The sequence below is a fragment of the Bradyrhizobium sp. B120 genome, from assembly GCF_049075665.1.
Lineage (GTDB): Bacteria > Pseudomonadota > Alphaproteobacteria > Rhizobiales > Xanthobacteraceae > Bradyrhizobium.
Map to the genome: position 1 here is coordinate 2,382,050 of NZ_CP185242.1, position 115,343 is coordinate 2,497,392.

Annotated in this window: 89 protein-coding genes and 10 pseudogenes (1 of these 99 cut by a window edge); 42 read left to right on the forward strand and 57 right to left on the reverse strand. The window is 61.6% G+C overall.

Annotated features, from left to right (window positions below; genetic code table 11):
* Positions 1–88 precede the first annotated feature (88 nt).
* On the forward strand, positions 89–2,566 hold the full coding sequence (locus ACOIX3_RS11030) for a hypothetical protein (RefSeq protein ID WP_420969799.1): 2,478 nt from the start codon (positions 89–91) through the stop codon (positions 2,564–2,566).
* Between the two features lie 1,091 nt (positions 2,567–3,657).
* Here the strand turns inward: ACOIX3_RS11030 and ACOIX3_RS11035 are convergent.
* Complete coding sequence (locus ACOIX3_RS11035) at positions 3,658–3,939, reverse strand: hypothetical protein (protein WP_420969800.1); 282 nt, start codon at positions 3,937–3,939, stop codon at positions 3,658–3,660.
* 85 nt (positions 3,940–4,024) lie between these two features.
* Positions 4,025–4,282, reverse strand: a complete 258-nt coding sequence (locus ACOIX3_RS11040; RefSeq protein WP_420969801.1) for a hypothetical protein — start codon at positions 4,280–4,282, stop codon at positions 4,025–4,027.
* 200 nt (positions 4,283–4,482) lie between these two features.
* Here ACOIX3_RS11040 and ACOIX3_RS11045 point away from each other — a divergent pair, with 200 nt between their 5' ends.
* Positions 4,483–5,334, forward strand: coding sequence for a host specificity protein (locus tag ACOIX3_RS11045; RefSeq protein WP_420969802.1), 852 nt, complete (start codon positions 4,483–4,485; stop codon positions 5,332–5,334).
* Positions 5,335–5,745: 411 nt separating this feature from the next.
* Here the strand turns inward: ACOIX3_RS11045 and ACOIX3_RS11050 are convergent, their stop codons facing one another.
* The gene (locus ACOIX3_RS11050; protein ID WP_420969803.1) at positions 5,746–6,915 is read right to left on the reverse strand and encodes a sensor histidine kinase; all 1,170 of its coding nucleotides are present in this window, start codon (positions 6,913–6,915) and stop codon (positions 5,746–5,748) included.
* 418 nt (positions 6,916–7,333) lie between these two features.
* Between ACOIX3_RS11050 and ACOIX3_RS11055 the strand changes: the two genes are divergently transcribed.
* Positions 7,334–7,510, forward strand: coding sequence for a hypothetical protein (locus ACOIX3_RS11055; RefSeq protein ID WP_420971990.1), 177 nt, complete (start codon positions 7,334–7,336; stop codon positions 7,508–7,510).
* A gap of 31 nt (positions 7,511–7,541) precedes the next feature.
* Here ACOIX3_RS11055 and ACOIX3_RS11060 read toward each other — a convergent pair.
* Together ACOIX3_RS11060 and ACOIX3_RS11065 are read right to left on the reverse strand one after the other, a co-directional pair.
* Positions 7,542–7,643, reverse strand: a pseudogene (locus ACOIX3_RS11060) (hypothetical protein); the annotation flags it as partial.
* Between the two features lie 11 nt (positions 7,644–7,654).
* Entirely contained in the window at positions 7,655–8,083 is a 429-nt protein-coding gene (locus tag ACOIX3_RS11065; protein WP_420969804.1) for a hypothetical protein, read from the reverse strand.
* Between the two features lie 81 nt (positions 8,084–8,164).
* On the opposite strand from ACOIX3_RS11065, the pseudogene ACOIX3_RS11070 reads away from it, so the two are divergent.
* Positions 8,165–8,311, forward strand: a pseudogene (locus tag ACOIX3_RS11070) (transposase); the annotation flags it as partial.
* 111 nt (positions 8,312–8,422) lie between these two features.
* Here the strand turns inward: ACOIX3_RS11070 and ACOIX3_RS11075 are convergent.
* Positions 8,423–10,027 carry an IS66-like element ISBj7 family transposase gene (locus tag ACOIX3_RS11075; RefSeq protein WP_420969805.1) on the reverse strand — a complete coding sequence of 535 codons (1,605 nt, stop codon included), beginning with the start codon at positions 10,025–10,027 and terminating at the stop codon, positions 8,423–8,425.
* A gap of 72 nt (positions 10,028–10,099) precedes the next feature.
* Positions 10,100–10,423: an IS66 family insertion sequence element accessory protein TnpB gene (gene tnpB, locus ACOIX3_RS11080; protein ID WP_420969807.1), complete on the reverse strand. Its 324-nt coding sequence runs from the start codon at positions 10,421–10,423 to the stop codon at positions 10,100–10,102.
* A gap of 152 nt (positions 10,424–10,575) precedes the next feature.
* Between tnpB (ACOIX3_RS11080) and ACOIX3_RS11085 the strand changes: the two genes are divergently transcribed.
* From ACOIX3_RS11085 to ACOIX3_RS11095, 3 genes are read left to right on the forward strand one after another with little or no spacing between them, the layout of a single operon-like run.
* A complete protein-coding gene (locus ACOIX3_RS11085; protein ID WP_420965360.1) occupies positions 10,576–11,814 on the forward strand; it encodes a tyrosine-type recombinase/integrase in 1,239 nt (412 codons plus the stop codon).
* Positions 11,814–12,728 (forward strand): tyrosine-type recombinase/integrase, encoded by a 915-nt coding sequence (locus ACOIX3_RS11090; protein WP_420965359.1) that lies wholly within the window; start codon positions 11,814–11,816, stop codon positions 12,726–12,728. The genes ACOIX3_RS11085 and ACOIX3_RS11090 overlap by 1 nt, the downstream gene beginning before the upstream one ends.
* Positions 12,725–13,738, forward strand: a complete 1,014-nt coding sequence (locus ACOIX3_RS11095) for a tyrosine-type recombinase/integrase (protein WP_420965358.1) — start codon at positions 12,725–12,727, stop codon at positions 13,736–13,738. The genes ACOIX3_RS11090 and ACOIX3_RS11095 overlap by 4 nt, the downstream gene beginning before the upstream one ends.
* A 129-nt stretch (positions 13,739–13,867) precedes the next feature.
* Here the strand turns inward: ACOIX3_RS11095 and ACOIX3_RS11100 are convergent, their stop codons facing one another.
* The 5 genes and pseudogenes from ACOIX3_RS11100 to ACOIX3_RS11120 all read right to left on the reverse strand — a co-directional run bounded on the left by ACOIX3_RS11100 (position 13,868) and on the right by ACOIX3_RS11120 (position 17,784).
* Positions 13,868–14,176, reverse strand: coding sequence for a transposase (locus ACOIX3_RS11100; protein WP_420969808.1), 309 nt, complete (start codon positions 14,174–14,176; stop codon positions 13,868–13,870).
* A 208-nt stretch (positions 14,177–14,384) separates the two neighbouring features.
* Positions 14,385–14,569, reverse strand: a pseudogene (locus tag ACOIX3_RS11105) (IS256 family transposase); the annotation flags it as partial.
* A gap of 118 nt (positions 14,570–14,687) precedes the next feature.
* Positions 14,688–16,385, reverse strand: coding sequence for an outer membrane protein (locus tag ACOIX3_RS11110; RefSeq protein WP_420969809.1), 1,698 nt, complete (start codon positions 16,383–16,385; stop codon positions 14,688–14,690).
* 593 nt (positions 16,386–16,978) lie between these two features.
* On the reverse strand, positions 16,979–17,365 hold the full coding sequence (locus ACOIX3_RS11115) for a TrbI/VirB10 family protein (protein WP_420969810.1): 387 nt from the start codon (positions 17,363–17,365) through the stop codon (positions 16,979–16,981).
* Complete coding sequence (locus ACOIX3_RS11120; RefSeq protein WP_420969811.1) at positions 17,362–17,784, reverse strand: hypothetical protein; 423 nt, start codon at positions 17,782–17,784, stop codon at positions 17,362–17,364. The genes ACOIX3_RS11115 and ACOIX3_RS11120 overlap by 4 nt, the downstream gene beginning before the upstream one ends.
* 555 nt (positions 17,785–18,339) lie before the next feature.
* On the opposite strand from ACOIX3_RS11120, the gene ACOIX3_RS11125 reads away from it, so the two are divergent.
* Entirely contained in the window at positions 18,340–18,480 is a 141-nt protein-coding gene (locus tag ACOIX3_RS11125; RefSeq protein WP_420969812.1) for a hypothetical protein, read from the forward strand.
* 12 nt (positions 18,481–18,492) lie between these two features.
* Positions 18,493–18,944: pseudogene (locus ACOIX3_RS11130) on the forward strand (hypothetical protein).
* Between the two features lie 157 nt (positions 18,945–19,101).
* Here ACOIX3_RS11130 and ACOIX3_RS11135 read toward each other — a convergent pair.
* Positions 19,102–19,623, reverse strand: coding sequence for a GNAT family N-acetyltransferase (locus tag ACOIX3_RS11135; protein WP_420971711.1), 522 nt, complete (start codon positions 19,621–19,623; stop codon positions 19,102–19,104).
* Positions 19,624–20,243: 620 nt separating this feature from the next.
* A pseudogene (locus ACOIX3_RS11140) lies at positions 20,244–22,559 on the reverse strand (DPP IV N-terminal domain-containing protein).
* Between the two features lie 1,292 nt (positions 22,560–23,851).
* Between ACOIX3_RS11140 and ACOIX3_RS11145 the strand changes: the two are divergent.
* The gene (locus ACOIX3_RS11145; protein WP_420969813.1) at positions 23,852–24,430 is read left to right on the forward strand and encodes a helix-turn-helix transcriptional regulator; all 579 of its coding nucleotides are present in this window, start codon (positions 23,852–23,854) and stop codon (positions 24,428–24,430) included.
* Between the two features lie 540 nt (positions 24,431–24,970).
* Positions 24,971–25,541: pseudogene (locus ACOIX3_RS11150) on the forward strand (NYN domain-containing protein).
* Positions 25,542–25,708: 167 nt separating this feature from the next.
* Here the strand turns inward: ACOIX3_RS11150 and ACOIX3_RS11155 are convergent.
* From ACOIX3_RS11155 to ACOIX3_RS11170, 4 genes are read right to left on the reverse strand one after another with little or no spacing between them, the layout of a single operon-like run.
* Positions 25,709–26,020: a response regulator transcription factor gene (locus ACOIX3_RS11155; RefSeq protein ID WP_420969814.1), complete on the reverse strand. Its 312-nt coding sequence runs from the start codon at positions 26,018–26,020 to the stop codon at positions 25,709–25,711.
* A 48-nt stretch (positions 26,021–26,068) separates the two neighbouring features.
* Complete coding sequence (locus ACOIX3_RS11160) at positions 26,069–27,292, reverse strand: ABC transporter permease (protein ID WP_420969815.1); 1,224 nt, start codon at positions 27,290–27,292, stop codon at positions 26,069–26,071.
* Entirely contained in the window at positions 27,289–28,011 is a 723-nt protein-coding gene (locus ACOIX3_RS11165; RefSeq protein WP_420969816.1) for an ABC transporter ATP-binding protein, read from the reverse strand. The genes ACOIX3_RS11160 and ACOIX3_RS11165 overlap by 4 nt, the downstream gene beginning before the upstream one ends.
* The gene (locus tag ACOIX3_RS11170) at positions 28,008–29,339 is read right to left on the reverse strand and encodes an efflux RND transporter periplasmic adaptor subunit (RefSeq protein WP_420969817.1); all 1,332 of its coding nucleotides are present in this window, start codon (positions 29,337–29,339) and stop codon (positions 28,008–28,010) included. Before ACOIX3_RS11170 ends, ACOIX3_RS11165 begins: the two co-directional genes overlap by 4 nt.
* 1,296 nt (positions 29,340–30,635) lie before the next feature.
* Between ACOIX3_RS11170 and ACOIX3_RS11175 the strand changes: the two genes are divergently transcribed.
* The 4 genes from ACOIX3_RS11175 (at position 30,636) to ACOIX3_RS11190 (ending at position 32,491) form a co-directional block, all read left to right on the forward strand.
* Entirely contained in the window at positions 30,636–31,028 is a 393-nt protein-coding gene (locus ACOIX3_RS11175; RefSeq protein WP_420969818.1) for a curlin subunit CsgB, read from the forward strand.
* Between the two features lie 122 nt (positions 31,029–31,150).
* Positions 31,151–31,546, forward strand: a complete 396-nt coding sequence (locus ACOIX3_RS11180; RefSeq protein ID WP_420969819.1) for a curlin — start codon at positions 31,151–31,153, stop codon at positions 31,544–31,546.
* 41 nt (positions 31,547–31,587) lie between these two features.
* Complete coding sequence (locus tag ACOIX3_RS11185) at positions 31,588–32,001, forward strand: curlin (RefSeq protein WP_420969820.1); 414 nt, start codon at positions 31,588–31,590, stop codon at positions 31,999–32,001.
* A 40-nt stretch (positions 32,002–32,041) separates the two neighbouring features.
* Positions 32,042–32,491, forward strand: coding sequence for a curlin (locus ACOIX3_RS11190; protein ID WP_420969821.1), 450 nt, complete (start codon positions 32,042–32,044; stop codon positions 32,489–32,491).
* A gap of 289 nt (positions 32,492–32,780) precedes the next feature.
* On the opposite strand, the gene tnpC (ACOIX3_RS11195) is transcribed toward ACOIX3_RS11190, so the two are convergent.
* The 3 genes from tnpC (ACOIX3_RS11195) to tnpA form a co-directional block, all read right to left on the reverse strand.
* Positions 32,781–34,316 carry an IS66 family transposase gene (gene tnpC / locus ACOIX3_RS11195; protein ID WP_420971712.1) on the reverse strand — a complete coding sequence of 512 codons (1,536 nt, stop codon included), beginning with the start codon at positions 34,314–34,316 and terminating at the stop codon, positions 32,781–32,783.
* Positions 34,317–34,410: 94 nt separating this feature from the next.
* Positions 34,411–34,758, reverse strand: a complete 348-nt coding sequence (gene tnpB, locus ACOIX3_RS11200) for an IS66 family insertion sequence element accessory protein TnpB (RefSeq protein ID WP_050382259.1) — start codon at positions 34,756–34,758, stop codon at positions 34,411–34,413.
* Positions 34,755–35,150 (reverse strand): IS66-like element accessory protein TnpA, encoded by a 396-nt coding sequence (gene tnpA, locus ACOIX3_RS11205; RefSeq protein ID WP_173637247.1) that lies wholly within the window; start codon positions 35,148–35,150, stop codon positions 34,755–34,757. The genes tnpB (ACOIX3_RS11200) and tnpA overlap by 4 nt, the downstream gene beginning before the upstream one ends.
* Before the next feature lie 85 nt (positions 35,151–35,235).
* Between tnpA and ACOIX3_RS11210 the strand changes: the two genes are divergently transcribed.
* A complete protein-coding gene (locus tag ACOIX3_RS11210) occupies positions 35,236–36,663 on the forward strand; it encodes an IS1182 family transposase (protein WP_420969453.1) in 1,428 nt (475 codons plus the stop codon).
* A gap of 2,840 nt (positions 36,664–39,503) precedes the next feature.
* Positions 39,504–39,602: pseudogene (locus ACOIX3_RS11215) on the forward strand (4-hydroxybenzoyl-CoA thioesterase); the annotation flags it as partial.
* Between the two features lie 167 nt (positions 39,603–39,769).
* Here the strand turns inward: ACOIX3_RS11215 and ACOIX3_RS11220 are convergent.
* Positions 39,770–41,494, reverse strand: coding sequence for an outer membrane beta-barrel protein (locus ACOIX3_RS11220; protein WP_420969823.1), 1,725 nt, complete (start codon positions 41,492–41,494; stop codon positions 39,770–39,772).
* Between the two features lie 713 nt (positions 41,495–42,207).
* Here ACOIX3_RS11220 and ACOIX3_RS11225 point away from each other — a divergent pair.
* Both ACOIX3_RS11225 and ACOIX3_RS11230 read left to right on the forward strand, forming a co-directional pair.
* On the forward strand, positions 42,208–42,414 hold the full coding sequence (locus tag ACOIX3_RS11225) for a cold-shock protein (protein WP_420971713.1): 207 nt from the start codon (positions 42,208–42,210) through the stop codon (positions 42,412–42,414).
* Positions 42,415–43,147: 733 nt separating this feature from the next.
* The gene (locus tag ACOIX3_RS11230) at positions 43,148–45,271 is read left to right on the forward strand and encodes a prolyl oligopeptidase family serine peptidase (RefSeq protein ID WP_420969824.1); all 2,124 of its coding nucleotides are present in this window, start codon (positions 43,148–43,150) and stop codon (positions 45,269–45,271) included.
* A gap of 645 nt (positions 45,272–45,916) precedes the next feature.
* Here ACOIX3_RS11230 and ACOIX3_RS11235 read toward each other — a convergent pair.
* From ACOIX3_RS11235 to mdcA, 7 genes are read right to left on the reverse strand one after another with little or no spacing between them, the layout of a single operon-like run.
* On the reverse strand, positions 45,917–46,834 hold the full coding sequence (locus ACOIX3_RS11235) for an acyltransferase domain-containing protein (RefSeq protein WP_420969825.1): 918 nt from the start codon (positions 46,832–46,834) through the stop codon (positions 45,917–45,919).
* Complete coding sequence (mdcB, locus tag ACOIX3_RS11240; RefSeq protein WP_420969826.1) at positions 46,828–47,682, reverse strand: triphosphoribosyl-dephospho-CoA synthase MdcB; 855 nt, start codon at positions 47,680–47,682, stop codon at positions 46,828–46,830. The genes ACOIX3_RS11235 and mdcB overlap by 7 nt, the downstream gene beginning before the upstream one ends.
* Positions 47,679–48,326 carry a malonate decarboxylase holo-[acyl-carrier-protein] synthase gene (gene mdcG / locus ACOIX3_RS11245; RefSeq protein ID WP_420969827.1) on the reverse strand — a complete coding sequence of 216 codons (648 nt, stop codon included), beginning with the start codon at positions 48,324–48,326 and terminating at the stop codon, positions 47,679–47,681. Before mdcG ends, mdcB begins: the two co-directional genes overlap by 4 nt.
* The gene (gene mdcE / locus ACOIX3_RS11250) at positions 48,319–49,056 is read right to left on the reverse strand and encodes a biotin-independent malonate decarboxylase subunit gamma (protein WP_420969828.1); all 738 of its coding nucleotides are present in this window, start codon (positions 49,054–49,056) and stop codon (positions 48,319–48,321) included. The genes mdcG and mdcE overlap by 8 nt, the downstream gene beginning before the upstream one ends.
* Positions 49,043–49,957, reverse strand: coding sequence for a biotin-independent malonate decarboxylase subunit beta (locus tag ACOIX3_RS11255; RefSeq protein ID WP_420969830.1), 915 nt, complete (start codon positions 49,955–49,957; stop codon positions 49,043–49,045). The genes mdcE and ACOIX3_RS11255 overlap by 14 nt, the downstream gene beginning before the upstream one ends.
* On the reverse strand, positions 49,954–50,271 hold the full coding sequence (gene mdcC / locus ACOIX3_RS11260) for a malonate decarboxylase acyl carrier protein (RefSeq protein WP_420969831.1): 318 nt from the start codon (positions 50,269–50,271) through the stop codon (positions 49,954–49,956). Before mdcC ends, ACOIX3_RS11255 begins: the two co-directional genes overlap by 4 nt.
* Before the next feature lie 10 nt (positions 50,272–50,281).
* Complete coding sequence (mdcA, locus tag ACOIX3_RS11265) at positions 50,282–51,928, reverse strand: malonate decarboxylase subunit alpha (protein ID WP_420969832.1); 1,647 nt, start codon at positions 51,926–51,928, stop codon at positions 50,282–50,284.
* A 187-nt stretch (positions 51,929–52,115) separates the two neighbouring features.
* On the opposite strand from mdcA, the gene madL reads away from it, so the two are divergent.
* Genes madL through ACOIX3_RS11280 form a run of 3 tightly spaced genes read left to right on the forward strand, consistent with a single transcriptional unit; the run spans position 52,116 to position 54,007 of the window.
* Entirely contained in the window at positions 52,116–52,556 is a 441-nt protein-coding gene (gene madL, locus ACOIX3_RS11270; protein ID WP_420969833.1) for a malonate transporter subunit MadL, read from the forward strand.
* Entirely contained in the window at positions 52,553–53,314 is a 762-nt protein-coding gene (madM, locus tag ACOIX3_RS11275; RefSeq protein ID WP_420969834.1) for a malonate transporter subunit MadM, read from the forward strand. The genes madL and madM overlap by 4 nt, the downstream gene beginning before the upstream one ends.
* Before the next feature lie 6 nt (positions 53,315–53,320).
* Positions 53,321–54,007, forward strand: coding sequence for a GntR family transcriptional regulator (locus ACOIX3_RS11280; protein WP_342710213.1), 687 nt, complete (start codon positions 53,321–53,323; stop codon positions 54,005–54,007).
* A gap of 454 nt (positions 54,008–54,461) precedes the next feature.
* Here the strand turns inward: ACOIX3_RS11280 and ACOIX3_RS11285 are convergent, their stop codons facing one another.
* The 3 genes from ACOIX3_RS11285 to ACOIX3_RS11295 form a co-directional block, all read right to left on the reverse strand.
* Positions 54,462–54,596 (reverse strand): hypothetical protein, encoded by a 135-nt coding sequence (locus ACOIX3_RS11285; RefSeq protein WP_420969835.1) that lies wholly within the window; start codon positions 54,594–54,596, stop codon positions 54,462–54,464.
* Between the two features lie 367 nt (positions 54,597–54,963).
* Positions 54,964–55,161 carry a hypothetical protein gene (locus tag ACOIX3_RS11290; RefSeq protein ID WP_342710216.1) on the reverse strand — a complete coding sequence of 66 codons (198 nt, stop codon included), beginning with the start codon at positions 55,159–55,161 and terminating at the stop codon, positions 54,964–54,966.
* Positions 55,162–56,933: 1,772 nt separating this feature from the next.
* Positions 56,934–57,131 carry a hypothetical protein gene (locus ACOIX3_RS11295; RefSeq protein WP_420969837.1) on the reverse strand — a complete coding sequence of 66 codons (198 nt, stop codon included), beginning with the start codon at positions 57,129–57,131 and terminating at the stop codon, positions 56,934–56,936.
* 766 nt (positions 57,132–57,897) lie between these two features.
* Between ACOIX3_RS11295 and ACOIX3_RS11300 the strand changes: the two genes are divergently transcribed.
* On the forward strand, positions 57,898–58,197 hold the full coding sequence (locus ACOIX3_RS11300; RefSeq protein WP_420969839.1) for a hypothetical protein: 300 nt from the start codon (positions 57,898–57,900) through the stop codon (positions 58,195–58,197).
* A 723-nt stretch (positions 58,198–58,920) separates the two neighbouring features.
* Here the strand turns inward: ACOIX3_RS11300 and ACOIX3_RS11305 are convergent.
* Positions 58,921–59,157 (reverse strand): hypothetical protein, encoded by a 237-nt coding sequence (locus ACOIX3_RS11305; RefSeq protein WP_420969840.1) that lies wholly within the window; start codon positions 59,155–59,157, stop codon positions 58,921–58,923.
* Between the two features lie 774 nt (positions 59,158–59,931).
* Entirely contained in the window at positions 59,932–60,072 is a 141-nt protein-coding gene (locus tag ACOIX3_RS11310; RefSeq protein WP_420969842.1) for a hypothetical protein, read from the reverse strand.
* Between the two features lie 683 nt (positions 60,073–60,755).
* Between ACOIX3_RS11310 and ACOIX3_RS11315 the strand changes: the two are divergent.
* A pseudogene (locus tag ACOIX3_RS11315) lies at positions 60,756–61,229 on the forward strand (IS5 family transposase); the annotation flags it as partial.
* Positions 61,230–61,556: 327 nt separating this feature from the next.
* Entirely contained in the window at positions 61,557–62,414 is an 858-nt protein-coding gene (locus ACOIX3_RS11320; RefSeq protein WP_420969844.1) for a sensor histidine kinase, read from the forward strand.
* A 580-nt stretch (positions 62,415–62,994) separates the two neighbouring features.
* Here ACOIX3_RS11320 and ACOIX3_RS11325 read toward each other — a convergent pair.
* Positions 62,995–63,360, reverse strand: a complete 366-nt coding sequence (locus ACOIX3_RS11325; protein ID WP_420969845.1) for a hypothetical protein — start codon at positions 63,358–63,360, stop codon at positions 62,995–62,997.
* Positions 63,361–63,600: 240 nt separating this feature from the next.
* On the opposite strand from ACOIX3_RS11325, the gene ACOIX3_RS11330 reads away from it, so the two are divergent.
* The 8 genes and pseudogenes from ACOIX3_RS11330 to ACOIX3_RS11365 all read left to right on the forward strand — a co-directional run bounded on the left by ACOIX3_RS11330 (position 63,601) and on the right by ACOIX3_RS11365 (position 70,299).
* Positions 63,601–63,948, forward strand: a complete 348-nt coding sequence (locus ACOIX3_RS11330; RefSeq protein WP_420969847.1) for a transposase — start codon at positions 63,601–63,603, stop codon at positions 63,946–63,948.
* 204 nt (positions 63,949–64,152) lie between these two features.
* Positions 64,153–65,391: a tyrosine-type recombinase/integrase gene (locus ACOIX3_RS11335; protein ID WP_420965360.1), complete on the forward strand. Its 1,239-nt coding sequence runs from the start codon at positions 64,153–64,155 to the stop codon at positions 65,389–65,391.
* Complete coding sequence (locus tag ACOIX3_RS11340; RefSeq protein WP_420965359.1) at positions 65,391–66,305, forward strand: tyrosine-type recombinase/integrase; 915 nt, start codon at positions 65,391–65,393, stop codon at positions 66,303–66,305. The genes ACOIX3_RS11335 and ACOIX3_RS11340 overlap by 1 nt, the downstream gene beginning before the upstream one ends.
* Positions 66,302–67,315 carry a tyrosine-type recombinase/integrase gene (locus ACOIX3_RS11345; RefSeq protein WP_420965358.1) on the forward strand — a complete coding sequence of 338 codons (1,014 nt, stop codon included), beginning with the start codon at positions 66,302–66,304 and terminating at the stop codon, positions 67,313–67,315. The genes ACOIX3_RS11340 and ACOIX3_RS11345 overlap by 4 nt, the downstream gene beginning before the upstream one ends.
* Before the next feature lie 128 nt (positions 67,316–67,443).
* On the forward strand, positions 67,444–67,707 hold the full coding sequence (gene tnpB, locus ACOIX3_RS11350; protein WP_420969848.1) for an IS66 family insertion sequence element accessory protein TnpB: 264 nt from the start codon (positions 67,444–67,446) through the stop codon (positions 67,705–67,707).
* A gap of 74 nt (positions 67,708–67,781) precedes the next feature.
* Positions 67,782–69,373, forward strand: a pseudogene (gene tnpC, locus ACOIX3_RS11355) (IS66 family transposase).
* 79 nt (positions 69,374–69,452) lie between these two features.
* The gene (locus tag ACOIX3_RS11360; protein ID WP_420969849.1) at positions 69,453–69,830 is read left to right on the forward strand and encodes a hypothetical protein; all 378 of its coding nucleotides are present in this window, start codon (positions 69,453–69,455) and stop codon (positions 69,828–69,830) included.
* A gap of 298 nt (positions 69,831–70,128) precedes the next feature.
* Complete coding sequence (locus tag ACOIX3_RS11365; protein WP_420969850.1) at positions 70,129–70,299, forward strand: hypothetical protein; 171 nt, start codon at positions 70,129–70,131, stop codon at positions 70,297–70,299.
* Between the two features lie 19 nt (positions 70,300–70,318).
* Here the strand turns inward: ACOIX3_RS11365 and ACOIX3_RS11370 are convergent, their stop codons facing one another.
* From ACOIX3_RS11370 to ACOIX3_RS11400, 7 genes are all read right to left on the reverse strand, one after another.
* Positions 70,319–70,753, reverse strand: a complete 435-nt coding sequence (locus ACOIX3_RS11370; protein WP_420969851.1) for a hypothetical protein — start codon at positions 70,751–70,753, stop codon at positions 70,319–70,321.
* A 1,827-nt stretch (positions 70,754–72,580) separates the two neighbouring features.
* Complete coding sequence (locus tag ACOIX3_RS11375; protein ID WP_420969852.1) at positions 72,581–74,473, reverse strand: HAD-IIIC family phosphatase; 1,893 nt, start codon at positions 74,471–74,473, stop codon at positions 72,581–72,583.
* Positions 74,474–74,494: 21 nt separating this feature from the next.
* Entirely contained in the window at positions 74,495–74,923 is a 429-nt protein-coding gene (locus tag ACOIX3_RS11380) for a MaoC/PaaZ C-terminal domain-containing protein (RefSeq protein WP_420969854.1), read from the reverse strand.
* Complete coding sequence (locus ACOIX3_RS11385; RefSeq protein WP_157345131.1) at positions 74,920–75,165, reverse strand: acyl carrier protein; 246 nt, start codon at positions 75,163–75,165, stop codon at positions 74,920–74,922. Before ACOIX3_RS11385 ends, ACOIX3_RS11380 begins: the two co-directional genes overlap by 4 nt.
* A gap of 117 nt (positions 75,166–75,282) precedes the next feature.
* Positions 75,283–76,401 carry a hypothetical protein gene (locus ACOIX3_RS11390; RefSeq protein ID WP_420969856.1) on the reverse strand — a complete coding sequence of 373 codons (1,119 nt, stop codon included), beginning with the start codon at positions 76,399–76,401 and terminating at the stop codon, positions 75,283–75,285.
* 116 nt (positions 76,402–76,517) lie between these two features.
* The gene (locus ACOIX3_RS11395; RefSeq protein WP_420969857.1) at positions 76,518–77,735 is read right to left on the reverse strand and encodes an MBOAT family O-acyltransferase; all 1,218 of its coding nucleotides are present in this window, start codon (positions 77,733–77,735) and stop codon (positions 76,518–76,520) included.
* A gap of 27 nt (positions 77,736–77,762) precedes the next feature.
* Complete coding sequence (locus ACOIX3_RS11400; RefSeq protein WP_420969858.1) at positions 77,763–78,617, reverse strand: methyltransferase domain-containing protein; 855 nt, start codon at positions 78,615–78,617, stop codon at positions 77,763–77,765.
* Between the two features lie 323 nt (positions 78,618–78,940).
* On the opposite strand from ACOIX3_RS11400, the gene ACOIX3_RS11405 reads away from it, so the two are divergent.
* The 5 genes from ACOIX3_RS11405 (at position 78,941) to ACOIX3_RS11425 (ending at position 86,011) form a co-directional block, all read left to right on the forward strand.
* A complete protein-coding gene (locus ACOIX3_RS11405) occupies positions 78,941–79,381 on the forward strand; it encodes a hypothetical protein (RefSeq protein WP_420969859.1) in 441 nt (146 codons plus the stop codon).
* A gap of 37 nt (positions 79,382–79,418) precedes the next feature.
* Positions 79,419–81,590, forward strand: coding sequence for a hypothetical protein (locus ACOIX3_RS11410; protein ID WP_420969860.1), 2,172 nt, complete (start codon positions 79,419–79,421; stop codon positions 81,588–81,590).
* Positions 81,587–84,310 carry a carboxypeptidase-like regulatory domain-containing protein gene (locus ACOIX3_RS11415; protein WP_420969861.1) on the forward strand — a complete coding sequence of 908 codons (2,724 nt, stop codon included), beginning with the start codon at positions 81,587–81,589 and terminating at the stop codon, positions 84,308–84,310. The genes ACOIX3_RS11410 and ACOIX3_RS11415 overlap by 4 nt, the downstream gene beginning before the upstream one ends.
* A gap of 353 nt (positions 84,311–84,663) precedes the next feature.
* Positions 84,664–85,062 carry a hypothetical protein gene (locus ACOIX3_RS11420; RefSeq protein WP_420969862.1) on the forward strand — a complete coding sequence of 133 codons (399 nt, stop codon included), beginning with the start codon at positions 84,664–84,666 and terminating at the stop codon, positions 85,060–85,062.
* Position 85,063: 1 nt separating this feature from the next.
* Positions 85,064–86,011, forward strand: coding sequence for a UDP-glucuronic acid decarboxylase family protein (locus tag ACOIX3_RS11425; protein ID WP_420969863.1), 948 nt, complete (start codon positions 85,064–85,066; stop codon positions 86,009–86,011).
* Positions 86,012–86,051: 40 nt separating this feature from the next.
* Here ACOIX3_RS11425 and gspM read toward each other — a convergent pair whose 3' ends face one another.
* From gspM to ACOIX3_RS11485, 12 genes and pseudogenes are all read right to left on the reverse strand, one after another.
* Positions 86,052–86,624, reverse strand: coding sequence for a type II secretion system protein GspM (gene gspM, locus ACOIX3_RS11430; RefSeq protein ID WP_420969864.1), 573 nt, complete (start codon positions 86,622–86,624; stop codon positions 86,052–86,054).
* A 3-nt stretch (positions 86,625–86,627) separates the two neighbouring features.
* Positions 86,628–87,677 carry a PilN domain-containing protein gene (locus ACOIX3_RS11435; protein ID WP_420969866.1) on the reverse strand — a complete coding sequence of 350 codons (1,050 nt, stop codon included), beginning with the start codon at positions 87,675–87,677 and terminating at the stop codon, positions 86,628–86,630.
* Complete coding sequence (locus ACOIX3_RS11440; protein WP_420969868.1) at positions 87,677–88,612, reverse strand: general secretion pathway protein GspK; 936 nt, start codon at positions 88,610–88,612, stop codon at positions 87,677–87,679. The genes ACOIX3_RS11435 and ACOIX3_RS11440 overlap by 1 nt, the downstream gene beginning before the upstream one ends.
* Entirely contained in the window at positions 88,609–89,346 is a 738-nt protein-coding gene (locus ACOIX3_RS11445) for a PulJ/GspJ family protein (protein WP_420969870.1), read from the reverse strand. The genes ACOIX3_RS11440 and ACOIX3_RS11445 overlap by 4 nt, the downstream gene beginning before the upstream one ends.
* Positions 89,343–89,732: a hypothetical protein gene (locus ACOIX3_RS11450; RefSeq protein ID WP_420971991.1), complete on the reverse strand. Its 390-nt coding sequence runs from the start codon at positions 89,730–89,732 to the stop codon at positions 89,343–89,345. Before ACOIX3_RS11450 ends, ACOIX3_RS11445 begins: the two co-directional genes overlap by 4 nt.
* 3 nt (positions 89,733–89,735) lie before the next feature.
* Positions 89,736–89,810: pseudogene (locus tag ACOIX3_RS11455) on the reverse strand (hypothetical protein); the annotation flags it as partial.
* Positions 89,782–90,231 carry a prepilin-type N-terminal cleavage/methylation domain-containing protein gene (locus tag ACOIX3_RS11460; protein ID WP_420969872.1) on the reverse strand — a complete coding sequence of 150 codons (450 nt, stop codon included), beginning with the start codon at positions 90,229–90,231 and terminating at the stop codon, positions 89,782–89,784. The pseudogene ACOIX3_RS11455 and the gene ACOIX3_RS11460, both read right to left, overlap by 29 nt.
* 9 nt (positions 90,232–90,240) lie before the next feature.
* Positions 90,241–91,446, reverse strand: coding sequence for a type II secretion system F family protein (locus ACOIX3_RS11465; RefSeq protein WP_420969874.1), 1,206 nt, complete (start codon positions 91,444–91,446; stop codon positions 90,241–90,243).
* 7 nt (positions 91,447–91,453) lie between these two features.
* Positions 91,454–93,169 carry a GspE/PulE family protein gene (locus ACOIX3_RS11470; protein ID WP_420969876.1) on the reverse strand — a complete coding sequence of 572 codons (1,716 nt, stop codon included), beginning with the start codon at positions 93,167–93,169 and terminating at the stop codon, positions 91,454–91,456.
* 71 nt (positions 93,170–93,240) lie between these two features.
* The gene (locus ACOIX3_RS11475) at positions 93,241–93,873 is read right to left on the reverse strand and encodes an RNA polymerase sigma factor (RefSeq protein ID WP_420969877.1); all 633 of its coding nucleotides are present in this window, start codon (positions 93,871–93,873) and stop codon (positions 93,241–93,243) included.
* Between the two features lie 239 nt (positions 93,874–94,112).
* On the reverse strand, positions 94,113–96,572 hold the full coding sequence (locus tag ACOIX3_RS11480; protein WP_420969878.1) for a tetratricopeptide repeat protein: 2,460 nt from the start codon (positions 96,570–96,572) through the stop codon (positions 94,113–94,115).
* Positions 96,573–96,660: 88 nt separating this feature from the next.
* A complete protein-coding gene (locus ACOIX3_RS11485; RefSeq protein ID WP_420969880.1) occupies positions 96,661–98,718 on the reverse strand; it encodes a tetratricopeptide repeat protein in 2,058 nt (685 codons plus the stop codon).
* Positions 98,719–99,216: 498 nt separating this feature from the next.
* Here ACOIX3_RS11485 and ACOIX3_RS11490 point away from each other — a divergent pair, with 498 nt between their 5' ends.
* The gene (locus tag ACOIX3_RS11490) at positions 99,217–101,136 is read left to right on the forward strand and encodes a substrate-binding domain-containing protein (RefSeq protein ID WP_420969882.1); all 1,920 of its coding nucleotides are present in this window, start codon (positions 99,217–99,219) and stop codon (positions 101,134–101,136) included.
* Between the two features lie 161 nt (positions 101,137–101,297).
* On the forward strand, positions 101,298–101,792 hold the full coding sequence (gene gspG, locus ACOIX3_RS11495) for a type II secretion system major pseudopilin GspG (protein WP_420969884.1): 495 nt from the start codon (positions 101,298–101,300) through the stop codon (positions 101,790–101,792).
* 144 nt (positions 101,793–101,936) lie between these two features.
* Here gspG and ACOIX3_RS11500 read toward each other — a convergent pair whose 3' ends face one another.
* From ACOIX3_RS11500 to ACOIX3_RS11510, 3 genes are all read right to left on the reverse strand, one after another.
* Positions 101,937–102,653 (reverse strand): hypothetical protein, encoded by a 717-nt coding sequence (locus ACOIX3_RS11500; protein ID WP_143046880.1) that lies wholly within the window; start codon positions 102,651–102,653, stop codon positions 101,937–101,939.
* A gap of 32 nt (positions 102,654–102,685) precedes the next feature.
* Positions 102,686–105,016: a type II secretion system secretin GspD gene (gene gspD / locus ACOIX3_RS11505; protein ID WP_420969886.1), complete on the reverse strand. Its 2,331-nt coding sequence runs from the start codon at positions 105,014–105,016 to the stop codon at positions 102,686–102,688.
* Between the two features lie 91 nt (positions 105,017–105,107).
* Positions 105,108–107,255 carry a hypothetical protein gene (locus tag ACOIX3_RS11510; protein ID WP_420969888.1) on the reverse strand — a complete coding sequence of 716 codons (2,148 nt, stop codon included), beginning with the start codon at positions 107,253–107,255 and terminating at the stop codon, positions 105,108–105,110.
* A 391-nt stretch (positions 107,256–107,646) separates the two neighbouring features.
* On the opposite strand from ACOIX3_RS11510, the gene ACOIX3_RS11515 reads away from it, so the two are divergent.
* Positions 107,647–108,156, forward strand: coding sequence for a hypothetical protein (locus ACOIX3_RS11515; RefSeq protein ID WP_420969889.1), 510 nt, complete (start codon positions 107,647–107,649; stop codon positions 108,154–108,156).
* Between the two features lie 291 nt (positions 108,157–108,447).
* Positions 108,448–115,343, forward strand: the 5' portion of a protein-coding gene (locus tag ACOIX3_RS11520; protein WP_420969891.1) for a filamentous haemagglutinin family protein. 6,457 nt of this gene lie beyond the right edge of the window; 6,896 of the gene's 13,353 nt are visible here — the first part of the coding sequence; the start codon lies at positions 108,448–108,450; its stop codon lies beyond the right edge, outside the window.

Below are 115,343 nucleotides of genomic sequence, written 5' to 3' on the forward strand. Positions count from 1 at the left end.
GGTTTTTTGAAGTTGGAGCCTCTGTGGTCAGTGCACCGGAGCGTGGCTCCTGCAGCTATTAAGAGTCATCTCATCTAGGGAGAGTGGTATGGAAGCGGGTTATAACGATCCGAACTATTGGATGCGCTGGTACGCAGAGCAGCAGGAGCTGCAGCGTGCGCGGCAAGAGGCCGACCTCGAGCCTGCGGATCAAACTGGCTTTGAGCAGCAGTTGGGTGAGCTGCAGCTCCGCTCCCCCGAGGAGAGTTCGCCTGAGGTTAGTTCCCCCGACAGTCCAGCCGCCGCGCGGTCGCATGAAAATGTTCAGCGCACGGACGTTGGTGGTTCGATGCGAATGCCGCCAAGATCTAACCTGTGGGACAGTTCGTTCAACAGCACGCGTTACAGTGTCGATGTTCCGCCCGCTCATCTTAGCTCGGCTGCAAACGATTACCGGTCTGACCTGCGGGGCAGTCCAATCAGCAGCATGCGCTACGCAGCGCCCTCGGAAGCGCAATCTACGGCCCGGACGAAGGACAATAAGCCCCGTGGACTGTTCTCTCGGGTCAAATCAAGGCTCGGTAAGGTCTTTGGAGGGGACCGCCGGGAAAAATCGTACGGCGGCTCGTCCTCCGAGGCGGTCTATTCAGAGCTTCGCATGGATTTCGCGAAGCGCAGTCGTCCGTCGGAGGCGGGCCCGAGGCAGGAAGAGGAATCTGTGGTCAACACAGAGGTTCGTGGGCGTCGGGCCGAGCGCGATGGCTTTGAGCCCCATGCCGAGGACGCGGTGCTTATGCACGGCTTCACCATTGCAGCCCGGACTGCGGGTATGCCCTCCGGCACCATCCATGGATCGAGAGCTAATCTGCGCCATCTAAGCGGCTGGCTGCGCGAAAACAATCGGGCCCCCATAGCCGGCCGGCTCGACCAGCATTCTTCCGGCCAGGGGTCTCTTGTCACGGATGTGCGGGACTATCTTAGGGCTGGTGGCCGCCCGGCTGTCGTTGCGCAACTGAACAGGTTCGCGCCCGGGAGCCTCCCGCCGCCGTCCGAACTAGGCCTGGACCTCGCTGACGAAGATGCGGACCTCCTGGCAAGGTTTCGGGCCACCGGGCAGGGCGGGAGCTCAAAAGCAACGGTCAATAAGGCATACTACGGCCTTAGGGACTTGGCTCGATGGCTCCATATCAACAACAAGTCCCCTTTGGCTTCTCAGTTGCGAGACGATAAGTTAGCCCCCGACCTTGAGGAGTACAGGAGTTCCGGTAAGGATCCTGAGAAGCGCCTCACGTCTGCTCTGAATCATCTCCAGCAGCTCGCGTCTGCGGATGAAGCCGGAACTGCCCCCCTTGTCCCCGCACGCCACACCCGGATTCCTTATCCCGAAGATGCCCCCCTCATCGATGGCGCGTTGAAGCATGCCATGGACGGAGCCTCAACGGCGCGACAGAGGAAGGATCACCAGAACCGGGCTTCCCGTTTTCGCGATTTCAGCGCTTGGCTCCGAACCCAGAACAAGCAGAGTATAGCTGGCCGACTGAACGGCACTCCGCAGGACGATGCACTGCTGCAGAAAGATCTGGCGGCGTTCAGGCGAGCCGGGGGTAAAGTATACGGTCCCGATTTCTCGCATCTTCAGGACTACTTGCACGACGTCCAGGCGGACCAAGCGGGTATGCAGCCCGAGGCGTCCGTCGCTCAAGACACTGGACGACAGCCCGGCTCGCCGCAGCAGCTTCCTGCAACGCCGGCCACGCCAAGCGCGGGAGCATGGAATTGGCTCAGCGAGCAGTTCCACGGACCCGCCTCACCAGTGCCGGTGCCACATTGGGCCCCGCAGCCCAATCTACCGCTCGGACATCCTGCGACTCCAGCCAGCCCGAGCCAGGGGGCCTGGGATTGGCTCGGGCAACAGATGCAAGAACCGGCGTCACCATCGTCCGTGAGGGCTCCGTCGTCAAACATCTACGGCGGTCGCGATTCGCTGCTTAATCCGCCCACGCACGACTTGCGTGACGACGCGCACTCAGCGCCCGCGCCTCAATTTGCCGGAATGCCGTCGTTCGCCGGACCGTCAGGGCCAGCTCAGGAACTGCGAGATATCGGGGCGATCGTTGGAGCGGACTGGCGCCACGGCTCCCAAGCGGCCTCCGGCGTGTTGGTTGACGTGTTGGGAAACATCAATCTGCTGCCAAGCCCGTTTGCACCAAGTCAGTTTACGATCAACGGTGAGCGCTATTCGGCAGCGTTCACACCAGGGGGGTGGCGAGATGTATTCCTGATCCATCATCCGCACGCGCGCCAGTCAAGTGAACCCGGGCCATCCCAGCCGATCCATCAGCCCTCGCTAATCGTTGGAGCCGAGACCCGTGAGGCTGTGGTGGATCTTGGGCCTCTGATCCGGGGCGGATGGGAGCACCGCGAACGATTCCTTCCGGCTTACCTAGTTCCCGCCCTGGAGAGCCACCGCATCATGCCGGAGGTCGGGCGGCCAACGCATTTCGACATTCACGGGGTGCCTTACAGGGCCGAGCTGGTAGAAAGCGAGGGGCGCCAGCGCGTTCGCATATATCCTCAATTTGGCTGAGAAGCTCGGATGATTGACACGCACGAGCTCTGCGAGCCATCGCAGGGCATCGTCAGCTTAATCAACCGCCGAGCCGAACGGAGACGATTCTCAAACGTCCATGATCTGGTCGCAAACGGTACTCCCTCTATATCTCTACGGGATCGGCATCGATGTAAGGCAACGCGTAGATGGGAATCGACTCGGTGTAGAGCTGGGAAAGCCTCGAATGGTCCAGTGACGTTCCGAGGTCGACTTCGCTTGAGTTCAGCCTATTCGAGTCCCCCGTGAAGAACGCGGACGAGCGCTGATTTAAGCGATCTTTTGAGCCGGGACAGTTTCGGCCAAAGGCGCGGATGATGGCACGCAAGAGTTCTGCGAGCCATCGCAGGAGCAGGCCGAAGTTGTAGCCGGCCGCGGCGAGGACGGCGTTGATGCGGTCACCGACGCGGCCTTTGAGATATCGACCAGACCCGCTCTCACCAAGCGAAAACTACAGCCTCGCTCTAACTACGCGGGCGTAAGCCGCAACACTCATCGGCCTGAAGGTCCCAACCTGTCCTGATCGGTCGCTCAAACCGTGTGCGGAATCAACGCCTTTGGAATCTCGGTTTGTGAGTATTCTAAGCTTCGCTTCCGGTAGGAGGCCCCGGCTCCGCCCACTTCAAGGAAACCGCTGACACCTGATGATTTTCCGGTGACTGCCGAAGGCCAAAAAAGAAAAAAGCAAGATGGCAAACCATCGCAAATACGGAGGATGCAGACCTCGCTGCCGACGTGGCCGAGCGCCTTAACGACGACGAAGCTCGGCGTGATTGGTCAGCCTGATCTGCCTTCGTCGTCGAGCAGCGTGCCGATAAGCTTAAGTCAGCGCTTGGTGTTCTGAGTCGCCGGCTCCAACCTCGCAGGAATCTGCCGAATCCCTGTAGGATATCTGGCGTTTGGCCGGTGTCTCACGCTGTGTCACTTCGACGCCAGGTCGCGCGCCAGCATCCAAAGATTAGTCGTTCGGTCACGTCGATTAAGAGCCGGCGGCATTCTGTTCCCAATCGTGAGGGGACCCGGGCTCTAACATATGTCACGTAAGGACGAAGCATGGACGGCCCAACAAGCTAGTCCGTCGTCGGCCCCTGATCGCCTTCAGCGTTCGCCATTGGGCCGGTAGCGTCCGACTTTGCAGTCTCGGACCGCCCTTCGGCAGCGCCATTCGTTTGGACCTTGTCTTCCGATGCGTTCGGGGCGACTGACGATTGACCCTCCGCCCCTTCCAGTTCGCTTTGAAGGTTGGCCGTCAACTTCTCGAAGCGCTCCCGGTTGGCGTCGATGTTCATGGCCCGCGCCAAGCGCTTCGCACGGGCGATCTGCTCAAGCGGCAACTCCTTGGTTTTAGGCATGTCGTTATCTTGATTCAATGCTCTGTCCCGCAAACCAATGCGTGGCGCGCGGGTTTGTTACAGAAGCGTGAAGGGCTCCAGGACGTCAAACCTCATGCTCTGTTAGGTTCGTTTCGACCCGGCGATCGGCTGGCGCGCGCTCATCGGCGATGGCCTTGGAAAGCTCGGCGCCGAAGAGGAATATCTGAGCCGAATAGAATGCCCAGAACATGAGGACGATAAGCGCGCCGCCGCGCCATAGGGCGAACTGGGCGCCGCGCGGCCGCGATAGATTCCGATCAGGATGGCTCGCAGAACTCTGCGTGCCATCATCCGGGCCTTCGCCGAAACTGTCGCGGCTCAAAAGATCGCTTAAATCAGCGCTCGTCCGTGTTTTTCACAGAGGACTCTTTATTTGTTTGCCTGCTCCCTTGAGGATTGGGAATGAGCCTAAATTGGCCGCCTATGCGTCAGATTGTGGTCAGCCAAGCTGTATATCCTCTCCGCGGAGCTTGTGCGGCACGAGCTCCAGCGTGCAATTGTGCCGAGAGGAGAGCGAATCTGATGTATGGTAGAATCGTCGGATCGTCCAGCCAGCCTGGAAGCGCCAGCCATGTTGATGAATCTGGAGATGAGGGAGAGAGCCCCCGATTTGCGGAGACAGTTGCGGGCATGGAGCCCGGTACGTCGTCGTCGGTGACAACGACGCCATACTCTCTGGCTTCCAAGCCGCCGATCATAGAGATCGATCAAGATTCCTTCGAAAAGGGACTGAGGAGATTTTTGGGCGGCGACATCATGCACATCGCCGGTAACCCAGAAGAGTACTCGGATCGCGTGTCCGGGAAGGCTTGGAACGCAGCAACGGTTGCTGGAGGCTACCTCGACACTTCCGAAGATCCAATCAAGCCAGCACGATTCTACAGCTATCAGTTAGGTGACGAAACTGTCGGGCTTTTAAAAGCAGGTGGGCCGGCTCAAATCAAGGGGGAGCAGTTTTGGCAACAGTTTGGACGTAACAATATCACGTCCGTGGTTGAGCTTCGGGTTACTCATCCGTTGGTCGAGAACGCGGGCGATATTCTGCTGGAGCATCAACTGCGACAGGACGGCGACCATCCCTTGGTCTTGTCACGTCCTGGCACGGAGGGCATGGAACCCCGTCTGACCGAAATGGGTTTTGTCCACATGGGTCGTAATTATTGGGCGCTTGATCCTAACCAGCATCCCGAAGTGTGGGCGAAGAACGAGAGCAACGAGTGGCAGCGAGTAGACAAACCTACGAAGTATCTTACTAAGGTCGAGGATAGTGACACCGCTTCTGAAGCAAGTGTTGAAAGTGCCGAAACGACCTCTTCAGGTGGTGATCCGTCATCCCTCTTGGCGCTGCACTTCGGACAATTGCGCATGGGGTAGAACAGCCGCAATAAAGAGAGACCTGGGCAGGAAATAACGGCTGTTTCGTGAATGGACGCGGCGCCGCGAAGGTCCTAGCGTTAAACGAGGGGGGCGTACGTTAGCAGCGTGCGCCCCGTTCGCCTGCCTATCCTATTCAGACATTAGTGCCGCTAACCACATCCAAATAGCCTTGTGCGATTCTTCCCAGAGCAGCGGCCAGGCACGCTGGCGCGGTGAGGGAAACCATCCTCCAAAACTCGGAACTGGTCGAAGCCCGTTGAGAGCTGGTGACCCGCAACGTGCAAAACTATTGCCCCACATCGGCAACGATGGGGGCTTTGTCGTGGTCCGGCAGGCGTACCGTCGGCCGATTTGGCGCGCAATAGCTGAGGCGCACCCTTTTCCGTGCTTGCCTCAGCACGCCCCACTTTAGGTTATCAAAGGAAATGTAAGTGTTGTTGTTGTACCCGCGTCGCTGCTGGTCTGATCGACGGTACCGCCAATTTGTCTCGCCAGAGAGGTAATCAGCTTAAGGCCCGACCCGTTTTCGTTCGGATGTTGAATGCCGCGACCGTTGTCGGTCACCGTCAATCGAGCCTCGCCGTAGCCGACGCCTCCCACCAAACCTACGCTGATCCTGCCTCCCTCTGCACCGAACGCATGTTTGATGCTGTTCATCGCAGTCTCATTCAAAATGAGGCCAACCGGGAGGGCCCGGTCGATCGCCAATTCGAGCTCGTCGCACTCGACGTCGACTTCAACCTCATCCACCTGATTGCGGATCGCGCTGCAAAGAGCCCGGATGTAATGGGAAAGTCTGACGATCTGCCCTTCTTGGCGAGGGGCAAGCTGGTCATGTGCGAGCGAGATGGCGTTGATGCGGCTGGCCACGTGGTCCAGAGCGCGGTGTGATTCCGGGTCAAGATAGCGGCGCTTCTGGATGGAAATCGAGGACAGGACGAGTTGAAAGTTGTTCTTGACCCGATGTTGCATCTCCCGAAGCAAGATCTGCCCCTTCTTAACTTCCGCGACCGCAGCCATAAGGCTTGCATGTTCTTCCGGTCGCGCATCGCGACGCAGCACAGCGCCTATCAGCGCGGCGGCGGCGGTCAGAAACTCGGTCGTATCCTGCGAAAAGTCTCTCGGCTTCGTACTGTCCACCTCCAGCACGCCCCATGCGGCGCCGCCGATGAGGATCGGGACGTTGCTGACAGCCACGATCCCGTGCTCTGCCAAGAACTCGGAACGAACAAATTCCTTCTGCTCGGCGAAATCTCTGATGCTGACAGGCTCGGCCGTTTGAAAGGCGCGGCCAGGCGGCGAGCGGAGGTCGGCCGACAGCGTGGCGGTGCGGACGGCACTCTCCTTCCAGCCAACTCCCGCAATCAACAGAAGATCGGACGTGTCTGGACGATATTGAAGCACCTTAACATGGTGGATTTCCACGGCTCGGGCAATTTGCAGCACGGCTTGGTCCAAGAAGCGCTCTGTTCCGGCGTCTTCGACCGAAAGACGACCGATATCGACCAAAATGCGGATGTGGCGCCGGAGCTTGTCCAGCAGATCGCCCTCAGTGTGTTCGGTCGAGTGGTCCTCCATTCGTCTCTAACCTCGGGCTTCATGAATTGTGCCTAAGCACCGAGACCGTACGATAGGAACGAAACACTGGAAGCTGGCTTGGTCGCTAAAGGAGCCGCGCCATGAAACCCTCAGGCATCGCATTATGCTGGGCTATCGTCATTCCCTGCGCATCGTTCGCTCAGGGTGGGGGTGGTGGCGGCGCCGGCGGTGTGGCGCTCCTTCGCGGGCGCGGGCGGTTCAGCCGCAACATCTTCCCCCAGTGCGGCAGCGTCTGGCACTGCGAACTCGACCGCGACCACGAGTCCATCCCCAGCGGCCCCGAACGCCAATGCCAATGCGACAACGAGCAACGCCAATGGCACGACTGTGCCCCATTCCGGACCCAATCAGGGAATGGTCAATGGAGGCCGCACAGGCATAGCGAGCCCCGGCACCAATGCAGCCGGAACAGCAGCCTCATCGGGAACGCCGGCCGCCAATGCGCAAGGATCTGCGGCCTCCGGCCGGCATCGGGCAGCCAACGACCATCGACCAGCGTGACAGCGATGGCAAGATCGATCACGAGAACAATAACGTCGACCGGACGGTGAAGAAGATTTGCAAGAATTGCTGAGGGCGGCGTGGCGGGCGGTCTGGTTCACGAGGGACTGCCTCGTGGCAAGAATGTTCTTCATGCGGTGGTTGAGCTCGTCAATGAGGACCTTTTGGGTGCTCTCTGCTCTGCGCTCGCTGATGCCGACCAGCATATTTGCGGCGCCTACCAGGTTGCCTGCGGCGTCGCGCAATGGCGTCGGATAGGGAATAAACGGCACTTGTCTGCGTCCGGGCACTCGGCCACCGCCTCGGCGCCGCGGACCGGGTGGTTTTCGCGCGGCGCGACGATGGCCATCGGGCATTCGTCGTGCGGCAGCGGAGACCCATCGAACCAACAGAGTTTCCAGGTCACGCACCACTCGTCGCCCCGCTGCGGGGTTCTGCCGCCCATCTCGACCGCGGCCCGATTGAAGAAATTGATGCGTCCTTGGGCGTCCATCGTGTAAATGGCCGCCGGCAGAAGATCGCGCACGCGGCTGCTCGCCTTCGCGCAGGCGATCCTCCAGCTGTTGGTGGCGGTAACGTCCTGCGCGACGCGCACGCCATAGAGAAAGCGCTGCCGTTCTAGAAGGATTTCGCCGAGGTGATGCATAAGCGGCGTGTCTCCCGCACCTTGTTGCTGTTGAGCAGACCGGCAATATGCGTTCCGTCTTGAAGAGGACGGTTTGCATATATGATCGAGCGTGTTGTCGACGCATCGGAGCTACGGGTTCGGCGGCGCTGGAGCGGCGAGGTCAAGGGACGGATCGTCGCGGAGTCCTTTGTTCCCGGCGCGATCGTCTCGGACGTCGCGCGGCGCCACGGTCTATCGCCGCAGCATTTGTCGACCTGGCGCAAGGCCGTGCGCGACGGGTTGTTGACGTTGTCGGAACACACGGAGCCGGCGGCGACGAGGCCGGCTGGAGCGGTCGCGATCCAGGAAGCGAGTTCATCAAGCGGCGAGGCTTTTAGCTTGCTCGGCGCTCCACGCCCAGGGCATGAGTTCGTCCAGACGCGAGGCCGGCCAGAGGTTGACGAGTCTGGTGAGGACGTCGGTCAGATAGGCCTGCGGCTCCACGCCGCAGAGCTTGCAGGTCTCAATCAGCGAAGCGATGCAGGCCCAGTTCTCCGCGCCCTCATCATGCCCCGCGAACAGTGCGTTCTTGCGGTTGAGGATAAGAGGACGGATGCTTCGCTCGACAATATTTGTGTCGAGCTCGATGCGGCCGTCGTCAAGGAAGCGCATCAGGCCAACCCAGTGGTTCAAGGCGTAACGGATGTGCTCAGCGATTGTCGCTTTGCCCGAGACGCGGGTGAGTTGCTGCTCGAACCAGGCCTTGAGCGCCAGCACCAGCGGCTTGCTGCGCTCCTGGCGGATGGCACGACGCTCATCGGCGCTGCGGCCCCTGATCGTCTTCTCGATCGCAGAGAGAGCGGCAATACGCTCGAGCGCTTCGCTCGCGATCGGAGCAGGACCGTCCTGGACAACGTCGAAGAAGCGTCGCCGCAGATGAGCCCAGCAGAAGGCGAGCGTGATCGCCGCGTCAGGCGCGGTGTCGGCAATGGTCTTGTAGACGGTGTAGCCGTCGCATTGCACGATGCCGCGATAACCGTCGAGCAGCTTGAGCGCGTGGACGGCGCCGCGACCAGGCGCATAAGTGTAGGCCACTGCCGGCGGATCGGCCCCGGCCCACGGCCGATCGTCGCGCGCGATCGCCCAGAAGAAGCCTTTCTTGGTGCGGCCGCGGCCGGGATCGAGCACAGGCGCTGTGGTCTCGTCCACCGCGATCTTGTTCGCGGTCAAAATGATCTCGCGCAGCCTGAGCCAGAGCGGACGAAGCTCTGCGCCTGCATAGCCCACCCAGAACGCCAAAACCGAGCGCTTGATGTCGATACCCTGCGCCAGCAGCATCTGAGCCTGCCGATACAGCGGCAGGTGCCAGGCATATTTGGCGACCAGAACATGGGCGACCATCGCCTCGGTCGGCAAGCCGCCCTTGATCAGCCGCTCTGGTGCCGGCGCCTGAACCACGCCATCCGTGCAGGCCCGACAGGCATATTTGGGACGATGGGTGACGATCACGCGGAACTGTGCCGGGACGACGTCGAGCCGCCGTGAGGTCTCCTCACCGATCACATGCAGAGGCGTGCGGCAGCACGGACAGTTGGTATCCTCCGGGGCAATCGTGACGTCGATATGCGGCAGATGGGCCGGAAGCGCACCACGGCTGGCGCGGCGCCGTTCAGCACGCTGGCGTGCGCCTGCCGTGTCCTTCCTGTCCTGGACCGCTTCATCGCCGGCAATGGCCTGCTCGATGTCCTCGATCGCCAGCTGCAACTGCTCAGGATCGAGCTTCTCCGAGCGGCGACCGAACTGCGCGCGTTGCAGCTGGCGCAAGAGATGCTGAAGGCGATCCATTTGCGACAGCGCCTGATCGCGTTCGACGATCGCCGCGTCGCACTTTGCGATCGCCGCGTCGCGCTCCGCGCGTGCCGCCGCAACCAGCGCCTGCAGCGCCTCGATCTCGGTCGGAAGTTGATCCGTGGTCTCGCTCACGCCCGGTACTCAAGCTGATTCGCGGGCCCTTGTGGAAGACTGCAGCCGACATGATTCAATTGGTCACAGGGTTCACGACGTTGCGCTCGGCTGACCAATGTCGCGGGCATCCAGGCGCGACCAATCCAGGCCGTCCATCAGCGCGGCGAGCTGTGAGGCAGACAAACGCATCACGCCATCGCTGATCGGCGGCCAGCGGAACGCGCTATGCTCCAGCCGCTTCCACAGCAGCACGAGCCCGGACCCGTCCCAGGCAAAAATCTTCAAACGGTCCGCTCGCTTTGAACGGAAGACGAAAATCGTTCCCGCGAACGGATCATGGTGGAGTTGCTCGCGCACCAGCGCGGCGAGACCATCGGCACCTTTGCGGTTATGTGGTGAACCACATAACCGCAATTATGCGGAGCCTACGATTATGTGGAGTGCGCGGCCGTTCGATCCGAGATCCGCTCCGTTATCAACAGTTTAGTTCCCAGTGCCCTCTTCCCCGCTGCGCATAATCTGAGGCCTCCCTTCCTGTCTTGATGGCAACGAAAGGGAGACAAGGAATGGTCAAGTTGAGTGAGAACCACTGCCACGGGCAGCGCTGCATGGACGCAGGCGATCTTGCCCCGCTGGTGACGGAGTTCGCACGACACCTGACGGTGTTGGGGCATTCGAGCTTGACGGTGAGCGGCTATGACGCCGCAGCCCGTCACCTCGCGCAATGGCTGACGCTGTCCAAGGTCGCAGTCACCGACATCGATGATGGCGTCACCGATCGGTTCGCTCGGCATCGCTGTCGATGCCCCGGCATACGTCGCGTGAAGGGCGTGTCCAAGAAGTACGTGAGGCGGGTGTGCCGGTTCGTCAAGTTTCTCGGCGAGCGCGGGATCGTCCAGCGCAAGCCGAAGCTCGCATTACCGACGCTCGACCGGTGGGTAGTCGAGTTCCAGGACTGGCTGCGGCAGCATCGCGGCGTCACAGAGCTGACAATAGATCGACATGGTCGCATGGTCATGCGGCTGCTCCCGGCGCTTGGCAGCAAGCCGCGAAGCTGGAATGCCCAACTCATTCGCGAGGTGATCATTGCAGAGACGAAACGGGTCTCGCTCGCCTCTGTGAAGACTATGACGATGGCGCTGAGAGGATATTTGCGGTTCCTCACCGCGCGGGGGTTGTGCCGGGCGGGACTCGATCATGCTGTGCCAATCATTCCGCAGTGGCGACTGTCGTCGCTGCCGCGATACATCAGCTCGTCAGATGTCGAGACGTTGATTGCAACGTGCGACCAGACCACGGCGACTGGCGTTCGTGATCGGGCGATCCTGCTGCTGTTGGCACGACTGGGCTTGCGGGCCGGCGACATTCTCTCTCTTCGTCTCACCGATATTGATTGGCAACAGGCGACGCTGTCGGTTCGTGGCAAGGGGCGGCGGGAGACGAGATTACCATTGCCGCAAGACGCCGGCGATGCCGTGCTCGCTTATCTGGATCAGGCCCGGCCGCACGTCGCCGATGGTCGAATCTTCTTCATGTCGAATGCACCAATCCGGCCACTGACAGGTTCGAGCGCAGTCTCTGACATTGTGCGTGGTGGAATACGGAAGGCGGGCATCCCCGCTCCGTCGAATGGGGCCAACCTGCTTCGGCATTCGGCCGCGACCGCCATGCTGCGGGGCGGCGCGACGCTCGACACAGTTGGCGCCGTGCTGCGCCACCGCTCACCGGACATGACCGCGCACTATGCCAAAGTCGACGTGACGATGCTGCTGCAGATCGCGCAACCCTGGCCGGGAGATGTGTGATGCTGAGCAAATATCTTGCCAAATATGTGGACCAGCAGCAGTCGCTGGGGTTCAAGTTCCGCGTCCAGCAAATCCTGCTGAGGGGCTACGTCGGCTTCGCCGAGGAGCGCGGCGACCGGCACATCAGAAGCGCCCGCGTCCTGGCATGGGCCGCACGTGCGCCGTCACCGGAGCAGCGCCGTAACCGGTTGCTTACCGTGCGGCGGTTCGCGCTGGCGATGCACGCCGAGAATCCGCGCCATCAGGTTCCGGCGGCGGATGCACTCGGCCACGCCGTCGTCAAGCGGCGATCGCCGTATATCTATAGTGCAGACGAGATCGCACGATTGCTTCGCGCTGCGGCGGAACTCCGGCCGGCGGGCTCGATCAGACCGACCATGTATGCAACGCTCTTCGGCCTGCTCACCGCTACCGGAATGCGGATCGCAGAAGCATTGGCGCTGCAGATCGACGATGTGACTGCCGATGGACTCGTCGTCCGGCAAACGAAGTTCCAGAAGAGCCGGCTGTTGCCGCTTCACGCAACAGCTCGGCTGGCGCTCGACAGATATCTGGTCGCCCGGCGGCTGCTGACCACCACAGATCGTGCCCTCTTCGTATCGGTTGCCGGGCAGTCGCTACCCTACAACACTGTGCGACGCATCTTCCTGCAGCTCCTCGATGGTACCAATCTCAGGGGCGCGTACTCGGGGCGAGATCCGCGCATCCACGATCTGCGCCACACCTTCGCGGTCCGCTCGCTGGAGCAGTGCCGCCACGATCGTGCTGCGGTCGCCCGCCATATCGTGGCGCTCAGCACTTACCTCGGCCATGCCCACGTGACCGACACCTATTGGTACTTGCAGGCGACGCCGGCCCTGATGGGCCAGATCGCCGAGGCCGGCGAGGCATTGCTCATTGGAGGTGCCGCATGACCGCGCTCGCCCCCTATCTGAGCAGCTTCCTGCGGGAGCACCTGCCCAAAGAACGCAGGGCGAGCCAGCATACCAGCGAAGCGTATGCCCAGAGCTTCCAGCTGCTGCTCCTCTTTGCCGCCGGTCGGCTCAAGCTCAAGCCATCGAAGATCGAGATCGAACGGCTCGACGCGCCGCTGATCTTGGCATTCCTGGAGCATCTAGAGAAGCAGCGCGGCAACTCGGCGCGAACCCGCAATGCCCGGCTCGCTGCGATCAACTCGTTCTTCCGTTACCTGGAATACAGGGTACCATCCTGCCTCGACCAATCATGTCGGATCCATGCGATCCCGATGAAGAAGACCGATCAGGCGCTCGTCGGCTATCTCACCCGTGACGAGCTGCAGGCTCTGTTAGATGCGCCAGACGCGAGCACCGTGTCCGGCATCCGTGATCGAGCGATGCTGCATCTGGCCTTCGCCGCAGGCATGCGCGTGTCGGAACTGGTGGGTCTCCGGCTCGATCAGATCGACCGCCAGACCATGTCCAGCGTGCACATCATGGGCAAGGGCCGACGTGAACGTGTCTTGCCGCTCTGGAAGCAGACGGCCGCAACTGTAAAGGCTTGGCTCAAAGTGCGTCCAGTCAGCAGCGTTCCTGAGTTGTTCTGCAACGCCCGTGCCCAGGCGATGACCCGCTCAGGCTTTGAATACATCCTGAGCAAACATGTCGCCACCGCCGCTCGCAAAGCGCCTTCGATCGTTGGCAAAGGCGTCAGTCCGCACGTACTGCGCCATACCTGCGCCATGCATACGCTTCAGGCGACCCGGGACGTCCGGAAAGTCTCGCTGTGGCTCGGACACGCCAGCCTGCAAAGCACCGAGGTCTACCTTCGCGCCGATCCGACAGAGAAGCTCGAAGCGCTTGCCGCCATGACGCCGCCGATGCTGACGCCCGGTCGCTTCCGGGCGCCCGACAAGCTTCTGGCCATGCTGAGCACGGCCGGACGCAAGCCGAATTATGCGGAGTGAGACATACGAGAAAACCGCGGCGGGCAGCAACTTCTCGCCGCGCACTCCGCATAATCGTAGGCTCCGCATAATTACGAAAGTCGACCGGCCGCGTCGCGACCATGATCTTCACGCCCGCCGAAGCCGCGATCATGTCGTCGCCCTCACGGCCCGCAGCACATCGCGCAGCCAGGCCGGATCGACCCCCGCCGCTGCGCGAACTACCGCATCACCAATCTCGATGCTGATCGTTATCCCGTTCCGCGTTGCCGCTTCCACGCACATCCCAGCGGGGCGAAGCTCCGACACCACCGGAACGAAGAGCGGTGCATCCTCCGCCGGCAAGGTCAGCAGACCGGCACGCGCGGCCTTGCGCCAAGCAAACAGGTGTTGCGGTGAGAGGTCATGCCGGCGCGCCACCTCGGACACAACTGTGCCCGGCGCATATGACTCCGCCACGATCCGCCCCTTGACCGCGGCGCTCCACCGCCGCCGACGCCCCGCTCCGACCTGGATATCCACCCGGCCCCGTGGCTCTGAAGCGTCAACTATATGGTCAACCATATATGCGAACCTTACTGTATATGACGGCTCGCATGTTGCCGATCAGCTCACGCCGAACAAGGTGCGGGAGACACACCGCTTACTCTGGATCGTTTGCGCCGGTGTAATCATGCCGCACCACACGGGCTCGTCCGTCGGCAAGCTTCAAATCCTTCATCGTGGCAAGAAAGGTCTCGACTTCGACCTCGACGGCCTGCGCCAGAAGCTGCCGCGCACCAGCACGCAGGATATTGGATCGTTGATCTCGTCGGGCTGACGAAGCGGAATACTGTTGCTAGTCTCGTTCATGGCGTATCGCTCTCCTTGAGAGGTTCTGGCAGGATTCGACACCCGCCTCGATACGCCACCTATCTCAGTCCGTCATCACCCAGTTTCCCTCATAGCTCCCTTGGCTGTGGTAGGCCTCTCAATCGAACTTGTAGGAAGCCTGAAAGAACGTACCCCAGCGCTCCATGCTGTACTTCGCAAAACCGGTCGGTACGCAGCCGCTGCTGCTGCACTCAGACTCGCCACCCCTTTTGGTCCACATGGCCCAATAGCGGCCACCGACGCCGACGCTGATGTTCTTGGTGATAAGGTAGGACAAGACACCTTCAACCTGAACGCCGCCGCCACCGTTGCCGTGTTGTTCAGTGAAAGTGGTCTCCGGGCGCAAGAGATGATGGTCACGCCCCTTGAAATCGGTCCAAGGCAGGTAAGCGACATCCGAGCTCAAACGCCAACGCTCGGTGAGCATGGTTTCGGCGCTTAGGCCGATACGAGGTGCATTCCATTGAGTATCCTGGCTGCCAATGATTTGATCAGCGGCCGCCGGGCATGGAAACATGGGGTTGGCAATCTGCATGCATCCGATCGAGTCGGAGCTCTGGGCGTAATAGGTCCAACCCATGAATCCGCCGACCTTGTAGGTGGCGCCGCGCAGGAAATCGTAACCTAGGTCCGCCGTGTAATACGTGAACCTTCCGTTTGCTTGGCCTGATACGTTGTTGACATAGGACAGATATTCCCAAATGCCCCAATCTTCATTGTTTATTTTTCCCTTGTTGAAGCACCCGGTGCCAATATTGCTCTTCAAGAATGCTCCCCAGGGGCTGTCTAGACGGCCAAATAACTCCCCGGAAAATCCGTCAAGTCCGTGATAAGTGAGCCTCGAGATGAGAATGCTGGGGTCTTCGAGGCTGCCATAGGGCACTGCGCTGTGATCCCATTGGAATCTTCCGCGGCTGAGCCAGAGCCGCGTGCCGCCTTCGAACGACCAACCGGGCGTGTAAGCAATCGGCGGCGCACCGGCGGGGGCTTTTGCGTAGAGCGGCGCGTCGCCCCATTGCGCCGTCCAAGGGTTAGCGCCAAAATGGTAGTTCAACCCGATCTTTGCGATGTGATAGTTGCTAGACAGGCTGGTTGTGTTCGCCGGCAGAATCGCGAATGGTGGAAACTGCACGGTCGGAGGGGTCTCGACCCTCGGGCCGCCGAAATGCAGGTAGTCATACTCAGCTTTGACGGACCATGCAGGCGTAAGCGCCTGCTCGACACCCAACCCGATGATGCCACCGACACGACCATAAGCAAAATGGGTTTTCTCCTGTAGCGGCCACCGGTCAAACTCATGGTTATTGAGGACGTCGCCTTGATTGTTCTGCCAAGCGACGCCCCCCTTGACGTAGGCCAGGGTGTGGCCCTGCGGGCCAAAGGCATAACCGACCCGACCGGTACCGCTGGCAATGACGTTGGGACTTGCCTTGCAGTTCGCGCTCACAACAAAGCCGGAGGCAGCGAGGCAGGTACTCGTGCCGTGGGAGACAGCACCGCTGGCATCCAATTCGAGGCCAAACACCCAGCTATTCTTCTGCCAATTGTAGCCGATCTGCCCACCTGCCAGGAACACAGGGGTATCGACGACGTCGCCATAGATTGACGGGCCGTAGGAATTACTGACGGACGTCCGGCCATAACCACCGCCGAGGTGCCCTCCAATATATCCACCGGACCAGCCCCACACAGCCGATGGCAGTTGCACTGCTGGCTCAAGGTCTGCCGAATTGGCCGCACCGCATGCGACGAGCGCAATTGTTGTGGCTCCCCAAAAAAGAAGTCCAGATCGCATCAAATACTCCGCTGCGCTTCCCCATCCACAACCGAGCGCCTTCGCGCTGGCATCAGTGATGGCGCCGCGAATGAAGCAAGCAGCATGCCGCTTAAAAGAGGCTCTCCAGGCGCCAGGTACGCGTTAAATTTGCGACATTCGGGCTCAAGCCCGACAATCGCGCTGCTAGCGTTCGACAGTAATGTTGCGAAACGCGAAGCCGCCATTCTCGCTGTAACACCAGAAGGAGACTCTGTTGGTCTGAACAGAATTGCGAATTAGCTGTCGATTCTTACGTGAAGCGTTCGAATCCAGTGGACATTATCAATACGAGCCGTGCCGGCCTGGACGCTGGATCCTTCTAACTGCCGAGAGGTGACACTTGGTTCGCTGCGCTATTGAAATCGCACCTCGCGGGAAAATATCTGACGAGCGATGATTCAGGCAACGCGGCACGCAGAGGAGACGCTCGTCATCAGCCTCGTCCGGCTTGTCATGATTACCCACGCGATAATCCGGCTTCGCCGAGCTCGGCTTACGTGAGTGTTCGTGACAGCGGTCGTCTGCTGCTCGACGGTGCGGCCGACGACCACCAATCATTCATCCTCGGAGCGTTATCTGCGGTAAGCGCTGGGAAAGACCATGTCCTGGTCGACGAGGACGCTGAACATATAGCCAGGTCGAGTGGGCTGGACGTTCAGGTTCTTGCTGATCGTCTGTCCGGCGACGCGGCCAAATGTCTCCGCGAAGCTGTTTCGCGCGGCGTCGGACGGTGTCTGCCGATAGCCATAAGGCGAACCGGCCGGCACCGACATATCAATGGCCGCGCCGATCGCGACGATCAGGATCGCGGTGCCGAATACCTGGAAATAATGATTGTCGACTTGATCATTGAAGCCACCACAGCCTCCCACGTCGGTGCCCGCCATGCCTCCGATCTGCAAAGTCGCGCCGTTCGGGAAAATGATGTCAGTCCAGACCACGCTGGCGTTGCCGCTCACGCAGGTACTGCTCGTAAGCCTCCCGTTCGAGGCGCGCCCCCATAGCTCTTCCGGCTAGAGCTGTCAGCCGGACCGCCCTTCGGTCTGCGGACGGCCGGGAAGGGATGTTCGCCGGCTTGGTGCGTCGGGCGCCGGCGGTGCCGGCTGGAATGTCTGTGTTTTTTGTTGATCGCCGATGATGCCGGTGGAGACCCCTTCTTAAGCTGGTCGGCATGGGTCGACGCCGGGTTGGATGACGCGGTGTCGATGCCGGCGGCACGACGGAAGTACAAACCGCGCGACGTCAGGCCGTAGAAGATGACGGCGAAGAACACGATCACCGGCACGATCGCGACGATGATCTGCAGCCGGTTCAGGCGACGGATTCCTTTGCCCTCCGCTTCCTTCGGAGCGCCGCCGAGCTTCAGCGATTGGGTCATGATGACCCCTTTACCCGCGCTGCATAACGGAAAGAGGGCTGGCCGGCGATGCGCCAGCGGCGGTTGTGCTATAAGCGCGGCCGAGCTCGACGCTGCCAGCAGCTCAAGCAGGAGACCGAGAGTTATGCCAACGCTGGCGCTCGAAAGCCAAAAGAAATCCAGGGGCTAGAAGCGTGCATAATATCCGCTGCCTTGGTCGACGACCGGTTTCACGATCTAGCCTTCCGAGAGTGCGGCCGGGGTGTAGACGCCGACCACGAACGGCTTTTGGATGGACGGCCTTCGCGGCACCGATATCACGGTGATCGCCGGTGCGGCGATCGCCGATCGCGAAGGCTATGACAGCACCATGATGGAGATCAGCGCCGGTCGCGCGCGCCGGCTCTAAGGCCAGCGTATGCCGGTCCCGGTCTCGACGTGGCAATCCTGGCTCGCATGGACGGGGTGGGGCGGCGCCAGGACCAGCTTCTTTGCCAACCCCGTCGTCGAGTCCGCTCGCCACCGCATTGCGGTCTTGATCTGTTACGAGCAACTGCTCAGCCCGTCCTGCAGTCGATGCTCCACTCCGAAGTACTTGTCTCGATGGGCAACGACTGGTGGACCGCCGGCACCGGCATCCTCGCAGTTCAACGCGCGAGCACCCAGGCCTGGGTGCGCCTCTTCGCGCTGCCGCTCGTGCTCTCGTTCAACACCTGAAGGGGAATCATCATGATCGATGCCGCCACGATTCGTCGATGCGCCGACCCTACTCTGAAGCCTTCGATTGTCGGAAAATCCTTCCGCGCGGTCGGGGCGCCCGATCCGCTTGCCGTCACGGTCCGGACCGGAAACCGCGTCATCCTGGTGACACCGTCCAAGACCCCGGATGACGCCATCGAGCTCGTCCGCCGTTACATCGGCCAGGCCATGGTCCGCGTTGGGGTGACGCAATATCCGGCCGGACTCGGCGTCACCGAGTTCAACCCCATCTGGTCAACGCCTGCGCCAATATCAGGATGGGCACCGCGCTGTTCGGCAAGGTCTATCGCATCATCATCATTGGTATGGCGCCGACGTCGATGAGGCCTTCGTGGATGTGGCCCGAGCCGGAGCGCCTCAAGGTAACCTGGATCATGAAGGCTCCCAGGATCGTCACCACCTTGTCCGCGACGTTTTCATAGGGCGAGATAGACTGAACATCGGACGAGCTCTGCAATCCCGTCCGGATCTCGTTGATTCGGTCCTCCACTTCCCTTGAAGACTTAACGGAGCCCGTCGCGTCGGCGATGAGGCCCGCAGGCCCGGAGGAGGCCGGTGTCAGGTGTACGGTTAGCCAGGTCACAGAAGCCTCTTTCGTCGCCTTTCTCCCGCAGGTGTGAAGCCCACGCTTTCATAGAATGCGACCAACCTCTCGGCGCCGGGGCGGCCGGCCAGGGGAAGAGACACCTCGATCATGGGCCATCCCCGCGCTCGCGCCTCGCGGTCCACGGCGGCCAGAAGCCATCTCCCATGTTGAGCCGAGCGATAGCGCGGATCGACCCAGAGCTCCTGCAGGACGCCATAATGGCCTGAAGCCCTGACCGCGGAGACCTGGGAGACGACGGCAATGCCGATCACTTCGGCAGCCGGCACATTCTCCATTATCAAGCCGAAGCCGAGGCGCGAATCCATGGCCATTTGCCCAGCAACGCCGACCGCGACCTGTAGCTCGAATTGCGGCCCCGGTCCTCCGAGCTCGGTGAGAAGTGCCTGCACACACTTAGCAATGGTGTCCCGATCCTGGAATCTCGCCAGGCGAACACGATGTGCGGAATCGGGCACTATTTCCTCGCTCGCTTCATTATCTGCGCCATGGATCACCAAGGCACAAGCCGCCTCGAACGTTACGATTACAAGTACGGTCGCAATGGCATTGTCAAATCTCCTTGTTCCCATCGACGTGCACCGCCCCTGGCGCAAGGTCAACCTCGGCGAATAGCAAGCCACGGAAGGCGACGACTGCGTCTACATCCATTACCCCGAGCCGAGATCATCCGCATCGTCAGACCAACTTATCGAACAATTCCGCAGGCGCCCTGCAATAGGCATTCCACCTGCCGAAGCTAGGCGGATCTTGCGCCGCCTCGAGTTTCACTGCTCCTCCAAATAAGATGCTTGCTCAACATGGTAGAGAATCAGATCGGCGTCCGGTGGACCCAGTACCTGGATCTCAAGATGGTATATCCCAAGCGAATGTGCCGCGAAATCAACACCTGGCAACGATACCGAAATGCCGTCCGCGTCCGCATTAAATGGATGCCGACACTAGAAAAATGCCCGCGCCAACATCGGCAGCGCCTGTCCCAAAAACTCCCAAAGAGTCATAGATCACTGTGCTTTTGCTTTCTAATGCTGAGAGACAGGCGAAATCGGAGGGCGCTCGTTCGAGTCGCCACGGCGTTGGACCTAAATGATGATAGCTCTTCGCACAATCATGGCCCTTAATTGTGTTTCAGTAGCTCAATCGATAGGGCGTTCCAGTTAGGTGGTATCTGCCCAAGAATATTGCGAACGAAGAAGTCCAGAAGCTTGAGCTCGCTATAATTGCCGGGCGCTCCGTGACCTGCGCCGGGTACCACAAGCATGTCGAAGTATTTTCCTGCCTTGATGAGCCGATCAGCCATCTGGAAGGTAGAGGACGGATCGACATTGCGGTCCATTTCGCCGACAATGAGCATCAACTTACCCTGTAGTCTGTGGGCGTTGTCGACGGCGGAGGACAGCGAATATTCGATGCCAACCGGCCAACCCATCCACTGTTCATTCCACCATATCTTGTCCATCCGGTTGTCGTAACAGCCGCTGTTAGCCACCGCCACCTTGTAAAAATCAGAATGGAAGAGCAGCGCGCTCACCGCGTTCTGCCCGCCGGCGGACCCGCCAAAAATGCCGACGTTCGAGATATCGTACCACGAATACTTCGCGCTCGCCGCCTTATGCCATAGGATTCGGTCGGGAAAGCCGGCGTCCTTTAAATTCTTCCAGGCAATGTCGTGGAACGCGCGCGAGCGATTGTTCGTACCCATTCCATCGATCTGAACGACGATAAACCCCATTTGGGTGAGCGGCTCAACCAAGGCCGAGAACGACTTGGGAACGAAAGAACCCGTTGGGCCGGCGTAGATGTTTTCCACCACCGGGTATCTCTTGTTTCGATCGAAGTTGAGGGGCTTGTGAATGACCCCCCATATGTCGGTCTCGCCGTCCCGGCCCTTAGCATGGAAGCTGAGGGGCGGCTGCCAGCCGGCGGCGATGAGTTCGGAGATATCGGCGCTCTCGACCTGCATCAGCTCGGCATTATCACTGGCGCGATACAACACCAAGCGCGGCGGGACATCGATGCGTGACCACAGGTCGACATAGTAGCGGCCGTTAGGTGAAAACTCAATGTGATGGTTGGCCGGTTCAGGAGTGAGCGCGGTCAGTCCGTTCCCATCGAAGTCGACACGGTAAGCATGGACAAAATAGGGATCCTCCCCTTTGTCCTTCCCGCTCGCACCAAACCAAATCTGGCGCTTGACCGGATCGACGTGGTAGACCGCGCGAACCACCCAATCTCCTCTGGTGATCTGGTTTTTGAGCTCGCCGGTTCGACCATCGAAGAGGTACAGATGCTCGTATCCATCGCGCTCGGACGCCCAGATGATCTCCTTTCCGTCCTCAACGTCGTAGCGGAAGATCTTTCCAGTATTCCGCTGGTCCATCACCAGACGCTGGTAGTCGATGAAGGTAGTGCTGCGCTCATCAATCAGAGAGCGCACCTTACCCGTGGCAGCTTCCACCTCGACAAGGCGATAGAGTTGGTGCCCGCGCTGATTATACTCGAAGGTGAACCCGCGACCGTCCTTCCACCACTCGATCGGCGAAAGGTCGTAGGGATTTGGAAAGGAAGCATTGTCGATTTCAATCTTGCGCTGCCTGATGATGTCAAACAGCACCGGCTGGAGCAGCGGCAAGGCATCACCCGGCTTCCGATACGTCATCGTCGAATATCTAGGTTGAAGCTCGTCCGTCGGAGATGATTCGATGTAATGGATCTGACGTTTGTGGCCTGGACGGATGCGGTAAGCCGCGAGGTGACGCGAATCTGGAGACCAACTTAGCGTCGAGAAAGCATAGTAGTTGCCTTCAGATCCGTCCCAGGTCAAAGGGATGTCCTGCAAGCCGTCCTCGCTGCGCAGGAAGACATTGCATTTTGTAGTATAGGCCAACCATTTGCCGTCAGGCGATATGCTTGTTCTCCGGATCGTTCTCCGCGGGTGGCGTGGGGCACAGCCCATCTGTTGATCGACGTCCGGGTGCATGGCATTGGCTGTGCAGCCATAGCTTACGAGGTCGCACCTCCACCGGGTATTGTCGATGTTGAAAGTAATCATGTGAGCATCGTCGGCCAGCTCGAAACGGCCGAACGGCAGATTGTCGGCCTTATAGTTCTTGAGGCTTGCCCTGGTCAGCGCCGCCGCGAGGCGGGTATGATCAAAAGCCGGCTGCTTTCCGCCAGTGGCAGCATCGACCCGCATGAATTGGTGCTTGCCGTGAGTCGTCCGTCGGTAGACGAACGCTTCGCCCTCTGCGAGCCAGAACGGAACGTCGGGCATATTGACTGTGAGCTGGTTATATTGAGCGCCGATCGTGAGCGCTCGCTCGTAATCGGACGGCACCAGCAGCGGCTTTGCAATGTCGTCGGCCGGAGCCTGCGCGGCAGCCAATCCCTGCTGACCCAGCAGCGCAAGCATGAAAGCACCAAGCTTGTACATGATCGTTCACTTGTCCTCGTTGTGTGGGGATAATGGAGGCTGGGGTTGACCTCACGAAATTGGCGCAGCTGCGTTCAATGTTTCCTCCAAAGCCCAGCACTGGCCCTTGCGCACAAAGCGTCCTAAAGGATTGGACGCAAGTCTTGCGCCAGAATCAGGCTCCGATCTCCCGGACATATGAGTGGGCGACTGGGCGGCACGGTCTAAAGCTGTGATCACCGCTCTGGCTCCCGGCCAGCGATGCAGGGGTGTGGACGATGTCGCCATAGATAGATGGGCCGTAGGGGTCACTGAAGATGTCCGGCCATAGCCGCCACCGCCGTGCACACCAATATAATTCTCGGTCCAGCTCCACAGTGTCGGATGAAACCATCACCACTGGATCGAGATCCACCGAATTAGCGCCACCGCAAGCGGCAAGCGTAACTGCTGCGGCGCCCCGCATAAGAACTCCAGGTCGCATATCACCTCACGAACAATACATGTGCGCGTCATCCGCAACGACGCTCGATGTCGTAGCAGCCTCGCTTCTACGCCCCTGGTGGTGAGCAGAATCCATGCCAGCGAAGCGATGCGCATTCCGGACGGTTTCCGATAGCTATGTCGCTTACGCGACAAGGCTGGCGATTGTTGAGCCAAGCCGTATGTCTGACCTCGAACACGCCAGAACGTCCTGCCGTAGCGGCCGGTCAGCTTTGGGGCTGCAGTCTCGGTCTTCGTCGGCCGATGGTGTAATCAAGGCCGGGGAAGAACGTGGGGGCGACGCATGGAGTCACGGTTCAGTTCGAGCCTGTGAGCTTGTGAAGCAGGCGATCAAGTATGGCATCAGCGTAAGATGTCGTGAACTATCGACTGAGAGCGGCACTAAAAGGCCAACCTACGTTTAGGTTGCGCGCGGGCTAAAGTGATTCCGGAAACGTTGCCTTGTACGAAACGAACGAAGACGCTTCCGTCCATTTGGTCACCCCCGCTCACTTGACACTAAATTGAGTGTCGTACGGTTCGTACGATAGCTAGTGAGCGGCCTCAGCTCGTCAGCGAATGCTGTGCGGAACCATCAAGTCTGGCGGTGCGTCGTCACCCGTATCGGTGAGGGCGGCGAATATCCCAAATGGGACTGTTCGGCTGTACCCTATTGCACCTAAGAGTTGAGTATCGAGACATTTGCCGCAATTTGTGTCGCTTTCAGCATGCGAAGCTTGGAGGAGGCGCTTGCTCTCTAATCCATTGGGTTTCAAATGCTAGATGCAAACTGCGGGACAGTACCCCTCTTCCCCCTCTTTCAGGTGCCCATGATTTCGCCCGAGTGCTCGAGCCTGATCCATGCGCTCGATCTAATAAGTTGCCCTGCAATTTGGCTCGATCGAAACGGCACCGTACTGGCGGTCAGCCAACGAGCTTCAGCGCATTTCGACGGCGAGTTCTCCGTTCGGGGACGGCGCCTTTATGTGACCGACTCGCAGGCGCGAGCGCGGCTGGATGAGCTGATAGATCGGTTCCGTTTGGAATTCGAGAAGCGAGTGCCGACAGCTTCGCTGATTGTTGTCAATCGCTCTAACCATCGACCGATCGTTTTGAGAGCGATCCTGAAAGGCTCGGAATCGCCGTGTGAAGCGGGCATTCTTCTCGTCCTGACGGATTTGGATGAAATGCCTGTCATCTCGCAAGCCTCTCTCATGGCAGTTTTCAGTTTGACACCAGTGCAAGCTCAACTCGCATCGTTGCTGGTCCAAGGAAAATCGCTAAAAGAAATCGCCACACAATTGCACATCTCCTCGGGCACAGCCCGAAACCATCTTAAGGCGGTCTTTGTGCGGACCGCGACCAGGCGACAGAGCGAATTGGTCTTACTGTTGTCTCGGATTCGATAATCCTGAAAGGTGGACGGACAAGGCATGGTCAGTCAGCAGCTCGTCAATGTCGGCGACGATATGCTGTCTACGCCAGCAAGAACCCGTAAACGGCCTGTCCAATAATGAGATGCTGAGCGCGGGGTTGACTTCATTCGCTTATTGCGTCTGCTAAGTCCATGTTGAATTGTTCAAGCAAACATCCCAAATGGGACCAATCTGCCGCAAATTCAAAGCTGGAAAGCGGATACAGGACGTCGACCCTAGCGGGGTCGACTTCGGCCGCGTCAGATGAGCTTGCTCGAGACGCGGCTGCCACCAAGGTCGCAATCTCGGTACGCCATTTGGCGCGCCATCATTATTCCGTGTTGACGCGTCAACACCTTCTGAACTTTCTGCAAAAGAGACACCCGACGCGCGCGGCAGGATGCTTGAGAGCGACGGTTGCGACCTCGATCGTCCAAAAGACCGGTTGCGGGTTGGTGCTACCTACATTTTGTGGGGACTGTGCCCATTTCGGAGCGGACAGGGAATGACGTTGTGCTCATTGGAGGGATACTTATGGCCGATCGCTCGATGAACAGGATCGCTCTATTCATCGATGGACGCAATTTGTATGTGGCGTCCAGGGCGCTCGGCTTCGACATCGACTACGGGCGCTTGTTGCGGCAGTTTGGGGCCGGCGGGACGCTATTGCGGGCGTTCTATTACAAATAAGAACCGGGAGAGTTTTTCGGCGCGTCCGTTGCTAGATTGGCTTGACTACAATGGCTTCACCGTTGTCACCAAGTCGACCAAGCAGTTCGTTGACGCGAGCGGCCGCCGCAAGATCAAGTCCAAGATGGATGTTGAGCTCGCGGTCGATGCTCTGGAGATTGCTCGTGGCGTCGATCAAATTGCGCTGTTTTCCGGCGACGGCAGTTTCCGCCCGCTCGTAGAAGGGGTTCAGCGTCGAGGTGCGCACGTAACCGTGGTCTCGACGCTAGCTACTCAGCCTGCGATGGTAGCCCACGAACTGCGCCGTCAGGCCGACGCCTTTATCGACTTGGTCGAGCTAAAGGAAAAGGTCGAGCGCATAACCGCCAAGAGTTACGCGCGTCAGCGGCTGCGGCTTGGTCTCCTTCGGTATTGAGTGAAGGTGCAGAAACCGGGGCTATAGGGATCCCTGCATGCATTTTAGCCTAGAGGGACAGCCCCTGCGGGGGAGCGGAGTCGCGCTCTGCTCAATCACCGAGGTAGAGTGCTCTTAGAGTTGGAGTTTCGTTCGGTATCGGCCCGCTGACGGCCATTGCAACGTATTCACTTCAAGGCGGTATGCAGGCCGATGAAATCCATCGGTGCGTGAGTTGGATCGAGTATCTGACCAGAGGCGTTCACGAGGCCGCTGCGCAGCAACGGCGAAGCTGTCTGGAGTAAGTAGAACATTGCTATCTGGGTTCGGTTCTGCAGGCGATATTTGCGCATGATATTGCCGATATGCGCACGTACCGTGTTCTCAGAGATCTTGAGTTCGCGAGCGATGTTCTTGTTCTGCATCCCGCGTGCAATGAGCGTCATGAGCTCATACTCGCGCGGCGTCGGTGTGATCGCTTGGTTTGGACCAGCATTCATGACCGATTCCGTCTCACGTGAAGGTTGATGTGGCCGCCCGGCATTGTCTCATTCCACCTTAAGTGCTTCGATCGGATTGAGCTTCGAAGCCATGTGAGCGGGGTAGAACCCGAAGATCACACCGGTCACTGCGGAGAATCCAACGGCAAGGCTGATCGCCTTGATGTCGATCGCGGTGATCCAGCCGGCCATTCGCGCCACCGTCATCGACAGGGTGATGCCCCCGACGACGCCGACGGCACCTCCAAGGAGGCACAGAACGAGAGCCTCACAGAGAAATTGCATGCGAATATCTCGCATTCGGCCACCGAGTGCGCGGCGAATGCCGATCTCGCGGGTGCGTTCCGTGACGGATACGATCATGACGTTCATGATACTGATACCGCCGACCAGCAGGGACACTGAGGCGATCGCAAACAACAGAAGCGCGACCGTGCGAATAGCGCCCTGTTGCGCCTCGATGGCGGCCGCCGGGTCCTGCACTTTGAAGTCGCCTGCCTGGCCGGCGGAAATCCTGTGGCGCTGCCGCAGCAGGCCTTCGATCTCGTTGCTTGCTCCTGCCATCTGGGCATCCGATGCCACCTTGGCGACGATATAGGCCACTGCATCCCGGCTGATGCCGCTCGCGCTGCCGAGGAACCGCAATTTGGCGGTGGTCATGGGAACGAACGCGACGTCGTCCTGTGCCGGCCCCTTGCGATCCAACACGCCGATGACCTCAAGTGGGACCTGCATGATTCTGACTTGCGCACCGATCGGGTCGTCATCCGGAGCGAACAGTTCGCGTGCGACGGCACTGCCGAGTATGACGACCTTTCCGGCGCTCGCTTCCTCGCTGGCCATAAAGTATCGTCCGGATGACAATTGCCAGTCGCGAACCATGAAGTGCGCGGTAGTCGTGCCGTTGATCGTGGTGTTCCAGTTCTTGCTTTCGTGTATGACTTGTGCGGTACCGGCGACAGAACCGGCTGCCGTTTGGATTTCTGGGATCTGGTCGATGATGGCCTGTACGTCGCCCTCGGTCATCGTCAGCTTGGTGCCGGCCTTGAGCCGGATGGAGCCCTGTTGAACGGCGCCTGGGGTGATCATCAGGACGTTGGAGCCGATCGAGCGCATCTGTTCCTCGAGCCGGAGCTGCGCGCCTTTGCCGATGGCAAAGACTGTGACGATCGAGGCCACGCCGATGACGATGCCGAGGATTGTCAGAAAGCTGCGCAGCGGATTCAGCCGCAGCGCTTGCAGTGCCGTCTGAAGGGCCTGATATGCCGTCATTGCGTCGCGATCCCATTCGCCGTGTGAGCGTTCATCTCGTCCGCGACGATCTGGCCGTCACGGAGGACAATGGTGCGCTCACAGCGCGCGGCGACGCTGGCATCGTGGGTAATCATCACGATCGTCTGGCCACCATCATGCAACGTATCGAACAGGGCTAGAATATCTGCACCGGTCCGGCTGTCCAGCGCGCCGGTCGGCTCGTCCGCGAGTATTATCGCGGGCGAGGCCACAAGCGCCCGTGCGATCGCGACGCGCTGCTGTTCACCGCCGGAAAGCTGTTTGGGAAAGTGCTGCGCTCGGTGCAACATGCCGACCGCCTTCAGGCATTCCTGGGCGCGCAGCTTTCGCTCCTTGCGATGAACACCGCAATAGACGAGAGGCAGTTCCACATTCTGGAGCGCGTTGTGCCGCGCAAGCAAGTTGTAGGATTGGAAGACGAATCCGATGCTCTGCGAGCGCAATTCGGACCGCCTGTCGTCCGGCAGGTCGTCGACATCTTCGCCTTCCAATAGGACCGCGCCCGCGCTCGGACGATCGAGCAATCCGACCATGTTCATCAAGGTCGATTTCCCGGATCCCGACGGGCCCATGATTGCAACACGTTCGCCGCGCTTAATATCAAAGCTGACGTCGTGGACTGCGATGACCGCGGCACTATCCGTGCGATAGGTCCGCGACACTGACCTGAGGCTGACAAGCGCGGGAAGGCCAGTCATGATCCAAACCTTATTCCAAGCAGCTCCATGCCCGTCGGCCGGATCGCCTGTCCGACGGCGACCTGACTACCTTCCGCGAGGTCGCCGCTCTTGAGCGCGACCTGCTCAGTTCCGGCGGTGCCAACCGTGACCGCAACGCGTCCGAGCGACCCGTCAGGTTTGCGCAGCCATACGCCGACCCGAGCCTGAGCATCGTTGGTACGTGCGCCATTCGGTTGGAAGCGCAGCGCCGCGACTGGCACTTTCAGGACATCTTCTTGGCGGTCGATGATGATCTTGACCAGCGCTGTCATGCCTGGAAGTAGCGCGCCATCAAGATTGGAGGTCGATAGCACGACGGTATACGTGACCACGTGTTGTTGCGTTTGTGGCGCCTTGCGGACCTGCCGCACGATCGCCTCGAAGCGCCGGTCGGGATAGGAATCGACCGTAAAGTGTGCGCCCTGACCGGCAACGATGCGTCCAATATCGGCCTCGTCGACCTGGGCATGGATCTCCATGTCCTCAAGCCGGTGCGCCACCAGGAAGGCCGTGCGGGCCTCGAGGCCGACCGCGAGTGTCTGGCCCTCGTTGATGAATCGGCCGACGATCACACCATCGATCGGCGAGCGGATGATGGTACGGTCAAGATCGGCCTCGGCGGCCCGGAGAATAGCCTCTTTCTCTGGTACCGCCGTCCTGGCCTGTAGCAACTCGGCTTCGACCCGGCGCACATCGGCGGCGGCGCCGCCGACGGCGTAGGCGTTCAAGGAGACGAGTGCCTCCGCCTCACGTTCCTGCGCGAGCCTCGCGGTGAAATCCGTCTGCGCATCCTCCACCGTGATCGCCGCAACCACGCTCTGCGATTGCAATGAGAGCTTGCGCTGGAGCGTTCGCTGCGCCGAAGCCTTCACGGCTTGAGCGCTCTCGAGCTTGGCGGCCAGGACAGCCTTGCTTCCCTTGGCGTTCTCCAGATCGATCAACGCTCGGTCGAGTTTGGCCTGCTCCAGCTCCACATTGGCACGTGCCATCTCGACAGCCGCCTTGGCTTCCTCGACCTTGGCCGCAAAGCTGCGCGGATCGATCTGCCCCAGCGGCTGATCCTTGAGCACATTATCGTTGAAGTCGACGTAAACCCTTGAGATCTGTCCCGACAGCTGCGATCCGACCTCGATTGTCTTGACCGGCTGCAGCGCGCCCGTGACCGTAGTCGTCTGCTCGATGCTGCCGCGTTGGATCGAGCTGTAACGGAACAGCGGCGGATCTGAGCCGAAGGTGGGTGCGACGGCAATGGCCGCCACAAATGCGGAAATGCCGCCCAACGCAACGATGATAGGCATAATACGCATGGTGAAATCCTGACCTTTTCAAAAGGAGACCGCCAGGTACGATCGCAGGCTTGCACACTGGTCGTATTTCCTGCGCCGTCGCGTGCGGTCCAGTAATATGTCGCGAAATGTATCGTGATGGACGTGTGCGAATGCGCCATGACAGATGGCCATCGGCGCGGGATTGTTTCGGTGATTGAGATTGTCTCGCGCTGATTGCGCGTTTCGCCTGGCATGGTGCGGCTGAAGCAAGGCAACAGATCCCGCTCATGAGGCCTAGCTTTCCTTGGTTAAAATACACGATACGCAATGAACACGAGTGAACCGGTTCTGGCGTCATGCGCTAAGAAGCGCTAGTCCCATATGAGATAGAAGCAGAAGATAGCAAAGACCTTAGTGCGCTCTCATGCCGAACAATCTCATTAGCCTGTTACTGACTGCTGTTGTAGACGCGTTTTCTTGTCGGCGTGGTCGTCAAAAAGGTTCACCTCGAATCCGAGTGTTGATCATGATCAGACATCGACTCAACGTTCGGGCGCGCGCGAGAGATGACATCGCATTCTCATTGTCGCAGCAGGAAGGAAACCTCAGAGGTGTGAACTTACCCGTTGCAATGTCACACAGCTGCACCAGCATGACGCTTGATTGCGTGCACGGGCGTGGCGCCGATGATCGGTTCTCGCAATAGTGTGACAAGAAAGTTCGGGGGACATGAGTTCTGTGATGGTCCGTCACGTCTAGTGGTCTTCCCGTCGCGTCACCGAAGATCCATCGAGCTGTTTCGTGATGGCCGGCTCGGAGTCTCGGGTCCAATCGCGTTTAGCCGCGGCGTTGCCGGTATTTCCGCCCCCGTGGGGACAAGAGTGCGCGATATAGAATCCATGCCCAACCGCTCTCAAGAGCGCAAATTCGTCTATCCATGTGGTTTGGAGAAGAATGTGCCACAGCCGAAGCGCGGCGTGCGCTAACCTCGACAATGCGGCGAAGAGTTCAGTGTGGCCGAGCGTGACATCTGGATGACGATGGCATCGAGCTGGTCGCAAGCAGACTGTGACCCGGTTGATGTCAATGTGCTGTGTTTGTCCCCCGATGTGGTGAGGCGGTCGACAACATCGGGACAGAACCACGCTACGGTATGTCCAAGCATCGTGGTTTCAAACGGAGTCGAAATGTCGTGCTATCTCGGGGCGTCTAGTCGGTCTGGACTAGCACTAACCTCAGTCTATCGCGCGTATCGTCGATGGGTCAGAGTGTTCGGCATGATGTCGGAGAGTGTTTGCAAACGACATCGCTAACCTTGCCATGAAAGGATACTCTATGCGTAAGTTTGTTCTTGCTTCAGTCGCTATGATCGCCCTCACTGCCGGTGCGCGCGCTGACAACGCCTCCACCGTGACTCAGATCGGCGCTGTCAACGGCTCCGCCGTGACGCAGAACGGTTTCACGAACAACCAGTCGACCACCGGTCAGCTGGGCGTGATCAACTCGGCCACGACCTCGCAGGGGCTGACCACTTTCGGGCTCACGAACACCAGCAGCGTGGCCCAGGTCGGTGGCAACAACACGGCTGGCACCGCCCAGGTAGGTCTCGTGAACGGCAGCACGATCACCCAGGACTCGTTCAACCTTGGCGTTCTGCAGAACAACAGCGCGTCCGTCGGCCAGCTGGGTGTTCTCAACGGCAGCACCGTGACCCAGACTCAGCACTAATCGACAGCCAGCCTGTCGAGGTCCCGGGCGCGCAGAATTGTAGCGCGTCCGGGTCTTCTTCATCTCTTCATCGATATCAATACAGTTTCAAGTTGACCGACCGAAATCGCGGAAGGCATGACATGCGCACTATCAGTTTGGCTACGGCCGTGGCAATATTGCTTGTTGACTCGGTCTCGTTCACCGCTCGTGCGGACAATTCCGTCAGCCTGCTGCAATTCGGCGGTACGAACACCTCGTTCACGTCGCAAAGCAGTGCAGCAAACAACGTGTCGACCACCCTGCAATTTGGCGCCGGCAACCACGCAACGAGTCTCCAATCGGGATCTCCGGGCTCGGTCAACACGCTCACGATCGGGCAGGGCGGGACGACTGCGGGCTCCACCGACGTCGCGATCGCCGGCCAGGTCGGTGGCTCGAATTCGAGCCTGGTTGGTCAGATCGGTGCGAACAACTCCGCATGGGTATTCCAGCTGGGCATTCTCAATAGCTCCACGGTTCTGCAGGCGGCCCCGTGATCCAGGGGGGCGGCGAATTCGCATCAGCGTAGAGGTACGTCATGAAATATCATCTTCTGATCGCCGCTTGGGTAACGACTTTCGTCGTCAGCCCCGGGATCATCAATCTGGCGCAGGCGCAAACGGCGAATATCAAGACGATTGTCTCGATCGGGGGGCCGCCGGTCATTCTGAAGCAGAACAGTCAGCTCAATTTAGCCGGCGTGTTTGGAGTCGGTGGCAACACTAGCGCGATCGTCACGCAGAACGGGACTTACAACTACACGGGAGTCCTGCAGTTCGGCGGGACGACCTCTGCGTCGGTCAATCAACTAGGCGCAAACAACGTCACGTTCGTCGGCCAGTCCGGTCAGTCGACCAGCAGCGTGGTTGCGCAGGTCGGCAGCGTGAATTCTGGCGTCATTTCCCAGTTCGGCGCGACCAACACGTCGAATGTCACGCAGGCCGGGCCATGAGAGCGGAACAGGGATTCGGTTCTCTGGAGTCAAAGATTTCATGACATGGCGTTATCTCGCCCTGGCCGCGATTGCCGCCGTCGCCGCAATTGGGGCAAGTACCGGCGCTTCCGCCGGCTCGTTGGTGAGAGTCACATCCAACGGCAGGGTCAGCGTCGAGACTGTCGTTGAGTTTGGCAACAATCTGAAGCCGGTGGTGATCGAGGAACGCAGCCAGATCAATATCGCGAACATTATTGAGATCGGCTTCACAGGATCGGTTGATGCCACAATTATCCAGACCGGAACGCGCAACTTTGCCAACATTGTTCAGTCGGGTACGACGAGCAGCGCCGTGATCGGTCAGTTTGGCGGGAGCAATACGGCCCTGATCACGCAAACGGGCAATGTCACCGAAGCGCTTCTCGTGCAAGTTGGCGACATGAACAAGGGTACTCTCAGTCAGTTCGGTCGTTTGAACTGGGCAGCCATATTCCAGTTCGGGTGGTGATTGGAAGAGATGGATTCACCATGAAGCACGTGTTGCTTGCAGCCGGATTGGTCATCATGACAGTTGCTGGAATAGGAGCCGCCGCGTCGGGCAGCGAAGGAGATGGGCACACGACAATGGTCCGGGATGGCCATGGCGAGACCGTGATCACCCAGCGTGGCGATCCCGCCCCAGCGGAAGTGCGTCTCAAGAAAGAATCCGGACGCACGACGGTCTATCGTAAGAGCGGCAGAAACACCGTACGCATCCGGTCAGCACCCCGGGCAGGCGCGCCGGTCAGCCGTGGCGCTCAGGCGGCAGCCGCTCTGGACTGTTGGGTCGCCTTCCAATTCCACGGGAGCAGGTCGGCGACTTTGTTGACGGGGTGATCTGGAAGCCTGGCCAACACATCCGCGAGCCAGGCTTGCGGATCAACGTCGTTCATCTTGCAGGTTTCGATCAGGGTATAGACGGCGGCGGCGCGATGGCCGCCGGCATCTGAACCGGCGAAGGTCCAATTTCGTCTTCCGACAGCCACACCGCGTAACGCTCGTTCGGCAGCGTTGTTCGAGAGGCAGACGCGACCATCGTCCAGGAAGCGGGTGAACGCCGCCCAACGGTTGAGCAGGTAGTTGATCGCCTTTGCAGTATCGTTGCCTGATGAGAGCAAGGTCCGCTGCTGGCGCATCCAGATCTCGAGATCAGCAACGATTGGTGCTGACTTCTCTCGACGTACCGCAAGCCGCTGTTCTGGCGTTTTGCCGTTGATGGTGCGCTCGATCTCGAACAGGATATCGATGCGTCGCACGGCCTCGCTGGCAATCGGCGCCTCTCCAGATTTCGCCAGGTCGAAGAACTTTCTGCGGCCGTGGCTCCAACAGGCCGCTTCAAGGATCGGAGCCGGCTTCCTTTGGGCTTTGTAGAGCTGGTTATATCCATCGAAGGCATCGGCCTGCATCAGGCCCACATAGCCGGCGAGATGGCTTTGCGGATGCTCTCCAGCCCGGTTGCGTGAGTAGTAGAACAGGGCCGCCGGCGGATCCGTGCCGCCAAACGGCCGGTCATCGCGAACATAGGTCCAGATCCGGCCGGTAACCGTCTTGAGCTTGGCCAGCACCGGCACCGTCGTATCGTCGGCGTGGATGCGTTCCGCGCTCATGACGTGGATCCGGATTGCCTCAATGATGGGATCGAGTGCCACCACGCAGGCGCCGATCCGATCCGCCAGGGTCGAGACGTCGATCTCGATCCCTTCGCGGGCATAGGTCTTGCTCTGTCGGTTCAACGGCTGGTGCAGCAGGAACTTGTTGACCAGCACCATCGCCAGCAGGCTCGGCCCGGCATAGCCTCGCGGGATCGGATGGGAGGGCGCCGGCGCCTCGGTGATTGCCTCACAATCCCGGCAGGAGAACTTTTCGCGGACATGCTCGATAATCTTCCAGCGCCGCGGCTCACATTCCAGGGTCTTCGATACCACCTCGCCGAGCTTGTGCAGTCGCTCGCTGCCGCACTTGCCACATACGCAAGGAGCGGGTTCGACGATGCGTTCGATCGGCAGATTGTCCGGCAACGGACGTCGCGGCGGCCGTGGATTTTGCACGCGCTGCTGTTTGGCGGCTTCCGGCGCTGCGAGCTCGGCCTTGGTTTCCTGCTCAGCCTGGGTCTCTTCAAGATCCTCGATGGCGAGTTCGAGCTGCTCGACCAGCAGCTTGCCGCGCTCAGAAGATTGCCCGAACTGTTCTCGCCGTGCCTTGGCCAGCATCAGCTTCAGCCGCTCGATCTCCAGTCGGCCGACGGTCACCTCGCTCTTCGCCAGCGTCAGCTGCTCGCGCTGCGCAATGATCATCGCGTGTGCTGCGGCAAGGTCGGTGGGAAGCGGATCGGCGGGCGTCGTCACGAGGACGAATCAACCATATTCGTCGCAAAAAATCCCGCTCGATTTAACCGGAAGCCTGTGGACGCCAGGTTGCCTGCGGCATCCGCCAATCAATTCCGGAGAGGAGATAGGATAGCTGCGCAACGCTGATCGTCACAACGCCGTCCGCCATTGATGGCCACAAAAAGCGGCCTCGCTCCAGCCGCTTCGTGAACAGACACGCGCCTTGGCCATCATGCCAGATGATCTTGATCAGGTCGCCGCGGCGGCCTCTAAAAACATAGAGATCACCGGCATGCGGATCACGCTTCAAACTCTCCTGGACCAGACGCGCGAGGCTCGGGAAGCCGCGGCGCATATCGGTGTGGCCGGTCGCAAGCCACACCCGCACATTACCCGGTATGGCAATCATCGGCGCTCAAGTACCTCGAGGACCCGCGCCAGCGCTTCTGGATCGACGTGCGAATCCACTCGGATCCGTCGCCGGTTACCGAGGTCGATCTCGATCAATCCAATACGCGCGGCCACTACAGACCGCCCTCGGCTATCACCCGCAGGTAAGAGCTTCGGAGTTTCCTCCGCCTCCGTGGCGGCGATCTGCACCGGCGCAAAAGACGGTGCGACCTGCTCGGATGTCCGCGCTTGACGACGCCAGGTGAACACCAGGCTGGCCGCTACTCCGTTGCGACGTGCAACCGCTGTCACCTTTGCGCCCGGCGCCAACGTCTCCTCGACAATCCGTGCCTTGTCATCCTGCGACCAACGCCGCCGACGCTCCAGCCCGCCCAAAACCTCGACCCGCATCGCCTGATGACCTTAAAGCTAGCAGACCGTGTGAAAAGTCCCCGAGGCGGATTCCAATGACAGGGCCGTTGCGTTAGAATCGCGCATGGCACACATTTCTGGCTCGGATCGCTCGCAGCTGCTGCTTTTGCCCGAGGCGATCGACGATTACGTCGACGTCGAGAATCCGGTCCGCTTTATTGATGCCTTTGTCGATGGGCTTGATCTCAAGAGTTCAGGCTTCGCGCGGGTGGAGGCGAAGGTCATAGGGCGACCGGGTTACGATCCGGGGGACCTGCTAAAGCTTTATATTTACGGCTATCTCAATCATGTTCGTTCGAGCCGACGGCTGGAAGCCGAATGCCATCGGAACATGGAAGTAATTTGGTTGCTACGAACTCTCAAGCCGGATTTTAAGACCATAGCTGATTTCAGGAGCGACAACCGTGCGGCGTTCAAATCGGTTTTTCGCGAGTTCACGGTCTTATGCCGACGTCTCGATCTCTTCGGGCGAGAGCTCCTAGCGATTGATGGCACGCGCATCAAGGCCGTCAACAACAAGGATAGGAACTTTACGAAGGCATCACTGGATAAATTCATCGCCGCCGCCGACAAGAAGCTTGATGACTATCTAGCACGGCTCGACACGGGCGATGAGATCGAGCACGCGATGCCGGGGGCGCGCACTAGGAATCTTGCTGAGAAGATCGAGGCTCTCAAGAGAAAGCGCGCGGAATATGCAGCTTATTTGAAGATCCTGGAGAGGAGCGGCGATGATCAAGTATCGATGACCGATCCTGACAGCCGCGCCATGGCCGGGCATACCAAAGTGGGCGTCGGTTACAATGTTCAGATCGCGGTGGATGCAAAGAACAAGATGATCGTCGAACAGGCGGTATCAAACGATGTCCTGGACATGGGTCTTTTGCAACGAACCGCCGAGCCCGCGCGAGCTATACTTGATGTCGAAAAAATCAACATCGTTGCCGACAAAGGCTATTACAAGATAGAGGACATTGAGGCGTGCGAGCAGACAGCTCTGATACCCTACATGCCACGGCCGCAGCGAGGGGCGGCAGTGAAGAATGGCTTCTTTCGCAAGGACGAGTTCCGCTACGATAGTGTGAGCGACGCCTACGTCTGTCCGGTCGGGCAGTCGCTGAAACGGATACGTGAAAGCCGACTGCGCGAACTGAAGAAGATCGAATACGGAAATCCAAAGGCGTGCCGTGCGTGTCCCCTGCGCTCACGCTGTACGAAAGATATTCGCCACATCTCGCGTCTTGACAATGAAGGCGTACTCGACCGCATGGCGGAGCGTGTGTCGGAGAACCCAGAAATCCTTAACCGGCGCCGCGAAATCGTCGAACATCCTTTCGGCACGATCAAGCAGTGGATGAACCAGGGCGCCTTCCTTATGCGCGGGCTCGAAAACGTGCGCGCCGAGTTCAGCTTAACGGCGCTCGTCTACAATCTCCGAAGAGCGCTCAACATCCTTGGCACGAAAGCACTTCTGGCAGCCGTGCCTGCGTGAAATTCGGGCGACAGCACGAAAAATGCGACTTCATAGTCCTCCTGAACGGCTAAGGACAACGTTCGTCGGTCAGATCATCAAATATTTGCTGGAGCGAGCGCAAGCCAATACGGGTCGGAAATACCATGGACTTTTCACACGGTCTGCTAGACTTAAGGTCACACGCTTGGCGAATTACAGCGTGTCAGACAAGACGGCGCCCGCCGGATGCGTACGAAACACCGCGGTCGTTAGCCAGAGCACAAATCCAACTGACATTCCGCCAAACCTGCTCGAATGGTTACGAAACCAATCCGGGCGGTGAGGGACGGCCGTTTGCCCCGCCACTCACCCACATGGTTTTCCAAAGCGATACGCCCCTGTTCACTCGGATCCTTTACGAGTGCGCCGGACGCTTCCTTGGCGTTCTCCCAGATGGACGCAAGAATGGGCTTGTAAAGAACGAGAAGGGTAGCGGTAATTGTTCCTAAGTCTTCACCGGTAGGTACCGCCAAAGCCCAGCGCGTGATCGCCTTTCTTGCCCGACGGCTTAGGGGCGGCCACTATTGTATCAAAAAACGCAAGCTCCTCGGGGCAACCTCGGTAACGAGTGCTTGGCCAAGCTGGAGCTCCAATGTGGAATAGTCAGTACCAGAGTCGGCCGTACTGTGAAATCCAATCAGACAGAACCGAAATGATGAGGTGTCTGCACCATTTTCATTATGCACGGAAAAAGACGACCGGAAGTTGAAATTGCAAAACGCACCGGCCTTAACAGCGTCTTTCCATGCATGCGACGTCCTGCGCCCACGATCATAGTCAAGGTCGTGATCATCATGATCTTCGCTCATGCCGGTCGGGCTGTCGCGAACCCCTGCCGGGCCTCCGCCGTGCGTCCCTGGCTGAAGCCTTATGATACGTGCGGTCGTATCGCCTGTCCCTAGACGCTGCCGAGAATTGTGTTGGGCTTACAACCTGGGCGCAAGGAGCGGCGATGCCGAGCGAGCTTCAACGGACCGATAGGACAGCCAGCGATCCTGCCGCGCCTCCGTCGCGTGCAGGCGTGGCGCCGAGCGCGCTCCATCGTGGACAAACTGCCATCGGAGACCCGCAATCCGAACACCCGCCAGACCCTCAACGGTCAAAAATCGTTGCTCCGATGGACGGATTCTACGTCGTCGACGCTCGGAGCCAGCGCTTCCAAGTGAAGGATATCTCACTCACTTACGCACTGGAGATTGAGGTCACGGAACGCCCAATCACGCTCCATTGCTGCGTCGGAGAAAGCACAGCGCTGGAGATCGCGTCCGGACAAATCACGGTCTCCAGTGGGCAATCTACATTGGCATTCCTCAAATCGAAGGATGGCGCAATGGCTACGTCGTCTCCACGAATGCCTTGGACCATCGAGTGAAGATCGGCAATCTGCCGGAGCGGCGCCTCGGCTAGAGTCTGGGTAGCATCGTCAGCTAACGGTTCTAGGCTCCAGCGACTTTCCGAGCAAGAAATACCTCGGCGTCGGGAGTTTCAAGAGCTGCTCGAGCGGAGCGTTGCGCGGGCGGATCTGATTTGTACTAAAGTTGATGAGTGGTGAGCGGCGTACCGTCGACACCGAGCAATACAAAGAAGCCCATTTCCGGCAGCGTTACTCCTTCAATGGCGACATGACGTACCATTTTCCTGCGTCTAATGAACAGGTGCTAGCTCGTCCTGTCCCCTTCGACGGAAGCAACAATGATCCATGCGATCGGCGAAGGTGCTGATGATCGTCTGGCGATTTCGCAACAACCTTCTCGGCGTGGCAGTCGGCTGACACTCCCGCAATGCGATTGCCGGCTGATCGGACTGCCGGCGCCACGTCCGTGGCTCGCGATATCGCTGCTGAACGGTCACCGGGACAATGTATCCAAGAGATGGCCGAGTCAGATGAGAAGAGGTTGCGGTGCCAGCGCAAAGACGCTGAGCTGCAGAATCTGCCTCTCGATCCGCTGCTTCACTTGAGGTTTTCCTGCTGGAAGACTTGTCGCAAGAGTGGAAGCAGGCAGCCCTTCGCTTTTGTTGATTGCTGACCCTGCTCCGGTTTCCTTCGTCGCCGCAGCCCTCCGCGGCCCTACTCGCATCGGCCGGAGCCAGGACTAAGGGAGCAAAGTGACAGGCTATTTCGAATGCCAGTCGGAATTCACGATACTTTCTCCAGCTCGTATAGGTGAACGATACGCGGTTCATCTGGCAGAACGCGGCCGTCACCCCCAACAATCCATTTCACTCCGGCCCGATTCTCAAATATCCAGAGAACCTTGCCCCAACGCTCATCAAATTCGTCCCCGCGAAGGCGTGCCCAGTCACCAACGGCTGGTAAATTAGGTGGGACCGCCCCCCTGATCACCTTCGGCTCGGGAGAGAGACGCCGCGCGGCCTGAAATACCAGCCAGCCCCAGAACATCACCGATTAAGCCCCGAAAACCGGGGCACCCAAATGGAATTAGGACGGCGGCAATGACGGTACATGAATTATTTTCGTCCATCGCTCTGTCAGATAATCGCTGAAAGCAAGGCGACTAATCGCACTGATGGGCGGTGAGCCGCCAGTCCCATTTGAGATAGAAGCAATAAAGCGAGAACGACGTTACAAAGAACAAGTTTGCGAGCTCACTCATCTTGATGGAGCGACCGGAGAGGCGCGGGCCGATCAGAAATTGAAGCAATCCTTATGCGTGCACTGCTGGCACAAGTCATTCGGTCATCCCACGTGGTGACCTAGCTAGGGACTCCGGGCAGTAAACCTTCATAACCGGTATGAGCTCACACGTCTGCAGTGATCAGGTACCATCAGAGCAAGCCGCGGCCATCGCGATCGGCGCTTGCTGCAGGAGTGCAGGCGCGGGGACAATCTCTTGGTCTCGGCGCGCGTACGGGTCGCGTTTATCTCAGGCGGAAGAGGGCGGCGTACCGTGAAGGCTCAGAGTTGCGCTTGCCTTGTCTATGCTATTGTCCCGCAACCGGATCGCCGGATCAACCCTTGTAGAGGCTTAATCGCGACACACCAAGGCGTCGGCGCCGAATTGGCACCGAGGTTGGTGGTCAGCAAGCTTCGGGACCCATCTAACAGCGTGGAGCGGTGAGGCCTTCAATTGAGCCTATAAGAGGCCTGAACGAATGTGCCCCAGCGATCCATGCTGTACTTCGCAAACGACGGCCGACCGGCGCAGCCGCGGTTGTCGCACCCAGTGTCTTTGCCCTGCGCTTCGGTCCACATGGCCCAATAGCGGCCACCGACGCCGACGCTGATGTGCTCGGTGATGAAGTAGGACAACACGCCTTCCAGCTGGACGCCGCCGCCACCGTTGCCGCGTTGTTCGGCAAACGTGGTCGTATCACGCAAGAGATGATAGTCACGTCCCTTGAAATCGGTCCAGGGCAGGTAAGCGATATCAGCGCTCAAGCGCCAACGCTCGGTCAGCATGGTTTCGGCGCTCAGGCCGATTCGAGGCGCATTCCATTGAGTATCCTCGCTGCCTACGACCCTGTCACCCGACACAAGACATGGACGGAAGGGGTAGGGGTTGGCGATATCCACGCATCCGATCGAGTCCGAGCTCTGGCCGTAATAAGTCCAGCCTAGAAATCCGCCGATCTTGTAGTCGGTGCCGCGCAAGAAATCGTAACCGACGTCGGCCGTGTAGTACGTGAACCTTCCATTTTCTTGTCCTGATATGGTGTTGAGGTACTGGTCGCCAACCCAATCTTCATCGTTCTCGTTTCCTTTGTTGAAGCGCCCGACGCCAAGTGTGCTCTTCAGAAACGCTCCCCAAGGGCTGTCAAGACGGCCGAATAACTCCCCCGAAAGTCCGTCCAGGCCGCGATAAGTGAGCCTCGAAAAGAGCATGCTAGGATCTTGAGGCCCGCCATACTTCACTGCACTATGGTCCCATTGGAATCGTCCCCGGCTGAGCCAGAGCCGCGAGCCGCCCTCGAACGACCAACCGTCCGCATAGCGAACGGGCGACACGCCGGCATGGGCCTTCCCGTACAGCGACGTGCCGGACCATTGCGCGGCTTGCGGGTCGGCGTCAAAGTGGTAATTCAGGCCAAGCTTTCCGATGTGATGGTTGCTGGACAGGTTGGTCGTGTTCGCCGGCAGAATTGCGAACGGTGGATACTGCACAGTCGAAGCGGTCGCGACACTCGGCCCGCCAAAATGCAGATAGTCATACTCGACGTTGATCGACCATGCAGGCGTAAGCGCTTGCTCGACGCCCAGCCCGATGATGCTACCGACCCGACCATGATCAAAATGGGTTTTCTCCTGCGGGTAGGAGCCGTATTCGTTGTTGTTGATGACGTCGCCCCGATTGTTTTGCCAGGCTACGCCTCCCTTGAGATAGGCCAGTGTGTGGCCGAGTGCGCCAAACGCGTAACCAATGCGACCCGTCCCGGTGGCAAATAGGTTGGGACCTGCCTTGCAGTTTGCGCTGACAACGAAGCCGGAGGCGGCGAGGCAGGTGTTTGTGCCCTCGGAGACAACACCGCTGGCGTCGAGTTCGAGACCAAACACCCAGTTGTCGTTCTGCCAATTGTAGCCGATTTGGCCACCCGCGACGAACACCGGGGTATCGACGATGCCGCCATAGATCGATGGACCATAGGGATTGCTGAAGGAGGTTTGGCCGTACCCACCGCCGACGTGTCCGCCAATATAGCCGCCTGACCAGTTCCACACCGCCAGTGGCAGTTTTACTTCTCGCTCAAGGTACGCCTTGGCTGCACCGTTTGCGAAGAGCGCAATTGTCGCGGCACTCCAAAAAAGAACTCTAGATCGGATCAAAGATTGCCTTGCCTTCCCGGTCCACAACGTGGCTCCTTAAATTATCGCCGCACGGCAGATCGTCCGGGGCGGACGCAGACAGTGCGGCAACCCGCGCCGGGTCCGTCCCGAGGATCGCCGCACCGCGATTGGTGATGGTGTCCTGAACGAAGCAAACCGCATGCCGAACTGAATTCGTATATTTTGCAGGAAGTTCCTAAGCGTGTGTCGTGTCAACCTCCTGACAGTAGTCTCAAGACTGACAAAAGAATCCTTCGACAATCTCTCAACGCGCATGAATGTGCGGAGCACGCCCCGATGGGCCGCATTCATGGTTTCTTGGAGTGGCGCGCGTCGACTTTCTCAGCTTGGATGAAGCGGGCGATTTCAACGTAGAATGTTCTTGTCGCCGCGCGAGCCGATTGCCATACAAGCTCAGCGCCTGCAAATCTTTCGAAGGGCGGGATGAAACTGGCCAAGCCCATTGGTATGCAAAGTGTTGCGCAAATGGACCAGGCTGGAATCCTGCTCATCAAGGCGCCGCGCGCGCGAAAGCTGCGTCTACGGTGTGATTTGTGCAGTCTAACCGCTCAGTTGTGGAAGTGGACTTCCTCGAAGGATGTGGCGAGTTTCCGAGCTGACACCTTGGTTGCAGCGCTGCTTTCGCCGGCGACAGCTGAGACGTTGCTCTCTTGCCGCGGAGCTTGATGACTGCGAAGCTCCTGGTTAGATCACTGTCCTTCAATTTGGAGAAGCGTGCCGTGGCAATGGGTATTGTGAAGTGGTTCAATCCGACGAAGGGGTATGGCTTCATCAGGCCGGAAGATGGAGGGCCGGATGTCTTCGTGCATATCAGTGCAGTCGAGAAGGCAGGCTATTCGGGGTTGGAAGAGGGGGCTCGGGTCAGTTACGAGCTGAAGGCCAATCGCTCGGGCAAAATGTCTGCCGAAGATCTCCGGGTCGGATAATCAGATCTGTGCGGTGATTTCTCTCGACTCGTCAGATCGCCGTCCGCTCCAGCCGCGGAGGACAGCTACGTGCTACTGATGGACCGGCTCTTGTGGCCTGTGCGTCGTCATGTTCAGCGAGCGCGTGCAAGCGCAATCCTCTCGAATATTCCACGCCTGGCAATCAGTCGAGGAACCGAATGGTTGGCGCGCGGTTTGTGCGTTTCGCAAGGAGCTTGTCCAGCCCGGCAAAAGCTTGCAGCTATCATGAACGATTCCGGAGATCGCCATGTACACCGCCCTGAGCCTGATCGCGATCTGGCTGCTGATTAACGCGTTGTTCGTTATCGTGATGACACCCGTCGATCGATAGACCGGTAGCGCTGGGCGGGAAGCAGAGCGTACACGCTCCATGTTCGGAGGTAAGCGTTGGGCAGCCGGCGGGTAGATCGCGATGTCCCGTTGATGGTCCTCACGATCGAAGCTGCCGCTCTGTTTGAAGATGCGAGGCTATCCGCCTGGCACTTCGTTGATGTCAGCTTCTGAACCAATGTCGGCAATCTGACGTCGCCATGCGGCCGGGAGCGGCTGAAACGCACGACTTTTCGACCGGCACGCGGCTTGCAGTGTTCGAGCTGCCAGCTGGCACAAGCCGCCCAATGCGCGCTGACGAGATCGCATGCGTGTTGTTGGCTGCTTCCGCTTAACGCGAGACCTGCAAGCGTGGCCGTTCGATCTCATCCGGGACAAGCTCATGAACACGTCACTTCTCTGCGCCGCGTTGCTCTCGATTGCCTGTTTCACCTCCGCGGCGCTGTCGCAAGAGCGGACGGCTGCGGGGCCGGCTGACGACCCATTCCTTTGGCTCGAGGAGATCGAAGCGCCGCGCGCATTGGCTTGGGCACGGGCCGAGAACGACAAGACGCTCGGCGTGCTCCAGTCAGATCGCCGCTATCGGCGCTTTTACGAAAAGGCGCTCACCATCCTGCAGGCCAAGGACCGGATTCCGTACGTTTCGTTGGGGCGGCGCGGTCTGGAAAATTTCTGGCAAGACGACACGCACGTGCGCGGCATCTGGCGGCGCACCACACTTGAGAGCTATCGCAGCCAAGACCCACGATGGGAGACCATCCTCGATGTGGACGAACTGGCTGTCGCCGAGAACAAGAATTGGGTCTTTAAAGGTGGCGACTGTCTTCCGCCGGAAGAACGCCTCTGCCTGCTAACGCTTTCCGATGGGGGTAAGGACGCCGCGTTCATCCGTGAGTTCGACCGAGACGCCAAGGCCTTCGTTGAGGCCGGCTTTGATCTTCCCGAGGGCAAGCAGAGTGTCGGATGGCTTGATGGTGACACAGTCCTTGTTGCACGAGACTGGGGCGATGGGACCCTGACACCGGCCGGCTACCCTTTCGTGGTGAAGGAGCTCAAACGCGCTCAGCCGCTCGCCGAGGCGCGCGAGATCTTTCGGGGCCAACCGACCGATGTTCAGACGATGCCCTTCGTGCTTCGTGACAATGAAGGCCATATCCATGCGGCCGGCGCCATGCGCGTGATTAGCTCCTTCGAGTACGAGTATGTGCTCTTCGGCGCCAATGGGCCTATCACGCTCAATCTGCCCAGGAAGGCGGCTATCCTTGGGGTCGCGAGTGGCCGCCTACTTGTGACGCTTGACGAAGAATGGACGCCGCCCGGCGACACCAGCTTCGCGACCGGCTCGGTGATCTCGTATGACCTAGCCGAATGGAAGCAGGATCCGCTGCGCGCCAAACCGTCGCTTGTCTTCCAGCCTGGGCCCCGGCAGGCACTGAGTGGGTTCAGTAGCACGAAGAACTTGTTGATCCTGACGATCCTTGACAATGTTCAGAGCAAGGCGTTCGTCTACAAGTATGATCAGGGGGCTTGGTCGGCCACGCCGATCCCGCTCCCGGACAATGCGGATGTCAGCGTGTCAGCCGCTTCCGAGCACGCGGACCAGGTGATGTTCACGGTCTCCAACTATCTCACGCCAACATCGCTTTGGTACTTCGATGCCGCGAGCAAACAACTCGAGGCATTAAAGACGGCACCTGCGACCTTCGATGGATCCCGGCATGTCGTGGAGCAGCTCGAAGCGACCTCGCGCGATGGCACGCGGATTCCCTACTTTCTGGTGCGGCCCAAGAACGCAAGATTTGACGGCGCGATCCCAACGCTTCTCTATGGTTATGGCGGGTTCCAGGTTCCGCTCCTTCCATTCTATGCGGGATCAGTGGGGCGGCTCTGGCTCGAACAGGGCAATGCCTATGTCGTTGCGAATCTGCGCGGGGGCGGCGAGTTTGGTCCACCATGGCACCAGGCTGCCCAGGCGGCAACGAAGCAGAGGACATGGGATGACTTCATTGCCGTTGCCGAGGACCTGATCCGCCGGAACGTCACCAGTCCACGACGATTAGGCGTGATCGGCGGCAGCCAGGGGGGACTGCTTGTTGGCGCCGCAATAACCCAACGGCCCGAGCTCTTCAACGCGGCGATCATCCAGGTTCCGCTGTTTGACATGCTTCGATTTACCAAACTGGGCGCGGGCGCCTCCTGGATCGCCGAGTATGGTGACCCAGCCATTCCCGAGCAGCACACGTGGATCGAAGCCTACTCGCCCTACCAGAGGCTGGTGCCGGGCAAGACTTACCCCGCCCCTTTAATTCTCACCTCCACCAAGGATGATCGCGTGCATCCAGCGCACGGCCGCAAGGCCGCCGCGAGGCTCGCTGCGCTGGGCCAGCCTTACTTCTACTACGAGAACATCGATGGGGGACATAGCGCCGCGGCCAATCTGATCGAATATGCGCGTCAGCTAGCCCTCGAATACACCTATGCATCCAGTCGGCTTTGTCTTGAGTAAGTTCGGCGGACCGGGTGACCAAAGCCGATAAAGTCAGACCATTGGTTGTCTCGGCATCACCACGTTGGCAGCGGAGATCATCGAGCCGGCCGCAAGGCGATACCACCAACGACACGATCGGCAGGCAAGATGGTACGCCGGACTTGGCCCTTGAGAATTCGCGCCGCGCCCGAGAGGTGTTCGAACACGGCGCCGCCAATTGCGGCTCTCCATCCAGTCTGGCTAACCGCCCCGCATCCCGGTCGATGGCCGAAATTTCGCAGAGCCTGATTGGCCCAAGACTTGCTATTCCAACCTCAAACTCCGTGCCATTCTTAAGAGATCACGCAGCAATCTCATGCTGCACCTAGCGGGAGTTCTCAATTCGAAGCGAGCCTCCCAGGCCAAGACTCCAAAGCGCATATGTGGCATCCAAAGGGCGCCCGGCGGTTCGTCGTGCTCATGGGGTTCGTCGTGCTCATGGGCACGCTCAAATTGATGTTCCTGGGCGGAATGGGGCTCATGAACTACTTCGTATAGAGCGCCTGGAACTGATCGTTCTGCATCATCGTAACCAGAGTCCTGTCGACCAGCGCTTTGAACTCCGGATCGTCCTTGCGAAAAATTAGGCCATACGGTTCGGTCAATAGGTTCCAGCTTATTGCCTTATTCGGAAGTGATCCATTTTTGCAAGCCGGCGATCGTGCGAAATCCGTCGGCGGCGTAGCAGCGCATGGATGGCTGAGAGGCTTTCATCATCTCCGCCAGCGCATGTCCCGGGCCGAGGTCCAGCACCTCGGTAACACCCAGCTCTACGAGGGCCTCCAGCGTTGCCGCCCAGTCGATGGGATGCGCGACCTGGTTTGCCAGTTTCGCCGTGGCGCCGGCGACCGAGAAGATGCGTTCGCCGCCGCCGCCGGCAAGCAGGACGCGCTGGCCTGCGACGGCCGCGTGCCCGCTGGCGTCGAGCGCCTGTTGCAGAGGTTTGCAGGCCTGCGCGAGCCTCCTCGTGTGCGACGCGATTTTCACGGCGAGAAGGCCCGTGCGCGCTCCTTCCCTGGTGGCCTCGTCGCAGAGCGCGATGACATCCCGCTCCGCGCCTCCGATGACGACAAGAAGGTCAGGATTCCGGATCGCGATCTCGCAGCGATATTTCGCAAGCAGAGGTGCGAGCGTAGCCCGGTCGAGCCCGCGAACGTAACCCAGGCGGCAATCGGTCCCTGCCGCATCTTGCATCAATCGCGCGCGAATATCCGTGAGCCGCAAGGCTTCGCCGGCGGTCCAGATTCCCGCGATGCTCCAGGCCGCCATTTCGCCGACGCTGTACCCGGTGACGGCGGTCTCCGCGGTCAGCAGGTCGGCGATGCAGGCGTGGATCGCGAGCGCGGATGTGACCGTCAGGATCTGACTGGAATGATTGGCGGATAGTTCATCCGCGGCTCGCGTCCTGACGAACTCCCGTGGATCCGCGCCGAGAAAAGCGGTCGCCGCGGCGAAGATCGGCTCGGCAGGGGGCTGGTCCGCGACAAGACCGAACATCTTGTCCGAGAGCGTGCCTTGTCCGCCGCAGAGCAATGCTAGCATCGGGGTTCGATCCGATCGACGAACAGCGCCATCGCGAGCAGGTCGGCCGAGCCGCCGGGACTGAGATGACGGGACACGAATGCCTGGTGCATGTCGGTGGCGCGCGTGCGCCATCCCGGAGATCCGACGCCTCCGACGGCAAGGAAGGCGGAGGCGCTGGCTTGCGCGAAGCGCAGTCCCTTGGGGCCGCCCCGATGCAGCAGGTTGGTGTCGGTGACCTCAGCGATCAGCCTCATGCATGTCTGGACGCGGACGGCTTCCTCGTCACGCGGCGCAAGCTTGCGCGCCGCATGCAACGCGGGCAGGGCGATGTCGTAGACGGACGGAAAGCCATTGGCGGCTTCCGCCCTGGCGCCGCCGGCGCCGTAGCGCCGCGCGGCCAGAGCGCCATGGCTGCGCAGCGATACGGGGCCTGACAGGATGTCGTCGCCCCAACGCTCCGAAACCAGCCGGCCGAGTGACTTGCGGACGCCGACGGCATCCCGGTATCCGATCGCGGCGCAGAGCAGACCCAGCCCGAAGATCGCGCCCCGGTGCGTATTCACTCCATGCGTTGCGGTCAGCATCGCGCGCTCCGCGGCAACGCCGATGGCGCGCAGCCGGTTCATGCCCGCGCCCTCGGCGCCCGCGGCGGCGAGCTCGCTGAAGAACGGCATCAAGGTTTCGGCGCTCAGGCACAACAGGGCGGCATCCATGTCGCCATGCGCGCCGTTGTCGACATGACTGACGAGCCCCGGCTTCGGATAGGTCCCGACTTCGAGCTTCAGGCAGAGCGAAGCGAGATCGCCGAGCTGCTTCACAGAAAGCGCACGTCCCGGCAGTGATTGCCATCTGAGCGCAAGGGTCATGACACATGACCCGCCAGGAAGGCCGCGCGCGTCGTCGTGGTGACGCCTGCCGGGCCCTTCACAAGGACTTCGTCCGCGTCAGTGCCGGTCAGCTCGCGCCATTGAACGCCTCCGGTTGGACCTGTGATCTCACCATCCAGCCCCATCGGCGCCTGCTTTGCGATCCGCGCGATGTCGGACAGCAGGGCGCCCGGCTGCTTCGCGGCGGACAGCGGCCAGAGCAGATCGAGGTCTGAGCTGTCCGAAAGATAGGGAAGGCCGGTGAGATGCTGCCAGGCGAGGCTGCCATAGGTGCGCGTTTCCGGCAGAAGCTGGAGGAGCTTCTCGATTGTCTCGCGCCAGGCCTCGGGCGCTGCTGTTGCGGTATCAGCCAACAACGGCGGCGGCGCGGATGCGACGATGACGGCCGTGGCGAGCGAGACCGCAATGCGTCGTTTGCCATGGCTCGGCGGCAGCGGTAGACCGAGCGGAACGAGGCCTACGGTATCGCTGCAGGCCGGCCGGCGGACGATGAGAGGGCGTCCCGCATGCGCCCAGCCCACCACGATCGGCTCGCTGGCGAGTTCGGGATAACGGTTCATCACCGCACTCCATCCGGCCGCCGAGGCCTTCACCATGCTGTGGCGCGCGAGAGGTTCAAGCATGTCGCGCCCCCTGGTGTCGGGCGGCGGCGCGCGCAACACGCTCGGCAAGCTCGGCGGCTTTCCGCCGCCCACCGCGCTCGGCGCCGAGCCGGCCGCGATCGTCCTGTCCTTGCGGCCGCTGCAGCACGGCCGCAAGCTGCGGCGCCAACGGGGCATCCGCATCCCAGACGGCGTGGACGCCGCCTGTCAGCACCATGTTGTCGAGCCCGGGCGCGAACACCGGCGTGGCCTCTGCCTTCGCTTTCAAAACGTCGATCGGAAGCTTGGTGACCCGCGCCATCGACGGCAGGTCCATCACCGCGGGATGCGCGCCGGGCAGCGCCACCAGCGTGCCGGTGGCAAGCGCGGTGGCGATAAACGCGCCGGCGGCGCTGCCGCCATAGAGCAGTCCGACGGTGCGATGTCCCTCGGCTTCGGCCAGCAGCAGGGCCTTGGCGAGATGCGACAGATATTCGCTGAGTCCCAGCAGTTCGTCGCGCTTGCTCATCCGCTGGCTGGCGGAATCCACCGGGAACAGGATCGGTGTCCGATCCCCGGACTTGACGATCTCGATCACGCGCCCCGCGAGCACGATGGCTTCGTCCACGCCGAGCGGCTGGCCCTGGGTGACGCCGAGCACGTGGATCGGATTGCCGTCAGGCAGGACCGCTTGTCCCGAGATCATCGTGCCGTTGGTTTCGATCTTGCGGCCGTTCGGGAACAGGCCGGTCAGGATGTCATCGAGCGTCATCGGCGTTCTCCCTGTTGGCTGCGGCACGAAGAAAAGCGCCGGTCGGAAGTGCGGGAACATCGGTCGGATTGTCTATGCCAAGCGCCTGCCAGATCTCGACGGCGTCCTCGGCCTCGCCAAAACGCTGCAGCCGCAGTTCGAGGCGCTTTTGTTCGGCTTCGAGAGTCTTGGCGTTGCAGCCTCGCTTGATCCCAAGCGCATCGATCGCCGCCCCGCGGAACGCCAGCGCCTTGTCGTCGACGAACGCATCGACGCCGTCGATCAGGTAGCGGTGCTTGCCGCCCATGGTGCGCCAGACGAGGGCGCGATCGCGCGAGTCGAATTCCTCGATGCCCTTGTTGGTCTCGATCACCTCGGGGCCGCTGACGCTGAGCCGCCCCTGTTCGGAGATGATCAGGCGCGAGCAGGTGCCGGCGATCAGGCTGCCGCCGCCATAGCAGCCGGCGCGTCCGCCGATCAGGCCGACGACGTTGACGCCGGCGCGTCGCGCCTCGAACACCGCGCGCATGATCTCGGCGATCGCGAGCTCGCCCGCGTTGGCCTCCTGAAGGCGCACGCCGCCCGTGTCGAACAGGATCAGCACGTCCTGTTGAAGTGTGCACGCTGCGCGCAACAGCCCGGTGAGTTTTGCGCCGTGGACTTCGCCGAAGGCACCGCCCATGAAGCGTCCCTCTTGCGCGGCGACGAGGACAGGCGCGCCGTCCAGCCGGCCGCGGCCGATCACGATGCCGTCGTCGAACTGCTCCGGCAGGTTGAAGATCGAAAGATGCGGGCTGATCTCGCGCAGCTCCGGGCCGATGAATTCGGCAAAGCTGCTGGCATCGACCAGCGCGTCGATGCGCTGCCGGGCGCTCGCCTCGTACCAGCTCAGCGAGACATCATTGGCTGTGACGGCTGTCATCGTTCCGGCTCCTCGATCTTGCGGATGCCCTGGGCAAGGCGCAGCGCGACCGTGTCGGGCCGGGCGCCGCCGTCATTGATGGAGATACGCAAGCCACCGGCAGAGCGGCGGGCGGCCAAGTCGCGCACCACGGCGTCCCACACCGCGCCGAAGCCGTGAGCGGCGGTTGCGATGTCGATCGTGCAGGTGTCGGCCGGCAAAGCGCGTTCCAGCAGCACCTCGAGATTGCCGGAGGCGACGACGCCGACGATCGCCTGCATGCGGGTGCCGCCGGCGGATCTGGTTGCAGTCAGTCTGAAGCTGAGCTTTTCCATGCAAAACTCCTCACCAATTGCGGAAGCGGCTGGGCGGACGGTAGAGACCGCCGGAAGCCAGCATGAGGTCCTTGATCGAGCGGGCTGCCAATAGGCGCCGGTCGGCATCGAGCGGATCGATGCCGAGATCCTCGGGGCGGCGGATCACGCCACGCTGCCTGAGCTGCTCGACCAGCTTCGCATCGCGCGCGCGGCCGATGTCGGTGTAGCCGGCAACGCCGCGGATCGCCTGCTCGCGCTCGTCCTTGCTGCGGCACATCAGGAGGTTGGCGATGCCTTCCTCGGTGACGATGTGGGTGACGTCGTCGGAGTAGACCATCACCGGCACCAGATCGAGGTTGAGCTTGCGCGCCAGCTCGAGCGCATCCAGTTGCTCGACGAAGAGCGGGACATTGCTGTCACCGAAGGTCTCGCCGATCTGCACCACGAGCTTGCGGCCGCGGCGCAGCGCCGCGGTGGAATCGGGGTCGGCTTCGGCACCCGCCTTGAGCCAGGGTTCGCTCGGGTGACGGCGGCCGCGCGGGTCGGAGCCCATGTTGGGCGCGCCGCCGAAGCCGGCGATACGACTGGTCGTCACCGTCGAGCTGTGGCCCTCGAGGTCGATCTGGAGCGTCGAGCCGATGAACATGTCGCAGGCATAGAGGCCCGCCGCCTGGCAGAAGGCTCGGTTGGATCGCAGCGACCCGTCGGGCCCCGTGAAGAAGATGTCGGAGCGCGCGGCGACATAGTCCTCCATGCCAACTTCCGATCCGAAGCAGTGGATCTGCTCGACCCAGCCGGCTTCGATCGCCGGAATCATAGTCGGATGCGGATTGAGCGCGAAATGGGTGCAGACCTTGCCCTTGAGGCCGAGCTTCTCGCCATAGGTCGGCAACAGCAGCTCGATTGCGGCGGTATTGAAGCCGATGCCGTGGTTGAGCCGGCGCACGCCGTAGGGCGCGTAGATGCCCTTGATGGCGAGCATTGCCGTCAGGATCTGGGTCTCGGTGATGGCGGCCGGGTCGCGGGTGAAGAGCGGCTCGACATAGAAGGGACGTCCGGCCTCGACGACGAAATGTACGAGGTCGCCGGGAATGTCGACCCGCGGCACCTTGTCGACGATCTCGGTGACCTGTGCCACGACGAGGCCGTTCTTGTAGCTCGTCGCCTCGACGACCGTCGGTGTGTCTTCGGTATTCGGGCCCGTATAGAGGTTGCCGTCTTTGTCGGCGCTCACCGCGGCGATCAGCGCGACGTTCGGCGTGAGATCGATGAAGTAGCGGGCGAACAGCTCGAGATAGGTATGGACGGCGCCGAGCTCGATCTTGCGGCCGAACAGCATCTTCGCGATGCGCGCCGCTTGCGGGCCCGAATAGGAAAAGTCGAGCCGCCGCGCGATGCCCTTGTCGAAGACATCGAGATGCGCGGGCAGCACCACGCCGGACTGCACCATATGAAGGTCATGAACCTGCGCAGGGTCGAGGTTCGCGAGCGCGGAAGCGAGAATGTCGGCCTGCTTCTGATTATCACCCTCCAGGCACACCCGGTCGCCTGACCGGATCACTGCCCTCAGAAACTCTGGCAGGTCTGGGATCGGGACGACCTTTCCCTTTGCGTATCGCTGGCCGGCCGCGAGGCGCTCACCCAAGGCGGCCTTTTGCATACCCCAATCGCTCATTTCGGCTCCTTGGCATGCGAAGTTGGCTTCGATCAGGTCAAATGTATGCGCATTGCTTTTAAATGTCAATTAGTGTATACGCTACTCCATAAGCGATGAATATTCGCATACACAGGAGGGAATTTACGATGCGACTGCATGCAAATAGTCCAAGGGGCGGCGCCTTACTGGCCAAGGAGAGGCGCCCGTGACCATTTCCGGCGTAGCGCTACTCGCGATCTGCACGCTGTTGGGCGGCTATCTGGGGGACTTACTCGGCGTCGCCCTGGGCGTGAAGGCCAATGTCGGCGGCGTCGGCATTGCGATGATCTTCCTCATCGCGGCCCGGCTTTGGCTCGGGCGGCACAGCCGGCTCAGCCACGGACTCAAGACCGGCGTCGAGTTCTGGGGCAGCTTCTACATTCCGATCGTGGTTGCGATGGCTGCGCAGCAGAACGTCGTCGCGGCTGCAAAGGGTGGTCCGATCGTTCTCGTTGCGGGGATCGGCGCGGTCGCGGTGTGTTTCGCGATGGTGGCCCTGATCGGCCGGCTGAGCGGTCGTGTCGAGACGATGGACGAGATCGAGGCGCGTGAGGCCGAGAAACTCGCCGCGCCGGTGCCTCACTTCAAGTCCGGGAGGATCGGATGAACATGATATCTCACGTTCTCACCGCCAATTCGCTGCTCACCGCGTTCGCGGCCGTCGGAATTCTGATGTGGATTTCCGGAGCGATCTCGAAATACCTCACCTTCGGACGCATTCACGGATCGGCGATCGCGATCATGTTGGGTCTCGCGCTGGCCTTTCTCGGGGGCCTCGCCACCGGCGGTGAAAAGGGCGTCGCCGATCTGCCCGCGTTGGCCGGCATCGGCCTGATGGGCGGCGCGATGTTACGGGATTTCGCGATAGTCGCGACCGCATTTGAGGTCGATGTCGTCCATGCGCGCAAGGCCGGGTTGATCGGCGCGGTCGCTCTCGGATTGGGAACAGTGGTGCCGTTTGTTCTCGGCGTTCTCGTTGCTGCGGCGTTTGGCTATACCGACGCCGAATCGCTGACGACGATCGGTGCTGGCGCGGTTACCTATATCGTGGGGCCGGTCACGGGAGCTGCGATCGGCGCATCCTCACCGGTTATTGCGCTTTCGATTGCGACCGGTGTATTCAAGGCAGTTATCGTCATGATCGGTACGCCCTTCGTCGCGAAGATGATTGGCCTCAACAATCCACGTAGCGCCATGGTGTTCGGCGGCTTGATGGGGACGGTCAGCGGGGTCTCGGGTGGGCTTGCTGCGACGGATCGGCGTCTGGTCCCGTATGGCGCGTTGACTGCGACATTTCATACCGGCTTGGGGTGTCTGGTTGCTCCCTCTGTCCTGTATTTCGCAGTGCGCGCGATCACGGGGTAACTGAAAATGGTGAGTTTCTTGAAAGTCGTAGGCGAAGCCGAAGATGATGGCGGTCTGCTTTCCGACCGCATCCGAAACGCGCTCACTGACGAGATCGCATCCGGCACGCTCAACGCCGGGGCGGCATTGGAAGAGCAGCAGCTTGCTGATCGCTTTGGGGCTTCCCGCACGCCGGTGCGGGAGGCGCTTCGCCAACTCGTTGTCAGCGGTCTGGTGGAAGTGCGGGGCCGTCGAGGCCTCGTCGTGGCCCGGATGACGCCAGAGCGCATCATGGACATGTTCGAGACCAGCGCCGAGGTCGAGGCCATGTGCGTGAGGCTCGCAACCTACCGCATGACGCCACTCGAACGCAGCCATCTGATGGAGCTTCACGAAGCTTCGTTCAAGATGGTCGAGGCGAACGATGTCGATGCCTATGACGCATTCAACCGGGAATTTCATGAATGCATCTACCGGGCTACGCACAACTCGTTTCTGGCCGAGCAGGCCCAGGACGTTCGTTCACGGCTCAGCGCCTTCCGCCGCACGCAATTGCGGCATGGCGATCGCATTCGTCGTTCGCGGGAGGAGCATGAGAGCATCATGCAGGCGATCGCGGAAGGGGACGGCGAGAGCGCGGCACGCCGAATGCGGGCGCACATGCTAAACGCCGCATCGGCACTCAGGCGCTACATCGATGATCGCCTCGGCTGAATTCTTCTGATCGCGCGGTCAGGTTGATGGCCTGACAGCGATCCGACAAGCAATGGCAGCGGAGCCATTCGACGTGGTTCCACGCCTTTCAATCGAGAACATGATTTCCCGTTTTGCCAAGGCTAGATGAATAGCGGCAATCAGGAGACGCCCATGTCCGAGACAATCTACGACGTGTCGTCTGAGTGGTCGAAGCGCCTGGGTCGACGATGCCAAGTACCGCGCTGTGGTCTGCGGGCTCGATTCAAGGAGGGGCGGCGACCGCGGTGGATATCTTCCGAGGCTCCGGGCTTTGCTTGCTGACCGGATCGATGACGGATTGTGTCGGCCTATTTTGGCGGATCGCAAATCAGATGCAGCCGCCGACCACTGACACTGCCCCGGCGATCATCAGCCAATGCGGCAATTGCAATGAAAGCAACAAGTCCCTTGCCATGGCTCGCTCCAGGACATCCTACTCAAATGCCACGCCCTCTGGGTCGTTGTCCGCGAACCATTTCTCAGTGGCCTTGATTGTCGCGAAGACCCTGATGTAGTCCTCGTCGCCGACTTTGTTGGCCGCGTCCGTGTAGATCCAGACAGTTTTCATCGCATCAACTCAAACAGTTCTTTGACCTCGCTCAACCGCAGCTCGGTGCCGGCCGGCATGCTCCAGCAACATATGCCTGGTGCCGACCGCGATTCGGTCGCGTCGGACGTCGTCCGTTCAGAATGATAGGCCTTCATGTCCGCTGCGAACTGGCGAGCGGCCTCGGGCGGGATTTCGATCGGCCTTCGGTGATCGGCATGGCCTAAAGCCTGCCGCACAACAACGCCGCTAAGCTCAAAATACTCGCTGGCGGCGCAGGTCTAGCTCCGGGATGGATGTACGAAATCCCGACATGCGACGAGCCAGCACAAAGCATGCAAAGGTTCAAATCGCAAAACGGATTACTACGTCGGGAGTACGGGCGTCTTTATGCGAACAGATGATCTGTCGCGGGCGTTTCCCCGCGACTCATAAATTTCAGCATCTCGATCGCGAAACGCTCTTCGGATAGGCGCCGTTCGATGAAGTGGGTCTCGACGTCGCTAAGTTTGGTACGCAGCAAGCCTTGGTAACGCTCGATGTTTTGCTCGTGCACGCGCAGCATCGCAATCTTTCGCTCTACCATTTACGCCCCCTATGTTATCGGAGGTGCTTTCGCGCCGACCGTCACCGATTACATGCAAGAATCTACGCCACGATGACGGTCACTTCGCCGCGACCGTCAGATTCGGAGTATGTTTTTCGCCAAATGAGGCGGCCCCAGCAACCTTGTGTGTGGGGGACCTGTAAGGTCGGTCACCGGGGCCACCTGGCCAGTCCCGCGTCAATCGAGATTGGTCGACCTAATCGCACACCCGAACCGCAGCTAAGGCAAGCGTGAACTGAACAACATCGGGAAAAAATAGCAATTTAGTTGGATGCGATTCACTTGTGCTCGTTGATGGCGCGTGCCTCAGCGGGGCGATACCCAATGGCCGTTTTTCTGTTGCGGGACAAAAGTGCACAGAGCGCCAAAAATAGTTCCGGCTGTGACCGGAAGAACAGATGGCTATTGAAATTTATGTGCTTAGAATAGGCTTTTCAGTTCGTCCTACCGAGCCGAAGAACACCGGCCAAAGCCTACGGCTACGCGAACAGGTCGTTCCCGGCCTGCAGGATTTTCAGGTAGGGCCCGCTCTCGTGGATCTCAGTCCTGATCTAGGGCGTACTTGAGGCCGGCGCCATATTCGGCCGGCGTACCCTTGTCCCGATATAGAAAAGGCCGCTCAGTTTCTTGATGTAGATACGGCGATCCTGGACCGGCTCGAACGCTCGAGCGTGCTCCATGAGCCTGCGCGCGGATTCTCGGAACCGGCATAAGGACGATCTGCAGTGAGTTTCATCGGCGGGGAATTACGACCTCCATCCCACTGAATGGCACCCCGTGACCGATCCCTGTCATGGCAATTCGGAACGATGTTCCCCGCGCCTGCGGCGCCATAAACCGTGCACACCAAGCGCCAGCCGATGCGCGACCACGGTTGATCTCGGGGTAGGGCGTCCAGCCCGAAACCGACCGATGGCAACGGCCGTGGCATTGGATATTGCGGTAACGTGGCGGTCCGCGAGCCAATCGGCCGGACTGCCCGGCGGGCAGCGGCCAGACCATTTCGCGGATCGACGCTGGTGGTTAGCCAGATGATGGCGCCGATCGCGTGCGGAGAGAAGCCGCTAGGAATTGGTCGCCTGTGGGGGGCGATCACCAATCGCGGGCCAATCGTCTAGCGCGGTTGGTCCGGATTTTCTTGCCACGTGGTCGAGTGCTCAGAAATCCACTTGGTCGCGTCGTGCTCCGTAACAAAGCCCTTGATAACTTCCGTTTCGCCATCGGGCCATAGAATATCGATCCTCCAGCCGGTGCCGGGATTCTTGCAAGCCATGAAAGCTGGTCGCTGCTCGATCATCGGGGGACTATGCGCCGACGGTGGCCAGCTACAAGCCAGTGTTCCTGCCACACTTCGCTTTCTGGCCGCGCAATCCTATTGGCGCTGAAATCCCGATTAACGCCGATCCTTTCCGTGATCGGGAGGCTCCGGTAGTTATCCCTCGATAATGAGGCGACCCAGGAACGCATTGCAGGCCTGCTCGGCTTCAGCGAACGTGCTGAAGGGCGATCCGGACACTTGAGCCGCGGGCATATTCAGAAAGCCTGGGCGGTATGACGCAACATAACCTGGCTCTCCATGTAGGCCAGGTCCACTTCGGCTCTCGCTGCTGATAACGAATGAATAGTCGTCGCTGCTTGCGATCCAAATTTCCAGGTCCTCAGCAGTATCCACGCGGCGGAAGTGCAGGGCCATTTCACCCTCCACCAGGCAGGGGCCCAAGCTTGGTCCTCCGCGGTCATCCAGATGACGCTTAACCTGCTTTTGTGCGGTTGGGGGCTTCAGCATCCCGCGCCAGCCGTTCCGCCTTTAGGCGCTCTCGATTGTCGTGGAGTGCTTTTTGCGCTTTCGCGTATTCGGTCATAGTTTCCTTCGTCCTGACCGCTTTAAATATCTTATGGGCTTCGCGCTCTGCTGCCGTCGGCGCCCGGCGGTTTCGGTCGTGAATCATTGGTTGACCTCCCATTTGGGCTGGATGAGTTAACGCATAGATATGGCTTTCGATCCAGTCGGCTAGCGGGCAACTCGAGGTTTCTGATTCCGGCCAGACCGGTCGGCGCATGCCAGCCGGTCGGCAACGAGCAAGTAAACCGAAGACCACGCAGCCGACCACTACGGGGCGGGCTGCGGCGCCCACCGTGAGCAGGGGGCTCCTAATGAATGTTCATCTCGACCGCGGCGGTCGTCGCAGCGCCCGACGACAAAAATTCCGCTCGCGCATGCTTGCTAGCGGCGGCGTTGATTGGCCATGATGCTGGAAGCCAGTCGTGCCGCTGATGGGACTGGGGGCGCGCTTGCACCTCGCTGCTCGTTGCCTTCTGGGGGCTTACGTCGCGCTAATTCCAATAAGGACGCCGCCCGTCTCACAAATGCACGCCCGGCGGCGTTTTCTTCCGCGGGACGGGCACTTGTTGTTACGCCTCGTTACCCTGCGGGAAGTGGCAATGCTGGCAGTCATGCATATGGCTCCCGCGATCTGGTTGCTGCGACCGGGAGTTTAGTGGCGACCTGGCGCTCCCTGCGCCGGGGTCGCTGTCGCTTAAGCAAGCCGTCGAAGGAGGCGTCAATCCTGAGATGCCCACCGATTCATGCCTCGCGCACTTTGAGCGACCGTGGTTGTCCCAAGATCAAGTGCGCGTGAGATGTAAGACCATTCACATTCGAAAACGCGATTTTGATGTAACGATGGAGCGCTTCCCAGTATCGGGAGAATCGCGATGCTATTATTCAGCAGCCAGAATGGAACAAGCGCCACGGTGGTCGCTGTCCTCCTTATTATGCTCGTGTTGAGTTTTTCGCTCGTTCGTTACGCGGAATGGTCATCGACCGCTCGTTTTGCAGAGTTCATGAGCGCGACCGATGCGCCGGCGACTCAGTCGGCTTCGATTCCGCCTCTCAAGGGGCGAACGGGCTGTGGTCAGGGTAAGAAGACTGCACCTGCGCCACTTTCTCTGCTGCCCGGCCAGGGCTTGGGTCAGTCTGGTGACGCGCTTTCCTCGCCGTCGACGAGTCGCTGAAAAAAATCGGCTCCTGTCGTCACTCTGATCGGGGCAACGACTGCGCCTGATCGGGCTTGTTACTCATGCGCTTACCGGCTACCGCTGGCTTCACAAGCCGGATGTGTACTCAAGGGCGCGGAACCTCCGCGCTCTGCGCCCTTCATCGGTATAGCAGCGGCTTTGATGGATTTTGGTTTCAGGGCTCTCCGCTTCATGGTCGCGGTTTGCTTTTTCGATTTTGGCGCCTGTGGTCGTTTGTTTGTTTCGCTCACGAATTGCCCCCCTCGAAATTATTCTGGCCACTGACTTGAGCCGGATTTGCGTGACGTGACGAGTCGTAACTGCATTTTGACGGACGAACCTCCTCGTTTGTTGCGGAATTGAGACAGAACCCGCCCGCGCTTATCATTACCGGCGCCGGCTAGAAAGCGGGCTGATGGCGCGGCGGGCTTGACGCCGTTACCGACACCAATCTGGCCCAATTCGTCAGCCGGACCGAGGTAGCCGGAGCTGCCTCAGCTCCTATTCTACCACTCAAGAGATGGACAGGCCGCGCCGGCCATCAAGGCGTCTTCGGCGCTTTCATCCGCTCGAGTGACGCTCCACGATTCGCGTCATCGCCTCCTGGCGGCGTGAATAGGTTAGGGCGGCTACGGAATTAGCGGCACCATGCGCCCATCCGCGGGCAGTGGCTAACGCGGAGGAGGCGGCTGCCTCCTCACCTGTATCGCCCTGTTTGGGTTATGTTGGTCCCGAATCCAAGATGACGTTTGCCGCGAGGGCAATTTCCAGTTCGGTGAGTTCACAGCCACGAGCGAGCTGTTCGACTGAGTTGCGATAGAGATTGCGCGACAGGAAGTCCATGTGTTCGAAGGCGCTGCCGGCCTTGAAGACGTCATCGACAAGGCTGACACGCTCAAGCAGTTCAGTCGAATCGACATCGGTGATGAGGCGCATGCTCGTGATGATGTTGCGCACTGTGACCGTGCCGGGCGACCTGCCTCTCGTGCTCGCCTCTGACGACGGCTTCGGCAGTCGTTTCCTGCCTGGCCAGTTGCTCGTCGAGCCACTCCAACGCAGGCGCAATGCTCGGATCCTGATCGCGCAAGCGATGGACCAACTGCATGAGAAAACTGTCTGGACAGGTTGTCTGGGGATGCGGCGGCTTGCGAGAATGAAAACACGTGATGGCACAGTCGGTCACCCGACGGATCGAGAGAAACCTGACCGCCTCAGTGGCGCTCGAGCCCGGCCAACTAATAAGGCCTCGATCCGCGGAATGCGGTTGCGTACGACCGAGCAGAAAGGCCCGACACATGACTGCAGGCGACCACTGCTCATCACGAAAAAAAATCGTGCAAGCCGTGGGGCCATCCACACATGAGGCGGCTTTAAAGCTGTTACGGTTGCGAAACACCGTAGTTTACCGGAATCCCACAAGGTTGTTGAAAACTCTAATCTAATTCTTGCCGGGGCTAGATTTTCATCCCGATCAAATTTTCAGGCGAAAACCGGTAGGGGGCCGTGCGTGAGCGGCCCCCTTTGATTCACAAGATGCCGCCAATTGAGGTGCGGCCGGAGAGGGTTCAAATGCGGCCGAAGATCAAGTAATGGAGCGGGCTTTCCGGCGGTAATGCAGTCGGTAAAGCCATGCCGCAAAATCTATCCGGTCAAATGCAAAACCTGCGCCGGCAAAGGCAAGATCACGGAAGGCAACTGAGACGGCCTTACTCTGTCACTTTAGGTTTTGGATTATTCGCACGCCATTCGGCCAGTTTGGCCTCTATCTTCGGCTAGCAATTTGCGAAGCGTGGCGATCTTCCGCGCGTCCGTCTCGGTGGCCAACAGTTCTTTGTTGGGAGCAATGTTCGCCTGGAAGATGAAATTCTGCATGGCTCCCGCTCCCATACTTGTTGGGGCGGGAGCGGGATCTGGCGTTTCCATCACTGATAGACGCCACGGGCCACGCGGTGATGGGAACTATAGTTCCACGGAAATGCTGAACTGTCACCTTCGGAGCACATGCGCCGTCCGGAGAATTCCGGAGCGAACGACTTTGCATCCCTATAGGTATCTTTATGGGTATAATAGCGGGTAGGTAGTCCTACTAAGAACGTCACTCAGAACGTCGCCCAACCAATTCAGGCCACCGCGGTCAGAAACAGGCCAGGTACCCGCCGCCCAGTGCTGTCCTAATTAACATACTCGCGGCGGGGAACTGGGACACTGTTGCACGCAGGCTATTGCGGGAGGATCAGAGAGGAGCGCAGTATCGAAACTGCCGACCTCCAAGAAGATAAATCGGCGAGTCAGGTGACGGCCCCAGCATCGGCTCCCCAGCCCCCAAGGGTGCTGGGGCCGCTACCTTAAAGGTAAATCTAGTGTGGAATTTCGGAGCGCGTTGCCTGCTAAGTCATGGTCCTCAGAGGAGGAGCAGAGATTGTTGCAGTTGCTTCGAGACACAAGTTCAACGCAGTTGGAGCTCACCCAAAAGCTAAGACGACTGAGGCTGCGGTGAGCGCCCGGCTAACGATCATCAGGAAGCGTGGCTTGTAGGGAGTTGCCTCATCACGCATGTCCGCGTGCATCAGCATGGAGCCTGCATCACTAGGAATCGGCGCCAATCGATGGGAAGGTCGCGCGGCGGCTTGACGAGTAAAATCCACGCGTTGGTCGATAGCAATGGTTTGCCCGTACGGTTGGCGTTGAGCCCCGGCGAGGCCCACGACGTTCGACTTGCCGGAAAACTGCTTTCTCGCCTGAAGCCCGGGCCAATGCTGATTGCGGACCGTGGCTATTCGACTGGATAAGAGAGTTGGCCATGAAAAAGGGACGTGGGCCAACTTCCTCCCGAAAGCAATCGCGATCCGATCTGCTTCAGCTCGTACCTTTGTCGTGCTCGCAACCAGGTCGAACGGTTCTTCAACAGGATCAAACAATGTCGTCGTGTGGGGACGCGCGACGACAGGCCAGCGGAAACTACCTTGCCTTCGTCCAACTCGCATCCATCCGGCTATGGCTGGCCCGCGCGTTATGATTCCACACCCTAGCAATCGCAAGCGGACAGCCTGCCAATACTAGGTCTTTGTGCGGCTTGGGTCATGATTCGCGAGGGGCCGCCGCAGGCTTGATCTGCATCAAACGTCTTTCTGGCGTCTTAATATAATAGTAGATAGAGGTGATAGCACTGCTATCAGATGCGACGCCGCTTCCACGAAATCCCTGGAAGAACGCTTTAACAAAGAGCCAAGGCGCTTCCGGCAGGCGCCGGCGCGAGAAGCTGATACGCAAGGCTCGAAGGCCGAATTGGCTTGCAGAACAGCTCACCGCAACTAGGGGCGGTGCTGGGGAATACCATCGTTGGTACTGGAGTAGCCATGAGCAGCGCACCCACGCCTCCGCCACAAGCCCCCGTTCGACCGACAGCATTTCGACAGCCCCAGGATTGCCCGCGCGCATCTTGCATTGCGATTGAGGCGGGACAGAAGGAAGTTGAAAGGCTAAAGCACACGGAAGCCCAATTACGAGACGCTCTCACGCGCGAACAAGTGCTGTTAGATCAGAAAGAGGAATTAATTAAGCACAAAGATCTTATGAGCCGTGAGTCTGACCATAGACTGATGAACGGCCTTCAAATGGTTGCAAGCTTGCTTTCATTGCAAAGCCGTGAAACGCCGAACGCAAGGGCGGCCGATCAATTGAAGATCGCCGCGAATCGCGTCGCCACGATCGGCAGCGTACATAAACGTCTTCACGCTCTTGATCATGTCGGAAGTGTCGAGCTTAAAAACTATCTTGAGAACCTCTGCCACGACCTAAGGGGGATCCTTCCGGGCGAGCATCGGGATCTTACAGTTGAAGGGATTGCGCTGGAAGTGCCGACCACGATCGGAGTGCCGCTCGGATACATTGTCAGTGAGCTTGTTACGAACTCTGCCAAACATGCCGACGGCGGCAAAATTACAATAAGGTTGGGCATGAATGCGGGAAGCCACGAACTTTCTGTCTCAGACGACGGTCCCGGCTTTTTAGAAGGATTTGATCCAACGAAGTCGAAAGGTCTCGGGATGAAGATCGTTTCATCTTTGGTCAAGCAAATCGGCGGCCAGACGTTTTTCGGCGCAAATCGTTCGGGGCAGGGCGCACGTTTCACGGTGCGATTCACGCTCAGTAAAGAATTCGACTGCGTTGCAAAGGGACCTGCTCCGAAAAGTCTATCATCTGGGCCTGGGTGACAAAGAGATGACTGCATCTCTCAACGCGCGGCCAATGTGTTCGGTATGTAAGCACCGGATGGCATTGGCGCGCGTATCTCGCGGCAAAAGTGGATTCGAAGAGCGCACGTTTAAATGCTCGACTTGCGAGCGTACGGAAGTCGTATCCTTGGCCGTGCATCCAATGAAGACAGATGCGGCCGGTTTGCGGACAGGCGAGTTGAAGCCGTCGCACCAAATTCACTCACGAAAGGTAGGCTGGACGAGGCAGCACGTCGGGCAGGAGCCTCTTATTTCTTCTGCGTCGGCTGTCGTAACTCGTCAATCTTGGCACCGTGACCGGCAGCCTCAGCTGCGTTCGGGGCTACAGCCTCGGGCCTGCATCGCGTATCGGGCGGAGTGCCACATACGCGGCCCATCTCGGCCCATCCGACGCACTTTCCATTCGGGGCACGATAACCAGGGCCGCCACGTTCTCCGCATTCTGCGGCTGCCGGGGCTGCAAGACAAAGCAATATGGGCATGGCCGCTCCGCTCGTCGCGGCCCTGGTGCGATGTTCAGACCGGCGGTGCTCCACGTGATGTGGAAACGCGAACCACACTAGGCCGGTCCAGGCGGCGGCTTGTTCTGGAATTGGATGTTGCACTTCTTGGCGACGGAAGCTTGTTCGATGGCGACCATCTGTCCCTTCATTTGACCGAGTTCGGCCGCGGTCTGCTTATCGCCGCCAACCAGGAACGCAGCGGGCCAGAAGACGATAACGGCCGCTGTCGTCGCGATCGTGTCCTTCGTTCGCTGGCTGTCCTGCGCGCCGGATAGGGCCGCCGCGCGCGCGGACACGCCCTGCGCCTCAAGCGCGAGCTGCTGGCAGGTATAGGACTGATAGATCACAGGTGAAACATAGTTCGGCGTAATGTCCGCTGCTGACGACGCACAACCGCCCAACGCGGCGGCGATCGCCACCATTCCCAAATTTCTCATCAAAAAGCCTCCCCAACCCGTTCGCTACTAAGCGCAACCACTGGTGGAGGGCAATCCCGTAGGTGCCCGGATAGCCGAAAGTAGTGTGCGCGAGTCGGTTGAAGCGTAAGCGGCAAAGAGATCCCATCTGGCCGAGTGGGTGAGCGATCGGCTATTGGCTGCGGAGTCTGTGAGCCGATGTGAGCTTCTATGTCTGCGCCTAGTTCTGAAACTAGAACCTTCCATATGATCGAAGCGGTCGCCGAGTGTTTTGAGGGGGCGCCGCGACAGCTTCGCCGACGCTGGTCGGATGAGTTCAAGGCACAAGTTGTGGCAGAGGCGCTGGAGCCCGGCGCGAGTGTATCGGGGATCGCCCATCGGATCGGCATTCACCCGTCGCAGCTCTTCGCCTGGCGTCGCGATGCTCGGGCCGAACGAACTTACCTGTCGCGGCCTTCGAGTCGCGAAGCCGCGGTGGCGGGCATGGCGGACGCCGTGATCGAGATTGCCATTGGCGAGGTCGTCGTGCGCGCCGGCGTCGATGTCGACGAGGCCCACTTGCAGCGGGTGATCCGGGCGGTCCGATCGGCATGATCCCTTCTGGTGTGAAGGTGTTCCTCGCCAGCCACCCGGTCGACTTCCGCAATTATGCGGAGCCTACGATTATGTGGAGTGCGCGGCCGTTCGATCCGAGATCCGCTCCGTTATCAACAGTTTAGTTCCCAGTGCCCTCTTCCCCGCTGCGCATAATCTGAGGCCTCCCTTCCTGTCTTGATGGCAACGAAAGGGAGACAAGGAATGGTCAAGTTGAGTGAGAACCACTGCCACGGGCAGCGCTGCATGGACGCAGGCGATCTTGCCCCGCTGGTGACGGAGTTCGCACGACACCTGACGGTGTTGGGGCATTCGAGCTTGACGGTGAGCGGCTATGACGCCGCAGCCCGTCACCTCGCGCAATGGCTGACGCTGTCCAAGGTCGCAGTCACCGACATCGATGATGGCGTCACCGATCGGTTCGCTCGGCATCGCTGTCGATGCCCCGGCATACGTCGCGTGAAGGGCGTGTCCAAGAAGTACGTGAGGCGGGTGTGCCGGTTCGTCAAGTTTCTCGGCGAGCGCGGGATCGTCCAGCGCAAGCCGAAGCTCGCATTACCGACGCTCGACCGGTGGGTAGTCGAGTTCCAGGACTGGCTGCGGCAGCATCGCGGCGTCACAGAGCTGACAATAGATCGACATGGTCGCATGGTCATGCGGCTGCTCCCGGCGCTTGGCAGCAAGCCGCGAAGCTGGAATGCCCAACTCATTCGCGAGGTGATCATTGCAGAGACGAAACGGGTCTCGCTCGCCTCTGTGAAGACTATGACGATGGCGCTGAGAGGATATTTGCGGTTCCTCACCGCGCGGGGGTTGTGCCGGGCGGGACTCGATCATGCTGTGCCAATCATTCCGCAGTGGCGACTGTCGTCGCTGCCGCGATACATCAGCTCGTCAGATGTCGAGACGTTGATTGCAACGTGCGACCAGACCACGGCGACTGGCGTTCGTGATCGGGCGATCCTGCTGCTGTTGGCACGACTGGGCTTGCGGGCCGGCGACATTCTCTCTCTTCGTCTCACCGATATTGATTGGCAACAGGCGACGCTGTCGGTTCGTGGCAAGGGGCGGCGGGAGACGAGATTACCATTGCCGCAAGACGCCGGCGATGCCGTGCTCGCTTATCTGGATCAGGCCCGGCCGCACGTCGCCGATGGTCGAATCTTCTTCATGTCGAATGCACCAATCCGGCCACTGACAGGTTCGAGCGCAGTCTCTGACATTGTGCGTGGTGGAATACGGAAGGCGGGCATCCCCGCTCCGTCGAATGGGGCCAACCTGCTTCGGCATTCGGCCGCGACCGCCATGCTGCGGGGCGGCGCGACGCTCGACACAGTTGGCGCCGTGCTGCGCCACCGCTCACCGGACATGACCGCGCACTATGCCAAAGTCGACGTGACGATGCTGCTGCAGATCGCGCAACCCTGGCCGGGAGATGTGTGATGCTGAGCAAATATCTTGCCAAATATGTGGACCAGCAGCAGTCGCTGGGGTTCAAGTTCCGCGTCCAGCAAATCCTGCTGAGGGGCTACGTCGGCTTCGCCGAGGAGCGCGGCGACCGGCACATCAGAAGCGCCCGCGTCCTGGCATGGGCCGCACGTGCGCCGTCACCGGAGCAGCGCCGTAACCGGTTGCTTACCGTGCGGCGGTTCGCGCTGGCGATGCACGCCGAGAATCCGCGCCATCAGGTTCCGGCGGCGGATGCACTCGGCCACGCCGTCGTCAAGCGGCGATCGCCGTATATCTATAGTGCAGACGAGATCGCACGATTGCTTCGCGCTGCGGCGGAACTCCGGCCGGCGGGCTCGATCAGACCGACCATGTATGCAACGCTCTTCGGCCTGCTCACCGCTACCGGAATGCGGATCGCAGAAGCATTGGCGCTGCAGATCGACGATGTGACTGCCGATGGACTCGTCGTCCGGCAAACGAAGTTCCAGAAGAGCCGGCTGTTGCCGCTTCACGCAACAGCTCGGCTGGCGCTCGACAGATATCTGGTCGCCCGGCGGCTGCTGACCACCACAGATCGTGCCCTCTTCGTATCGGTTGCCGGGCAGTCGCTACCCTACAACACTGTGCGACGCATCTTCCTGCAGCTCCTCGATGGTACCAATCTCAGGGGCGCGTACTCGGGGCGAGATCCGCGCATCCACGATCTGCGCCACACCTTCGCGGTCCGCTCGCTGGAGCAGTGCCGCCACGATCGTGCTGCGGTCGCCCGCCATATCGTGGCGCTCAGCACTTACCTCGGCCATGCCCACGTGACCGACACCTATTGGTACTTGCAGGCGACGCCGGCCCTGATGGGCCAGATCGCCGAGGCCGGCGAGGCATTGCTCATTGGAGGTGCCGCATGACCGCGCTCGCCCCCTATCTGAGCAGCTTCCTGCGGGAGCACCTGCCCAAAGAACGCAGGGCGAGCCAGCATACCAGCGAAGCGTATGCCCAGAGCTTCCAGCTGCTGCTCCTCTTTGCCGCCGGTCGGCTCAAGCTCAAGCCATCGAAGATCGAGATCGAACGGCTCGACGCGCCGCTGATCTTGGCATTCCTGGAGCATCTAGAGAAGCAGCGCGGCAACTCGGCGCGAACCCGCAATGCCCGGCTCGCTGCGATCAACTCGTTCTTCCGTTACCTGGAATACAGGGTACCATCCTGCCTCGACCAATCATGTCGGATCCATGCGATCCCGATGAAGAAGACCGATCAGGCGCTCGTCGGCTATCTCACCCGTGACGAGCTGCAGGCTCTGTTAGATGCGCCAGACGCGAGCACCGTGTCCGGCATCCGTGATCGAGCGATGCTGCATCTGGCCTTCGCCGCAGGCATGCGCGTGTCGGAACTGGTGGGTCTCCGGCTCGATCAGATCGACCGCCAGACCATGTCCAGCGTGCACATCATGGGCAAGGGCCGACGTGAACGTGTCTTGCCGCTCTGGAAGCAGACGGCCGCAACTGTAAAGGCTTGGCTCAAAGTGCGTCCAGTCAGCAGCGTTCCTGAGTTGTTCTGCAACGCCCGTGCCCAGGCGATGACCCGCTCAGGCTTTGAATACATCCTGAGCAAACATGTCGCCACCGCCGCTCGCAAAGCGCCTTCGATCGTTGGCAAAGGCGTCAGTCCGCACGTACTGCGCCATACCTGCGCCATGCATACGCTTCAGGCGACCCGGGACGTCCGGAAAGTCTCGCTGTGGCTCGGACACGCCAGCCTGCAAAGCACCGAGGTCTACCTTCGCGCCGATCCGACAGAGAAGCTCGAAGCGCTTGCCGCCATGACGCCGCCGATGCTGACGCCCGGTCGCTTCCGGGCGCCCGACAAGCTTCTGGCCATGCTGAGCACGGCCGGACGCAAGCCGAATTATGCGGAGTGAGACATACGAGAAAACCGCGGCGGGCAGCAACTTCTCGCCGCGCACTCCGCATAATCGTAGGCTCCGCATAATTGCGGTTATGTGGTGAACCACATAATCGTAAGGGCATCGATGGTCTTGTTGCGCTTGTGCGCGATGCCGGCTCAAATCCGTTCGACGGGGCGCTTTATGTGTTCCGGGCCAAAAGAGCCGACAGAATCAAGATCGTATGGTGGGATGGCTCTGGCGTGTGCCTCTATTTGAAACGTCTCGAAAAGGCGACGTTCTGCTGGCCGCGGATCGGGCATCATCGGGTGCAGCTCACCTCCGCGCAGTTGATGGTGCTGGTGGATGGGATGGACTGGAAGCGGGTCCGGACTGTGCCGGTCAGGCCGCCGGAGATTGTTGGGTAAAAACGCTGCGGCGAAGTGAATCAACTGCCTGAAAGGGCGAGAGAACCGGAGCAAAATGTGCTCTGGTCGGGTCAATGACGCCGCCCGATCTCGACCTCCCGAATGACGTAGAGACGCTGAAGACCATGGTGCTTGCCATGGCCGAGAAGGCGGCCCGTGTCGACGCTCTGGAGAGCGAGGTCGACGATCTCAAGGCCCGCAACGCCGATGCCGACGCGCGCATCGCGCGGCTGACGCAGATCCTGAAGGCCTTTGACCGCGCCCGGTTCGGCCGACGATCGGAGAAGCTCGGCCCTGCGAGCATCGTGATGAACAGCAGGTCTTTGCCTTCGAGGAGATCGAGACCGGCATCGCTGCGATCAAGGCACAGGTCAACAAGGGCCGCGAGCGTGCGGATGGCAAACGCGCACCTCGTCGGCGCAAAGGCTTCGCCTCCCATCTGGAACGGATCGAGGTCGTCATTGAGCCGGAAGCATTGGCTGAGCATGCCGGTAAGCAGAAGGTGCTGATCGGCGAAGACGTGTCGGAGCGTCTGGATGTGGAGCCGGCGAAGTTCCGCGTCATCGTCACGCGCCGGCCCAAGTATGCCTTCAAGAACGAGGACGGCGTGATCCAGGCGCCGGCCCCAGCCCACATCATCGAGGGTGGCATTCCGACCGAAGCCCTTCTGGCCCAGATCGCCGTCTCCAAATACGCCGATGGCCAGCCGCTCTACCGGCAGGAAGCCATCTACGCCCGCGACCAGGTCGAACTTGACCGCCAGCTGATGGCGCAATGGATGGGCAAGCTCGGCTTCGAGCTGGAGATCGTGGCCAACTACATCTTCAGCGAGGTCAAGAAGGCGGATCGGATCTTTGCCGACGAAACGACCTTGCCGACCCTGGCTCCCGGCTCCGGATCCACGAAGACGGCCTACTTATGGGCCTATGCCCGAGATGACCGAACTTTTGGCCGCAGCGGTCCGCCGATGGTGGCGTATCGCTTCGAAGACAGCCGCTCCGGCGAATGCGCGGTCCGGCATCTCAACGGTTATCGCGGCATCCTGCAGGTGGACGGCTATGCCGCGTATAACAAGCTGGTGCGCCCGGATCGCGCCAATGACAGCGTCACCTTGGCTGGCTGCTGGTCACACAGCCGGCGCAAGTTCTATGAGCTGCATGTTGCAGGAAGTTCGAAAGTGGCAACGGCGACGGTCGAGCGGATGGCGAAGCTCTGGCAGGTCGAGAAGACCGTGCGCGGTCAAAGCCCCGACGCACGCGTTGCCGCGCGCCAGCAAGCCTCCTCGGCGGTCGTCGCAGATCTCTTCGATCTCTGGCAGCAGACTTTGCGACGGATCTCCGGCAAATCAAAACTGGCCGAGGCAATCCGCTATGCAGTCTCGCGCCGTGCCATCTTCGAACGCTTCCTGGCTGATGGTCGCATCGAGCTCGACTCCAACATCGTCGAACGCGCCATCAGACCACAAACAATTACGAGAAAGAATAGCCTCTTTGCCGGTAGCGACGGCGGCGGACGAACCTGGGCGACCATCGCAACACTGCTGCAGACAGCAAAGATGAATAACGTCGATCCGTTCGCCTGGCTCAGCCTAACGCTTCAGCGTATCGCCAACGGCTGGCCGAGCGGCGAAATCGACGCGCTTATGCCATGGAACCACGCTGCCTGACGGCCGCAGCTTGCCGCTTACGTTGAAGCAGCGCCGCTGACCTAAGCAGCGGCTTTTATTTCAATCGTCGTCCGTCTCATTGCCACGACTCAGGAGCCGCATCCCTCGAGCGCAATCCGACCTTGGAAGCCTCGACTGCCACCACAGCCAAGAGCGCTGGGCTGCCGGCGGCGCCGACGATTTCGGGGAGGACGGCGACAGCGGCAAAGGCGACTGGGACGGCCTCCTGGAGCAGGTCGGCACCCAAGGTCTGGCAGCAGGGGGCAATGGCATGAAGATCCAGCCCTGGCATCGGCGGCAGGCCATCAACGTCGCCGCAGCACTCCCCGAGAATGACGAGGATGCGCTGATCGTGCACAAGCTCTCTGGCGAGCTCGTGGCGAACTTCCTCGCCGAGCCGGACGAGACCAAACGGCCGGCGACGGTCATTCTGATCGGTGGAAGCGAATGCGCCTGATCGGTTTGTTGGTTGCACGGTACCGGCTCAGGCTGGCGCGCACGCGATCCTGGTCAGCCGCAAGCTGGCGACGATCAGCAGCGGCATGCTGTTCTGATTGTCCCAAGAAAAGACGCCGCCGGTCTCACAAATACAAGCCCGGCGGCGTTTTTCTTCCTGAACTGGGGCACTGAAATCCCCAGCACAGCTTAGATTGCAGGGCCTATGCCGCAGGGCCGATGCCCAAGCCGCCGGGCATGAACCGGCGGGTTTTTCTTTGGTGACGGCGCCGTTAGGCCGCAGCCGGATTACTGGCGAGGTGCCAATCACCAACGGCAGTATCCGCGGTGGTATCCGTACCTCGATGCACGCCATAGCCTCCGGGGTGGCGCGCCGATTGGCGCGCGCAGCGGTCGGTGTGCTGTTCGCCGGTCTGCTCGACGAGCCGCTTCCAGATTGTCTGCCCGACCGGGCAGCCGGCTGGATCTGAGCACCAAACGGCCGTCGGTTCATGCCGGCGGGTAGTACGCCTCCTTCTCTTCTAGCGAGCGGGACTCAGCTAGCAGGTCTTCAATCCGCTCCCTTAGGTTCTTCAGGTCCGGACCCGGACGCGTTTCGTAATAGCTGATACGGGCGTGCTCCTCGATTTTGGCTTGGTCTGCCACCAGTGGCCTGAGGTCTTCAAGGGCTTTTAGACTTGGCCCGAGTGTTTGATGAAATCTCAGTCCAACCTGCCTCAGTTCGCCGATCGGGACGTTTGCGCTATTCGAAGGATTTGCGCTCGCGATGGGGTTCTCGATCTCGCTTCGAAGGGCGAAAAGCCGGTAATGAAACTCGATCAAGGTCTGCGGAGCTTTCCACGGCAATAGGGCGAGCTGGCCAGCGGTGGCACTGTAGATGGTCGGTACAGCAGGCGCGAACTTCCGCAGCTTACCCGCGGACATCCCGCCTGGCGCGGAGTTCTTGGGCCAGCAAGCTTTCCAAGGCTTCTCGGAATCAAAAACGCAGCGCAACCAAATGCGTCAATTCCGCGTACAGGACTCGAGCAAGATCTGAAACTTGCACCTGACGCTTACGGATCTCGACCAGGATGGATGTAATGATCGCCAGAAGAGCACCGATGATGAAGAAGCGCGCCTTGGCCAGGTTCTCATTTCCAGAGCAATTTTGGCCCCTGCGATGCAGGCGCTAAGCAGCAAGGGACCGGTGATCCACCAAATGCTAAGCACTCGCATGCGTTCAGATGCCCTTACCCGTGGCCCCTATCGGCCGCAACAGTGCAACCCGAGCCAGCAGGGCCCATGCCCCGACTGCTGGAAGTGAAATAAGCAGCCTCGATGCTCCCCGCGCCCGGATCGCTTTTCAGCTCGCTCTCATGTAGCGCAGCGCGGTTTTAGGTTGATTGACCGCAGGAAGGTGTCCAACCCGCTCTGGCTGCAGTTTTTCTTCTCGCCGGCCTGTTGAGGCGTGTCAGCCCGTACCGGCGGTGAACTAATTTCGGCAGCCGCTTTACGCTTCGTCAATTGGTATTTTGTGTCTGCGGGATCATGCCAATGTCGAGAAATGATCTTCAACGGCTCCTTCCGCTGTTCGCTCTGACGGGGCGTGACAACGACCTGGACGGGCGCTGTGGGGGCGGCAGTCGTTGCGGACGAAGCATCGATTGTGACCGCAGCAACCCCGTGCGCTTGCGCGGGTTCATTCGCGACGGCCGCGCCGGCAGTCTCTGGCTCGGCTTTCAATGGAAGGCGGTCGCCCTTACCCGACGTCTCCGCCACGGGGTAGGAGACCATAGTGAGCGCTGCGGGGGCGGGATTTCTCCCCAAGGCTGCAACAGCGCCCATACCGAATAGGCCAACGACTCCGAACGCTACAATCGTGATACGCACGGATCGATCCTCGACCAACACAGCGAACTGCACGCTTTGCCCGAAATTAGCCAAGAATAAGGCTAAACCATTGGCGAGTTTGATGGAATGGCATTGCCGTGTCCGTCATTGCAAGAGGGATGGAGCGACGTGGCGACAGGTACTGTGAAATGGTTCAACCCGGTCGAGTGCGCCAAGGTGAGCTACGATGCAGGTAGTGCTCAGGCGCCCAGTTGTATCTCGCACGCGACCCTTGCATTTTGCCGCACGCTTGCGAGCAGTTGAACGATCAAAGACACTTCGAAACTGATTGGCTGCGGGCAGGCTTGAGCTGCATCGAGACGCCAGGCAGGAAGTAGTCCTTGGCAACGTTCCTTGGGCGGTTAGCAAGCATTCGGTCGTGTCTCGCCGTTTCACACCTTGGAGAGTAGGATGTGCTTGGAGAGCGCGTCCTCGCGTTCTGAACCGCGACGTAACCAATTGATCTTGCTGGGCCCGTATTTCGCCGAAAGTTCAGAATAGACGTTGATCTTATTGCACCTCCCGGTTGATTTTGATTCCGCCATTCGGAGGTTCGATCCCTCCCGCCCCAGCCATCCAATGTGCGCCAGCTAAGTACCTGAAAAATCACGCGTATAGGCCGAAACAGGCCGGACGCAGTGGGTTGGCGTCAGTCGGCGGCATCCGGGGCGAGATCATTGAAAGTCTCTCGCCCGTCGCTGCAAGTTCCCGTTTTGGCGAGCGAATCCGAGGGGAGGCCGCTTCGATCGCGACTGCCAGCCGAGACAGTCTTTTTCGCTGACCGTCTGCGGCCAGGAAAGCGCGGAGCGGCCAGCCGGCGCGAGATCCAGTTGCCGCGGCTACCGTTCCGGGGTCAGCGGCGCGGCGTGCAAACGCCGGAGCTCAGGCATTTGCGGCGTTGTCGCGAATAACCTCGAACGGCAGGGCGGGGACGTCGTATTCGGCGATGTCCAGCTTCCAGATGTGGTGGTCATCCGTGCCGCCGGCCGGCGCAAATCCGAGCTTCTTGTACAGGTCGCGCACCAGCCCGTTCTTGGCGGTGGGCAGGTAGCTTCCCTCGAGCGTGTCAACGCCATTCAAACGGCAATGGTGGACAAGTTCGGCAATGATGGCTTCCTCAACCCGTCGCCCGAGGACCCGGCAGCTCATCAACCAGGTGTCGATGTCGTAAGCCGTGTCCTTCTTGCGCGCGATCACGACGCCGATGACCCCGTTGTCACCAAAGCGGTCGCGAAGCCTGATCTGGAAGGTCAGGCAATCAGGCGAACGCGACATGGTCTCGACTTCGGAATGCGTGTAGCGCCGCGTCGTCAGATTGAACTGATTGGTCTTGTTGATGAGCTGCGCGATCCGCCCCAGATTGACGGCATCGAACGCGTGGAATTCGATCGTCATGCCGAGCGACGCCAGAAACTCTTCCATGTCGCGGGACTTCGCCGACAGCTCCGCGCGCTGGGCATTTGCCTGATAGAGGTCACCGCGCTGACGATCCTCTTCGGAAAACGTGACAGCTTCGAAATAGCCCGCGTTCAGGAGCGTGCGTGCGTAGAGCGAAGGATCGGTGGGCAGCTCGGGCACGGCCACCATCGGCAGCGCCTTTCGGACCTGGCTTCGCTCGGCGGGGTTGTCGTCGAGCAGCACCATGGAATCCAGCCCGATATTCAGCGTCTTGGCGATGGCTTCGATGTTGGTGGCCTTGTCGCTCCAGTTGGCCTGAAAGACCGCAATATGCTCGAGCTTCAGCGACATCTCGGGATGCTCCCGGAACGGTTGTCGCGCGACTTCATCCGTATTCTTCGAGCATACGGCCAGGATAACGCCGCGATCGCGCAGCTGAAGCGCCGTTCGCTGGATTTCCGAGAAGGCTTCTCCGACGCCATCGCCCTGTCCGAGAACGATCCCTTCCAGTCCGTCGTCGCCAATCGTGCCACCCCAGATCGTGTTGTCGAGATCGAGCACGAGGCATTTGCGGGCGTTGCCGCGGATGGCGCCGAGCAGCCGTCCAACATATTCAACGTAGACCGGCACCATCGTTTGCGCGAATGGCAGCTTGTAGAGATTCCACTGGACGGGATTGTGCCAGTTCTGGGTGCCGATCGCTTCCGCCAAGGCGGCGACGTCGAGTATGTAGTCACCCCGCTTCGCGGCGAGCTCGCGGAGCCCGTCGTTAAAATCCTGAATCTGGCGGCGCAGCGACATGGATACTTGCGCGTCCATGCTTCCGAACAGTGGCTGCGGAGGGCAGGCAACGGTCTGGAAAATGACCGGCACCCCGGCGCCGCGCTCGAGACCTTCACGTATCATGCCCACGTAGTCGAGGGCGGACTGGTTCGACGAAGTGCCGCCGCCGTCGTTGAGGGGCAATCCGTGGAAATCGAGCGCCAGCAGAACGGCGTCGGGCTTGCAGGAGTTGATCGCGGAGGATGGATCGAGCGCTTCCTGCACAACCTGATCGTAATCAGCCTGAGTCACGCGGAGCAGGACGCCATGACGCGCGGCGCCTGCGGCAAGCGCAGGGGCAAACAGGCATGTCGTACCGTTACCGAGCAATCCAAGATGAAATTCGCGAAGCGGCGAAATCGCCTTCTTCTTGGTTCGCGCGCGTTCGATGCTCTTCGAAAGGCGCGTGAGCTGGTCCGTGTTGAGGTTCTTGGCGGCAAGTGCGGCGATCTCGGCGCCGTGCGGCTCGTCGGAGGCGTCAAGCGCGCTGCATAGCGCCTTGAAGTCCGCCGGCGGCGCCTCTAACCAGGGCAGTTCTTGAAGCTGAAACGTCATGGCGTAGACCCCAGGATGGAATCATTCATCTAGAAGTTTGGATCCGGCGGTGCCGCTCGCTATCAGTTTCTCACCCGCGTACACCCGAAACTTCAGGCTGACGGTATGGGTGGATTGCGACACATGAGTGAGCTCGCCGTTAAAGGTCGCTTCCTCGTCGATGTAGAGCGGCTTGTTGAAGTCGATCCGCCAGCTCGTCGCCAGCCCGAGGTCGCCCGGCAAATGCATTCCGACCAGATGCGAAAGTCTGGCGACTGTGAGCGCGCCGTACACCACCGGCCCCGTGAATCCGCGGCTCTGCGCGAATTCGGAATCGATATGAATGCGGCTCGAATCTCCCGACAGCTTTCGGAAGGCATCCATCTCGCTCTGACCGATCCGGAACGGAAGCGAGACGGTCATGCCTTCCTTGAGCTCGTTCCACAGCAGCACTCGTGGCCGTTCGCTCAACGCGCAGCTCTTTGACGAATGACGTTGACGAACTCGCCGACGTTCTTCAGGGCGGCGACCTCGCCAGTCGAGAACTGGATCTTGAACTCCACCTCGACAGCGACGACCAGCCGAATGTTGCTGAGGCTGTCCCACGCCGGCACTTCTGCAGCGGTCATTTCCGGATGCGGCGTCAGCGTATCGTCGTCGAACACGTCCCGGAAAATCGGCGTGAGGCGGGAATAGATTTCCTCGTCAGTCATCACAATTATCCCATGATTTGGGTGAGACGGCGGCGTCGAAATTGCCGAGCAAGCCCCGTAAAATCCGCCTTTTCGGCGCGAGAACTAGCAGATGGCATCGGCATTCACAAGGCTCCCTCACCGTCTCCCGATCATGGCGTCCAGGGGCGGGCCAAGTTCCGCGCTCAGTTGGGCGTAGCCGGCCTTATCGAGATGGACGTGATCGAGGAATTCGGATGCTGGAAGGGTAGCGAGCGGCCCGACGTAAACTCGCTCCGGAGGCCGCGGCGAGATGATTTGCACGAGTTGAGCCTGGAGCTCGGCAAACTTTTGCTGCGGAAGCAGGTCGGGCAATACTTTGGGATTCTCGGTCGCGTAGAAGATCAGCGTGGATTGCTTTGCTTCCGACACGCGGCGCAGGATCCGATCCAGGGCTTGTCGTTGCGGGTTATCGGGGGCCAGATCGATCTTCTCGTACCGCGCCCGTGCCCGCATCAGCAGCACGACATCGCCAAGGTCATCGCTCGTGGCCCCAGCCGAGCGTTGCAGCCATTTGTCCGCGGCATCGCGCAGGCCCACCAGATAGTTGAAGGGACTGCCGTCGAACCACAGGGCTTGGAGAAAGTCGCGTGACCGGTACAGAAACCACCAGTTGACCAGTGCGTCGTGGCTCCATCTCGCGAGTCCGCCATCGCCCTTGCCGGTGGAATAAGTCCCGTTGGCATCCACGGAGAGAGTGTCCAACCAGAGGCGGGTTCTGGTTTCACCTTCGCGATCGAAATCCCGGGAGAAAGACCGCAGGCTGAGATCGAACACGATGGCATCCGGCTTCGAGGGCAGCACGATGCGAACAAGGTTCTCAAGATCGGTCGGAAGCGTTCCGTTCATGCCGAAGTTGGCGACCAGTACTTTTTGGCCGGGGTGCTTTTCGGCAAGCCAATTCTGCAACTGGCGCGACAAGGTATGCGTCTGCCAGGCGGTATCGCCCTTGTCACGCATGGCACGGCCGAAGATCAAGGAGTCGCCCAGAACGGCGACCTTCAATCCGTCAAACTTTCGAAACTCTTCGAGCTTGGCATAAAGAGCCGTCGGTGACTGGACGTCGATCGTTGCCTGAAAGATGCCGCTGGCCGGAACGGCCACTCGCAAGGTGACATCCAGGCAGGCCAGCATCGCGATCAGCACGGCAACGGTCACTCCCAGACGCGCGAGAACGTCGCGGCCTCGGGATACCCTTGTTTTTGGAGTCTCGACCATCAGCGTTCAGAAATTCTGGTAGACGAACAGGGCTTGGCCGGTGTTCGACAGCAGCACGATGATGGCGATCTTGGCGGCCAGCCACACGATCTTGAGAATGTCGTCGCGTCCCAATGTCATGGATACAGCCCCAGCATCTTGCCGTAGATCGCGCCCCACTCCGAGTAGGACTTGAGCCAAAGGATCAGCGTTGTCGAGACGAACGCGTAGACGAGAAAGCGGCGGAGATAGATCGACGGCCCGGTGGCGACCGGCCCCTTCTTGACGCCGACATATTTGCGGACGAGCTGGCTCGCAACCAGGGCTCCGCCGTGCACCGTGCCGAAGGCCAGAAAGCCCCACGTCACCCCATGCCAAAGCGCGATCAGGATCATCGAGAGGAAGTAGACGGCCGATATCAGGGCGAACTGAATACCGCGCGGCGCCTTCTTGATGACAATGAAGTTGAGTGGCGTGAAGACGTAGTCTCTCACCAGCGTGCTGAGCGAGATATGCCACCGATTCCAGAACTCCTGGATCGTCGTTGAATCGAACGGCCGATTGAAGTTTTCAATCAACCGGAAGCCCATCAGCGAGGCCGTCCCGATCACGATGTCGCAATAGCCGCTAAAATCGAGGTAGATGAGGCCGAGCTGGGCTAGGGCCCCCACCCACAACATCGGCCCCGACATTTGCGTGGCATTGTCGAATGAAAAGATGCCGAACGCCGATAGATTGTCGGCGATGACGAACTTCTTGATCATCCCGTTGGCGATGCGGTGAAGGGCAGGGACGACTGCCTTGGAATCGAAGGCGGGAGATGCCAGCTGCTGCTCGAAGCTCCGATAACGCTCGATCGGGCCGGCCAGCAATGCGGGAAAGAACAGCACGTAGGTGCAGAATCGAAGGAAGCTCGGCCTTTCGATGAATTCCACTTCCATCAGGTAGCTCACGCAGCGGAACACCATGTAGGAAATGCCGATGATGTGGACCGGCATGTAATGGAACGGGTTGGCCCCTCCCAACAGTCGGGGGTCTCGCGCGAGAAACAGAAAGATCCAGAGCAACGCTACGACGAGCAGCTGCGCTTCCATGGTAAAGCGCGCGCCGCGTTGCTTGCGAAACAGGCCGATCCCGTATGAAACGGCAAGGAAGCCCGCCAGGACGATGAGCGATGCCGGATCGAATCCGAAGCTGATGAAGAATGCGAAGCTCAGGAGCAGCAGGGCGACACTGCGCGCCATCCGCAGACTGACGGCGCAGCAGATGATGATGGCGGCCGCCGATATGTACAGAAACTCGAAGCTGTTCAGGGATGGCCCGCTAACGACGGCGGCCGCTGATTGGAAAAGCATGGCATCCCTTCTCGACGCAACGAGTCCCTAGCGGGGCCGCCGTCCAACAGCCACGCAATTGATCGTCAGGCGGTCCTTCAGGCAACGCTCGAGGCGATACCCCGTCATCGGGAACAGCTCGCTCTTCTCGATCTCGAAGCCCGCCGACGTCATGAGATCGATCATCTCCTGCGGCTTGTCGATCAGGTAGAGATGATCGGGGGCCGGGCTGTTGGCGGGCATGTTCACGAGAATCCTTCCGCCGGGCTTCAGATAGCGGATCAGGGATCGCAGCGCCTTGAGTGGGTCCTCGAGATGCTCGAGCAACTCGCTCACGACGATGCTGTCGAAGGTGTCGCGTCGATCGGGTGCGTCGAACATGTCCTGGCGGACCAACTCGATCTCATCGCTGACGCCGATCACTTCCAGCGTGCGCCGCGTGGCCGCGATGGCGCCTTCGCTGACGTCCCACCCCACGATCGAGCCGGATCGGGGATCCGTTGCCGTCAGATAGAGCAGCGCGCCGTGACCGGGCCCCACTTCAAGATGACGGTATCCCTCCGGGAGCATCGGCAGGTACTGGCTCCGATAGAAGGTCAGCGCGCAGGCGTGGTTGTGCCAGAACACGCCCGACAGCAGCAGCCCGTTCATGTATTTTTCCATGACGTCGGGCTTCGAGTAGACGTCGCGAACGGCCTCGCTGAATTTGGAGCGTTCATAACGTCCATGACGCCGGAAGAACAATTCGGCTTCCAGGATCATGTTCTCGCAGAAGTACCGGTAGTCGTGGCAAATCTTGTCGATCGTCCCGAAGTGATGCAGCGCGATCTTGGTGACGAGCTGCGACGATGCCTCGGTGTCGCGCATGACCTCGAGCGACCTGTTGCCGAGACTGGTCGCCAAGGTGGCCTCATGTTGGGGCCACGCGGCAATCTGTCGCTCAACAAGTGCTGAAAGATACGGATACGCAGCAATATCGATCTCTGCGATTCTCGACCGCCGCACGATGTCCGTGGAACCAGTCACCTGACCACCCTTTGGTTGAAAATTATCGCCCTTCTGACATAGCCGGGCTTGTCCATGCAAGGCCTTGAACGGGGATAATTCTTCTCGACAGCAGGGCCGGAGGGCATCTCGGCGAGGCAGGGCAGAAGCCGTTGGCCAATTGTTAGCTTGACGGAGCCAAAAAGCTCAGCCAGATAGCCCCAAAGTCAAGGGCCCGGAACATGAATAGCCGCTTCCCTAGCGCATTTGCTCTGCTGCGCCAGGCCGTCATCTTGGGGACGCTGTCGTCGGCAGGAATTTCATCTGCCCTCGCAGCCGGCGCGCCACTTGTGGTAGAGAAGGACCATCGGGTGGCGGCGGCGAAAGACAGCCGCCTCATCCTCGTGTTGGACTTGAAGCCGAACCTCGTCGATCTACAAAAATCTGGCGCGGAGGCTTCCGATCTCATCAGGGCCACCGCCGCTCGCTACGCCAAGGATTATCTCGCGCAACCTGAGTTCAGCTCGAGCCCAAAAGTCGTGGTCTATTTGATCTCGGTCGATAGCATGGATGAGTACAACCGCGCCAAGTTCGACGGCATGAGGCGGTTTGGCACCATCGCGTTCGAGAAAAAGGGCGACGAGGTCGTGCTAACCGAAGACAAGCTCTCCTTTAGCCCATAAGGCTTCAAGCCTTTCCCTGAGAAATCGCCTGCTCAACATGACAAGTTCGAAGCTTAAAAGGACGGCTGCTGGCATCATCCTGGTCGTCGCAGTTTGCGGCGGCATAGCGGCAACGGTCGAGAAGACACGCAGATACATCAATCAGCGGGTTGATCGGATGTTGGCTGAACGCAGCCCGCCCAAGCCGGAAATTCCGTCCTCTCCGCCGGCAACTCCAACGCAATCGGCCTTCGACAAGAAGGCGGAGATTGAGCTTCACCAGTTGTCCGCACGCGTCGCGACGCTGGAGTCGTTGCTGGCTGGTGCCGGAGGCACGCTGGTCGACCATGCCCCCGATGCGAGCGAGTATCGCGGGCGGGGCGTACCGGTTTTTGCGATGCTTGATGCCGTGGGCCCCTATCGCAAGAACGGACTCTTCGAGACCTACGGCGGTGATTTTCGCGAACGGCGCTCCGGCCCAATCAGCGTCACCGAAGCGGATTTCGAGATCACCCATGGACAGGCGTGGCTGATCTGGTCACCCGACTTCACTCCGGCGAGGGACGCGACCCATTTACAGATCAAGTTCGCGGCCCCTCCGACGACGGGCAAGCTGACCGTCGGATTTATCCTCAATGACGGACAATCTCTCGCCTGGGTATTGGACCTGACCGCCAGGAGCTCGGAGCCGGCTGGTCTGCTTCCGCCGGTTCTTCCTGATGACATCGTCACGCGTGCCAACAGCGCGCAGGTGGTCGGAGATATCAAGCTGGCTGGTAATCAGGTAACCATCCCGTTGCCTTCCAACCTGCTCCTGAACCTGAGAAGCGGTCAGGCGAAGGCGATCTCGCAATGGTTCGTGAAGGTCGATGGTGCGGCCGGAACGACAATGCGTTTCCAGACGCTCGCTCTGGTTCGGCCGGCGCCACCGGCGACCAGCAACGGCGTCGCTTTGGCGGGCAAGGTGGTCGGGGGCGCCATTGCGCCGAACACCTCGATCGAATTGCTGGAGGAATCCGGCACCGCGACAAAGGGCGTGCTCGCGACGGACGGTACCTTCGCTTTCACCGCAGTGGATCCGACGAAACCGGTATCCCTTCGCCTCAGACGCGAAGAGTTCGAGCATTCCGCAACACTCGGTCGATGGTTCGTTCCGTCATACGATCGCGGCGACCTCGTCATTGACGTGCGTCCGATCTATGTTAACGAGGACGGCCATGCCCCCGATTCAACCCGCGCGAAGTTCATAGGCGCCCGCAAGCCGTCTCCGTACGCAGCGTTCTACGAACCGCATAGCCGCCAATACTGGCCAGGCGGCGGCACGGTCCAGGAGTACGATTCGACCACATTCGTAAACAATCAGGGTTACGTCGATCGAGACCGCTTTTTCGACAATCCCGATCACTGCATCCGTCTTGCCAGTACGGGTGGCAGCGACATGGTCGCCCTTCAGGTCCGCCCCTACGAAAAGATCAATATTCTTCTCGAGGAAAGTCTCGGCGTAGCCATGCATCGGTGCGTCGAGGTCATCTCCGCTGCGACCGACAATGGCGACATCGGTACGAACTTTCCGAGAATTCGGGACTACACTTCGAAGTTCGGAGTTCAGGGCACCTTGGTATCGATGCTTGCGGGGCTGGTCTCCCAGGTCAGCCCAACAATGCTGCGCGACGGATTGGGATTCGATCCGGAGAACAGCCCACTTCCGAATTTCCTCCATGATGCGAGCGGTGCATTGACGTTCCGGACCGCTTCGCCGGTCTTTTCCGTCTTCGCCGTCAAGCCGACGTTCCCAGCATACGACAAAGGAATTCCGTTTGGCGAGACGCTGAGGGTGCCTTTCGATGTCATGCCGCAACCCGGCAAGGAGGCATTCCAATACTGGACTGAAATCGTCTCATATATCGAGAAGCACCATCCCGGTCAGAATTTCATATTCCATACTGGGATTGATCAGGCACAGTGCCGAACCAGTTGTGACGTCACGCTGACCTTGGCCGACGGCACCAAAGTCGCCGCGGGCGCAAAGGGCTTTGCCAGAAACATAGCTGAATACTGCGCCAAGAACGGCTACGCCTGCGTGAATCCCAACTTCTCCGAGAAATATGCGGAAGTGCCGAGGCTGCTGACGTTTGAACACGACGGACATTACTCGAAACTCGGGCATCAATGGCTTGCGCGGGAACTGACGGCGCCATTGACCAAAATCCTTTCCGATACCTCGAGATGAAAAAGCCGGGCGCCTATCTGCTTGTCCTGCGCCTGATCGTAGCGCTCGGATGCTGTGCGCTTGGCGCGGCATCAGCCCTTGCCGATGAGGGGAAGCCGGATGCGCCGGTTCGCGTGTTGCCGTACCCGTTCGCGCATATCGTCAGCTTTGCCTCAGATACCGACGCGCTTCGTGCCTGGCACGGCGCGGCCATTCACCGCTTCTTCAATGAAGACCTCGGTTTGACGATCTCGGATTCGCTTTGGCCGCAAGGTAGGCAGGTGATCTCGGCGTTTTTTGTTGGCCCGGGACAGTTGAATCGATTCCCCTCCGGCATCGGCTCAGAAGCCACTTTTGCCCTGCTGCTGCGAGAGTGGCATCGCGGAAACATCGATCATTTCCATGGCTGGCAGGAGGACGATCTCTTGCCTTTTCGAGCGGAGATCCAGCCGCCGCATTCCCTGTCGGCGGCACGATCGAGCCTGACTATGTCTTCTGTCGGTCTAACCCCTCAGGCAAGCCGCAACGTGAGATTCTACTTCTCCGCGGCTCCGCCTGCCGACCTTTCGATCATGTTGCACGATACCCAAGGTCGATCGACCATTTTTGGTACAGGCGATGTCGTTCGCGGACAAGGCATTCAATTTGAAGTGGGATCGCTCGGCTGGATCGTCGAGGTGATCGTCCCGCTGCAGTCCGACAGCGTGAGGCGCCCTGTGGATCCGATGTCGATCGACCGGATCGAGTTTATCGCGCCGTCCTGCGCGACCGGGTGTGCCGCTTCCCTCACCAGGGTGGAGCGTGACCATTTCAGCCGGCGCACGGTTCTGTCCGAAATCCCCTGGCTCGAGGCATGGAACGTTCGCCCCGCCATACTGACGTCTCATGGCGGCAACACGCTTGTTCAGGATTTCGGCGTTCCAGGGAAGGTTTCAAAGTTTATTGCCTTCGACAGCCCCGCCCTCGTTGATACGCATGCCGCGCTTGCTGACGAGAAGCAGAGCCATGGCTACCATTCCGACCTTTTGAGAAAGCTTGGTGTGCTCGCGGTCTGGTCCTATTTTCCCGCAGATCCCAGGGATATATTCGTCAGTCCCGATGGCCCTGAAGTCCAGCACGGTTTGCCGCCGCTCTCATCCACCTACCAGCAGCTCTACAACCTGCCCCGCGCGACACCACCGGCACTGGAGACTGGTAGCGAAGACAAGTTTGATGCGTCGGCGCGAACCTTGCTCGCGGATATTCCCGAGAGCGAAAGGAAGGAGCTCTATTGCGGGCCGAACTGTAACGTGGCCCAGGGCAACGCGCTCGCAATGCTGATCGCTTCTCACCTCCAGTCGATCAACCGCGACAAGAAGGTGAAGGGGCTGATCTACACCCATTTCGGCTCAGAAGAAGGAACCTCGATTTTTCGGGCCTCGCCGGAGGAGCCGGTGACGCCGGCCGTTCGGAAATGGATGCGACGGTTTGCAAATTACGTCTATGACTTCGACGGCTCGATCGGCCCCGGCCGACGCATCTGGTCACCTCCGGCGAACACGTGGGTTCGGTACCAGGTGATGCATTCCAACATCGCCTCTCACCTCGCAATCGACAAATCCACCATCTCGATCACGCCGTGGACCGATCCGGTCACGCAAACGACCTGGCCGGATATGAGCGCCGGTACGCGCGACCTTCACGGACTCACGGTGTACGTTCCGGATGTCGAACATGCTTCGGTACGGATCGGCGACAAGGAGACGCAATCATTTACCCGCAACCCGCCGGATGAAACCGGCAGGACGTCGATCACATTGGTCGACGATCACGCGCCGACCTCAATCATCGGCCCGGTCTCTCTGAAGGACCGCGCGAGCATCGAAGCCAAATCGGGGCTTTTCACCGACGCATCGGCAGCCAATTCCTTCATCAGTCTTGCAACTGACAAGTCCGGCGACGCAGGCATCGTTATCAAACCCTGGAGGCTCGACCTCTGGAACACGAGCCACCTGCAGCTTGCTGTTCGCAAGCGCTGTACAGGCAAGAATGACGAGAGCTGCCTCGGATCCCGTTTCAAGATCGAATTGCTGATGCAGGATGGCGGCACGGTTTCCATTCTGGAAGATCGGCCGCCGGATGCGCGTGTGTCGTCCAGCACATGGTCTGTCCCGCGTCTGAAGAAGCTCGATGAGTGGGTATCGCACACGCTCGATGTGACGCAGCTGGCTTGGTCCAAATTCATCGACGAGGGCGACGACTGGCGTCGGCCACCTCTCCCGCTCGGAAGGGTCAAGGAGGTGAGGGTGTCGTTGATGAACGCGCCTGCCGGCACGACGCTCGATGTGCAAAATTTCAGGGCTTTGCGGCCTTCCGGGAACGGTCAGGCTTCGGACGGGTCCAAGTTGATCGCGGGCCGCGTCACCCTGGACGGCTGGACGCCCGCGCCGGGAGTGCAAGTTCGCGTGACTGCAGAGTCCGGACGCATCACCTCTACCGCGACCGATCAGGACGGGTATTATTTCTTCCCCGGACAGCCGAATGGGCAAATCGTGAGCATCCGCGCTCAACTGGGCTCACGGCAGTGTTTCCCAAGGCAGGGACGCCGCATCGAGATCGGCAAGGACGAGGCCGAGCTCGACATTGAACTGGGGCGCAGCCTGCAATTCCCGGGCAGATCATCTCCGTCTCCAGCCAATATCCTCGCCGCTCCTGAACAAGCTTGCGAAACGATGCCGGACCTTTTGGCGCAAGAGCAGTAGTTGCCCAATATCGCTTGAGCGAGGAGCCCTGCCGCTGCGTTGACCTGCGAAAAATTTTTGCGGGTTAGGGGCACATGAATCGTCGCAGTTCACCGAGAGCTCTCGCATTGCGCGAGGTGGCGTCAGGTCATCTCGCGTACCGCAAACGCAAGCTCTGCCGGATGGCCCGCCGCGAACGCTCGGCGCTGCGCAGGCATTCGCACATCGCAAGCGAACGAGACAATTACAACGGGAAACGCCATAAAACTGCAATGGCGCGATGCTATCGTTCATCGCCTGCCACGCGGCAGCTGCAATGAATGTCCGCAGTGCGTTCGCCTCACATGCATCGCTCATCTTATCAACGGCTCGTTGTGACGGCGATCGCGGCGATGCTCTCGTCTGCTGCGGGCGCGGCTGAATTCACCATCGTCAACGCCTCGAACACGCCGCTGCAGCACCTCTACATTTCGCCATGCGGGGCAGGGCAATGGGGGCCGGATCAGTTTACCGGGGCGTTGCCGCCTTCGCGATTTCACACGGTCTCGCGCATCGAGCCGGGCTGTTACGATATCCAATTCGTTGTTGCTCCCTGGAATAGCTGCGTCCTTGCCGGCGCGTCGCTTCGCGGCAGCGAAGTCTGGAAGGTCACGCAGTGGACGGTGTTCGGCTCGCAGAGCGGCGATTGCTCGCATGTCGCGGGCTATGTTCCCGCGGCTCGACGTGCGTGGGTCTGGCAACCGGCTTCAAGCTCCGACATGAAGAGGGAGTGACGTGGCAAAGGTGCTGGTGACCGGCGGAGCCGGATTTCTAGGTTCGCATCTGTGCGAGCGGCTGATCGGGCAGGGCCACGATGTGCTCTGCGTCGACAACTACTTCACCGGCAGCAGGGCCAACATCGCCCATCTGATCGGCAGTCCCCGCTTCGAGGTGATGCGCCACGATGTGACGTTCCCGCTCTATGTCGAAGTCGACCAGATCTACAATCTGGCGTGTCCGGCTTCGCCGATCCATTACCAGTTCGATCCGGTGCAGACGACCAAGACCAGCGTCCACGGCGCCATCAACATGCTTGGCCTGGCCAAGCGCGTGAAGGCCAAGATCCTCCAGGCCTCGACCTCGGAGGTCTATGGCGATCCGGAAATCCATCCGCAGGTCGAATCCTACTGGGGACACGTCAATCCGATCGGGCTGCGCTCCTGCTATGACGAAGGCAAGCGCTGTGCCGAGACGCTGTTCTTCGACTATTGGCGCCAGCACGGCCTGCGGATCAAGGTTGTGCGGATATTCAATACCTACGGTCCCCGCATGCACCCCAACGATGGTCGTGTGGTGTCGAACTTCATCGTCCAGGCGCTCGGCGGCAACGATATCACCATCTACGGAGATGGCCGCCAGACCCGCAGCTTCTGCTATGTCGACGATCTGATCGAGGCGATGATCCGGACCATGAACACCCCCAACGATTTCACCGGGCCGATCAACATCGGCAATCCAAGGGAGTTCACCATCCGCGAGCTGGCCGAACAGGTCATTGCCATGACCGGATCAAGAAGCAGGCTGGTGTTCGCACCGCTGCCGTCCGATGACCCTCGCCAGAGGCAGCCGGACATCTCGCTTGCGCGCTCGGTGCTGGGCTGGGAGCCGACCATCGATCTCGGCCGTGGCCTCGAGCGAACGATCGATTACTTCCGGGGCCAGTTGAGAGCAGCGGCCGAATAGCATTCCCAGAGTTCGCCCGCCCTTGCACGGTTGCGATCGATCAAGCCGTCCGGCGGCGCCAGAAAGCGTGCACCGTCAGAGTGACCTTCAAGACCGGATCGCCGGCAGTTCGCTCGACTGATCCCCCCGGCTGCACCAGCAATGCGTCGACGAACACATAGGGCGCGCCGCTCTCGAGCCGGTAGAGCAACGTCTGCAATGCCGCCAGTGAGGCATTCAGGGAGATCTGGAGCCTGATGGCGTCGTTCTTGTCGTCGCGATCGGCGGGAATTCCGGACGAGACCAGCACCGCGTGCTGGCTCAGCACCAGTTCGGACAGATAAGCCTGGAGCTGCGCGGTGGCGAGGCCGCTGGTCGGCGCATCCAGGAAGGCCGCCGCCGGCGCCGCGAGGCGTTGGGTCTGTGCACGCTTGTTGGCAGCGGGGCGCGAATGCGCCTCGAGCGCCGCCAATTCGTCGCGCTGTTCGGCGAGGTGCTGCGCCGCGCTGGAGCGTGCCTGCAGCGCGCCCGCAATCGCGACCGCGCAGATCAGCAGCAGCGCGCAGAATCCGCCGGCCGCGAAAACCTGTTCGCGGTTGATGTCGAACTTGAAGTTGAGCTTCGCTTTCAGCACGATTCACTCTCCATCGATCCTGACATGCGGCTCGACGCGGGCCTCGATGTGAAACACGAACCGTCCGCCATCGGCATTGCGCGTTGTCGGGGCAAAGAAATGCACGTCCTTGAAATGTCCGGAGCGCTCGAGCGGCGCGATCAGCGACGGGGCGTCGCCAGCGAGGCCGACGATGCGCAGCGTCGAGCCGTCCATATTCAGTTCCGTCAGATAGGACGTGTCGGGGAGGGCGCGGGACAGTGCCTCGACGACCACTACCGCGACCGGCGATGTCTCCTTCAGGGCGCGCGCCCGTTCAGCCAGCGCCAGCGAGGCGATCGCCTCCTTCGACGAACTGCCCTTGATCTGGCGCTGCAGCGTCGCAACGCGCGATCCGATCTCGTCGCTCTCGCCGTCCGCGGATGCCGCGCTCATGAAGGCCCAGACGTTGACCGCCAGCGTCAGGCAGACCGCTGCGACCATCAGGCCGACGACCATTCGGCGCGTCCGTGAGAGATTGCTGTCGGACGCCTCAGTGAGGCGGGACCACAGGGTGACCGTTCCGTCGCCGCTGTCCTTGCCCGCAACGACCCGGTCGACCCGCAGCCCCAACGCGCCGAGCTGGCCGCACGCGTCATCGAGTGTCGCGCGCGAGGTGGCGAGGATCTGGACATTGAGGATATTTGCATCCGCGCTGGTTGCCACATTGAAGCCGTAGGCGGCCTGGCTCGCCCGCCACGGAAAGAGCCGCTCGATCTGATTGCGCACGATGCCGGCCAGCAAGTCTCGCGCCTGCGCCGGAACATTCATCGCGCGCGAAACGATGTCGGGAGCAGGAAGCTCGAGAATGACGAAGGACTTCTGCGCGGCGCGGATGATCTCATTGGGTAGCGCTATGCCCGCAGCCCCCGCCGCGAACGTCGACCTTACCGATTTCGTCGCGTCCTCAACGACCCAATCGCTGCCGACCCTGGTCACCTTTAACCAATGCCTGGCGCGGCGCCGCTCCTGCCAGCCGAGCCACAGGCGGGCGAGGATGTCGATCCAGCGCCGCATGATCATTTCGATGTTCATCAGCGCGCCTCCAGCGATGCGACGACGCCTGTCCCTGCGAACCGCGATATCGGTGTCCAGGCCAGAACCCGATATGGTTGCTTGTCGTCGGGGAGCAGCACGATGAACGCCCTGGCTGCAGCGGTGTATCCGCCGGTCGTGCCGGCGACGAGGTCCACCGCGACCACATGGGTCTGCGGAACCTTGAGGTATTTCTGCGCCGGTCCGAGCAGGAAGGAGAGGCGCTCGGGATCGACGAACGGCGAGCTCCGCATGTCGAGGAAGGCGTCAAGATGCTCCGCATCGAACGACGGCAAGGCCCGCAGCACCGCGACCGGCGCGGTGAGCGGATTGACGCCGTCGCCGCCGAAGACGGTGATCAGGGGTGCCATTGCCGCCATCCATTGCGGCTGCATGCCGGGAACATCTGCGATCTGCCCGATGTCGGTGAACGGCGCGGGCGCTGCCGCCGGCTGGTCAGGCGTACCCTGTGCCGATGGCTTCGCCGCATCGCCCGGCCGTGGCTGCGGATCGTTCGGTCGCGCTTGCCCTGCGATGTCGCGAAGCGCGACGATGCGTTGCGACACGATGCGGGCATCGTCATCCTCGGCACCGACATAGCGGAGCAGTGAGGCGAGCAGTTCGACCGGTGCCTTTCCGATGTCGATCCGGCCGCCCTCATCGCTGATGGTGAGCTGAACGGACCCGGTCGCGAACGTCAGCGTGGTGGTGCGCTCGGCGGGCGGGGCGTCTCGCAGCGCCGCAACAATACCGGCGGCGGCCTCGAGACCCGCGGTCAGGAGTCCGTCGGCTTGCACACGCTCCCGGTCGATCCGAACGATGCCGGCGAGGCTGCGAAACGTCGTCGACGTGGCCATGGCGAGCGCGGCGCACAGCGCGATCGCCCATAGCACGGCGAGCAGGACCATGCCGCGTTGGGTGTGACGCCCGCTCATCGGCGTGCTCCTGGCGGCGGGTCCTTGGCCGGCGCCTCCTTCGGCGGCGCCGACTTGCCGGTGACGCACTCGGCGTTGGCTCCGGGCTGCGCACAGCCGATCGGCGCGTCGGCGCGCAGCGTGAATTGCACGCCAGGCAACAGATCGGCCCCGCTGGCGCGGTCTCGAACGGTCAGCCGCACCAGGCGCGGCAAGAGCGGCTGCCCGATCCATGTCGGGCTCCAGGACAAGGTGCCGTCCGGACCAGTGCTTCCGAATGCAAACGCGATGTCGACCTGGCCTTCGATCACACCAACGGGGTCCTGCAGCGCGACGCTCGCGAACGGCGTGCGTTGTCCTTGCCATCGCCCACGACGCCGGACCAGATGGTTGACACCATCGGTCTCCTCGACCTGCAGGCCGACCACTTCCTCACCCCGGCCGCCGCCTGCACTGCTTCCGGTGACGAACGTCATCTGGTTCGCATCGCCGTTGAAGGCGGCCGTCGCGTCCGCGCCGTCACCCTGTTTCACCTGCCGGGCGGACCCGATGTCCGCCGCGAGGCGGTCGACCGCGAGCAGCAACTGATCGGTCTTTCCCGCCAGACCCGTCCTGCGGTCGAAATTCAGCGCAACGTTGTTGATCAGAACCGCGGTTGCGGCAATCACCGCGGACCCGATCGCGAGCGCGGCCAGCACCTCGATCAGCGTGAAGCCGGATGCCGCACGGAGCTCGCTTCGAAGCGCTGCGCTCATTCGTCGGCTCCCAATCCGAGCCGCAGCGTATCCGCGCTGACCATCTGTCCGGGCGCCCACGACACCGTTGCAACGAGGTGGTAGGCGATCCAGTTCGGGCGTTTGGCGCCGGGCTCCTCCTTCTTGTCCGGTGCGGCTGCGGCCGGCGCGTCCCGCCGCGCGGCCATGGCGTCGACGAACATGGGCTCCGATGTGACCGACCAGCGCAGACCGGCGGTCTCGCCGTCACGCGTGCCATTGGCGAGGATCGAGCGGTCGACCGGCGAATCCAGGATCGTGCGCAACATGACCTGTGCCGCAATGCGGCCGTCGATCCGGTCCGCGATCCGGCGCGCGTAAAACAGATGCGGGCCGAGCACCGACACGAACGCCAGCAGCAACGCCAATGCCACAAGTGCCTCGATCAAGGTGAATCCCGCGTTCGCCGAACGAGGTTCAGGGCAGATCGACCGCAACGCGGCCATTATACCAGTTGACGTCCACCTCATAGCGCACATTCTCCCACGAGAATTTCAGCACCGATCCGGTCGAAGCGCCGTCCGGCTCGAACCGCACGACCGCCTGCCGTCCCGACCAGAGCTCGTTCACGCCGATCACATCGACCCGGACGTCGCGAGGGATCGCGATCGTGCCGGCCTGCCCGACGATCGTCCGCGCATTTCCGTCGAGCGACACGCGGCGGCTTTGCCCGGTGAGGATTGCCGCAAGCCGCTCGCGTCGCAGCAGCGCGGCGGTCTGCAGCGTCAACGCCTTCAGGCTGGCGCGCCCGGTGCCTGGAACCATCGTCACCACCAGCGATGCCAACATCGCGATGATCAGCATCACCGCCATCATCTCGATCAGGGTGGAGCCCGCTGTCGAACCGGTGATCGTCGCGCGCGTCATCAGCCATCCCTACATCGCAAGCTCGGTGATGCTGAGCAGCGCACTCATGATCGATACCACCAGCGTTCCGATACCGATGCTGACCGCGATGATGGTGATCGGTCCGATCGCACCCATCAGCCGGTCGAGGCCGATGGCGAGCCGCTGCTCATAGAGATCGGCGGCGTGCTGCGCGATGGCCGAGAGGTCTCCGGTCTCGTCACCGACCCGAAGCATGCGGACCGCAAGCGGCGGCACCAGGTCGCTCTCGGCCAGCGCCTCGATGAAGCGGCGGCCGTTGCGCACCTGCTCGTGCACCTTATCGACGGCCGCCGCGTAGCGGGGCTCGGTCATGATATCGCGCAGGATCTTCAGCGCGGTCGGCAATGCGACCCCGTTCTCGACCAGCAGCCCGAGCGTACCGATGAAACGGGCGGTGCGGCGATCGTGCATCGGGCCGGAGATGCCGGGAATGGTCGCGAGCACCGACATCAGCGATGCGCGCGCGGCCGGCTGGCGCAGGATCAGCCAGCCCAGCACCAGCACTGCGCCGCAGCCGCCAAGGAACATGTCGAGATGGGCGCGCAGCCAGGTGGACATCGTGAGCGCAAAGGCCGCGCCGGAATTGAGACGTCCGCGCAGCTCGCTGAATACCGACTCGAACTGCGGCACGACATAGAGCAGGAAGAAAAACAGGATGACGACCGCCGATCCGACCAGGAACATCGGATAGCGAATCGCCGACGTGATCCGTTGCGACAGCTGCTCGCGCCGCGTGCGGTCCTCGACGATCGCCCGCAGCACCACTTCCAGCTTGCCGGACGCTTCGCCGGCGCGCACCATCGCGATGTAGATCTGCTCGATGATCTGGTTGTGGCGCTCGAGTGCTTCGGCGAAGCCGTCGCCGCCGGAGACCGCGGAGCGCAGCCCGCCGGCAAAGCGGGCCACCGCCTTGTTGGTGTCTTCCTCAAGCGTCTGGAGCGCAGCCTCCAGCGTCAGTCCGGAGCGAAGCAGCAACGCCAGCAGGCGAAGGAACGTGGTCAGCTCGCGTTGCCGGGGCAGGCTCCCGCTCGAAACGCCGGCGCGCAGCGCGCTGCGGCCTGCGATCTCGGCCTCGACCGGCAGGTGGCCGAGATACTCGATCCGCCGCAGCACCTCCTCGCGCGAGGGCGCGTCGACGTCGCCGAGAATAATCTCGCCGGCCTTGGTCAACGCGCGATAGCGGTAGTGCGGCATGACCGTCCTACAGGCTCATGGTCAGGCGGAAGATCTCATCGAGCGTGGTCTGTCCGGCGCGCAATTTTGCGACACCATCCTCCGTCATTGACGTCATGCCGGCGCGCCGGGCCACGGCTTCCAGCTCGGAGGCATCGGTTTTCGGGCCGATCGACCGTCGCAGCGTCGCGCCGATCTCCATGATCTCAAACACGCCCTTGCGTCCGCGGAAGCCTGTGTTGCTGCACCAATCGCAGCCCTTGGGCCGGCAGACCACCTCGCCAGCCTCGATGCCAAGCGCCGCATAGCGTTCGTCCGCTGTTATATCCGCGGCCGACAGGGTGTAATGTTGCTTGCAGTGGTCGCACAGGATCCGGACCAGCCGCTGCGCGACGATCACCCGCGCGCACGATGCCAGCAGGAAGCTCTCGATTCCCATGTCGATCAGGCGCGTCACGGCGCCCGCGGCGGTGTTGGTGTGCAGCGTCGTCAGCACCAGATGGCCGGTCAGCGCGGCGTGGACGCCGATATGGGCCGTCTCGGCATCGCGCATCTCGCCAACCATGATGACGTCGGGGTCGAGCCGCATGAAGGAACGCAGCGCGGATGCGAAGGTGAGCCCGATGCCTGGATGCACCTGGGTCTGGGTGATGCCGGGTATCTGATACTCGACGGGGTCCTCGATGGTCAGGATTTTGCGGGTGGGCTCATTGATCACGGCAAGCGATGCCGCGAGCGTCGTCGTCTTGCCGGACCCGGTCGGGCCGGTGGCGATGACCATTCCGTAGGGTGCAAGCAACGCCTTGCGCAGAACCGCCTCGTGATGCGCGCTGAGGCCGATCTGGTCGAGCGAGACCAGGCCGGCTCCCTTGCGCAACAGTCGAATGACGGCGCATTCGCCGTGCATCGTCGGCATGGTGGCGACCCGCAGGTCGATCTCGTTGCCGCCGACCTGGATGCGGGCGCGCCCGTCCTGCGCCAGCCGGCGCTCGGTGATGTTGAGGCCGGCCATGATCTTGAGCCGTGACAGGATGCCCTTGGCCATCGCCATCGGCGGTGCCGGCACGTTCTTCAGCATGCCGTCGACGCGCAGGCGAACCTGCAGTGTATTGCCGGTCGGCTCGATGTGCAGATCGGTCGCCCGCTGCTCGACGGCCAGGCGGAGCAAATCGTCAAGCGCCCGCACGACCGGCGCACCGCGCGCGAGGTCGCGCAGATTGTCGAGATCGTCCTCGCCGCCGGCCGTCCCGGGCTGCGGGGCGTCGCTTGTTTGATCGGGCTCGAGCCGTAGCGACAATGCGGCTTCCAGATCGTCCGCGGTTGCCGCCGCAAGCGCGACTGGCCGGCGCAGCATCAGTTCGACCGCGCGCAACGTTTCATCGTCAATCGGGGAGGCCAGTGCGAGACGCAACGTCCCGGCCGCGCCCTCGTAAGGAAACAGGCGCTCTTCCTTGAGGAACCGGGTCGACATCTCGCCGCCGGCAAAGCGTCCGTCGACCAGATCGTCGCGACGAACCCGGTCGCATCGGTAAAAGCTGGCCAGCTCGTCGGCCAGCGCGGAGGGTGTCAGCTTGGAGACGGCGCTCCAATCGACATGGCCAGCCGATCCGTCGGCATGACGCGGCCGAGCAGTGCCCTCATCCTTCTGGCTGTCGCGCAACGCGCCCTTACCGGCGAGATAAGTCATGAAGTCGATCGCCGCCGCCGCCGGTGTCGCAGGCCCATCGCTTTCATGCGCTAGCATCGCGCAACTCCGATTGAACCGGCCCGCGCAGCGGGTCGACTATGCCGTTCGGCTTGTCGTGCCATTGCGCGTCACCTGCTGCCGCCCAACGGCAATCGCCGGTCGAGCACCGTATCGCCATCGCCGGCTGGATGCAGCGCCGCGCGCTCCCGCTCGGTGAATGAGATTCGGCGCCGAAACGCAGCCCGCGGCATGTGCGCGTTCCGATCGATGCACACCGCGCAATGCACCAGCGCCTGCTTGATCTCGACCTGGACCGTGCGCACGCTGATGCCGAACCGTTTTGCCACTTGTTGCAACGGTACTTCTTCAACGCATATCGCCATGAAGATCTCCCGGCGACGGGTCGGTAGCTCCTGGATGGCGCGCCGCAGCGCACCGATCTCGGATCGCGCCTCGATGATGCGGTCCGGGCCGGGAGTATCGTCCGGTAGATCGAACAGCGCATCCGCTTGCGGCACCGTGCGACGTCGCCGTTCGGCAACGCGCCGATTGCTGATGGCGCTCATCGCCACGCGGAACAGATATGCAGGCAAATCGCGAACGGGTCCGATGCCGTCTGACTTGCTCAAGCGCAGAAACGTATCCTGCAAGGCCTCGTCGGCGAGATCGGCCGACCCGGTCCGACGTGTCAAACGTTGTTTGAGATCGTCGTAGCTTGTGACGAGGAGCGCGAGCAACGCCGTTCGATTGGTGTCGCTCATTGCAGGGGCCCCATCCCCAACCGCGGCAATCGTCACATTTCAAGTCGGTCGCGACACTTCTATCTGTGGTTGGTGACATGGAAATGAAACCACAACGAGTGCTCACGTCGCGACATTCCGCGCCACAGTCGATGATGCAGAATTGATTTGTGTCCGATGTGATTGCGCATCCGCAAGGTCGATCGCAGACATCGGCTGCGACGCGGGCAACAACGCGATCACCGGCAACGCATCCCATGTCACGATAGTCCGTTGATGACTGTGTTCCGCTGCGCCGTAAGCGTTCGTTCAATTCCGTGCAAGGCGGCCGTACTTCCGGCATCGATCGCCAGCGCCTGATGGAAACTTGCCGATGCGTCATCGGGTCGTTCGAGCATGAGATAGACGTCGGCAAGTGCGCAATGCGCGGTTACGCGGCGCGGATCGAGTGCAACTGCGTGCTTCAGGCTGATTTCGGCGCCCTGCGAATTGCCGCGTGCGGCGCATGCGCGCCCAAGCGCTTCGTAGAATTCCGAAGATTGCTGCTGATTGATCTTCGTCGCTGCCAGGAAATGCGGCATGGCGTTGTCGAGATCGCCAAGTTCGCACAATGCCAGTGCATATTGCGCGTGCAGTGTGTCACTGGCGGGGGCGAGTTCCAGCGCCTTGCGGTAGTGCTGGTGAAGCTGGCGCTTCACCATATCGGCATGCATGCCGCTTGCTTGCTCATCACGGCCAAGCTTCCGCAGCGCATTTGCGTATGCCGCGTGAGCGTCGACGCTCGTTGGCGCAAGTTCGATTGCCTTGCGGTATTGAGCAACCGCTTGTTCCGTCCTTTGCGTCGCGATCAGCACGTCGGCGAGCGCGATGCGCGCCGGCGCCAGACTGGGCGCTGCTGTCACCGCGGTCTGCAACAGCGTGTACGCGCGCTCATGATGGCCGAAGTCGAGCTCGATCGCGCCGAGATTGCACAGTGTGTTGACGTGTCCGTGGTCGAGGGAAAGGACATGCTCGAATAGTTTCGCCGCGCGATCCAGTTGTCCTGCACGATGCTGGCGGCACGCCTCGACGAACAGGGCATCGCATACCAGCGCGTCGCCCTCGTCGTGGGGCACCGTCATCTTGAGCGCGGAACTCATGATCGGGTCCGTGATCGCCTCCGTCGGCAATTCAGACCCGGCCCCGGCGAGGGATCTGAGCTCGCGGTTCAGCCGTTCGATCACTTCGGCCCAATCGCCCGGTCTTGTTTGCCGGAATAGCCGGGCTTGTGGATACCACGGGGTATCGGTGCGATCCCGGAGCCAACGCCAATCGCTGCCGTTGGCGAGCAGGATCCAGACCGGCTTGCCCATCGCGCCGGCCAGATGCGCGATGGCACTGTCGATCGAGATGACGAGGTCGAGATTGCCGATGATCGCGGCCGCGTCGGCGAAGGATGCCGCGTCGATCTGCGCGCCGGTATCGAGGATGCGATCGTCGAAGTCGGCGAGCTGCTCACGCCCGCGGCCGATCTGCAGGCTGACAAATCGCGCGCCCGGACAGTCGAGCAGGGGGCGCAGCAGGTCGAGCCGGATCGAGCGGCGCTGATCATTGAGATGGCCGGGATTGCCTTGCCACACCAGGCCGACGGACATGCCGCGGCCGGAGTAGCCGCCGAGGCGCTCGCGCCATCGCGTGACCAGATCCGCATCGGGGGTGACATAGGGAGTTGCCGCCGGAACCGTGTCGATCTGGGTATCGAAGATCAGCGGCAAGGACAGCAGCGGCAGGTGGACGTCGAATGCCGGCGCCGCGGTGGCGTCGCTGACGACAGCATCGACGCCGGCGACGGTTTGCATCAACGACAGCAAGACTGGCGGCGTTCGCAGGATCACGCGGCCGCCCCGCGCTTTCACCATCGGCGCGTAGCGCACGAACTGGAGGGTGTCGCCAAAGCCTTGCTCGGATTGCAGCAGGATGGTCCTGCCGGCAAGATCCTCACCCTGCCAACGTGGCCGGTCGGTCGAGATCAAATGCCTGTTGACACGCGGATCCGACAGCCGCCCTTCGTACTCCGCCCAGGCCGCCGACCAGTTGCCGACGCCGAACAGGCAGACCGCAAGCACGGTGCGCAGTTCTGTGCGGGTGGGATATCGTTCCAGCGCGTCGTGCAGCAACGCGATGCCTGCGTCGTGCCGGTTGGTGTCGCTGAGCAGCCATCCGAAATCGACGATCGCATCGATATAATCGGGGGCGCTCGCGATCAGGTCGCGGAATACGTCGTCGGCGAAATCGCTCAGCTCGAGCATCGCCAGCGCGCGGGCGAGGCCGAGCTGCGCCGCCGCATTGTCCGGCCGCAGCGTCAACGCGGCGGTGTAGGCGGCCAGCGCCTGCGGGTACTGGCGGCTCTTCAGCAGCAGAACGCCGAGATTGCCATGCGCCTCGCCGTCGGCGGGATTGAGCCTGACCGCTTCCTCGATCAGCTGCAGCGCGCGCTCTTCCTCGTCCCGCTGCAGCGCGATCACGCCGCGGATGTGCAGGACGTGTGACCGCACCTCGGGTTCCTGCTCCATGGTCTCGAGCAGCAGATCGGCGCTGTCCAGCTGGCCGTCACGAAACAGCGCGATGGTGCGGTCCATGACAGTCTGGATGAATTCCGCGCGCCGCTCGGACGAAGCCTGATTGAGCATCGCCAGCCCTGCACGCATCGTCTGCGCTTCGCTGAACCCTGCTTTCGACATCGACGCACCCTTTGACTGTCGACCTGCGTGTCCTTCGCGATACCGCTGCGGAGGACCGCACCTTTGTCCGCTCCGCCCGCGATTGCGGCTAGGCCGCCGCGTTTGCGCGGGCTTCGCACCACTCCGCCCAGAGTTTCATCAGTTCGCGGGAGAGATTGTCGGCGAAACGCGGGGCGTCGCAGAGCGGCGAGGCGGCTACGCGGTCGCGCAGGGTGCGGCGCAACTCGGCGAGTTCATCGCGCCGGTGCGTCCAGCCAACTGCCATCGCGACGTAGTCGTCGATGCTGTGCGCGCAAAAGCTGCCCAGCCCCGCCGCGGTGAGGTGGGCCGCCGAGTGACGGCCGGCGAAGGTATCGCCGACGAAAGTCAGGGTCGGAACGCCCATCCACATCGCCTCGAGCGTCGTGACGCCGGCAGAATAGGGAAACGGATCGAGCGCGATATCGACCTCGCCATAGGCCACCAGCAGCTTGTCCTGCTCGGTTTCGCCGACCAGCTCGACCCGCTCGCGCGGAACGCCGCCCTGGCCGAGCACGTTGTAGACCGCATCGCGCGTGCTGGTCTCGCCGAGACCGCCATAAACCATCAGGATGCGCGAGTCCGGCACTTGCGCGAGAATGCGCGCCCAGGCCTTGCCAAGCTCGCTGTTGAGCTTGGCCGGACGATTGAAGCAGCCGAACGTGAAGCGGCCACCGCTCAAGCTTGGCAGCGGCGGCACCTCAGGGGCTTTCGCCGGCGGGTGATAGCAGACATAGCAGTCGGGCAGGCGGATCGGGCGCTCGACATAGCTCGCATCGTGCCCCGGTGGAATCTCGACCGGATCGGCGATCAGGCCGTCATAGGTATCGAGCCCGACCGTGCCGACATAGCCGGCCCAGCTGAGCTGGATCGGCGCCGCGCGCATTGCGAACAGCGAGAGGCGGTTGCCGGCGGTGTGGCCGGCGAGATCGAACAGGACGTCGACACGGTCCTCGGCAATCTGCCGTCCGAGCGCCGGGTCGTCCATCCCGGATACGTCGCGCCAGGAGAGCGCGATTTCCTTGTAGCGTTCACTGAAGTCGTCGTCTTGCCGCTTGCTGTCGGTCTTGTAGCAGAAGATCTCGTAGCCGAGCGCGGCGAGCGCTTCGAAGGCGCGCAGGACGAGGAACGACACTGCATGGCGATGCAGGTCCGCCGACACCAGGCCGAGCCGCGGCTTGCGCGCCGGGTCCGGCGCATTGGCGAATGCAAGGCGATTGAACGGCGCGCTCGGCCGGTAGAGCACCGCCCATCGCCTGTGCTCGCGCAGCAGCTCGTCGCGGGTCACGCCCGGTTTGTGCTGAAGTGCGAACAGCAGGGTTCCGGCGATGCCGGCGCTCCCGGGATCGAGCTCGCCCGCGCGCCGATAAGCCGCGACGGCCTCCTCGATGCGGCCCTGTCCGAGCAATCCGAAGCCGCGGCCGACATGATGCTCCGCCTGCAGCGGATCGATTGCGAGCGCGCGATCGACATAAGAGAGCCCGCGCTCGAACGCGCGATGATTGATCAGGAAGTGACCATAGAGATATTGCGGCAGCGCGACGGTCGGCGCGCTCTCGGCGGCGATCTCGAACAACCGCGCCGCCTGCTGGTCGCGCGCGGCGATACCGAAGTTCATGCCGAGTTCGATGATCGCCTTGTAGTTGTCGCTGTCGATCGTCGAGGCGGCGCGGAGATCGTCGACCGCCTTGTCGAACTGTCCGTCCATCACATAGGCGAGGCCGCGGGTACGGTAGGCTTCGCCATACCCGGCATCGAGCTCGATCGCCTTGTCGAGTGCCGCGAGCGCCTCGCTGCGCCGGTTCTCGGTCAGGAGCGCGAGACCGAGACTGTATTGCGCGAGCGGCATGTTCGGCAGCAGACGCAGCCCATCCTGGAGATAGGGAATGCCGTCCCGGGTGCGTCCGGTGCGGGCAAGGCAGGTGCCGATCTCGGCAAGCGCCGGCGCATGCGTCGGTGTCACCCTGAGTTCCGCGGTGAATGCCTCGCGCGCGTCGTCGAAACGATCGAACCGGCACAGCGCAACGCCCTTGCAATAATTGAAGCCGGACTGGTCGGGCGCGAGCCGCGCGGCTTCGTTGAATGCGCGCAGTGCCTGGCGCCAGCGATCCTGTCGTGCGTGCGCCACTCCCTCTTGATGCAAAGCTTGCGCCCGCTTCAGCTCGGTTGATGGATAATTAGTCAGCGGGCGCGCCAAAATTGCATGGCCGCCATGCCCCACACGAATCGCAAGACGTCCGCTCGAGTTGTCTTCCATGTGGGAGGCCTCGCTTGAATGAAAGCCCGCGGAGATTGCTCTGTAGAGAGTATACGATCAGACGGCGAGCCATCGGACGAAGAGTCCATAGAGCATCCGATGTGGTATTGCCAAGATGTTTTTCGGATGATCATCGAAAATAATCCCTGCGCGAAGCCGATCGTCGAATTGTCTATCAGACGTGAAGTCAATCATCGGCGACGGAGACATGACGTCGACGGCAGAGATACTTTCTCGATCGTAGAATTGTTCCAACAAATCTTGATCGGGTGGCAAAATAAACTTCCTATGGTTTGAAGATTACTTTGCGCTCTGATGACGACGCGATGACGATGTGCCGGTGGTGATCAAACCCACAGGAACAGCGCAATGAAAATGCAATCGTCCAGATACATGCTCGGCACCGCCTCGGTGCTCGCCCTGCTCGCGTCCTCGACCATCACGCCCGCGAACGCGCAGGCCTCCACCGCCACGGCCGGCATCTACGCGGGCGGCAGCACGCTCGCCTCGGAAGCCTTCCGGCAGATCTTCGACTGTTACATGGGCGGCATCGTCGGCTCCGGCACCACCTATCCCGACGGCTTCGCGTTCGACTCCAGCTTCCCGGCCCGGGGCAAACTGCCGACCACCTGCACGCTGGTGAGCGTGCCGGTGCAAGGCATGTATGCCGGTGTCGGCAGCGGCAACGGCGTGCGCGGCTTCATCTCCAACAATCCGCAGCAGTGGTACAACGGCACGGTGGCCCCGGGCAGCTCGGGCGCTCCGCCGCTGCCCGCGAACCAGCCCGCGATGATCGACCTCGCCAATCCGGGAAGCCCGGCGACCAAGTTCGGCAGCTATCCCTATCCGCGCGTCGACATCGGCCTGTCGGACTCGCCGCTCGGCAGCACCCTGGCGGCGCTCACGACATCGTCCGTCAGCTTCAATCCAACGCAGGGCTGGACCACCACCGGCGGCGCCCTGGCGACCGTCACGGTGAACAGCACGTTCACGGCGTCGGTTGCCTACAACACCACGGTCTACGGCAACCCGATCCAGATCCCGGCTTTCGAGGTCAACGTCGCGATCGGCGTCAACACCAGCACGATGACGGTGAACTCGTCAGTCGCAGGCGCGGGCACCACGCCCGGCACCCAGGCCAACCAGGGCGCCGCCATCCAGCTCACCACGGGGCAGCTGTGCGCGATCTTCACCGGTCTTGTCACCGACTGGAACGATGTCACCGCCAACAAGATCCCGTACCTGGACAAGACCGGTACGCAGCAGCTCGCGGCTTTCAATTACGCCAACGCCAACAGCGGGGGCACGCTGCAGGCCTATTCGAGCTCGTCGCTGCCGATCAAGATCGTGTACCGCGGCGATGGCAGCGGCACGAGCTTCATCCTGACCAACTATCTCAAAGCGGTCTGCCCGCTGCTCGATTCCACCGGCGCGTTCGGCTACACCTCGATCTTCAACACCACGACCCTGCCGAGCACGTCCTTCTCCAACCTGATCACCCGTATCAACGCCGTCCGCGGCGCGGGTGGCTGGAACAACACGACGGCGACAAACGCCTGGGTCCCCGCGACCGGCAGCGGTGGCGTGGCATCGGCGATCAGCACCAGCAGCGGCAACGCAGGCCGCATCGGATATGTCAGCGCCGACTTCACCCAGCCCTACACCACCCAGGTTGGGACCATCGCCGCGCCGCTCTCGGCAGCGCTGCAGAACGAGCAGCTCCGCAGCTTGGGGACCTACGTTCCGAACAACTCTGTGACCCCGCCGGCCACCCGTCCGGCGAACTTGACGTTCATTGCACCGACGCCGGATGGTGCCGCCGCCGCGTGGGGTGACACCCGGCTCAAGACGCCGTCCACGACCTGGACCTGGAACGACTACAACATCTACGCCAACGTGTTCGGCGCAGTCACCCAGTCCGGCGTGACCGTGACCGGTCTTCCGGTGCTGCCGCTCACGAACAGGCTGAACGCCTATCCGCTCAGCGGCACGACGTTCCTCGACCTCTATAGCTGCTACAACGTCCAGGCCGACACCAACCGCGTCACCAACCTGGTGAACTTCCTGACCACGTACGTCGCCGGCGCCGACTCGACCGACCCGAACTTCGATCCGGACGTCTCGGCCGTGATCGAAAATGCCGGCTTCCATCCCGTGCCGGCCAGCTATGCGAAGAATATCAAGAGCCAGTACTGGGGTACGCGGACGACCGCCATCAGTGCCGCGGCCGCCACTCAGGCAAACGGCTGCTTGAATGTCGCCAACGGAGCCAGCGGCGGCGCCAAGTAAGTCGACGCATCGCGGACGGCGCAATTCCGATTGCGCCGTACCGGATGGCGTCAAGCACATGACACGACCGGGCGCCTCGATCGAGGCGCCCGGAACTATTCGCGGAGCGTCAACGAGCCTGGTGATGCACCTCCGCCTTGCAGCTGATCGGACGAACAGCGATGTCGAAGCAAAAGCCTATCCTTACTTCCGGGCGTATCGACCGAGACAGCACGCGGCAAGGCGAGCAGGGATTTACGCTTGTCGAGATGCTGGTCGTCATCGCCATCATCGGCTTGATCATGGGATTGGTCGGCCCACGCGTGCTGAGTTACCTGAGTGAATCGAAGGTCAAGGCCGCCAAGATCCAGATGCGGAGCTTCGGAAGCGCGCTCGACCTGTTCCAGCTCGATACCGGCCGTTACCCGTCGACGGCCGAGGGACTCACGGCGCTGGTGCAGCGGACGTCAGGCGCGGTCAACTGGAACGGTCCTTACCTCAAGGGCGGTATGGTTCCAAATGACCCATGGAGCCATCCTTATATCTATCGCGCGCCCGGCGAACATGATGCCTACGATATCCTCTCTTACGGCTCCGACGGTCAGGAGGGAGGCAGCGGGACCGCCGGAGACATCTCGCTGGAAAAGCTGACCAGCGCCGCGAGCAACGAGCAATGACGTTGTATGCGATCACGAGTGAACCTCGCGAGCGAGGGCGCCGAGATTGTTCGCAGTCAGGAGGCCGAGAAGCTGGTGCAGTCCGGTCTCGATGCACGCCATATCGCCGTGGTCGACGAACTCTTCCGAGGAAACGCCTTACCCTTACCTCTTCTGCCAGGGTAACGCGTGTGCACCGGGTTTGCCCGCGGCCTCACGCGTGCGCTGATCGGCCCCTTGCGATCTCGTTGTTCCGTCTTCCGGTTGATGATCGAGCCCGGCAAGCCATCGATCGTCAGGCGATGTGGGCGGCGGGGCGTGGCGTCCCGGCCGATCGGTCATGATGGCGCCCATGGCGCGCAGATCGTCGGGCGTCAGCCACGCGATCTCGTGAGCGTGCGTCGCCAGCATCTGTCCGATGATGCGCGGCGGCACGCCGAACCCGCTTGCGATGCGCGCCATGGCGATGGTCGCCTCTTCGGTTTGCGCAGTCTCGTGGCCGAATTTATCGGACACGCCGTGGACGCCGATCGCGGCCTCATAGCTGGCGAATTTCTCGTTTCCCGCCGCGAACACGATGAAGCAGGCCGATGCGCAGCGCGATCCGGCCGCGACGATGGTCGGCAGCTTCGCCCTGCGGATCAGGCCGGCGAGCTTGACCGCCTCGGCGAGGCTGCCGCCCGGTGAATCGAGCCGCACGGCCGAGATCAGGCGGTTGCCGTCATTGGCCGCCTTGATCAGTGTTTCCGCAGTCTCCGTGTCGCCTTGGGCGACGTCGCCGCTGAGCGCGATAATGGTGACGTCGCCTTTGAGGGTCACGCTGCTCAGCTCGGCGGCGGTCGCGGCCGTGCTGAAGATGGCTGCTCCCAGGACCCGCAGCATGGATGACACCATCGCCATCGGCGGCCACGGTCTCATTTGCGCGCGACGGATGGCGGTGCCGCGCCCGGCGCATCGAAGGTCGAGGGTGCGCGCCGCATGCTGTCGAGACGCTCGCGGAATTCCTCGGCGACCACCTGGGCATCGTGGCCGTTGCGCACCAGCTTCGTCGTGACGAACACGATGATCTCGGAGCGGAGCTTGGTGTCGCTCTTCTGGCTGAGCAGGTCGCCGAGATATTTGATCTGGTTGAGGCCCGGCAGTCCGGCCACCGAGCGCTCGTCGTCCTCCTTGATGAGACCGCCGAGCAGCACGGTCTGGCCACTGCTGGTGCCGACCGTCGAATGGATCCGCCGCTGCGAGATGGTGGGCGTCAGGTTCTGGGCGCTCGCGCCGCCCGGATTGACGACGTTAGAGACCTCCTGCTCGATCTCGAGCTCGATCGATCCGTTCGGATGCACGTGCGGCAGCACCTTCAGGATGATGCCGGTGTTCTGCCGGCTGATGCTGCTCACCACATTGAGGCCGGTGACGGTGCTGCCGGTCGAGATCGGCACCTGGTCGCCGACCTCGAGGATCGCCGGCTCGTTGTCGGAAACCACGAGCGACGGGGCCGACAGCACCTTGACGGTGGTCAGGGTGGAGAGCGCGTTGAGGACGAACTTGGGATTGGCTTCGGCACCGAGCAGCAGGTTGAAGCCGGGCAGCACACGTGCGAGCAGGGCGGTCTGTGCGGCCGATTGCGCGGCGCCGAACAGGCCGACCGATCCCTTGTCCTGGCCGGCGCCGGCGTTGGCGCTGGTAAGATAGGCCTGCACGCCATACTGCAGCTGGTCGGTCAGCGTGACCTCGGCGACCATGGCATCGACGGCGACTTGCAGCCGCGGCCGATCCAGCGACTCGATCGCCCGCTCGATCACGAGGTAATCTTCCTGGTTGGAATAGACCATGATCGCGTTGGTCGATTTGTCGGCGGTGACCCGAACATTCTGAAATATGCCGCGCGGAAGCGAGCCCAGCCCGGTCCCGCCGCCGCCGGGTCCCGCAATATCCTGGTCGTCGTCCTTGCGATCGGAGAACCCGACCTGGGCCGCGCCGCTGCGATTGGCGGTGCCGGAATTGTCGGTGCCGCCCTGGGTGGTCGTCGCCGGATTGTTGCTGCTGCTGAGCGTGCCGGCACCGAGCGAGTCGATACGCGATGTCGTTCCGCTCTGACCGGGCGCGGTCGGACTGGTCTGGCTGTCACCGGCCGATTGCGAGCTGCGGCCGACGAACATCTCGTTGAGGATGCGGGCAATGCTGCGCGCGTTGCCGAAGCGCAGGCTGTAGACCCGCACCGTCGTGCCGGTGGGATCGGAGCGGTCCAGCCGCCGCACCCATTGGGTGGCGCGTTCCAGCACCTTGCTGTTCTTGCTCACCGCCAGCACCGCGTTCATGCGCGACACCGGCTGAAACTTGATCACGCCCTGTCCCTGTCCGCCATCGGCGGTGTCGAAGACTTTCTCGAGCTCGCGGATCATGGTCTCGGGCGCGGTCGACTTCAGCGGATAGAGCCCGACCGACTGATTGCGCAGCCACTCCACGTCGAGCGTGCCGATGACGCCGAGCGCCGCCTGCCGCTCGGAGGCGGTGCCCTGGATCAACAGCACGTTGCGGGCCTGATCGACGCGCACGGCGCCGGGTCGCGACAGGAAACTTTCCGCGGTCTTGCCGATCGCGGCGGCAGAGACAAAGCGCAAGGGTACGATCGAGACGCCATAGCCGGGCTGTCCCGCGCCGACGACCGAGATGCCGGCGCCCGCGGCCTCCGGCAGCGGCACGATCCGGATCAGACTGTCCTCGCGCAGCAGCGCCGCGTTCGACATTCGCAGCACGCTCTCGAAGATCGGCAACACGTCCTTGCGCGGAATCCGGTGTGCTGAGGCCAGCGTGATCGTGCCCTGCACCCGCGGGTCGACGACGTAGTTCATTCCGAGGCTGTCACCGATCACGGATTTCACCACCGTCGGAATATCGGCATTGTCAAAGTTCAGCTCGATGCCGCCGCCTTCGCTGACGACGTCGCTGTCGACGGCGTTCGCCAGACGGGTGGTCGCATTTGTGGCGGCGTCTCGTTGCGTAAGCGCAGGCGCCGGCGCGAGATCCTGATCTGCGCCGGGAAACACCATCGGCTGCGTGCGCGCGGATGCCGTTGCGGTGGAGGTCCCGCCGACCGGGCCGTTCCAGCGCGCGCGCAAGTCGGCATCGCGGATCGGGTCGGTCACCAGGTCGCGGCCAGGCAAGTCGATGCCCTTGTCCATCATGCAGCCGCCGAGCAGGCCGGCGAGCACAAGCCAGGTGCCGGTCACGGCGCCAATCGGCGCCATGCGCGAGAGGCAGGACGGTTGGAGACGTTGCTCGACCGGCCCCTCTTGTCCGCCTCGCGGGGGTGCCGCGGTGTCACCGGCAGATCGGTTGTCAATGCACATCGCTTGCTGCCTTCCAGGGACGATCGGCAGGAGCGAGGCTGCTGCCGGCGAGATCCTCGACCTCGTTGACCAGCGCCTCGGCACGACCGATCAGTGCGCGGGCGTAAGACGGATTGATCGGTCGATGCCCGAAAGCCGCGCCATCGAGTTGCTGGCTGATCTCGCGTGTCAGGGCGCCTCGCCTCGCGGTAATCGCGCCGATCGTGTCGAGATAGCGCTGATAGCCGACGTCGCCGCCCTTGATGGCCTGGGTTGCAAGGGCAAGGCCGTTGCGTCCGAGTTGACCGAGCGGATCGTTGATCGTCTTGGCGGCGCGTGCCAGATCCCTGTACGTCTCGCGATCGTTTGCGAGCTCCGCTGGCAGCGCGTTCGCTTCGAGCGCATCCACAAGCACGACGCCGTCGTGGATGTAGCGGTCGGTCAGGCCCAGCAACGCCAGCAGAGTGGGCCGCAGGTCCGCGTGGTGCGAGAGGATGTCCGGTGTCTCGCCACGGTGAGCTACGCCCGGTCCAGCTATGCCGAACCAGCTGCCGCCGAGAATTTGCGCGATGTCGCCGCGCACCCAGGCCGTGTCGGGATTGACCGCAATGCAGGCCGGAGGCTGTGCGCAGTCGGCGCGGCTGGCGGCCGTCCGGATGATGTAGTCGGGATCGGCGAACATCAGGACATGCGGCGTGCGCGCGGGGCTTGCCGTGACCATGTGCATGAGCTGCATCTGGGCGCGGTCCGCGACCATCGATGTCAGGCGATCGCTCTTGCCGGTGATCGGGTTGGCGACGCCAAGCTTGCCGACGTCTTGCGCGAGCGTGCGCGTCAGCGGATCGGTGGATAGCGGATTGCCGCGGATGTAGAACGGCGGCGTGTTGCCGGCTTGAACATCGAACGCCGTGACGTTGCGCCGCTCGGTCGCGAGCAGCCGATCGATGGCGATGCCGATCGCGCCGGTCGGCCCGTAGCTGCACGGCAGCGCAACGCCATCGCACGCCGGCGGGCTGGGTGGTCCGCCGACAAAGCGGTCGTTGCCTGTGGGCACCACGACGAACAGCGTGTTGCGCGTGGTGATCCCGCTTGCGGCGAGCCGGTCGACAAAGGCCTTGAACGCCACATCGTCTGCCGCCAGCCTTGCGACATGGTCGCGTTCGCCGGGGCCGAGGGCGCGCCGCCGCGCGGCGGCCGGCCGGTGCGCATTGCCGATTCCGACATAGACCACCGGGACGCCGGCCTCCAGCATCGCCGCGGCATAGCCGAGCGATTGGGCGGCCGTTGTCTCCGACGCACCGGGAAAGCCGGGGTGGCCTGCGTCGTCGTCGATGATCTCGCCGCCAAGATCCCTGACCGGGCCGTCCGGCGAGATCACGGGCTGCACATTGCGGTTGCCGAACAACGCGCTGAAGCCGGCGTAGCCGCCCGGTTCATCGGGCAGCAGATCGGGACGCGCATTCGCATTGCTGCACAATGCGCTGCCGCGGGCGCAATGGACGGCGATGCCGAGCAGATTGGCGCGCGCCTTGAGCGGATCGCCGGCAGCAGCGCGCAGTTCGGAGGCGCCGAGCGTGGCCGCGACCTCGGGGCCGATCTCCTGCAGCGTCAGACCTGTCGTTGCGAACGCGCCGACGTCGCAGCCGGCTGATGTGAACGGCACCCATGGCGCGGGCACGGTCTTGCCGGTGTCGGCCAGCATCAGTGGTTTGCCGTCGCTGCCGTTCGCGGTCCAGTAGGCGAACGCGCTGGCGAAGCCAACGCTGCCGTCGCTGCGGAACGCAGCGCTGCTGTCGCCGATCGGCACGCCCATGCGGTCGCCATGCAAACCGGTCAGGATCGTGAGCGCGTCCGTGGCTGTCTCGGCCAGCGGCGAGGTCTGGTGATTGCTCCCGATGATTCCGCCGCGCGTAATGAAATCGCGCAAATGCGGCATCTGCTCGAGGTCCGATGGAACGTTCGGGTTGTCGCGGCGCAGGTGAACGTTATCGAGCTCGATTTGCACGACGCGCTTGATCACGCCGCTGCGCGAGCGCAGCTCGCACGCGGCGAGCGCCTGTCCGGCCCCGGTGCTGCACGTCACAATGCAATCCAGCGCCAGGAACAGGGCGCCGAGCAGCAGCGGCATGAGGCCGGCACGGATGCGACTCGAACGCATGACGCTACGTCTTTGATACCGGTGTTTCGTCTCGACGATCTTGATGTCGACGGAAGCCGCAGCGTCGGCTGGATGCCGTCTACTGCACGCCTTGAGTGTGTGCGGCTTGGATGACGCCGTGGTTACAACAGCTCTCGCGCGACCCGCATGGCGACAATGTCCGGCTGTGATTCGCCTTCACAGATTTGACGCATACACGTTGCGACGCGCGGCACACCGCGCCGCATGTCACAAGAAGGCTTGCAACACGCATGCGCCTGGCGCAGGTTGATTGTTGCACGCGCTGATGACGATCCGTCGACGTTGGTGCAGACAGACAAGTACACGCACGCAAGCGCAAGCACGCAAGTACAAGCTCGCAAGTACACGCAGACAAATGGACGGCCGGCAGATGTCGATCGCATTGCAATCGTTGATGGTCGCTGTGCTTTGTCTTTGCGCGTTGCTTGCTCGCGCAGCGGAAGTTCCGGCGGGTGGCGAGGTCATCGTCGACAATCCGGTGGAGCTCCAGCCGCTGCAGCAGCTGAGTGCGACCAGGGACAAGCCGCTGTTCTCGGCCGCACGGCGGCCGCCTGCGAAGCCGGTCGCGCCGGTGGCGCGGCAGGAACCGCCGCCACCGCCGCCACCGCCGCCGCCGAGCGTGGTGGTGCTTGGCATCGTCAGCGAGAACGGCGATGGCCACGCCGCGATACGGGCGGCGAGCAAAGGCGACAAGGTGCTGCGTGTCCGCACGGGGGACGACGTGAGCGGCTGGAAGGTCGAGCGGATCGAGCCGCGCCGGCTTGTGCTCAAACAGGGGGAACGCTCGGTGGATTTCGCCTTGTTCACCGGTGCGGCGAAGCCCCCGAAGCCTGCCGAGCGGCCGATCCGGCAGACCAAGACAGCAGCGCCAACCAATTGACGCGCCGCTATTATTGGCCGGCTCGGCGAATGCGCCGGTTCGCGCCGAGGTTGAGTTCCACCGCAGGGTTAAAACTTTTTTGCGAAATCGCTTCGCGTTAGCCCGTCCCTAACTGTCTTAGAAACAGGAGAGGCGTCCCGAACTGTCGGGCGTGTCCGCTCGGGGGCGGCTGCGCCAGTTGGGTTGCGCGCTTTTCATGGAGTTGTCGGCATCGGGCCAACTGATTGCAGGCTGGCCGATGCCTTGTTGCGTCACGATCGTTCGCATCGCCTGCTGCATTGGAAGGCCCGCATGCATTCGCTCCCTCGCTCGACCTCGCGCCGTGGCCTGTTGCTCGCAGGTGTCAGTTCGATCGCCATCGCAATGGGCTCGCCCGCGGCAGCGCGACCGTTCGGCACGTGGGGTGGCGTCAGCACCGCGGCCACGCAGGCGGCGGTCAGCGCGGCGCAGGCCGCCGCACAGCAGGCGCAGCAGGCCGCGCAGAACTCGCAAGCGTCGATGACGCGCGCCGCTCAGGCGATCCAGGCATTGCAGGCGGCCCAGAGCGCCGCGCGCGGCCTTGCGGCGAGCGCGCCGAGTACGGTGCCCAACGGTCTCAATGCCGGCGGCCTGGTGCCGAACAGCGGCCTCGCCGCATCCGGCGTCGCCAATCCCGTCACCAACTGGGTCGGCGCCAACACGCCGACGCAGACCAGCAGCGGCGGCCAGACCACGGTCAATATCAACCAGACTCAGCCCCAGGCGGTGTTGAACTGGCAATCGTTCAACGTCGGCAGGGACACGACAGTCAATTTCAACCAGCAGGGCAACGCCAACTGGGCAGCGCTGAACAAGATCGCATCGACCGGCGTGCCGAGCCAGATCCTGGGATCGATCAGGGCCGACGGTGCGGTCTATCTGATCAACCAGAACGGCATCATCTTCGGCGGCACCAGCCAGATCAATGTCCATACGTTGATTGCCTCGACGCTGGATCTTCCGTCGAAGCTGAGCGGCGGCAACTATCAGGGCTTCCTGCAGAGCGGACTGTTCTCGCTGTTGGGCGACCCGTTTACCTCTGGTGTTGCAGCCAATGCTGCGTCGGGAGCCACGATCTTTAACCAGGGCAAAGGTGGAAAGGTCACAGTCCAGCCTGGCGCGACCATCGACACGACGGGCAAGCTGAGCGCGAATGGCGACGGCGGTTATGTGGCGTTGCTCGCTGACGGCGGCGTCAGCAACGCCGGTGCGATCAACGCCAGGAATGGCCAGATCATCCTTGCTTCGGACGCTTCCGTCACCCTGGCGACGCCGCTGTCGACAGCCGTCGGCACTCAGACGGCGATGCAGGTCGTCATCGGCACCACCGGCAACGACCCCGTCAACCCGCTACCGTCTGGCTCCGGGGTGGTCACCAACCAGGCCTCCGGGCTGCTGATGTCGAGCTCCGGCGCAGTCACGCTGGCGGGCGGGTCGATCAACCAGCTCGGGGCCATCGTCGCCAGCACCGCGACCACGCGCACTGGCTCAATCAAATTGACGACGGTTTGCGGGCAGGGCACATGCTTACCCGGAACCAATGGCAATATCGTGCTGGGGGCAGCAAGCCTCACCTCGATCCTGCCGGACGAGACCAGCGGAACCCTGCCGACCGCGACGCTCAATACACCGACGTCGACGAACGGCGCCAGCAACGCGCCGTATTTCCAGACGGTGCTGCAGCCGCAAGTCAACATCACGGCGGTGGGCAGCGTCGACGTACAGGGCAGCGGCGCGGGCGGCGCCGGTGCCCTGATCAAGGCGCCCGGCGCCGCGCTGACGATCGGCGCCGACAGTGTTAACGGCACGGTCCTGCTCGAGCAGGGCAGCACCATCGATCTCTCCGGCATCGCCGGCGTCACGCTGCCGATGTCGATCAACCAGATCAGCATCCTCGTCACCGCGGCCGAGGTGGCCGACAGCCCGCTCGCCCAGGCCCTGATCGGCAAGACCGTGACCATCGATGCGCGGCTCAGCGGCACCCGTGCCGACGGCGTGCAGTGGGTCGGCTCGCCGCTGCTCAACGCGGCCGGCTATGTCGGCCTGATCCCGCAGAGCATCGACCAGATCCTCACCGTCGGCGGCAATTTCGCGACGTCGGGAAGGAATGTCGTGCAGCAGCCGGGCGCGAGCATCAACGTGTCGGCCGGCTATGTGCAGTACACCGGCGGCCTGATCAGCACCACCCGCCTGCTCGGAGCCGACGGGCGCATCTACGACATCGGCCGCGCCGATCCCACCATCGCCTATGTCGGCGTCGGCAACGGCTTCACGGTCCTGCACAAGGTCAACGGCGTCGTCGATACGAAGCTGACCGAAATCTATCTCAGCCCATGGGGCGGCGGCAGCAACACGCACTATGAGGCGAGCTACATCACCGGCGCCAATGCCGGCTCGGTCACCGTCGCGGCGATCAATCCGATCGTCAACGACATCATCGGCAATGTGGTGGCGGGCAGCCGCCAGCGCGCGCTGGCGGGATCGTCGAATCTCTCGCCCGCCGACCAGATGCCGAAGGGCGCGTCGCTGAGCATCACGTTTACAGCTGCGGCGGGGGGCAGCAGCCAGCAAAATGTGGTGCTCACACCACAGGCCGACGCCGGATCGGACCCGTACGGCCTGAATGGCTTGAATTTCGCCAACGCATCCAATTGGTCGCCGACGCTCGCCAACGGCGTATTTCCGATCTTCACCGACGTGCTCTCCAATTTATCGCTAGGTGCCGTCTCGATCAAGGGTGCGCAGCGGCTCGACATGGCGACGAACGCCGTTCTGTCGGTGCGGCCCGGCGGCAGCATCACGCTGGATAGCGTTGCGACCATCGACGGCACGCTCAGCGCGCCCGCGGGCCAGATCAGCCTCACCGGCTTCACTTATCCCGTTAAGCAGCCGCAGCAGCCGCCGGTTCCGGCCCTGATCATCGGGCCGCATGCGGTGCTCGACGTGCGCGGGCGCTGGGTCAACGACACCGGTCTGTCGCAGGATCAGCTCGAGGGACGCGCCTACGTCAATGGCGGCAGCGTGAGCATTTCGACAATCGCCGCCAGCGATGGACCGTCCTTTAGTGACGGCCTCTTCATCGACGTTACCCAGAGCATCTTGCTGTCGCCCGGCAGTGTGATCGACGTGTCCGGCGGCGGTTATGTTGATACCACCGGGAAGCTCAAGATCGGATCCGATGGCCTGCCGGTCGGTAAGGGCGGCAGCTTGACCGTATCCTCCTACACCGGTGGCTTCGGCGGCAGTGTCGGCAACAGCCAAGGAATTTCGGCCTACAACGTGACGCCGCACGGCACCAAACCCGACGGCACTGAAAGCCATGCCGATCAGTCCAGTGCGCTGCTGGGAGGCACGATCTATGCCGGCGGCCTCGATGGCGGCGGGACGCTGACGTTGCAGGCTTCGGGCATCACGGTCGATGGCGCCACCACAGAGGTGACGTCCTACGTGTCGGGCGCGACGGCCAGCGCGATCTCGGCTTCCGGCGGATCGCCGGTTGCGGGGCTGATTGTCTCGGACGCGAAGGCCGGTCAGCTCGTTCTGCCGCCCTCGTTCTTCACCAGCGGCGGGTTCTCCCAATACACCCTGAGCGACATCTATGGCGGCACCACGATCACCGCCGGCACGCAGCTGCTGCTGCAACGGCAGCCGACCGCCCTGCTCACAGGCCGCGAGGCGCAGGCTCCGACCGGCGCGCGGGTGCGCGACTTCGCATCGCTGGGACTGCTGCCGGACGGCTTGCGCAAGCCGGTCAGCCTGTCGCTGGGCGGGACGAATGTCCTGATTGATCGCGGCGCGGCCATCGTCACCGATCCGCTGGCCACGGTCACGCTCAGTCCGATTGCGACGGCTGATATTCTCGGCAGCATCGTTGCGCCCGCAGGAACCATTACCGCAACAGGCCAGGAGGTGCGCATCGGCGCCACCGCCGTGCTCGATGTGAGCGGCGTGTTCGTGCCCAATCCGCAGGTGAAAACCTATTCCACCGGCACGGTGCGCGATGGCGGCACCATCTCGCTGTTGGCCACCACCGTGGTGGCGGAACCGGGCGCGCAGTTCAATCTGCAGGGCGCAGCCGTGACCGCGGACAGCAACCTGATCCAGGTGCCGCAGAGTGGTTTCGGACCACACTTCGTCGGGCAGGCAGCCTGGAGCAATGGCGGCAGTCTGCAACTGTCCGGTACGACCGTCTATTTTGCCGGCACCGTCGAGGCGGCCGGCGGTGCGCCGCTTGCGGTCGGCGGCAGCCTTACTATCGGCGTCATCAATCCGAACGCGAAGGGGGCACCGCCGACGCCGGACACCATCGTGGTCGAGCAGCCCGGCGTGGTCGCAACGAACCTGCCGGCTTCGGGCGTCTCGGCGACACCGGGCGCATTCATCGGGGCCGATACGCTGAGCAACAGCGGCTTCGATTCCGTGACGCTCAATGCGGGCAAGATTGCGTTCGACGGTTCGGTCAACGTCTCGATCCCCGGCGCGCTGACCCTTTATGCGCGCAACGGACATGTGGCGATCGCGGATGGGTCCGTCGTCAATCTGAACGCCGGCTACGTTCGGATGGTCGGGGTCGGGGTCGGCGGCGTGTCGATCGTCCCGACCGCCGGCGCCGGCACGTTGAACGTGACGGCGCAATGGATCGACCTCGAGCGCGGCATCGGGCTCGACAACGCCGGCACCGTCAACCTGACCAGCGCGGGCGCCATCCGGCTGCTGCCGCAATACTATGGTTTCATCGACGGCAGCTTCAACTCGGGAGAGGCGGCGTTCGGCGGAGCACTGCTGGTTCCCGGCAATCTTACGCTGCGCGCGGCCGAGATCTATCCGGTCAGCAACACCGATTTCCTGCTGATGTCGTCGGGCGCGATCACGATCGCGCAGAACGGTGTGCCGACGGCGCCGCTCTCAGCCGGTGGAAGCATCGTGGTCAGCGCGCAGACCATCGTACAGGGCGGCACACTGTGGGCGCCGCTCGGCAACATCGTCCTGGGCGTGCGCACCGGCAGCGACGTCCCGGCCCAGTTCATCAAGGCGATTGCCAACGAGGGGGGCGTCAACTTTGCCGCGGGCACCTTCACGCCGACGGCGAACGTGACCCTGACCGCAGGCAGCCTGACCTCCGTTTCGGCAGCCGGCCTGGTGATTCCCGACGGCTACACCGTCGACGGCACCACCTGGTACGAGGGCGCTTCCAACAATCAGGGTGTGCCGGTGCTCGCCGCGCCGCCCAGCAAATCGATCAGCTTGTTCGGTGCCAATGTGGCGACCCAATCCGGCGCCGTGCTCGATCTCAACGGCGGTGGTGATGTTTATGCGACGGAGTTTGTCGCAGGCACCGGTGGCAGCCGCAACGTGCTCGCGACCTACCAGCAGAACCTTGCCAACGGCAGCATCACTCCGACCTACGCTGACGGTCGCCAGGTCTATGCGCTGGTCCCGACCTATTCGGCGACGGTTGCCTCCTACGATTCCAATTTGGCCTTCGCTCCATATTATTCCGGCCTGGTGATTCCGGCCGGCGCCAGCGCCACGGCCGTGGCCGACGCCCGGCAGCCGTTCGCGAACGGAATCGCACCGGGCCAGTCGGTAACCATCGGTGCCGGCAGCGGCATCCCCGCCGGCACCTACACGTTGCTGCCGGGAATGTACGCGACGCTGCCCGGCGCCTACCGCGTTGTGCAGGTCGCCAACAACGTCAATCCGAATACAGTCGCGAGCACCTCCAGCGCCGACGGCTCGCAATACGTCACCGGCACACTCGGCAATACGTTGACCGGCGCGCGTTCGTCGCAATCGGCCGTGTTCCAGCTGCAGTCGCAAGCGGTGTGGTCGCGATACTCCCGCATCGACATCACCTCGGGCACGACGTTCTTCCGCAATCAAGCGCTCGCCGCGGGCAAGGCGCCGCCGCCGCTGCCGATCGACGGCGGTGTGCTTGTGCTTGGCGCCATCAACTCGCTCGACCTTGCCGGCACCAACCGCTTCGCGCCGGGCACCAGCGATCTCGCGCCGGGCCTCGTCGGCGGCGGCGGTCAGGTGCAGATCGGCGGCAGCAACATCCTGATCCGCGCCGCCGACCAGGCGGTGCCGGCGGGCGATTGCCTTGCCGGAAGCGCGCCGGGCTGCACCGGTTCGGTCAACTACCTCGTGCTCGATGCCGATCAGATCAGCCGCCTCGGGGCCTCCTCGGTGCTGATCGGCGGCACCGCTCAAGTCGTCAACGGCATCCAGAACATCACAACCAGCGCGCTCAATCTCGAGGTCCTGACCGACGCGGCGCATCCGTTGACCGGGCCCGAGCTGCTTCTTGTCTCGCTTGCCGGTGACGGAAATCTCGTTACCGGCAGGGGTCTTGTCATCGGCGACGGCAGCGTCATCAGGGCAATCGGCGCAGTGCCAGGCGGTACCGACCGCGACATCACGATCGGCGCGCTGCCGGTCAAACAGTCCGACGGCAGCTATGTCTTCGCCAGCGGCGACGGCGCGCTGCTGCGTGTCTCGAATGGCAGCACGGTGAACGTCAGCCGAATTTATGTCCCCGGGCAATACAGCGGGCCCGGTCCGCTACCGAGCAGCCAGACACCGCTAGGCGCCTTCTCGGTCGGCGCCGGCGCGATCATCGACGGCGGCAACGCGCTGACGCTCGACACCAGCGGCAGCGGCACGCTCGCCTCCAACGCCATCCTGAACGCCAGGAACTACGACATCGCCGGATCGGTCATCAACATCGGCGGCGGCAGCACCGGCATTGTGCTGAATCCTGCGGTGCTGGCGAATTTCAACGATGCGGTCTCGGTCCGGCTGCGCAGCGCGACCGTGATCAACTTGTACGACGCCAGCGGACTGCAGATCGGCGATGCCGCGCATCCGATCGGCACGCTGACCTTCGACAGCGCCGGGCTCTACAGCCAGGGTGGCAACACCACCGTCAATGCCACCAACATCGATCTCGCCAACACCAGTGGCGCGACCGGCACGGGCATCACCGGCGCCGGCGGCATCCTCACGCTCAATGCTTCACAGGTCATCACCGAGGACGTTGGCACCAAGCACCTCGGCGGCTTCAGCCAGATCTATTTCAACGCCGGCAGGGCGGTTGCGTTCAGCGGCAATGGCACGCTCGATACAGGATCGGTTGCGGCTGCGGCGCTGCTGTTCGATATCGGCGG

Bases quoted from the DNA above. Each gene is read 5' to 3' on its own strand.
- ACOIX3_RS11460 (WP_420969872.1), bottom strand. From the start codon at position 90,231: ATGACGCGCGCGACGATCACCGGTTCGACAGCGGGCTCCACCCTGATC.
- ACOIX3_RS11185 (WP_420969820.1), top strand. From the start codon at position 31,588: ATGAAATATCATCTTCTGATCGCCGCTTGGGTAACGACTTTCGTCGTC.
- ACOIX3_RS11340 (WP_420965359.1), top strand. From the start codon at position 65,391: ATGCTGAGCAAATATCTTGCCAAATATGTGGACCAGCAGCAGTCGCTG.
- ACOIX3_RS11435 (WP_420969866.1), bottom strand. From the start codon at position 87,677: ATGAACATCGAAATGATCATGCGGCGCTGGATCGACATCCTCGCCCGC.
- ACOIX3_RS11090 (WP_420965359.1), top strand. From the start codon at position 11,814: ATGCTGAGCAAATATCTTGCCAAATATGTGGACCAGCAGCAGTCGCTG.
- gspD (WP_420969886.1), bottom strand. From the start codon at position 105,016: ATGGCGCCGATTGGCGCCGTGACCGGCACCTGGCTTGTGCTCGCCGGC.
- ACOIX3_RS11335 (WP_420965360.1), top strand. From the start codon at position 64,153: ATGGTCAAGTTGAGTGAGAACCACTGCCACGGGCAGCGCTGCATGGAC.
- mdcB (WP_420969826.1), bottom strand. From the start codon at position 47,682: ATGACCCTTGCGCTCAGATGGCAATCACTGCCGGGACGTGCGCTTTCT.
- ACOIX3_RS11500 (WP_143046880.1), bottom strand. From the start codon at position 102,653: ATGCTGCGGGTCCTGGGAGCAGCCATCTTCAGCACGGCCGCGACCGCC.
- ACOIX3_RS11110 (WP_420969809.1), bottom strand. From the start codon at position 16,385: ATGCGATCTGGACTTCTTTTTTGGGGAGCCACAACAATTGCGCTCGTC.
- ACOIX3_RS11035 (WP_420969800.1), bottom strand. From the start codon at position 3,939: ATGCCTAAAACCAAGGAGTTGCCGCTTGAGCAGATCGCCCGTGCGAAG.
- ACOIX3_RS11160 (WP_420969815.1), bottom strand. From the start codon at position 27,292: ATGACGGCATATCAGGCCCTTCAGACGGCACTGCAAGCGCTGCGGCTG.
- ACOIX3_RS11515 (WP_420969889.1), top strand. From the start codon at position 107,647: ATGTCGATCGCATTGCAATCGTTGATGGTCGCTGTGCTTTGTCTTTGC.
- ACOIX3_RS11055 (WP_420971990.1), top strand. From the start codon at position 7,334: ATGCAGCCGGAACAGCAGCCTCATCGGGAACGCCGGCCGCCAATGCGC.
- ACOIX3_RS11180 (WP_420969819.1), top strand. From the start codon at position 31,151: ATGCGCACTATCAGTTTGGCTACGGCCGTGGCAATATTGCTTGTTGAC.
- ACOIX3_RS11235 (WP_420969825.1), bottom strand. From the start codon at position 46,834: ATGCTAGCATTGCTCTGCGGCGGACAAGGCACGCTCTCGGACAAGATG.
- ACOIX3_RS11390 (WP_420969856.1), bottom strand. From the start codon at position 76,401: ATGGTCGAGACTCCAAAAACAAGGGTATCCCGAGGCCGCGACGTTCTC.
- ACOIX3_RS11030 (WP_420969799.1), top strand. From the start codon at position 89: ATGGAAGCGGGTTATAACGATCCGAACTATTGGATGCGCTGGTACGCA.
- ACOIX3_RS11415 (WP_420969861.1), top strand. From the start codon at position 81,587: ATGAAAAAGCCGGGCGCCTATCTGCTTGTCCTGCGCCTGATCGTAGCG.
- gspG (WP_420969884.1), top strand. From the start codon at position 101,298: ATGTCGAAGCAAAAGCCTATCCTTACTTCCGGGCGTATCGACCGAGAC.
- ACOIX3_RS11155 (WP_420969814.1), bottom strand. From the start codon at position 26,020: ATGAATGCTGGTCCAAACCAAGCGATCACACCGACGCCGCGCGAGTAT.
- ACOIX3_RS11310 (WP_420969842.1), bottom strand. From the start codon at position 60,072: ATGCAGAATTTCATCTTCCAGGCGAACATTGCTCCCAACAAAGAACTG.
- ACOIX3_RS11465 (WP_420969874.1), bottom strand. From the start codon at position 91,446: ATGCCGCACTACCGCTATCGCGCGTTGACCAAGGCCGGCGAGATTATT.
- ACOIX3_RS11490 (WP_420969882.1), top strand. From the start codon at position 99,217: ATGAAAATGCAATCGTCCAGATACATGCTCGGCACCGCCTCGGTGCTC.
- ACOIX3_RS11045 (WP_420969802.1), top strand. From the start codon at position 4,483: ATGTATGGTAGAATCGTCGGATCGTCCAGCCAGCCTGGAAGCGCCAGC.
- ACOIX3_RS11440 (WP_420969868.1), bottom strand. From the start codon at position 88,612: ATGAGCGGGCGTCACACCCAACGCGGCATGGTCCTGCTCGCCGTGCTA.
- ACOIX3_RS11050 (WP_420969803.1), bottom strand. From the start codon at position 6,915: ATGGAGGACCACTCGACCGAACACACTGAGGGCGATCTGCTGGACAAG.
- mdcC (WP_420969831.1), bottom strand. From the start codon at position 50,271: ATGGAAAAGCTCAGCTTCAGACTGACTGCAACCAGATCCGCCGGCGGC.
- ACOIX3_RS11330 (WP_420969847.1), top strand. From the start codon at position 63,601: ATGATCGAAGCGGTCGCCGAGTGTTTTGAGGGGGCGCCGCGACAGCTT.
- ACOIX3_RS11190 (WP_420969821.1), top strand. From the start codon at position 32,042: ATGACATGGCGTTATCTCGCCCTGGCCGCGATTGCCGCCGTCGCCGCA.
- tnpA (WP_173637247.1), bottom strand. From the start codon at position 35,150: ATGCGGGTCGAGGTTTTGGGCGGGCTGGAGCGTCGGCGGCGTTGGTCG.
- ACOIX3_RS11165 (WP_420969816.1), bottom strand. From the start codon at position 28,011: ATGACTGGCCTTCCCGCGCTTGTCAGCCTCAGGTCAGTGTCGCGGACC.
- ACOIX3_RS11125 (WP_420969812.1), top strand. From the start codon at position 18,340: ATGCTCCACTCCGAAGTACTTGTCTCGATGGGCAACGACTGGTGGACC.
- tnpC (WP_420971712.1), bottom strand. From the start codon at position 34,316: ATGATCATTGCGCAGCGCGAGCAGCTGACGCTGGCGAAGAGCGAGGTG.
- ACOIX3_RS11230 (WP_420969824.1), top strand. From the start codon at position 43,148: ATGAACACGTCACTTCTCTGCGCCGCGTTGCTCTCGATTGCCTGTTTC.
- ACOIX3_RS11255 (WP_420969830.1), bottom strand. From the start codon at position 49,957: ATGACAGCCGTCACAGCCAATGATGTCTCGCTGAGCTGGTACGAGGCG.
- ACOIX3_RS11175 (WP_420969818.1), top strand. From the start codon at position 30,636: ATGCGTAAGTTTGTTCTTGCTTCAGTCGCTATGATCGCCCTCACTGCC.
- ACOIX3_RS11065 (WP_420969804.1), bottom strand. From the start codon at position 8,083: ATGCATCACCTCGGCGAAATCCTTCTAGAACGGCAGCGCTTTCTCTAT.
- tnpB (WP_050382259.1), bottom strand. From the start codon at position 34,758: ATGATTGCCATACCGGGTAATGTGCGGGTGTGGCTTGCGACCGGCCAC.
- ACOIX3_RS11285 (WP_420969835.1), bottom strand. From the start codon at position 54,596: ATGAAAACTGTCTGGATCTACACGGACGCGGCCAACAAAGTCGGCGAC.
- ACOIX3_RS11085 (WP_420965360.1), top strand. From the start codon at position 10,576: ATGGTCAAGTTGAGTGAGAACCACTGCCACGGGCAGCGCTGCATGGAC.
- ACOIX3_RS11170 (WP_420969817.1), bottom strand. From the start codon at position 29,339: ATGCGTATTATGCCTATCATCGTTGCGTTGGGCGGCATTTCCGCATTT.
- madM (WP_420969834.1), top strand. From the start codon at position 52,553: ATGAACATGATATCTCACGTTCTCACCGCCAATTCGCTGCTCACCGCG.
- ACOIX3_RS11470 (WP_420969876.1), bottom strand. From the start codon at position 93,169: ATGCTAGCGCATGAAAGCGATGGGCCTGCGACACCGGCGGCGGCGGCG.
- ACOIX3_RS11300 (WP_420969839.1), top strand. From the start codon at position 57,898: ATGCTATTATTCAGCAGCCAGAATGGAACAAGCGCCACGGTGGTCGCT.
- mdcA (WP_420969832.1), bottom strand. From the start codon at position 51,928: ATGAGCGATTGGGGTATGCAAAAGGCCGCCTTGGGTGAGCGCCTCGCG.
- ACOIX3_RS11370 (WP_420969851.1), bottom strand. From the start codon at position 70,753: ATGTCCGCGGGTAAGCTGCGGAAGTTCGCGCCTGCTGTACCGACCATC.
- ACOIX3_RS11290 (WP_342710216.1), bottom strand. From the start codon at position 55,161: ATGGTAGAGCGAAAGATTGCGATGCTGCGCGTGCACGAGCAAAACATC.
- ACOIX3_RS11480 (WP_420969878.1), bottom strand. From the start codon at position 96,572: ATGTCGAAAGCAGGGTTCAGCGAAGCGCAGACGATGCGTGCAGGGCTG.
- ACOIX3_RS11445 (WP_420969870.1), bottom strand. From the start codon at position 89,346: ATGAGCGCAGCGCTTCGAAGCGAGCTCCGTGCGGCATCCGGCTTCACG.
- ACOIX3_RS11295 (WP_420969837.1), bottom strand. From the start codon at position 57,131: ATGATTCACGACCGAAACCGCCGGGCGCCGACGGCAGCAGAGCGCGAA.
- mdcG (WP_420969827.1), bottom strand. From the start codon at position 48,326: ATGCTTGAACCTCTCGCGCGCCACAGCATGGTGAAGGCCTCGGCGGCC.
- ACOIX3_RS11120 (WP_420969811.1), bottom strand. From the start codon at position 17,784: ATGACCCAATCGCTGAAGCTCGGCGGCGCTCCGAAGGAAGCGGAGGGC.
- ACOIX3_RS11510 (WP_420969888.1), bottom strand. From the start codon at position 107,255: ATGCGTTCGAGTCGCATCCGTGCCGGCCTCATGCCGCTGCTGCTCGGC.
- ACOIX3_RS11345 (WP_420965358.1), top strand. From the start codon at position 66,302: ATGACCGCGCTCGCCCCCTATCTGAGCAGCTTCCTGCGGGAGCACCTG.
- ACOIX3_RS11405 (WP_420969859.1), top strand. From the start codon at position 78,941: ATGAATAGCCGCTTCCCTAGCGCATTTGCTCTGCTGCGCCAGGCCGTC.
- ACOIX3_RS11325 (WP_420969845.1), bottom strand. From the start codon at position 63,360: ATGGTGGCGATCGCCGCCGCGTTGGGCGGTTGTGCGTCGTCAGCAGCG.
- ACOIX3_RS11375 (WP_420969852.1), bottom strand. From the start codon at position 74,473: ATGACGTTTCAGCTTCAAGAACTGCCCTGGTTAGAGGCGCCGCCGGCG.
- ACOIX3_RS11320 (WP_420969844.1), top strand. From the start codon at position 61,557: ATGAGCAGCGCACCCACGCCTCCGCCACAAGCCCCCGTTCGACCGACA.
- ACOIX3_RS11145 (WP_420969813.1), top strand. From the start codon at position 23,852: ATGATTTCGCCCGAGTGCTCGAGCCTGATCCATGCGCTCGATCTAATA.
- ACOIX3_RS11395 (WP_420969857.1), bottom strand. From the start codon at position 77,735: ATGCTTTTCCAATCAGCGGCCGCCGTCGTTAGCGGGCCATCCCTGAAC.
- ACOIX3_RS11410 (WP_420969860.1), top strand. From the start codon at position 79,419: ATGACAAGTTCGAAGCTTAAAAGGACGGCTGCTGGCATCATCCTGGTC.
- mdcE (WP_420969828.1), bottom strand. From the start codon at position 49,056: ATGACGCTCGATGACATCCTGACCGGCCTGTTCCCGAACGGCCGCAAG.
- ACOIX3_RS11280 (WP_342710213.1), top strand. From the start codon at position 53,321: ATGGTGAGTTTCTTGAAAGTCGTAGGCGAAGCCGAAGATGATGGCGGT.
- ACOIX3_RS11385 (WP_157345131.1), bottom strand. From the start codon at position 75,165: ATGACTGACGAGGAAATCTATTCCCGCCTCACGCCGATTTTCCGGGAC.
- ACOIX3_RS11475 (WP_420969877.1), bottom strand. From the start codon at position 93,873: ATGAGCGACACCAATCGAACGGCGTTGCTCGCGCTCCTCGTCACAAGC.
- ACOIX3_RS11095 (WP_420965358.1), top strand. From the start codon at position 12,725: ATGACCGCGCTCGCCCCCTATCTGAGCAGCTTCCTGCGGGAGCACCTG.
- ACOIX3_RS11210 (WP_420969453.1), top strand. From the start codon at position 35,236: ATGGCACACATTTCTGGCTCGGATCGCTCGCAGCTGCTGCTTTTGCCC.